Annotated in this window: 98 protein-coding genes and 2 pseudogenes (2 of these 100 cut by a window edge); 69 read left to right on the forward strand and 31 right to left on the reverse strand. The window is 71.2% G+C overall.

The window, feature by feature from the left end:
* From SALPAC4_RS0116250 to SALPAC4_RS0116260, 3 genes are all read left to right on the forward strand, one after another.
* Positions 1 to 1,094 carry the 3' portion of a putative bifunctional diguanylate cyclase/phosphodiesterase gene (locus SALPAC4_RS0116250; RefSeq protein ID WP_019871216.1) on the forward strand. 1,108 nt of this gene lie to the left of the window's left edge, so the window shows 1,094 of its 2,202 coding nt (coding positions 1,109-2,202); the start codon falls outside the window, past its left edge; the stop codon is at positions 1,092 to 1,094.
* 219 nt (positions 1,095 to 1,313) lie between these two features.
* Positions 1,314 to 2,171, forward strand: a complete 858-nt coding sequence (gene map, locus SALPAC4_RS0116255; RefSeq protein ID WP_027644706.1) for a type I methionyl aminopeptidase — start codon at positions 1,314 to 1,316, stop codon at positions 2,169 to 2,171.
* Entirely contained in the window at positions 2,168 to 2,881 is a 714-nt protein-coding gene (locus SALPAC4_RS0116260; protein WP_019871218.1) for a VIT1/CCC1 transporter family protein, read from the forward strand. Before map ends, SALPAC4_RS0116260 begins: the two co-directional genes overlap by 4 nt.
* Positions 2,882 to 2,891: 10 nt before the next feature.
* On the opposite strand, the gene SALPAC4_RS0116265 is transcribed toward SALPAC4_RS0116260, so the two are convergent.
* The 3 genes from SALPAC4_RS0116265 to SALPAC4_RS0116275 all read right to left on the reverse strand — a co-directional run bounded on the left by SALPAC4_RS0116265 (position 2,892) and on the right by SALPAC4_RS0116275 (position 4,309).
* Entirely contained in the window at positions 2,892 to 3,362 is a 471-nt protein-coding gene (locus tag SALPAC4_RS0116265) for a nitroreductase family deazaflavin-dependent oxidoreductase (RefSeq protein ID WP_027644705.1), read from the reverse strand.
* 72 nt (positions 3,363 to 3,434) lie between these two features.
* On the reverse strand, positions 3,435 to 3,878 hold the full coding sequence (locus tag SALPAC4_RS0116270) for a ferritin-like domain-containing protein (protein WP_019871220.1): 444 nt from the start codon (positions 3,876 to 3,878) through the stop codon (positions 3,435 to 3,437).
* Positions 3,875 to 4,309 (reverse strand): hypothetical protein, encoded by a 435-nt coding sequence (locus tag SALPAC4_RS0116275; protein WP_019871221.1) that lies wholly within the window; start codon positions 4,307 to 4,309, stop codon positions 3,875 to 3,877. Before SALPAC4_RS0116275 ends, SALPAC4_RS0116270 begins: the two co-directional genes overlap by 4 nt.
* 238 nt (positions 4,310 to 4,547) lie before the next feature.
* On the opposite strand from SALPAC4_RS0116275, the gene rimP reads away from it, so the two are divergent.
* The 10 genes from rimP (at position 4,548) to SALPAC4_RS0116330 (ending at position 14,415) form a co-directional block, all read left to right on the forward strand.
* Complete coding sequence (gene rimP / locus SALPAC4_RS0116280; RefSeq protein ID WP_019871222.1) at positions 4,548 to 5,216, forward strand: ribosome maturation factor RimP; 669 nt, start codon at positions 4,548 to 4,550, stop codon at positions 5,214 to 5,216.
* Positions 5,213 to 6,256, forward strand: a complete 1,044-nt coding sequence (nusA, locus tag SALPAC4_RS0116285; RefSeq protein WP_019871223.1) for a transcription termination factor NusA — start codon at positions 5,213 to 5,215, stop codon at positions 6,254 to 6,256. Before rimP ends, nusA begins: the two co-directional genes overlap by 4 nt.
* A gap of 15 nt (positions 6,257 to 6,271) precedes the next feature.
* Entirely contained in the window at positions 6,272 to 6,604 is a 333-nt protein-coding gene (locus SALPAC4_RS26680; protein WP_027644703.1) for a YlxR family protein, read from the forward strand.
* 93 nt (positions 6,605 to 6,697) lie between these two features.
* Entirely contained in the window at positions 6,698 to 9,691 is a 2,994-nt protein-coding gene (gene infB / locus SALPAC4_RS0116295; protein ID WP_019871224.1) for a translation initiation factor IF-2, read from the forward strand.
* Between the two features lie 87 nt (positions 9,692 to 9,778).
* Complete coding sequence (locus SALPAC4_RS0116300) at positions 9,779 to 10,072, forward strand: DUF503 domain-containing protein (RefSeq protein WP_019871225.1); 294 nt, start codon at positions 9,779 to 9,781, stop codon at positions 10,070 to 10,072.
* Between the two features lie 155 nt (positions 10,073 to 10,227).
* The gene (rbfA, locus tag SALPAC4_RS0116305) at positions 10,228 to 10,698 is read left to right on the forward strand and encodes a 30S ribosome-binding factor RbfA (RefSeq protein ID WP_019871226.1); all 471 of its coding nucleotides are present in this window, start codon (positions 10,228 to 10,230) and stop codon (positions 10,696 to 10,698) included.
* On the forward strand, positions 10,695 to 11,741 hold the full coding sequence (locus SALPAC4_RS0116310; protein WP_019871227.1) for a DHH family phosphoesterase: 1,047 nt from the start codon (positions 10,695 to 10,697) through the stop codon (positions 11,739 to 11,741). The genes rbfA and SALPAC4_RS0116310 overlap by 4 nt, the downstream gene beginning before the upstream one ends.
* A gap of 236 nt (positions 11,742 to 11,977) precedes the next feature.
* On the forward strand, positions 11,978 to 12,385 hold the full coding sequence (locus tag SALPAC4_RS0116315) for a hypothetical protein (RefSeq protein ID WP_018733579.1): 408 nt from the start codon (positions 11,978 to 11,980) through the stop codon (positions 12,383 to 12,385).
* Positions 12,385 to 12,594, forward strand: coding sequence for a DUF6186 family protein (locus SALPAC4_RS0116320; protein ID WP_018735444.1), 210 nt, complete (start codon positions 12,385 to 12,387; stop codon positions 12,592 to 12,594). The genes SALPAC4_RS0116315 and SALPAC4_RS0116320 overlap by 1 nt, the downstream gene beginning before the upstream one ends.
* A gap of 492 nt (positions 12,595 to 13,086) precedes the next feature.
* Positions 13,087 to 14,415, forward strand: coding sequence for an MATE family efflux transporter (locus SALPAC4_RS0116330; RefSeq protein WP_019871228.1), 1,329 nt, complete (start codon positions 13,087 to 13,089; stop codon positions 14,413 to 14,415).
* Between the two features lie 17 nt (positions 14,416 to 14,432).
* On the opposite strand, the gene SALPAC4_RS25370 is transcribed toward SALPAC4_RS0116330, so the two are convergent.
* Positions 14,433 to 14,741 (reverse strand): hypothetical protein, encoded by a 309-nt coding sequence (locus SALPAC4_RS25370; protein ID WP_080640911.1) that lies wholly within the window; start codon positions 14,739 to 14,741, stop codon positions 14,433 to 14,435.
* Positions 14,742 to 14,838: 97 nt separating this feature from the next.
* On the opposite strand from SALPAC4_RS25370, the gene truB reads away from it, so the two are divergent.
* The 6 genes from truB (at position 14,839) to dapB (ending at position 22,199) form a co-directional block, all read left to right on the forward strand.
* Complete coding sequence (truB, locus tag SALPAC4_RS0116340; protein ID WP_018744509.1) at positions 14,839 to 15,774, forward strand: tRNA pseudouridine(55) synthase TruB; 936 nt, start codon at positions 14,839 to 14,841, stop codon at positions 15,772 to 15,774.
* Positions 15,775 to 15,812: 38 nt separating this feature from the next.
* Positions 15,813 to 16,742, forward strand: a complete 930-nt coding sequence (locus SALPAC4_RS0116345) for a bifunctional riboflavin kinase/FAD synthetase (protein ID WP_019871230.1) — start codon at positions 15,813 to 15,815, stop codon at positions 16,740 to 16,742.
* A gap of 223 nt (positions 16,743 to 16,965) precedes the next feature.
* A complete protein-coding gene (rpsO, locus tag SALPAC4_RS0116350; RefSeq protein ID WP_019871231.1) occupies positions 16,966 to 17,235 on the forward strand; it encodes a 30S ribosomal protein S15 in 270 nt (89 codons plus the stop codon).
* Between the two features lie 234 nt (positions 17,236 to 17,469).
* Positions 17,470 to 19,833, forward strand: a complete 2,364-nt coding sequence (locus tag SALPAC4_RS0116360; RefSeq protein WP_019871232.1) for a polyribonucleotide nucleotidyltransferase — start codon at positions 17,470 to 17,472, stop codon at positions 19,831 to 19,833.
* A 93-nt stretch (positions 19,834 to 19,926) separates the two neighbouring features.
* A complete protein-coding gene (locus tag SALPAC4_RS0116365) occupies positions 19,927 to 21,294 on the forward strand; it encodes a M16 family metallopeptidase (protein WP_019871233.1) in 1,368 nt (455 codons plus the stop codon).
* 131 nt (positions 21,295 to 21,425) lie between these two features.
* Complete coding sequence (gene dapB / locus SALPAC4_RS0116370) at positions 21,426 to 22,199, forward strand: 4-hydroxy-tetrahydrodipicolinate reductase (RefSeq protein WP_019871234.1); 774 nt, start codon at positions 21,426 to 21,428, stop codon at positions 22,197 to 22,199.
* A gap of 59 nt (positions 22,200 to 22,258) precedes the next feature.
* On the opposite strand, the gene SALPAC4_RS0116375 is transcribed toward dapB, so the two are convergent.
* Entirely contained in the window at positions 22,259 to 22,855 is a 597-nt protein-coding gene (locus SALPAC4_RS0116375; RefSeq protein WP_018732516.1) for a GNAT family N-acetyltransferase, read from the reverse strand.
* Positions 22,856 to 22,890: 35 nt separating this feature from the next.
* Between SALPAC4_RS0116375 and SALPAC4_RS0116380 the strand changes: the two genes are divergently transcribed.
* The 6 genes from SALPAC4_RS0116380 (at position 22,891) to SALPAC4_RS0116405 (ending at position 30,117) form a co-directional block, all read left to right on the forward strand.
* Entirely contained in the window at positions 22,891 to 24,129 is a 1,239-nt protein-coding gene (locus SALPAC4_RS0116380) for a glycosyltransferase family 87 protein (protein WP_027644700.1), read from the forward strand.
* A 10-nt stretch (positions 24,130 to 24,139) separates the two neighbouring features.
* On the forward strand, positions 24,140 to 25,369 hold the full coding sequence (locus SALPAC4_RS0116385) for a winged helix-turn-helix domain-containing protein (RefSeq protein ID WP_019871236.1): 1,230 nt from the start codon (positions 24,140 to 24,142) through the stop codon (positions 25,367 to 25,369).
* Positions 25,366 to 25,914: a DUF2752 domain-containing protein gene (locus tag SALPAC4_RS0116390; protein WP_019871237.1), complete on the forward strand. Its 549-nt coding sequence runs from the start codon at positions 25,366 to 25,368 to the stop codon at positions 25,912 to 25,914. Before SALPAC4_RS0116385 ends, SALPAC4_RS0116390 begins: the two co-directional genes overlap by 4 nt.
* A gap of 745 nt (positions 25,915 to 26,659) precedes the next feature.
* On the forward strand, positions 26,660 to 27,403 hold the full coding sequence (gene thyX / locus SALPAC4_RS0116395; RefSeq protein ID WP_027644699.1) for an FAD-dependent thymidylate synthase: 744 nt from the start codon (positions 26,660 to 26,662) through the stop codon (positions 27,401 to 27,403).
* Between the two features lie 46 nt (positions 27,404 to 27,449).
* A complete protein-coding gene (dapA, locus tag SALPAC4_RS0116400; RefSeq protein ID WP_019871239.1) occupies positions 27,450 to 28,376 on the forward strand; it encodes a 4-hydroxy-tetrahydrodipicolinate synthase in 927 nt (308 codons plus the stop codon).
* Positions 28,377 to 28,428: 52 nt separating this feature from the next.
* The gene (locus SALPAC4_RS0116405; RefSeq protein ID WP_018735195.1) at positions 28,429 to 30,117 is read left to right on the forward strand and encodes a ribonuclease J; all 1,689 of its coding nucleotides are present in this window, start codon (positions 28,429 to 28,431) and stop codon (positions 30,115 to 30,117) included.
* Between the two features lie 35 nt (positions 30,118 to 30,152).
* Here the strand turns inward: SALPAC4_RS0116405 and SALPAC4_RS0116410 are convergent, their stop codons facing one another.
* Positions 30,153 to 31,787 (reverse strand): type III secretion system chaperone family protein, encoded by a 1,635-nt coding sequence (locus tag SALPAC4_RS0116410; protein ID WP_019871240.1) that lies wholly within the window; start codon positions 31,785 to 31,787, stop codon positions 30,153 to 30,155.
* The gene (locus SALPAC4_RS0116415; protein ID WP_019871241.1) at positions 31,784 to 32,260 is read right to left on the reverse strand and encodes a type III secretion system chaperone family protein; all 477 of its coding nucleotides are present in this window, start codon (positions 32,258 to 32,260) and stop codon (positions 31,784 to 31,786) included. The genes SALPAC4_RS0116410 and SALPAC4_RS0116415 overlap by 4 nt, the downstream gene beginning before the upstream one ends.
* A gap of 112 nt (positions 32,261 to 32,372) precedes the next feature.
* On the opposite strand from SALPAC4_RS0116415, the gene SALPAC4_RS0116420 reads away from it, so the two are divergent.
* A complete protein-coding gene (locus tag SALPAC4_RS0116420; RefSeq protein ID WP_027644698.1) occupies positions 32,373 to 34,838 on the forward strand; it encodes an FtsK/SpoIIIE family DNA translocase in 2,466 nt (821 codons plus the stop codon).
* Positions 34,839 to 34,947: 109 nt separating this feature from the next.
* Here SALPAC4_RS0116420 and SALPAC4_RS0116425 read toward each other — a convergent pair whose 3' ends face one another.
* Positions 34,948 to 35,262 (reverse strand): DMT family transporter, encoded by a 315-nt coding sequence (locus tag SALPAC4_RS0116425; protein WP_018732526.1) that lies wholly within the window; start codon positions 35,260 to 35,262, stop codon positions 34,948 to 34,950.
* 102 nt (positions 35,263 to 35,364) lie between these two features.
* On the opposite strand from SALPAC4_RS0116425, the gene SALPAC4_RS0116430 reads away from it, so the two are divergent.
* The 7 genes from SALPAC4_RS0116430 (at position 35,365) to pspM (ending at position 41,622) form a co-directional block, all read left to right on the forward strand.
* Positions 35,365 to 36,285 carry an ornithine cyclodeaminase family protein gene (locus tag SALPAC4_RS0116430; protein ID WP_027644697.1) on the forward strand — a complete coding sequence of 307 codons (921 nt, stop codon included), beginning with the start codon at positions 35,365 to 35,367 and terminating at the stop codon, positions 36,283 to 36,285.
* A gap of 127 nt (positions 36,286 to 36,412) precedes the next feature.
* The gene (gene rimO / locus SALPAC4_RS0116435) at positions 36,413 to 37,936 is read left to right on the forward strand and encodes a 30S ribosomal protein S12 methylthiotransferase RimO (RefSeq protein ID WP_019871244.1); all 1,524 of its coding nucleotides are present in this window, start codon (positions 36,413 to 36,415) and stop codon (positions 37,934 to 37,936) included.
* 65 nt (positions 37,937 to 38,001) lie between these two features.
* Entirely contained in the window at positions 38,002 to 38,592 is a 591-nt protein-coding gene (gene pgsA / locus SALPAC4_RS0116440) for a CDP-diacylglycerol--glycerol-3-phosphate 3-phosphatidyltransferase (RefSeq protein ID WP_019871245.1), read from the forward strand.
* Positions 38,593 to 38,618: 26 nt separating this feature from the next.
* Positions 38,619 to 39,146: a CinA family protein gene (locus tag SALPAC4_RS0116445; protein WP_019871246.1), complete on the forward strand. Its 528-nt coding sequence runs from the start codon at positions 38,619 to 38,621 to the stop codon at positions 39,144 to 39,146.
* Between the two features lie 201 nt (positions 39,147 to 39,347).
* Positions 39,348 to 39,803: a helix-turn-helix domain-containing protein gene (locus tag SALPAC4_RS0116450; RefSeq protein WP_018732531.1), complete on the forward strand. Its 456-nt coding sequence runs from the start codon at positions 39,348 to 39,350 to the stop codon at positions 39,801 to 39,803.
* Between the two features lie 140 nt (positions 39,804 to 39,943).
* Positions 39,944 to 40,819: a PspA/IM30 family protein gene (locus SALPAC4_RS0116455; RefSeq protein ID WP_019871247.1), complete on the forward strand. Its 876-nt coding sequence runs from the start codon at positions 39,944 to 39,946 to the stop codon at positions 40,817 to 40,819.
* A 23-nt stretch (positions 40,820 to 40,842) separates the two neighbouring features.
* Positions 40,843 to 41,622: a phage shock envelope stress response protein PspM gene (gene pspM / locus SALPAC4_RS0116460; RefSeq protein WP_019871248.1), complete on the forward strand. Its 780-nt coding sequence runs from the start codon at positions 40,843 to 40,845 to the stop codon at positions 41,620 to 41,622.
* Between the two features lie 46 nt (positions 41,623 to 41,668).
* Here the strand turns inward: pspM and SALPAC4_RS0116465 are convergent, their stop codons facing one another.
* Both SALPAC4_RS0116465 and SALPAC4_RS0116470 read right to left on the reverse strand, forming a co-directional pair.
* Positions 41,669 to 45,370, reverse strand: coding sequence for a hypothetical protein (locus SALPAC4_RS0116465; protein WP_027644696.1), 3,702 nt, complete (start codon positions 45,368 to 45,370; stop codon positions 41,669 to 41,671).
* 108 nt (positions 45,371 to 45,478) lie between these two features.
* Positions 45,479 to 46,327 (reverse strand): helix-turn-helix transcriptional regulator, encoded by an 849-nt coding sequence (locus SALPAC4_RS0116470; protein WP_019871250.1) that lies wholly within the window; start codon positions 46,325 to 46,327, stop codon positions 45,479 to 45,481.
* A gap of 136 nt (positions 46,328 to 46,463) precedes the next feature.
* On the opposite strand from SALPAC4_RS0116470, the gene SALPAC4_RS0116475 reads away from it, so the two are divergent.
* Complete coding sequence (locus SALPAC4_RS0116475; RefSeq protein ID WP_019871251.1) at positions 46,464 to 47,243, forward strand: NAD(P)H-dependent oxidoreductase; 780 nt, start codon at positions 46,464 to 46,466, stop codon at positions 47,241 to 47,243.
* Between the two features lie 34 nt (positions 47,244 to 47,277).
* Here the strand turns inward: SALPAC4_RS0116475 and SALPAC4_RS0116480 are convergent, their stop codons facing one another.
* The 3 genes from SALPAC4_RS0116480 to SALPAC4_RS0116490 all read right to left on the reverse strand — a co-directional run bounded on the left by SALPAC4_RS0116480 (position 47,278) and on the right by SALPAC4_RS0116490 (position 53,759).
* Positions 47,278 to 48,099: a zinc finger domain-containing protein gene (locus SALPAC4_RS0116480; RefSeq protein ID WP_019871252.1), complete on the reverse strand. Its 822-nt coding sequence runs from the start codon at positions 48,097 to 48,099 to the stop codon at positions 47,278 to 47,280.
* A 39-nt stretch (positions 48,100 to 48,138) separates the two neighbouring features.
* Positions 48,139 to 48,951, reverse strand: coding sequence for an S-adenosyl-L-methionine hydrolase (locus tag SALPAC4_RS0116485; protein WP_019871253.1), 813 nt, complete (start codon positions 48,949 to 48,951; stop codon positions 48,139 to 48,141).
* A 107-nt stretch (positions 48,952 to 49,058) separates the two neighbouring features.
* Complete coding sequence (locus SALPAC4_RS0116490) at positions 49,059 to 53,759, reverse strand: ATP-dependent helicase (protein ID WP_019871254.1); 4,701 nt, start codon at positions 53,757 to 53,759, stop codon at positions 49,059 to 49,061.
* A gap of 174 nt (positions 53,760 to 53,933) precedes the next feature.
* Between SALPAC4_RS0116490 and SALPAC4_RS0116495 the strand changes: the two genes are divergently transcribed.
* The 5 genes from SALPAC4_RS0116495 to SALPAC4_RS0116515 all read left to right on the forward strand — a co-directional run bounded on the left by SALPAC4_RS0116495 (position 53,934) and on the right by SALPAC4_RS0116515 (position 59,598).
* Positions 53,934 to 54,326 carry a hypothetical protein gene (locus SALPAC4_RS0116495; RefSeq protein ID WP_019871255.1) on the forward strand — a complete coding sequence of 131 codons (393 nt, stop codon included), beginning with the start codon at positions 53,934 to 53,936 and terminating at the stop codon, positions 54,324 to 54,326.
* Between the two features lie 158 nt (positions 54,327 to 54,484).
* Positions 54,485 to 56,041 carry a M20/M25/M40 family metallo-hydrolase gene (locus tag SALPAC4_RS0116500; protein WP_019871256.1) on the forward strand — a complete coding sequence of 519 codons (1,557 nt, stop codon included), beginning with the start codon at positions 54,485 to 54,487 and terminating at the stop codon, positions 56,039 to 56,041.
* Between the two features lie 178 nt (positions 56,042 to 56,219).
* Positions 56,220 to 57,590 carry a hemolysin family protein gene (locus SALPAC4_RS0116505; RefSeq protein WP_019871257.1) on the forward strand — a complete coding sequence of 457 codons (1,371 nt, stop codon included), beginning with the start codon at positions 56,220 to 56,222 and terminating at the stop codon, positions 57,588 to 57,590.
* Complete coding sequence (locus SALPAC4_RS0116510; RefSeq protein ID WP_019871258.1) at positions 57,587 to 58,651, forward strand: hemolysin family protein; 1,065 nt, start codon at positions 57,587 to 57,589, stop codon at positions 58,649 to 58,651. The genes SALPAC4_RS0116505 and SALPAC4_RS0116510 overlap by 4 nt, the downstream gene beginning before the upstream one ends.
* Before the next feature lie 23 nt (positions 58,652 to 58,674).
* Positions 58,675 to 59,598 carry a sporulation protein gene (locus tag SALPAC4_RS0116515; protein ID WP_019871259.1) on the forward strand — a complete coding sequence of 308 codons (924 nt, stop codon included), beginning with the start codon at positions 58,675 to 58,677 and terminating at the stop codon, positions 59,596 to 59,598.
* Positions 59,599 to 59,647: 49 nt separating this feature from the next.
* On the opposite strand, the gene leuE is transcribed toward SALPAC4_RS0116515, so the two are convergent.
* Entirely contained in the window at positions 59,648 to 60,310 is a 663-nt protein-coding gene (gene leuE, locus SALPAC4_RS0116520) for a leucine efflux protein LeuE (protein WP_018732545.1), read from the reverse strand.
* 90 nt (positions 60,311 to 60,400) lie between these two features.
* Positions 60,401 to 61,840 (reverse strand): MFS transporter, encoded by a 1,440-nt coding sequence (locus SALPAC4_RS0116525; RefSeq protein ID WP_019871260.1) that lies wholly within the window; start codon positions 61,838 to 61,840, stop codon positions 60,401 to 60,403.
* 275 nt (positions 61,841 to 62,115) lie between these two features.
* On the opposite strand from SALPAC4_RS0116525, the gene SALPAC4_RS0116530 reads away from it, so the two are divergent.
* Positions 62,116 to 63,561, forward strand: a complete 1,446-nt coding sequence (locus tag SALPAC4_RS0116530) for a glycerophosphodiester phosphodiesterase family protein (protein ID WP_027644695.1) — start codon at positions 62,116 to 62,118, stop codon at positions 63,559 to 63,561.
* 205 nt (positions 63,562 to 63,766) lie between these two features.
* Here SALPAC4_RS0116530 and SALPAC4_RS0116535 read toward each other — a convergent pair whose 3' ends face one another.
* Complete coding sequence (locus SALPAC4_RS0116535) at positions 63,767 to 63,982, reverse strand: hypothetical protein (RefSeq protein WP_019871262.1); 216 nt, start codon at positions 63,980 to 63,982, stop codon at positions 63,767 to 63,769.
* Positions 63,982 to 64,208, reverse strand: a pseudogene (locus SALPAC4_RS0116540) (hypothetical protein). Before SALPAC4_RS0116540 ends, SALPAC4_RS0116535 begins: the two are co-directional and overlap by 1 nt.
* Positions 64,209 to 64,421: 213 nt before the next feature.
* On the opposite strand from SALPAC4_RS0116540, the gene SALPAC4_RS0116545 reads away from it, so the two are divergent.
* From SALPAC4_RS0116545 to SALPAC4_RS27775, 4 genes and pseudogenes are all read left to right on the forward strand, one after another.
* Positions 64,422 to 65,189, forward strand: a complete 768-nt coding sequence (locus tag SALPAC4_RS0116545) for a DUF5753 domain-containing protein (protein WP_018736713.1) — start codon at positions 64,422 to 64,424, stop codon at positions 65,187 to 65,189.
* The gene (locus tag SALPAC4_RS0116550) at positions 65,180 to 65,371 is read left to right on the forward strand and encodes a DUF397 domain-containing protein (protein ID WP_019871264.1); all 192 of its coding nucleotides are present in this window, start codon (positions 65,180 to 65,182) and stop codon (positions 65,369 to 65,371) included. Before SALPAC4_RS0116545 ends, SALPAC4_RS0116550 begins: the two co-directional genes overlap by 10 nt.
* 240 nt (positions 65,372 to 65,611) lie before the next feature.
* A pseudogene (locus SALPAC4_RS0116560) lies at positions 65,612 to 65,959 on the forward strand (LuxR family transcriptional regulator); the annotation flags it as partial.
* 157 nt (positions 65,960 to 66,116) lie between these two features.
* Positions 66,117 to 67,544 carry an autotransporter outer membrane beta-barrel domain-containing protein gene (locus SALPAC4_RS27775; protein ID WP_019871267.1) on the forward strand — a complete coding sequence of 476 codons (1,428 nt, stop codon included), beginning with the start codon at positions 66,117 to 66,119 and terminating at the stop codon, positions 67,542 to 67,544.
* Positions 67,545 to 67,647: 103 nt separating this feature from the next.
* Here the strand turns inward: SALPAC4_RS27775 and alsS are convergent, their stop codons facing one another.
* The 3 genes from alsS to SALPAC4_RS0116580 form a co-directional block, all read right to left on the reverse strand.
* Positions 67,648 to 69,327 carry an acetolactate synthase AlsS gene (alsS, locus tag SALPAC4_RS0116570; RefSeq protein WP_027644694.1) on the reverse strand — a complete coding sequence of 560 codons (1,680 nt, stop codon included), beginning with the start codon at positions 69,325 to 69,327 and terminating at the stop codon, positions 67,648 to 67,650.
* 128 nt (positions 69,328 to 69,455) lie between these two features.
* Positions 69,456 to 70,865 carry a sensor histidine kinase gene (locus SALPAC4_RS0116575; protein ID WP_027644693.1) on the reverse strand — a complete coding sequence of 470 codons (1,410 nt, stop codon included), beginning with the start codon at positions 70,863 to 70,865 and terminating at the stop codon, positions 69,456 to 69,458.
* Positions 70,862 to 71,617 carry a response regulator transcription factor gene (locus SALPAC4_RS0116580; RefSeq protein ID WP_027644692.1) on the reverse strand — a complete coding sequence of 252 codons (756 nt, stop codon included), beginning with the start codon at positions 71,615 to 71,617 and terminating at the stop codon, positions 70,862 to 70,864. The genes SALPAC4_RS0116575 and SALPAC4_RS0116580 overlap by 4 nt, the downstream gene beginning before the upstream one ends.
* Positions 71,618 to 71,813: 196 nt before the next feature.
* On the opposite strand from SALPAC4_RS0116580, the gene SALPAC4_RS0116585 reads away from it, so the two are divergent.
* From SALPAC4_RS0116585 to rny, 8 genes are all read left to right on the forward strand, one after another.
* Positions 71,814 to 72,602, forward strand: a complete 789-nt coding sequence (locus SALPAC4_RS0116585) for an LmeA family phospholipid-binding protein (RefSeq protein WP_019871271.1) — start codon at positions 71,814 to 71,816, stop codon at positions 72,600 to 72,602.
* A 51-nt stretch (positions 72,603 to 72,653) separates the two neighbouring features.
* Positions 72,654 to 74,915, forward strand: coding sequence for an MMPL family transporter (locus SALPAC4_RS0116590; RefSeq protein WP_019871272.1), 2,262 nt, complete (start codon positions 72,654 to 72,656; stop codon positions 74,913 to 74,915).
* Between the two features lie 93 nt (positions 74,916 to 75,008).
* Positions 75,009 to 75,278: a type II toxin-antitoxin system prevent-host-death family antitoxin gene (locus SALPAC4_RS0116595; protein ID WP_019871273.1), complete on the forward strand. Its 270-nt coding sequence runs from the start codon at positions 75,009 to 75,011 to the stop codon at positions 75,276 to 75,278.
* Positions 75,279 to 75,401: 123 nt separating this feature from the next.
* Complete coding sequence (locus SALPAC4_RS0116600; protein WP_019871274.1) at positions 75,402 to 76,832, forward strand: MFS transporter; 1,431 nt, start codon at positions 75,402 to 75,404, stop codon at positions 76,830 to 76,832.
* Positions 76,823 to 77,023 carry a DUF3046 domain-containing protein gene (locus tag SALPAC4_RS0116605; protein WP_018219066.1) on the forward strand — a complete coding sequence of 67 codons (201 nt, stop codon included), beginning with the start codon at positions 76,823 to 76,825 and terminating at the stop codon, positions 77,021 to 77,023. Before SALPAC4_RS0116600 ends, SALPAC4_RS0116605 begins: the two co-directional genes overlap by 10 nt.
* A 181-nt stretch (positions 77,024 to 77,204) precedes the next feature.
* Positions 77,205 to 78,251, forward strand: coding sequence for a recombinase RecA (gene recA / locus SALPAC4_RS0116610; RefSeq protein ID WP_018815033.1), 1,047 nt, complete (start codon positions 77,205 to 77,207; stop codon positions 78,249 to 78,251).
* Positions 78,252 to 78,256: 5 nt separating this feature from the next.
* Positions 78,257 to 78,919 (forward strand): regulatory protein RecX, encoded by a 663-nt coding sequence (locus SALPAC4_RS0116615; protein ID WP_027644690.1) that lies wholly within the window; start codon positions 78,257 to 78,259, stop codon positions 78,917 to 78,919.
* A gap of 488 nt (positions 78,920 to 79,407) precedes the next feature.
* Entirely contained in the window at positions 79,408 to 81,174 is a 1,767-nt protein-coding gene (gene rny, locus SALPAC4_RS0116620; RefSeq protein WP_019871276.1) for a ribonuclease Y, read from the forward strand.
* A gap of 131 nt (positions 81,175 to 81,305) precedes the next feature.
* Here the strand turns inward: rny and SALPAC4_RS0116625 are convergent, their stop codons facing one another.
* Genes SALPAC4_RS0116625 through SALPAC4_RS0116640 form a run of 4 tightly spaced genes read right to left on the reverse strand, consistent with a single transcriptional unit; the run spans position 81,306 to position 84,714 of the window.
* Positions 81,306 to 82,274 (reverse strand): amino acid ABC transporter permease, encoded by a 969-nt coding sequence (locus SALPAC4_RS0116625; protein ID WP_019871277.1) that lies wholly within the window; start codon positions 82,272 to 82,274, stop codon positions 81,306 to 81,308.
* Positions 82,271 to 82,978, reverse strand: a complete 708-nt coding sequence (locus tag SALPAC4_RS0116630; protein WP_027644689.1) for an amino acid ABC transporter permease — start codon at positions 82,976 to 82,978, stop codon at positions 82,271 to 82,273. The genes SALPAC4_RS0116625 and SALPAC4_RS0116630 overlap by 4 nt, the downstream gene beginning before the upstream one ends.
* 42 nt (positions 82,979 to 83,020) lie before the next feature.
* Positions 83,021 to 83,902: a glutamate ABC transporter substrate-binding protein gene (locus tag SALPAC4_RS0116635; RefSeq protein WP_019871279.1), complete on the reverse strand. Its 882-nt coding sequence runs from the start codon at positions 83,900 to 83,902 to the stop codon at positions 83,021 to 83,023.
* A gap of 56 nt (positions 83,903 to 83,958) precedes the next feature.
* Positions 83,959 to 84,714: an amino acid ABC transporter ATP-binding protein gene (locus tag SALPAC4_RS0116640; RefSeq protein ID WP_018736741.1), complete on the reverse strand. Its 756-nt coding sequence runs from the start codon at positions 84,712 to 84,714 to the stop codon at positions 83,959 to 83,961.
* A 391-nt stretch (positions 84,715 to 85,105) separates the two neighbouring features.
* On the opposite strand from SALPAC4_RS0116640, the gene SALPAC4_RS0116645 reads away from it, so the two are divergent.
* The 3 genes from SALPAC4_RS0116645 (at position 85,106) to miaB (ending at position 88,355) form a co-directional block, all read left to right on the forward strand.
* Positions 85,106 to 85,585: a hypothetical protein gene (locus SALPAC4_RS0116645; RefSeq protein WP_019871280.1), complete on the forward strand. Its 480-nt coding sequence runs from the start codon at positions 85,106 to 85,108 to the stop codon at positions 85,583 to 85,585.
* Between the two features lie 335 nt (positions 85,586 to 85,920).
* Positions 85,921 to 86,802, forward strand: coding sequence for an LLM class flavin-dependent oxidoreductase (locus tag SALPAC4_RS0116650; protein ID WP_019871281.1), 882 nt, complete (start codon positions 85,921 to 85,923; stop codon positions 86,800 to 86,802).
* A 53-nt stretch (positions 86,803 to 86,855) separates the two neighbouring features.
* Positions 86,856 to 88,355: a tRNA (N6-isopentenyl adenosine(37)-C2)-methylthiotransferase MiaB gene (gene miaB, locus SALPAC4_RS0116655; protein WP_019871282.1), complete on the forward strand. Its 1,500-nt coding sequence runs from the start codon at positions 86,856 to 86,858 to the stop codon at positions 88,353 to 88,355.
* 112 nt (positions 88,356 to 88,467) lie between these two features.
* On the opposite strand, the gene SALPAC4_RS0116660 is transcribed toward miaB, so the two are convergent.
* Entirely contained in the window at positions 88,468 to 89,676 is a 1,209-nt protein-coding gene (locus tag SALPAC4_RS0116660; RefSeq protein WP_019871283.1) for a DUF349 domain-containing protein, read from the reverse strand.
* A 270-nt stretch (positions 89,677 to 89,946) separates the two neighbouring features.
* Between SALPAC4_RS0116660 and SALPAC4_RS0116665 the strand changes: the two genes are divergently transcribed.
* The 4 genes from SALPAC4_RS0116665 (at position 89,947) to SALPAC4_RS0116680 (ending at position 93,869) form a co-directional block, all read left to right on the forward strand.
* Positions 89,947 to 90,783, forward strand: coding sequence for a class III extradiol dioxygenase subunit B-like domain-containing protein (locus SALPAC4_RS0116665; RefSeq protein ID WP_019871284.1), 837 nt, complete (start codon positions 89,947 to 89,949; stop codon positions 90,781 to 90,783).
* Positions 90,756 to 91,787 (forward strand): tRNA (adenosine(37)-N6)-dimethylallyltransferase MiaA, encoded by a 1,032-nt coding sequence (miaA, locus tag SALPAC4_RS0116670; protein WP_020113520.1) that lies wholly within the window; start codon positions 90,756 to 90,758, stop codon positions 91,785 to 91,787. The genes SALPAC4_RS0116665 and miaA overlap by 28 nt, the downstream gene beginning before the upstream one ends.
* A gap of 7 nt (positions 91,788 to 91,794) precedes the next feature.
* Positions 91,795 to 92,637 (forward strand): diaminopimelate epimerase, encoded by an 843-nt coding sequence (dapF, locus tag SALPAC4_RS0116675; protein WP_027644688.1) that lies wholly within the window; start codon positions 91,795 to 91,797, stop codon positions 92,635 to 92,637.
* A 98-nt stretch (positions 92,638 to 92,735) separates the two neighbouring features.
* Positions 92,736 to 93,869 (forward strand): FAD-dependent monooxygenase, encoded by a 1,134-nt coding sequence (locus SALPAC4_RS0116680; protein ID WP_019871287.1) that lies wholly within the window; start codon positions 92,736 to 92,738, stop codon positions 93,867 to 93,869.
* A gap of 96 nt (positions 93,870 to 93,965) precedes the next feature.
* Here the strand turns inward: SALPAC4_RS0116680 and SALPAC4_RS0116685 are convergent, their stop codons facing one another.
* Positions 93,966 to 95,192, reverse strand: coding sequence for a phosphatase (locus SALPAC4_RS0116685; protein ID WP_019871288.1), 1,227 nt, complete (start codon positions 95,190 to 95,192; stop codon positions 93,966 to 93,968).
* A gap of 126 nt (positions 95,193 to 95,318) precedes the next feature.
* Positions 95,319 to 96,830: an NAD-dependent malic enzyme gene (locus SALPAC4_RS0116690; protein ID WP_019871289.1), complete on the reverse strand. Its 1,512-nt coding sequence runs from the start codon at positions 96,828 to 96,830 to the stop codon at positions 95,319 to 95,321.
* A 178-nt stretch (positions 96,831 to 97,008) separates the two neighbouring features.
* On the opposite strand from SALPAC4_RS0116690, the gene hflX reads away from it, so the two are divergent.
* Complete coding sequence (gene hflX, locus SALPAC4_RS0116695; protein ID WP_019871290.1) at positions 97,009 to 98,481, forward strand: GTPase HflX; 1,473 nt, start codon at positions 97,009 to 97,011, stop codon at positions 98,479 to 98,481.
* A gap of 48 nt (positions 98,482 to 98,529) precedes the next feature.
* Complete coding sequence (locus SALPAC4_RS0116700) at positions 98,530 to 100,239, forward strand: SMP-30/gluconolactonase/LRE family protein (protein ID WP_019871291.1); 1,710 nt, start codon at positions 98,530 to 98,532, stop codon at positions 100,237 to 100,239.
* A gap of 58 nt (positions 100,240 to 100,297) precedes the next feature.
* On the opposite strand, the gene lexA is transcribed toward SALPAC4_RS0116700, so the two are convergent.
* Positions 100,298 to 101,083, reverse strand: a complete 786-nt coding sequence (gene lexA, locus SALPAC4_RS0116705; RefSeq protein ID WP_018732597.1) for a transcriptional repressor LexA — start codon at positions 101,081 to 101,083, stop codon at positions 100,298 to 100,300.
* 573 nt (positions 101,084 to 101,656) lie between these two features.
* Here lexA and nrdR point away from each other — a divergent pair.
* From nrdR to SALPAC4_RS0116725, 4 genes are all read left to right on the forward strand, one after another.
* Positions 101,657 to 102,121 (forward strand): transcriptional regulator NrdR, encoded by a 465-nt coding sequence (gene nrdR, locus SALPAC4_RS0116710; protein WP_018724097.1) that lies wholly within the window; start codon positions 101,657 to 101,659, stop codon positions 102,119 to 102,121.
* Between the two features lie 139 nt (positions 102,122 to 102,260).
* Positions 102,261 to 105,152: a vitamin B12-dependent ribonucleotide reductase gene (locus tag SALPAC4_RS0116715; protein ID WP_019871292.1), complete on the forward strand. Its 2,892-nt coding sequence runs from the start codon at positions 102,261 to 102,263 to the stop codon at positions 105,150 to 105,152.
* Positions 105,153 to 105,254: 102 nt separating this feature from the next.
* A complete protein-coding gene (locus SALPAC4_RS0116720; protein WP_019871293.1) occupies positions 105,255 to 106,193 on the forward strand; it encodes a DUF2332 domain-containing protein in 939 nt (312 codons plus the stop codon).
* Between the two features lie 65 nt (positions 106,194 to 106,258).
* Positions 106,259 to 106,498, forward strand: coding sequence for a DUF5522 domain-containing protein (locus SALPAC4_RS0116725; RefSeq protein WP_019871294.1), 240 nt, complete (start codon positions 106,259 to 106,261; stop codon positions 106,496 to 106,498).
* A 91-nt stretch (positions 106,499 to 106,589) separates the two neighbouring features.
* On the opposite strand, the gene SALPAC4_RS0116730 is transcribed toward SALPAC4_RS0116725, so the two are convergent.
* Positions 106,590 to 107,288 (reverse strand): metal-dependent transcriptional regulator, encoded by a 699-nt coding sequence (locus SALPAC4_RS0116730; protein WP_018219090.1) that lies wholly within the window; start codon positions 107,286 to 107,288, stop codon positions 106,590 to 106,592.
* A gap of 355 nt (positions 107,289 to 107,643) precedes the next feature.
* Between SALPAC4_RS0116730 and bla the strand changes: the two genes are divergently transcribed.
* Positions 107,644 to 108,567, forward strand: coding sequence for a class A beta-lactamase (gene bla / locus SALPAC4_RS0116735; RefSeq protein WP_033664964.1), 924 nt, complete (start codon positions 107,644 to 107,646; stop codon positions 108,565 to 108,567).
* Here bla and SALPAC4_RS0116740 read toward each other — a convergent pair.
* The gene (locus SALPAC4_RS0116740; protein WP_019871296.1) at positions 108,564 to 109,484 is read right to left on the reverse strand and encodes a serine hydrolase; all 921 of its coding nucleotides are present in this window, start codon (positions 109,482 to 109,484) and stop codon (positions 108,564 to 108,566) included. The genes bla and SALPAC4_RS0116740 overlap by 4 nt on opposite strands.
* On the reverse strand, positions 109,481 to 110,413 hold the full coding sequence (locus SALPAC4_RS0116745) for a LysR family transcriptional regulator (protein WP_019871297.1): 933 nt from the start codon (positions 110,411 to 110,413) through the stop codon (positions 109,481 to 109,483). Before SALPAC4_RS0116745 ends, SALPAC4_RS0116740 begins: the two co-directional genes overlap by 4 nt.
* A gap of 40 nt (positions 110,414 to 110,453) precedes the next feature.
* Here SALPAC4_RS0116745 and SALPAC4_RS0116750 point away from each other — a divergent pair, with 40 nt between their 5' ends.
* The 3 genes from SALPAC4_RS0116750 to SALPAC4_RS0116760 form a co-directional block, all read left to right on the forward strand.
* Positions 110,454 to 111,320, forward strand: a complete 867-nt coding sequence (locus SALPAC4_RS0116750) for a sulfurtransferase (RefSeq protein WP_019871298.1) — start codon at positions 110,454 to 110,456, stop codon at positions 111,318 to 111,320.
* A 149-nt stretch (positions 111,321 to 111,469) separates the two neighbouring features.
* Positions 111,470 to 112,651 carry an acetoin utilization protein AcuC gene (locus SALPAC4_RS0116755; RefSeq protein WP_019871299.1) on the forward strand — a complete coding sequence of 394 codons (1,182 nt, stop codon included), beginning with the start codon at positions 111,470 to 111,472 and terminating at the stop codon, positions 112,649 to 112,651.
* 29 nt (positions 112,652 to 112,680) lie between these two features.
* A protein-coding gene (locus SALPAC4_RS0116760; protein WP_080640913.1) for a bifunctional acetate--CoA ligase family protein/GNAT family N-acetyltransferase crosses the window boundary here: on the forward strand, positions 112,681 to 113,868 show its beginning. Its footprint extends 1,521 nt past the window's final position; the window shows 1,188 of its 2,709 coding nt (coding positions 1-1,188); the start codon lies at positions 112,681 to 112,683; the stop codon falls past the right edge of the window.

Here is a 113,868-nt window from a genome sequence, read left to right on the forward strand (position 1 = left end):
TCCTGGTCGACGACGGGGAATCCCTCGACGACGTGGTGAGCGTCGCGGAGGCCGCACTCGCGGCCGTCGCCGCACCGATTCGGATCGGTGACCACCAGCTCATGGTCTCGGCGAGCGTCGGCATCGTCGAGTGCCCGGTGCACACGACCGATCCGTCGGAGCTGATGAAGGCCGCGGACACCACGCTGTACTGGGCCAAGGCCGAGGGGCGTGGCCGGTGGGCGGTCTGGGACCGGGAGCGAAGTGCGCGCGAGATCGCCCGATCCACGCTGGCCGCCGGACTGCCGGCAGCCCTGGAGCGGGACGAGTTCGTGCTGGACTACCAGCCGATCGTCTCCCTGCGGGACGGCTCGATGCTGGCCGTGGAGGCGCTCGTCCGCTGGCAGCATCCCAAGCTGGGACGGCTCGGCCCGGCCCGGTTCATCGGGCTGGCCGAGGAGACCGGGTTGATCGTCCAACTCGGGGAGTGGGTGCTGCGCCAGGCGTGCCGGGACGCCGATGCCTGGCGGCGCGAGGTGCCGGAGGCCCGCCTGGTCGTCAGCGTCAACCTCGCCGCGCGTCAGGTGGAGCACCCCGCCATCGTGGACGTGGTGGCGGAGGCGTTGACCGACAGCGGGCTCCCGGCCGAGCTCCTGCAGCTGGAGCTGACCGAGAGCGCGGTGATGGGTACCGCGGGGGAGCCGCTGCGGGCGTTGCACCGGCTCGCCGGGCTGGGGGTGGGGCTGGCAATCGACGACTTCGGCACCGGCTACTCGAATCTGGCGTATCTGCGCCGGTTGCCGATCCGGTCGCTGAAGTTGGCGGGCCCGTTCGTGGAAGGGCTGCGCGAGGGCGGAGTGGAGCGGGTGGCCGGCCATCGGGACGAGCAGATCGTGGACGCCCTGGTGCGGCTGGCGCGGGCGCTCGGGTTGTCGGTCACTGCGGAGGCGGTGGAGACCGGGGTGCAGGCCGAGCGGCTGCGGGCGCTGCGGTGCGATACCGGGCAGGGCTACTGGTTCGGTGTGCCGGGGCCGGCGGCTGAGATCACGGCCCGACTCCGTGGGCGGGGAGCGGTGGCGCGGAACCCATCGGGTACGGCGGATCACCGTACGTGAGAGAGAGGTCGGATCCCGCGCCACCGCTCCGCCGGGCGTTGCCGAGCGCCCGGCGCTGGCCCGTCCGGATCGGGCCTGGTCACCGCAGTCAGGATGCGGCCGGGGCGGGCAGTGGGGCAAATCATTTCGGGCCGCCTGTGCTCGTCCGGCCCGGTCCGGCCGGGGCCTGGGCGCGATGGGCGCCACGCGGTGTCGAGGTAGCGGCGTTAGGCTTGCGCCATGACCGTCCGTGCGCCGTTGACCCCCGGCACGCTCTCTCCCTGGCGACAGGTGCCCGCCCACATTCCCCGACCCGAGTACGTGGGCAAGAAGCAGCCCAAACAATGGCAGGGCTCACACGTACAGACTCCGGAGACCATCGAGCGGATGCGGGTCGCCGGGCGGTTGGCGGCGCAGGCCATTGCGCTCGCTGGCGAGCACTGTAAGCCAGGGGTCTCCACCGACGAGATCGACAAGGTGGTGCACGAGTTCCTCTGTGACCACGGCGCCTACCCGTCAACGCTGGGTTACCGGGGGTTCCCCAAGTCCTGCTGCACCAGCCTGAACGAGGTGATCTGCCACGGCATCCCCGACTCGACGGTGCTCCAGGACAGCGACATCATCAATGTCGATGTCACCGCCTTCCTCAACGGGGTGCACGGCGACACCAATGCCACCTTCTGCGTGGGTGAGGTGAGCGATGAGGTTCGGTTGCTGGTCGAGCGGACCCACAAGGCGACCATGCGGGGCATTCGGGCGGTCGCCCCTGGCCGGCAGATCAACGTGATCGGTCGGGTGATCGAGTCGTACGCCAAGCGCTTCGGTTACGGGGTGGTGCGGGACTTCACCGGGCACGGCATCGGCGAGGCGTTCCACAGCGGGCTCTATGTGCCGCACTACGACAGCCCTCGGCCCACCGATGTGATGGAGCCGGGCATGACCTTCACCATCGAGCCGATGATCACCCTCGGCACGTACCAGTACGACATGTGGGATGACGGCTGGACCGTGGTGACCAAGGACCGGAAGTGGACCGCCCAGTTCGAGCACACGATTCTCGTGACCGACGACGGCTACGAGATTCTCACCCTGCCGTGACCGAGACCCCGGCGGCGCTGCGGGAGGCACACCATGCGGACGTCTCCGGCGGCTGGCTGCGCCCCGCGGTTTTCGGGGCGATGGACGGACTGGTCACCAATATCGCCCTGATCGCGGGGGTGGGGGGCGGTGGGGTGTCGGCGCGGGCCGTGCTCCTCACCGGCACCGCCGGCCTGGTTGCCGGCGCCATCTCCATGGGGCTTGGGGAATACACCAGCGTCCGGTCGGCCAACGAACAGGTCGCCGCGGAGGTGGCCAAGGAGCGGCGGGAGCTGGAACGGCATCCCGAGGTCGAGGCGCGCGAACTGGCGGACACCTGGGTGGCCCGCGGCCTGCCCCGGGAGCTCGCGACGCAGGTCGCGGAGGTGGTGCGGCGCAATCCGGAGGAGGCGCTGCGGGTGCACGTCCGGGAGGAGTTGGGCGTCAACCCGGACGACCAGCCGAGCCCGTGGGCGGCAGCGATCTCGTCGTTTGTCTGCTTCTCCGTCGGCGCCCTGGTGCCGCTGCTGCCCTACCTGCTCGGCAGCACCAGTCTCTGGCTGGCGCTCGGCGTCGGTGGCCTCGGCCTCTTCCTGGCCGGCGCGATCGTCGCCCGGTTCACCAGCCGGCGTTGGTGGGCGGCGGGCCTGCGCCAGCTGCTGCTGGGTGGCCTCGCCGCCGCCGCGACCTATGGCATCGGCAGGCTGATCGGTATTCAGGGCGGGCTGTAGGAGGGGGCGGCTACCCGGCGACGGGTACCAGCCGGAAGAGGTGGATCTCACGGTCGCCGGCCCGCTGCACGTAGGTCTGGTAGGCCGGCCACTCGGTCACCAGCAACCGCCAGAGTCGGTCCCGCTCGGGGCCCTCGGGGATGTCGGCGCGTACTGGAAACCGGCGCCCCTTGATGTCTACCTCGGCGTGGGGGGTGGCGAGCAGGTTCAACGCCCAGGCGGGCTGGTGGGTCTGTCCCCAGTTCGACCCGACCACCACGTAGCCGTCCCCGTCGGGCACGTACAGCAGGGGGTTGCTGCGGGGCTTGCCGGAGCGGCGGCCGGTCGTGGTGATGACCAACGAGGGGAGAAGCCCGAGGGCGATCACCCGGCCGCGGCTGAGCCGCCCGACCGCGCGGTCAACCGGGACGAGGAGCCGGGCGGTGGTGCTGAACCAGCGGTGGTGGCCGACCCGGCGGGTGAGGGAACCCAGAATGGACATGGAGAGCATTCTGCCGACCGGCGGCCCGGGTCGATGCTCCGGCCCCGCGGTCGGCGACCGTTGCCGAACGGGTCAGGCGGTCCTTCCGGGGAAGGGCGTGGTCAGGGGGGTGATCCCCGCGGTTCGTCGCCACTGCGTGGCCCGCACCGCGCAGTCGACCAGCGCCGCGAGTGCCCGTTCCCGCTCGGCGCCGCTGGTGGCGGCGACCGCCGCCTGCCAGAATCCCGCCGTACGCTCCTCGACTTCAACCGCGAGCCGGAGGGCGCTCGGCTCGTCGGTGACGGGGAACGGCAGGGTATAGCCGGCCTGGTCGGCCGGGAGGCTATCGCCCGCCTCGGTGAGCTGCAGCACCAGGTCGTCTCGACGGCGCCGGTGCGTCGCCTCGGCGTCGCGGGCCGCTTCCTGGGCGGGTCCGGTCAGGCGTACCCCGATCGGGCCGTAAGCCCAGATGGCGGCGTATTCGGCGGTCAGGGCCGCGGAGTGGGCGGAGCTCGCGCCTGGGGTGGGGGTGTTCACTGCAGCGCCTCCAGGTGACTGGCGCGGGCGGCGGCGATGCTGGCGAGTAGCGCGGCTCGCCCGGCCGGTGCGGCCAGGCAGGCCCGGGTGGCCGACTCGCTGGCCGCCTGCTCGCGTTCGCGTAGCCCGGTGAGGGTCGCGTCGGGATCGGCGGGGGTGCTGGCGGTTGGGGTGGCCGACGGTGGGGCGGCCTTGGTGATCCGGGCCAACTCCGCCGCGTGCGCGCTGTGCGCTTCGATGATCGGTGCCAACCGGCCGGCCAGCGTGGGGTGTGTCGTGGCGGCGTCCCGGTAGGCCGCGGCGAGCGCGAGTGCCTCGTCCACCATGGGGGCGAGTGGGTCGGGTGGGGGCGGTTCCTGGTTGAACGGGTCACAGCCGGTGAGCGACGGCACGGCGCCGCCGAGGGTCAGGAGTGCACCTACCCGTAGCATGTTTCGCCGGGAATGTCTCATTGTTCGGTCCGGAAGTGTGTCCCGCTGCGTCATTCTGCCCATCACCGTCCAAGTCAACACCATGTTGGCGCCCCCCGCAGAGGCCAGAGTCGGTGCGCCGGCCCATCCGACGGGCGGGCGGCGCGTTACGCTCTGCGCAACCACCGGCGCGTCCGCCCCGGTGGCGTGTGGCTATGGCGACCGATCGGGCGCCGCCAACAGCAGATAGGGGCGCTAGATGAGCCAGCGTGGCCGGGCCACCAGGCCCACCGGGCCGACGGGGCGACCGCGGCGTACGGGTGGCCAACGCAGCGCCGGTCGGGTCAACCGCGGCGGCGATCTCGCCAGCCGGCGGGCCCGGTTGCACGAGGTTGTCGAACCAGTCGTCGGCGAGGCCGGGTACGACCTGGAGGAGCTGTCGATCTCCCGGGCCGGCCGGCGCCACGTGCTTCAGGTGATTGTTGACGCCGACGGCGGAATCGACTTGGACGGCGTCGCCGAGATCTCGCGAGCGGTCTCCGCCGCCCTGGACGCGGCCGAGGAGGTAAGCGGGGACCTCGTTGCCGGGGAGTACCAGCTCGAGGTCAGCTCGCCGGGCGTGTCCCGTCCGCTCACCCTCCCCCGGCACTGGCGGCGCAACACCGGTCGCCTGGTACGGGTCATGGTGCGGGGTGGGCCGGACGCTGGGGATCGCCAGGTCACCGGGCGGGTGGTCGAGGTGGACGACGAGCAGGTGGTGTTGGAGACCGACGCCGGTCGGGCGGGGTGGAGCTACGCCGAGTTGGGCCCAGGACGGGTGCAGGTCGAGTTCACCCGCCCGGGCGAGGCGGATGGCGCTGACGGCGCCGAAGAGGCCGGCGATTTCGACGACGACGATGATGATGATGTGGAGGGCGAGGAGAGGTGAACATCGACCTCGCGGCGCTGCGCGCACTGGAGCGTGAGCGGGAAATCCCGTTCGACACGATCCTCGCGGCGATTGAGACCGCGCTGCTGACGGCGTACCGGCACACCGAGGGTGCGCAGCCGTATGCCCGGGTGGAGATCGACCGTAAGACGGGCGCGGCCTTGGTCTTCGCCCAGGAGGTGGAGCCCGACGGCGGTGTGGTGCGGGAGTGGGACGACACCCCGCACGACTTCGGTCGGATCGCGGCGATGACCGCCAAGCAGGTGATTCTGCAGCGGCTGCGGGAGGCCACCGACGAGGTGCACTTCGGTGAGTACGTGGGTCGGGACGGGGACCTGGTGACCGGGGTGGTCCAGGCGCACGAGGCGCGTGCCGAGAAGGGCATCGTCAGTGTGGACCTGGGCAAGCTGGAGGGGGTGCTGCCCCAGTCCGAGCAGGTCCCCGGTGAGCAGTACGCACATGGCGAGCGGGTGCGCTGCGTCGTGGTTCACGTAGCCAAGGGTGTACGCGGTCCGCAGGTGACCCTGTCCCGCTCGCACCCGGCGTTGGTGAAGAAGCTCTTCGCCCTCGAGGTGCCGGAGATCGCCGACGGTACGGTGGAGATCACCGCGATCGCTCGTGAGGCAGGTCACCGTACGAAGATCGCTGTCCGCTCCACCACGGCGGGGGTGAACGCCAAGGGTGCCTGCATCGGGCCGATGGGTCAGCGGGTGCGGGCGGTCATGGGTGAGCTGCACGGGGAGAAGATCGACATCATTGACTGGTCCGAGGATCCGGCGGCCTTCGTCGGAAACGCACTCTCGCCAGCCAAGGCCCTCCGGGTGGAGGTGGTCGACCTGGCTTCCCGAACCGCTCGGGTAACAGTGCCGGATTTCCAACTTTCACTGGCTATTGGGCGAGAAGGGCAGAATGCCCGGCTTGCCGCCCGATTGACGGGTTGGCGGATCGACATTCGCTCCGACGCCGAGCCGGCCCGCCCGGCGGGTGGGGTCGAAGCTGATCACGTCCCGGAGCCGGGCCGCGCGATCTCCGGGGGCTAGGGGTAGACTTTCCCAGTGGTACGACGCGCGCTGCCGGAGCGCACCTGTGTGGGTTGCCGGTCTCGAGTGTCGACCAAGGAACTGCTGCGGGTTGTCGCGGTGGGTGATGGGGCTGGTCACAGCCTTCGTCCCGACCCGGCCCGCAGATTGCCGGGTCGGGGGGCGCACGTGCACCCAGACCCGGCCTGCTTCGCGCAGGCGGTGCGGCGTCGTGCTTTCGGGCGGGCGCTGCGCGTCACCGGGGTTCCTGATCACGGTGAGCTTGCGAAGCATATCGATGCGCCAGCCACGACGTCCGGCCAACCCGACCGGACGCGGGTCGCTAGCAAGGTAGGACGACCGACATGAGCACACGATGAAGTCGCAGAAATGACCAGGCTTCAAGTGCACGAGTGAGGTCGCTGCGGGTGCTGCCCGCACGACCTCGGAATGAGGAGTGCAGTGGCAGGAAAGGCCCGCGTACACGAGCTCGCCAAGGAGCTCGGGGTCGAAAGCAAGACCGTTCTCGCCAAGCTCAAGGAGATGGGCGAGTTCGTGAAGTCCGCGTCCAGCACGGTCGAGGCGCCGGTCGCCCGACGGCTGCGGAACGCGTTCGTCAACAGTGCCGGCTCGCCCGCGCCGGCGGCTCCGCCGGCGGCGACCCCGCCGACCCCGACCCCAACTCCGACCCCTTCCCGGACCCCGACCCCGGCGCCGCCTCCGGGCGGACCCCGCGTCACGGCCAAGCCCATGCCGCCGCGGCGGCCGGGTGCCCCGACGCCCGGCCCGAAACCCAAGGGTCCGGTTCCGGGTCCGCCGCAGTCCGCGACACCGGCCGCCAAGCCGGCGAGTGCCCACGACATCGAGGTGGCGGCCGCCGAGGCGCGTGCCGCCGCGCTGAAGGCCGAGCAGGAGGCCGCGGTCAAGGCCGCGCAGGCTGCCCGGCAGCAGCAGCGGGAGAACGTCCGGCGGGAGCCGCCCGCCGAGGGTGGCCCGCGCCCGGGTCCCCGCCCCGGTCCCGGCACGATGCCGCCTCGGCCCGGCTCTCCGGCCGCCGGCCGTTCCGGCGGGCCCACTCCGGGCCCCGGTCCCCGGTCCGGCGGTCGTCCGCCGGCGCGGGGCGCCGGTAACAACCCGTTCGGCATCCAGGGCGGCCAGCAGCGTCCCCCGGCCGCCGGTGCGGGTGGTCCGCGGCCCAGCCCGGCCTCCATGCCGCCGCGGCCCAGCCCGGCCTCGATGCCGCCGCGGCCCAGCCCGGCCTCCATGCCGAGCCAGCGTCCCGGCCGGCCCGGTGGCCCCGGTTCCGGTCGTCCCGGCGGCGGCGCCGGCCGCCCCGGTGGCGGTGGCGGTGGTGGCGGCGGCTACCGCGGCGGCGGTGGCGGCGGTGGCGGTGGCTACCGCGGCGGCCCCGGTGGCGGTGGCGGCGGTGGCGGTGGCTACCGCGGCGGCCCCGGTGGCGGCGGCGGTGGTTTCCGCGGTGGCCCCGGTGGTGGCCGTCCCGGTGGCGGTGGCCGTGGCCGCGGTGGTGGTGCCGCGGGTGCCTTCGGGCGTCCCGGTGGCCGGCCGACCCGCGGTCGCAAGTCGAAGAAGCAGCGCAGACAGGAGTTCGACAACCTGTCGGCCCCGACCATGTCCTCGGGTGCGCCCCGGGGGCAGGGTCAGACCGTCCGGTTGTCCCGAGGCGCCTCGCTGTCGGACTTCGCCGACAAGATCAACGCCAACCCGGGTTCGCTGGTCCAGGAGATGTTCAACCTGGGCGAGATGGTGACCGCGACCCAGTCCTGCTCCGACGACACCCTGCTGCTGTTGGGTGAGCACCTGGGCTTCGTCGTCCAGATCGTCAGCCCGGAGGACGAGGACCGCGAGCTGCTCGCGCAGTTCAACATCGACCTGGACGCCGAGGTGGCGGAGGACCGTCTGGTCAGCCGGCCGCCGGTGGTGACCGTCATGGGTCACGTCGACCACGGTAAGACGAAGCTTCTGGACGCGATCCGGAAGGCGAACGTGGTGGCCGGCGAGGCGGGTGGCATCACCCAACACATCGGCGCCTACCAGGTCCACGTTCCGCACGAGGACCAGGACCGGGCGATCACCTTCATCGACACCCCGGGTCACGAGGCGTTCACCGCCATGCGTGCCCGTGGCGCCCAGGTCACCGACATCGTGATCCTGGTCGTCGCGGCCGACGACGGGGTGATGCCGCAGACGATCGAGGCGTTGAACCACGCCAAGGCGGCCGACGTGCCGATCGTGGTGGCGGTCAACAAGGTCGACAAGCCGGACGCCAACCCGGACAAGGTCCGCCAGCAGCTGACCGAGTACGGACTGGTCGCCGAGGAGTACGGCGGCGACACCATGTTCGTCAACGTGGCGGCCAAGCCGGGTACCGGGATCGACAGCCTGCTCGAGGCGGTCCTGCTGACCGCGGACGCGTCGCTGGAGTTGACCGCTCCGACCGACGGCCCGGCACAGGGTGTGGCGATCGAGGCGCACCTGGACAAGGGCCGGGGCGCGGTGGCGACGGTGCTGGTGCAGAAGGGCACCCTGCGGGCGGGCGACTCGATCGTCGCCGGCGGGGCGCACGGCCGGGTCCGGGCGATGCTCGACGAGAACGGCAACCAGGTCGCCGAGGCGGGTCCGGCTCGTCCGGTGCTGGTGCTGGGTCTGACCGCGGTGCCCGGGGCGGGCGACACGTTCCTGGCCGCCGAGGACGACCGCACCGTGCGGCAGATCGCCGAGCAGCGGCAGGCACGGCGGCGAGCGGCGGCCTTCGCCAACTCCCGCGGCCGGGCCACCCTCGAGACGCTCATGGAGCAGCTCAAGGCGGGCGAGAAGACCTCGCTCAACCTGGTACTCAAGGGCGACGTCTCCGGCTCCGTGGAAGCGCTCGAGGATGCCCTGTTCAACCTCGACATCCCCGAGGAGGTCCAGCTACGGATCATCCACCGCGGCGTCGGGGCGATCACCGAGAGCGACGTCATGCTCGCGAGCGCCTCGTCGGAGGCGGTCACGATCATCGGCTTCAACGTGCGGGCCGCCAACAAGGTCCGCGAGATGGCCGACCGCGAGGGCGTGGAGATCCGGTACTACACCGTCATCTACCAGGCCATCGAGGAGATCGAGGCGGCGCTCAAGGGCCTGCTCAAGCCGGAGTACGAGGAGGTCGAGCTGGGCACCGCGGAGGTCCGCGAGGTGTTCCGTTCGTCCAAGGTCGGCAACATCTCCGGCTGCATCGTCCGGTCGGGTCTGCTTCGGCGCAACGCCAAGGCTCGGCTGCTGCGTGACGGCGCGGTGGTGGCGGACAACCTCACCATCAGCTCCCTCAAGCGGTTCAAGGACGACGCGACCGAGGTACGCGAGGGCTTCGAGTGTGGTCTGACCCTGGGCGGCTACAACAACGTCCAGGTCGGCGACGTGATCGAGACCTTCGAGATGCGGGAGAAGGCGCGCGCCTGATCCGGTAGGGACAACAGATCAAGGGGTTTACGCCATGCTGCGTAAACCCCTTGATCATGTCCGGGTTCGTCCGTAGTCTCCGGGACGATGTTCACCGGAACCGCGGTATTCGACCTTCTGCTGCCGGGCGACTCCCGGTCGCTGAAGGCCAAGAGGTCCTACGTTCGACCGATCGTGGCGGCGCTGCGTCGCGTCGAGGTTTCCACCGCCGAGGTGGGGGCGCTCGACCTGCACGGGCGGGCGGAGATCGCCGTCGCGGTGGTGTCCGCGACGGCAGCCCACGTACACGAGGTGCTCGACTCGTGTGAGCGCCTGGTCGCCGCCCGTCCCGAGGTTGACCTGTTGTCGGTGCGTCGGCAGCTGTACGGCGCGGACGACTGATCCACTGGCGTCGCTGCGGGGCTGTCCCGGGGGCGGTCACCGCACCGGCCGCGTACGGGCGGCCCGGCGGCGCGGGTAGTGTTCGTGGTGTTGGCCGGCGGCTTGGGCACTCCAGGTGCCCGGCGGTCGGGAGCGGTACGCCTGGAGGTGGCGAGATGTCGGATCCGGCCAAGGTGCGCCGGCACGCGGAGCGGGTGCGTGAGCTGGTGGCATCGGTGGTGCGAAGCCAGATCAAGGATCCCCGGCTTGGCATGATCACCATCACGGATGCGCGGATCACCGCCGACCTTCGCGACGCCACGGTCTTCTACACGGTGCTCGGTGACGCCGCCGCCCAGGCGAGCACTGCCGCGGCGTTGGAGAGTGCCAAGGGCATGTTGCGCAGCACCGTCGGGAAGGCACTGGGGCTGCGGCACTCGCCGACGCTGACCTTCGTCCTGGACGACGTGCAGGATCAGGTCAAGCACATCGACGACCTGCTCGCCCAGGCCCGCCACGCGGATGCCGAGGTGCAGCGCCTCGCCACCCGGGCCGAGTACGCGGGTGAGGCCCAGCCGTACCGGCTGGAAGAGGAGCCCGAGGCCGCCGAGGACGAGGTGCCGCCGCCGGGCGGGGACCAACGGTGACCGATTCCGCCGTCGGGGCGCGGTCCGCGCCGGTGGAGGCCGACTGGGCGGCGGCGGTGGCCGCGGTCCGTGCCGTGCCGAGCGCGGGGCGAGTGCTGCTGGTCTGTCACGTGAACCCAGACGGCGACGCACTCGGCAGCATGCTTGGCTTCGCTCTCGGCCTGCGTCGGCTCGGTCTGCGACAGGTACAGGCCACCTTTCCCGGCCCGCCGCAGCTCCCGGAGCCGCTGCGTGGGCTCCCCGGTGAGCAGCTGCTGGTCCCGGCGGCGGAGGCGGTTGCCGATCCGGACCTTCTGATCAGCTTCGACGCGGCGAACGAGTCCCGGTTGGGGGAGCTGGCGGACCGGTTGACGACCGCCGGCAGCACGTTGGTGCTCGACCATCATGCGTCGAACCCCGGCTTCGGTGCGATCAATCTGGTTGACCCCCGGGCGGCGGCCACCGCGGTGCTGGTGGACGAACTGCTCAACCGGTTGGGGGTGCCGCTCGACAGGGAGATCGCCGAGTGTCTCTACGTGGCGTTGACCACCGACACCGGCTCGTTCCGGTACGCGGCCACCACCGCGGCGGTGCACCGGTTCGCGGCCCGGCTCCTCGCCACGGGTATCAGTCCCGGTGAGATTTCTCGTCGCGTCTTCGACACCCGCCCGTTCGGTGCCGTGCGGCTCTACGCCGAGGTGGTCGGTCGGGCCCGGCTGGAGCCCGCCGCGGCGGATGGTCACGGCCTGGTGTGGACCTGGGCAACCCAGGAGGACCTGGCCCGGCACGGGCAGCCCGCGTACGTGCTGGAGCCGCTGATCGATTCGGTGCGGTGCACGGCGGAGGCCGATGTGAGCTGCGTGGTGAAGCAGACCGCCGACGGCGAGTGGGCGGTGTCGTTGCGAAGCAAGGGCGCGGTGGACGTGAGCGCGGTGGCGGTGGCGTTGGGCGGCGGAGGGCACCGGCTCGCCGCCGGCTTCACCGGCCGGGGCAGCGCCGACGAGGTGGTGGAGGCCATCCGGCGGGAGCTGGTCGGGGCGCTACTCGCCCCGACGGGCGGTTGAGGACCGGTGTTGCGGTAGGCGGGCGCGGGCACCGGAGCGGGCACGGCCGGTGTGCCCTAACGGTTGAGGGTCGGTGTTGCGGTAACGGTCGGGGTCAGCCCTGCGGCAGGGGTCGGGGTGAGCCTGGCGGTTAACTGTCGACTGGCCGTTCGGCTGATGATCTCTCGACAAAGATCAGGGTCGGCTTACGGGTGTTCGGTCTTCCCGCCGTTGATGACGGTGGGCAGAATTGCGGCATGGAACAGCCCCGTGACCTGACAATCGAGGTACCGCGTGCCTGGGATCGGCCCGCTGTCACCGTGCCGGTGCTCGTCTGCCTGTCGTTGGTGGGTGGCCGGTTTCCATCCTTCTCGATCGAGGCGAATCTGTGGACGCTCGGCACCGGTGGTGTCCTGATCTGGCTTGGCCTGGGTAACCGGGTGCCCCGGCGGCCCGCACCGGTTCGGCTGGATCAGGGTGCGGTGTGGTGGACGTTGCCGGTGGTGGTGTTTGTGGTTTTCGAGGGGGCCACCTTCGTGGCCGCGGCGGGTGACGAGTTCCCGACCTTCTCCCGGCTGGCGGATCCACTACTGGAGGACGGGGTGATCCGTTCAGCGGCTTGGCTGGCCTGGCTGTCCGCATTCTGGGGGCTGGTGCGGCGATGATGCGGACGCTGGCGATCGGCGGCTTCCTGGCGGCGGTGGCGCTCTTCGTCGCCGTGGAGTTGGCAGCCCGCCGGGAGGGGTCCCGGATCCCCACCCTCGGTGAGGTCTGCGCGTACGTGATGCGGTACGAGGTCGGCTCGGTGCCGGTTGGCCGGATTGGGCTCTTCGGCTTCTGGTGGTGGCTGGGCTGGCACTTCCTGGCTCGGTGAGGTCCCGCTATCCGCATTGTGGCTTCGCCCGGATGGTGGGAACCACCGGCGGTAGGCGGACCTGAACGATAGCTTGGGTATTGACCGATGCCGTGCTGACGGTGCTGGTCGTGAGCGGTGAGGTCGTACCCGGCGTCGTCGCTCTCCAGGGTCGGACCGACCCGGGCTCGCTGCTCCGTGTGCCGCTCCGGCGACCCCGGACGCCCGCGGGTGGCAGACCTTGCCCGTGAGTTCCACCGCTGCATAGGTGGCTCGCGCCCTGGAAGGGGTTTCCCATGCCGAACAAGCCCAAGCCCGACACCGCTGACGAGGCGCGTGAGCAGCTGCGCCGTGCGCTGCAGACCTCGATGGACACGCGCCAGTGAGGTCGCCGACCGGCTGATGCCCTCCCCGACGGGCGGCGGCGGCCGCCCGTCGTCCGGCGCTACCCGCGGCCGGTAAGTGACTAGTCCGGTTTGCGGTCCTTACCGAGCCGTGTCAGGATCGGCGACGATGAACCCACCGGCCGCCACCACACCCCGCTCCGCCTCACCGCGCAGAATTGCCGCGCTCGCCCTGCCGGCCCTCGTGGTGCTCGCCGCCGAACCGCTGTATGTGCTGGTGGACACGGCGGTGGTGGGACACCTCGGCCGGGTCCCGCTCGCCGCGTTGGCGATCGGTGGCACCGTGCTGACGCTCATCGCCTGGTTGGGCACGGTGGTCGCGTACGGCACCACCGGACGCTCCGCCCGACGGTTCGGGGCTGGTGACCGCACCGCCGCCGTCGCCGAGGGAGTCCAGGCCTCCTGGCTCGCGCTCGCGGTAGGGGTCGTCGTCGCGGTCGGCATGCAGGCCGGCGGCGGCGTGCTCGCCCGTACCCTGGTCGGGGCGGAGAACGACGTGGCGGAGGCCGCCGCGCAGTGGCTGCGGATCGCGGCGCTGGGCGCACCGGGGCTACTCCTCGCCGCTGCTGGAAACGGTTGGCTGCGGGGCGTCCAGGACACCCGCCGGCCGTTGTGGTTCGTGCTCGGCCCGAGCCTGCTCTCCGCGGTGCTCTGCCCGGTGCTGGTCTACCCCGCCGGGCTCGGCCTGCCCGGATCGGCGGTCGCCAACGTCGTGGCGCAGACGATCTCCGGTGCGCTCTTCGCCGGAGCGCTGGTCGCCGAGCGGGTGGCCCTCCGCCCCCGGCCCCGGGTTCTCGCCCAGCAGCTTGTGCTCAGTCGGGACCTGCTCATCCGCGGCGTCGCCTTCCAGGCGAGCTTTCTCTCCGCCACCGCGGTGGCCGCCCGCTTCGGCGCGGCGGTGGTCGGCGCCCACCAGATCGTCCTGCAACTCTGGTTCTTTACCGCCCTGGTGCTCGACGCGCTCGCCATCGCCGCGCAGGCCCTCGTCGGCGCCGCGTTGGGTGCCGACGACGTGGCCGGCGCCCGCGGACTGGCCCGCCGGATCGGGCTGCTCGGCGCCGGCTGCGGCGTGGCGTTCGCGTTGGTCATCGCCGCTGGTGCCGGAGTGGTTCCGGGCTGGTTCAGCGCTGATGGACAGGTCCGCGAGGAGGCGATGGTGGCCTGGCCCTGGTTTGTCGCGATGCTGCCGCTGGCGGGCGTCGTCTTTGCCCTGGACGGGGTGTTGATCGGCGCGGGGGACATCCGCTACCTGCGGAACCTCACGGTCGTGGCGGCGTTGGGAGGATTTCTGCCGGCCATCTGGCTGGCCTACGGGCTGGACCTCGGACTCGGTGGGATCTGGGCTGGGCTCACGTTCTTCGTGGTGCTCCGGCTGGCCGCCCTGCTGCTGCGGCTGCGCTCCGGCCACTGGGCGGTCGTCGGCGCGGTCCGGACCTGAGTAGCGCCGCCCCTGGGCTAGGGCTGCCCGGTGCTGGCCCGCAGGGCGTAGGTGGCCAGCACCAGCCCCAGGGTCACGGCGAAGCAGACGGCGAAACCGGCCACCTTCATCATGTTCGGGAAGCGCTGATACAGCCGGTGCCGGTCCTGCCGCACCTGCCACCGGCGGCGCAGGGCGGTGGCGCCCGGGAGCGCGAGCAGTGCGGTCGCGATCCGATCTCCAGCCGTGCGCCGAGCGGGCGGTGGGTCGAGCATCCAGGCGGGGAGACTGGGCGGCTGCTCCGGCTGGTGTAGCCGCGGGAACCGGCTCTGGCTTTGGGGCGACATGGACACGAAACCTCCGGTGGGCTAGGTGCCCCTTTGTAGCAGGAGGTATCAACACGACTCGTCGTGGAAGGAACGGGTGGGTTGGCACGGAGGTCTGGTGGGCGTCCCGGTGCCGGCCGGGCCAGCCCGTCTGGCAGGCTTGGCGGTCGTGAGCGCAGACGGACTGATCGTGGTCGACAAGCCCGGCGGCATGACGTCGCACGACGTGGTGGCGCGGGTGCGCCGGCTGGCCCGGACCCGCCGGGTCGGGCACGGTGGCACGCTTGACCCGATGGCGACCGGGGTCCTGGTCCTCGGGGTGGGGCGAGCCACCCGGCTGCTGACCTACGTCATTGGAGCGGGCAAGAGCTACGCCGCCACGATCCGGCTGGGGCAGGCGACGGTGACCGACGATGCCGAGGGGGATGTGATCTCCAGCGCCCCGGCTGGTCTGGTGACCGAGGAGGCGGTCCGGGCCGTGCTGGCGGCGCAGACCGGTGCGGTGGACCAGGTGCCCAGCGCGGTCAGCGCCATCAAGATCGACGGTCAGCGGGCGTACCGCCGCGTTCGGGAAGGGGCCAGTGTTGACCTGCCGCCCCGGCGGGTCACCATCTCCCAGCTCGACGTACGGGCGCTGCGGCGCGACGAGCCGGACGTGGTGGACGTGGACGTGGACGTCACCTGCTCCTCTGGCACGTACGTGCGGGCGATCGCCCGGGACGCCGGCCAGGCGCTCGGCGTCGGCGGGCACCTCACCGCACTGCGGCGTACCGCCGTGGGCGGTTTCACCCTCGCCGAGGCCGCTACCCTCGATGACCTGGAGGGCCGGGCACCCGAGGTGGTCACGCTCTCCCTCGCGGCAGCGGCCGACCGGTTCTTCCCGCGCCGGGAGGCGACCGCCGAGGAGGAGCGGGTGCTCTCCCACGGCGGTCCGTTGGACCCGGCGGGGATCGACGGCCCGTACGCCGTCTTCGGCCCGGCGGGCGGGTTGGTCGCTATCGTCAGCGAGCGGGCTGGTCGGGCCCGTGCCGAGATCGTGCTGGCCCCGGCCTGACGGCGCGGCGGTCGGGACAGCGACAGGGGAGGAGCGTTATGCAGCGGTGGCGGGGGTACGACGCGGCGCCCGGCGGCTGGGGGCGGTCGGTCGTCACCATCGGCGTCTTCGACGGCGTGCACCGAGGGCACCAGGCGACCATCGGGCACGCGGTAGCGCGGGCCCGGGAACTCGGCGTCAAGTCGGTGGTGGTCACCTTCGATCCACACCCCGCCGAGGTGGTACGTCCGGGTTCGCACCCGGCGGTGCTCACCGAGCCGACCCGCAAGGCCGAGCTGATCGAGGCGCTCGGCGTGGACGTGCTCTGTGTGGTGCCGTTCACCCCGGACTTCTCCCGGCTGTCGGCAGAGGCATTCGTGCACGACGTCCTGGTCGAGCACCTGCACGCCGCGCTGGTGGTGGTGGGGGAGAACTTCCGGTTCGGGCACCGGGCCGCCGGGGACGTGGCGTTGCTGGAGCAACTGGGTCGGACCTTCGGCTACGCGGTCGAGGGGGCACCCCTGGTGGCCGAGGCGGGGACGGTCTTCTCCTCCACGTACATCCGGTCGTGCGTCGCCGCCGGGGACGTGGTGGCCGCTGCCAGCGCGTTGGGGCGGCCGCACCGGCTGGAGGGCGTGGTGGTCCGCGGTGACCGCCGCGGTCGCGAGCTGGGTTTCCCCACCGCCAACCTGCTCTGCCACCGGTACGCTGCGGTCCCGGCCGACGGCGTCTACGCCGCCCGCCTGGTGCGGCGGGGGCAGCGGGAGCCGCTGATGGCGGCGGTGTCGATCGGCACGAACCCGACCTTCTCCGGCCGGGAACGGCGGGTCGAGGCGTACGTGCTCGACTTCGACGCGGACCTGTACGGCGAGCGGCTGGCCCTGGATTTCGGGGCGCACCTGCGCGGGCAGGTCCGCTACGACTCGGTCGAGCCGTTGGTGGCCCAGATGAACGAGGACATCGAGCGTACCCGGGAAGCCCTGGGGTGAGCACGGAAAGTGATCGGGTTCGACACCTGGTCGGCCCCTTGCCCGGCCCGTGGGTACCGGGGCTGGTAACCTGACGGAGACGTCGGCGCACCGACGTGGGTCCTGGCGTGCCTGCACGACGCCGCGGGTGCGAGGACCGTCCGCCGCCGGGCCCCGCCCGGCCCTCCGGGTAAGCCCGCTCTGGCGGACACGACATCGATTCACTCACCGAAACAGGGAGAACATGGCGCTCGACCAGCAAGCCAAGGCCAAGATCCGCGCGGAGTACGCGACCGTCGAAGGTGACACCGGTTCGCCGGAGGTGCAGGTCGCCGTCCTCACCAAGCGGATCGCGGACCTGACCGAGCACCTGAAGGTGCACAAGCACGACCACCACAGCCGCCGTGGGCTGCTGCTGCTGGTCGGCCGCCGCCGTCGGCTGCTCAACTACGTGCAGAAGAAGGACATCAGCCGCTACCGGTCGCTCATCGAGCGGCTCGGTCTGCGCCGGTGACGTGACGGGGGAGTGGCCGACCGGCCGCTCCCCCGCTCCGGTTCACCGCCAGAAACTCCGACAACCAGGGCCGCACGACCCCCCGACTCACCGGGAGCCGGTCAGCGCACCGGTCTCCGGTAGTGGCCCCCGGGCATCCGGCATCCCGCCGACCGCCCGGGCGCTTCGATCGAAGACCGGCCGTCTGAGCAGCTGCGCGTCGCGGTCCGTAGACGCGAAGGAGCGCAACCACAGATGACCGAGAGCAACCTCGGTACCCAGTCTCGTACCGCCACGATCGACAACGGGGCCTTCGGCACCCGTGTGATCACCTTTTCCACCGGCCGGCTGGCCCGTCAGGCCGCCGGCTCCGTTGTCGCCCAGCTCGGCGAGACGGTAGTTCTCTCCGCCACCACCGTTGGCCGGCAGCCGAAGGAGCAGTTCGACTTCTTCCCGCTGACCGTTGACGTTGAGGAGCGGATGTACGCGGCGGGCCGGATCCCCGGTTCGTTCTTCCGCCGGGAGGGGCGCCCCAGCGAGGACGCGATCCTCACCTGCCGACTGATCGACCGGCCGCTGCGTCCCTCGTTCGTCAAGGGCCTGCGGAACGAGGTCCAGGTCGTCGAGACCGTCCTGGCGCTCGACCCCAGCCACCCGTACGACGTGGTGGCCATCAACGCCGCCTCGATGTCGACGAAGCTCTCCGGCCTGCCGTTCTCCGGCCCGATCGGGGCGACCCGGATGGCCCACATCGACGGCTCCTGGGTTGCCTTCCCGACCCACGAGGAGCTGGAGCGCGCCACCTTCGACATGGTGGTCGCCGGTCGGACCCTGCCCGACGGCGACGTCGCGATCATGATGGTCGAGGCGGAAGCCACCGAGCACACCGCGAAGCTGGTCGCCGATGGCGCCTCCGCACCGACCGAGGAGGTCGTGGCGAGCGGGTTGGAGGCGGCTAAGCCGGCCATCCGTGAGCTGTGCCGCGCGCAGAGCGAGCTGGCCGAGGTGGCGGCGAAGCCGGTCGCCGAGTTCCCGGTCTTCCTCGACTACTCCGACGACGCGTACGACGCGGTCGCGGAGCTGGCCCGGGAGGACGTGGCCGAGGCCCTGAAGATCGCCGGCAAGGCCGACCGCGAAGAGGCCCTGGACCGGATCAAGGCCCGGGTGGTGGAGGAGCTCGGCCCGCGCTTCGAGGGCCGGGAGAAGGAGCTCTCCGCCGCGCTGCGGTCGTTGACCAAGTCCGAGGTCCGCAACCGCGTGCTGCGCGAGCAGGTCCGCATGGACGGCCGTGGCCCGCGGGAGATTCGTCCGCTGACCGCCGAGGTCGGGGTCCTGCCCCGGGTGCACGGTTCGGCGATCTTCGAGCGGGGCGAGACCCAGATCATGGGCGTCACCACGCTGAACATGCTCCGGATGGAGCAGTCCCTGGACACGCTCTCCCCGGAGAAGTCCAAGCGTTACATGCACAACTACAACTTCCCGCCGTACTCGACCGGGGAGACCGGCCGGGTTGGCTCGCCGAAGCGGCGGGAGATCGGCCACGGTGCGCTCGCCGAGCGGGCCCTGATCCCGGTGCTGCCCTCGCGCGAGGAGTTCCCGTACGCGATCCGGCAGGTCTCCGAGGCGCTTGGCTCCAACGGCTCGACCTCGATGGGCTCGGTCTGCGCCTCAACGCTCGGCCTGCTCTCCGCCGGTGTGCCGCTGAAGGCGCCGGTCGCGGGCATCGCCATGGGCCTGATCTCCGACGAGGTCGAGGGCAAGACCCGGTACGTGACGCTGACCGACATCCTCGGTGCCGAGGACGCCTTCGGTGACATGGACTTCAAGGTCGCCGGTACGCCGGACTTCGTCACCGCGCTTCAGCTCGACACCAAGCTCGACGGCATCCCGTCGGACGTGCTCGCCGCGGCCCTCCAGCAGGCCTACGAGGCCCGGCAGACGATCCTGCAGGTGATGCAGGCGGCGATCGAGGCGCCGGCCACGATGAGTGACTACGCGCCTCGGGTCACCACTGTCAAGATCCCGGTCGACAAGATCGGCATGGTGATCGGCCCGAAGGGGCAGACGATCAACGCGATCCAGGACGAGACGGGCGCCGAGATTTCGATCGAGGACGACGGCACCATCTACGTCGGTGCGACCAACGGCCCGGCGGCGCAGGCCGCGGTCGAGCGGATTAACGGGATCGCGAACCCGACCCTGCCGAAGGTGGGCGACCGCTTCCTCGGCACGGTGGTGAAGACCGCCGCCTTCGGCGCGTTCGTCTCGCTGCTTCCCGGCCGTGACGGTCTGCTGCACATCTCCAAGGTGGGCGACGGCAAGCGGGTCGAGAAGGTTGAGGACTTCCTCAACGTCGGTGACAAGGTCGAGGTGGAGATCGCCGACATCGACCAGCGGGGCAAGGTCTACCTGGACAAGGTGCGCCCGGAGGGCGCCGAAGCCCCGGCGGAGGGCGCCGGCGAGCGGCCGGCGGGTCGGGACCGGGGCGACCGGGGACCGCGCGACCGTGGTGACCGCGAGCGCGGCGGCCGGGGCCCGGACCGTGGCGACAGCGGCGAGCGTGGCGACGGCGGTGAGGGCGGCGAGTCGCGTCCGCGTCGCCGTACCCGGCGCAGCTGACCGTCGTACCAGCGCACCATCCACCCCTCGTCGAACCGGGAGCCCTGCGTGAGCCGGACTGTCTCCGTACCGTCCAAACCGGAACGACGGGGGGTGGCGGCGTTCCGGGGCAACCCGAACGGCGCCGCCAGCCGCGCCGTAACCCGTACGCTCAGTGACGACCCGCTGGGCGGCACGGTCCGCCGGACCGTGCTCCCCAGCGGGCTGCGGGTACTCACCGAGGCCATCCCGGCGATGCGCAGCGTCTCGTTCGGCATCTGGGTGTCGGTTGGCTCCCGGGACGAGAGCGGCCCCCAGTCCGGCGCCGCCCACTTCCTGGAGCACCTGCTGTTCAAGGGGACACACCGGCGGTCGGCACTGGAGATTTCGTCGGCGATCGAGGCGGTCGGCGGCGAGACCAACGCCTTCACCACGAAGGAATACACCTGCTACTACGCGCGGGTCCTCGACGAGGATCTCCCCCTCGCCATTGACGTGCTGTGCGACATGGTCGCCGACTCGGTGCTGACTCCGGAAGACGTGGAGGTCGAGCGGGGCGTGATCCTCGAGGAGATCGCCATGCACGACGACGAGCCCGGTGACGAGGTGCACGACCTCTTCGCCCGGGCCGTCTACGGTGAGCACCCGCTCGGTCGGCTGATCTCGGGGACGGAGCAGACGGTCACCCCGATGACCCGCCGACAGATCCAGGGCTTCTACCGGCGGCACTACACCCCGCCGCGGATCGTCATCGCCGCCGCGGGGAACCTTGACCACTCGAGCGTGGTCAAGCTGGTCCGGCAGGCGCTGCGGGGCACGCCGCTGGACACCGAACCGGCGGCGCCAGCGTCGTACCGGAGCGCTACCCCGGCGGTACGCACGCAGCCCGCGACCACCCGGGTCGGGCCGAAGGAGACCGAGCAGGCGCACGTCGTGCTCGGCTGCGCCGGCATCGACCGGCGGGACGAACGCCGGTTCGCCCTCGGCGTGCTGAACAACATCCTCGGTGGCGGTATGTCCAGCCGGCTCTTCCAGGAGATCCGCGAGCAGCGGGGGCTCGCCTACTCGGTGTACTCCTACGCCAGCCAGCACGCCGACAGCGGCCTGTTCGCCGTCTACGCCGGCTGTGCGCCGGGGCGAGCCAACGAGGTGCTGGAGTTGATCCGCGCGGAGTTGGCCCGGGTGGCCGCCGACGGGCTCACAGCGGCCGAGTTGGCCCGGGGTAAGGGCATGAGCAAGGGCGCGTTCGTACTGGGCCTGGAGGACAGCGGCTCCCGGATGAGCCGGCTGGCCAAGGGAGAGCTGCTCTACGGCGAGCTGATGCCGGTCGACACCTTGCTGGCCCGGGTGGACGCGGTCACCGTTGCCGACGTGAACACGCTCGCCAAGGAGCTGTTGAGGCGGCCGATGTCGCTGGCGGTGGTGGGTCCGTTCGGCGAATCCGACTTCACCGTCGGAGCGTCCCCGACCACCGCTGCCTAACCGTCCTCGCCGGACCGTCTCCGGATCACCTCAGCCGGAGCGTCGGCACCCGAGTTCCGGGCCGCGGGCGATCGGGCTACCCCGGCCCCACCCAGCGATGCCCATGTCCTGGTTGGGATAGGTTGTCGGCTGTGACTGACGAGCAGGACAAGAGCGCGGACGAGCCGCTCCGGGTCGGTGTGCTGGGCGCCCGGGGTCGGATGGGCATCGAGGTGTGCAAGGCGGTGGACGCGGCCCCCGACATGGAGCTGGTGGCCATGGTTGACCAGGGCGACTGGTTGTTCAACGCCTCCGATGCCGGAGCCGAGGTGATCGTCGACTTCACCACCCCTGACGTGGTCATGGACAACCTGCACTGGTGCATCGACCAGGGCATCAACGCCGTGGTCGGCACCACGGGCTTCACCGAGGCGCGGCTGGAGCGGATGCGCGGCTGGCTGGCCCGGAAGCCGGGGGTGGGCGTGATCGTCGCCCCCAACTTCGGCATCGGGGCGGTGCTGATGATGCAGTTCGCCGAACGGGCCGCCCGTCACTTCGAGTCAGCCGAGATCATCGAACAGCATCACCCCCGCAAGCTGGACGCGCCGAGCGGCACCGCGACGCACACCGCGCGCCTGGTCGCGGCGGCCCGCGCCGCATCCGGTCAAGGTCCGGCACCGGACGCCACCCGGGACGAGGTGGCCGGTGCCCGCGGTTGCGACATCGACGGCGTACGCGTGCACTCGGTCCGCGCCACCGGCCTCGTCGCCCACCAGGAGGTGCTCTTCGGCACCACCGGGGAGACGCTGACCATCCGGCACGACTCCTACGACCGGGCCTCCTTCATGCCCGGTGTGCTGCTGGCTGCCCGCAAGGTGCGCAACCGGCCCGGCCTGACGGTCGGCCTGGACGCCCTGCTCGACTGAGCGGTTCACCCCGCACCGGCTGTGCACCCGGGTCGTCCGGAAGCCGGAGACCCGGGTCGTCAGGGAGCGGGGTCGTCCGAGCGCCGGGTCGGCTCCGCGGGGATCGCCACGTGTAGTCGTAACTGGGCGACCAACATGTCGTCCACGTCCAGCGCGCGGGTCGCCCCGTCCGGCTCCCACCCGGTGCCGGTCAGGAACCCCCGGGTCGCCGCGTCGCCGTCGAACGCCCACGCGACCGCGCGGGTGAACCCGTCGTCACGCCAGTGGTCCACCGCCGCGGCGAGCAGCCGGCTGCCGTGCCCGCGCCGGCCCCAGCGCGGCTCCACCAGCAGGTCGGTGACCGCGACGACCTCCGGGCCCAGCGCTTCGGCGGGCTCACCGGGTGCCTGGGCCTCGGCGTCGGCCGGACCGGAGGCGGCGAAGCCCACCAGATACGATTGCTCGGCCTGTTCGACGGCGACCAGCACCCGGTGGGCAGCCGAGGGCGGTTCTTGCACCGCTGCGGTCCACCGCTGGGCCAGCCACGCCTCGTCGAGGTTCGCGAGCACCTGCCGAGGCAGGATGCGGCGGTACGCGACCCGCCAGGTTGCGAGCTGGATGCGTGCGATCTCGCCGGCGTCCTGTGGACGTGCCGGGCGGACGTAGCCGAGAGCCATGGCACGAAAGCCTACGCAGGGTGGAGGAGGCGACGATGGCGCAGGGTGCCAGGCGAACGGTCAGACAGTCGATCGGGGTGGCCGGGCTCGCCGTCGGGGTGGCCCTGTTCCTGTCCGTGGCGGCCATGCGGCACGGGTTTTTTGACCTCGGGGTCTACTACGGCGCGATCCGCTACTGGGTGCACGACGGCGGCGAGATCTACGACTTCTTGCGCCCATTCACCCAGTACGGCTTCACCTACCCGCCGTTCGCGGCCCTGGTCATGCTGCCGATGGCGTACGTCTCGTGGACGGTGGCGATCGTGCTGAGCGTCTCCGCCAGCGTGGCGGTCACCCTGGTGCTGTTCTGGTGGCTGCTGGACCCGATCTCGCGGCGTGCCGGCTGGACCCGCTGGTTCGCCATCGCGGTAGCGTTCTGCCTCGTCGCGGCGTACGAGCCGATGCGGGAAACGGTGAACTTCGGCCAGGTCAACATGCTGTTGCTGTTCCTGGTGGCGGTGGATCTGCTGCGGCTACTGCCGTCGGGTAGCCGCTGGGCCGGCACCACCATCGGCCTGGCCACCGCGATCAAGCTGACGCCGGGGATCTTCATCGTCTACCTGCTGGTCACCGGACGCTGGCGGGCGGCGGTCACCGCGATGGGCACCGCCGCCGGCGCGACCCTGCTCGCCGCCGCCCTCTTCCCGGACGCCTCTCGGGAGTTCTGGACCGAGGCGCTCTGGAACACCAACCGGGTGGGGGAGCTCTCCTTCGTCTCCAACCAGTCGCTCCGCGGGGTGGTGGCCCGGCTGAACCCGGAGGATCCGAGCACCGTCGCCTGGCTGGGGCTGGTGGTGGCCGTGCTGGCGCTCTGGGCGTGGCGGGCCCGGTCCGCGGTGGCGGTCGGTGACGAGGCGACCGGGCTGGCGTTGACCGGTGTGCTGATGTGCCTGGTCAGCCCGGTCACCTGGGTACACCATCTGGTCTGGTTGCTGCCGGCGCTCATCCTGCTGTTGGACAACGCGATGGCCGCGCCCGTCGGTAGCCGCCGCCGTCGCTGGCTCCTGGCCGCCCTGGGTATCGCGTACGCGTTCCTGATCAGCCGGATCGTGTGGGCCTGGGAGCGGGACTTCACCGGGATCGACGGCTTCCTCGGCAGCAACACCTACGTCTGGATCAGCCTGGCCCTGCTGGCGTTTCTGCCGATTCGGACCGTGGCGGACCGGGCTGGGGCCGGGACGGCCGGGCAGGAGAAGAGCGAGCAGACCCGTACCGGTGTCGTACCGGTGACCTAGTGTCCCCGCGATGACTGTGCCGGAGTCGCTCTCGCTCGCCCAAGCCCGTCGGATCTCCCTGGCAGCCCAGGGCTTCACCGACCCATCGCCGACCGGCGTTCCCACTCGCCGGCACCTGCGTCGCGTGCTGGACCGGGTCGGCCTGATCCAGTTGGACTCGGTCAACGTGCTCCAGCGGGCGCACTATCTGCCCCTCTATAGCCGCCTCGGTCCTTACCCGACGGCGCTGCTCGACGCGGCCGCGTACCGCCAACCCCGTGATCTTTTTGAGTACTGGGGGCACGAGGCGTCGCTGGTGCCGGTCGCGTTGCAGCCGGCGCTGCGCTGGCGGATGGCGCGCGCCCGGAGCCAGGCCTGGGGCGGCATGCGCCGAGTCGCCGAGGAGCAGCCGGATCTGGTGGCGTGGGTCCGGGAGGAGGTAGCGGCCCGCGGGCCGATCACCGCCGCGGAGATCGAGCACGACGCTGACCGGGTGACCGGCAACTGGGGCTGGAACTGGTCCGCGACGAAGCGGGCGGTGGAGTACCTGTTCTGGTCTGGCGAGGTGACGGCCGCCGAGCGTACGACGTCCTTCGCCCGCCGTTATGCCCTGCCGGAGCAGGTGCTGCCGGCGAATGTGTTGGCGGCGCCCACCCCGAGCGACGCCGAGGCGTACCGAACGCTGGTGGCCGTGGCCGCCCGTTCGCTCGGTGTGGCGGCGGAGCCGGAGCTGCGGGACTACTTTCGGTTGCCACTGGCGCAGGCGCGGGCGGCGATCGCCGAGCTGGCGGAGGCGGGGGAGCTGATCCCGGTGACCGTGTCGGGCTGGCGGCAGCCGGCCTGGCTGCACGCCGAGGCCCGGCTGCCCCGTTGGGTGCGGGGCAACCGGCTGGTCAGCCCCTTCGACCCGCTGGTCTGGGAGCGGGGCCGCACCCGGCGGTTGTTCGATTTCAGCTACCGCATCGAGATCTACGTCCCGGCACCGAAGCGGGTTCACGGTTACTACGTGTTGCCGTTTCTCCAGGGGGAGCGGTTCACCGCCCGGGTCGACCTGAAGGCCGACCGGAAGAACGGAGTGCTTCTCGTGCCGGCAGCCTGGCAGGAGCCGGGCGTTGAGGTGGGTGAGACGGCGCTTGCGCTCGCCGCCGAGTTGTACCGGCTCGCCGGCTGGCTGGGCCTGGACGCCGTGGCCCGACCGACGGCGGGCGACCTGGCGGTGCCGCTGGCCGCCGCCCTGAGGAGCGTGGCAGGTGTACCGTGATCGACGTGACGAGCGTTGACGGGCCGCAGAGCCGGGCCGCTGCCCCGGCGCCTGATGGCTGGCCGGTGGAGGCGGTACCGGTCTACCCGGCTCCACAGCCGGACCGACTGACCCGATTCGTGCTCCGTCTCCAGGAACGCTCGCCTCGGTGGGCGGTGCCGCTGGCCGCCCTGGGCTGTGTCGGCGCCGGCATCGGCTACACCCTGATGATCGATCCGACTCGGTCCGCGCCGGATGCGGCCCCCACCTGCCTGCTCAAGTTGACGACCGGGCTCGACTGTCCGGGCTGTGGCGGCACCCGGGCCCTCTGGTACCTGCTGCATGCCGACCTGCCGGCCGCGGCCCGGCACCATCTCCTTCTCGTCTTCGCGCTTCCGTTTCTGGCATACCTGTTCGTGGCGTGGGCGGGCCGGCAGGCCTTCGGGTGGCGGTTGCCCGAGCTGCGGATCAGCAACAAGCTGATCGGGGTTTTCCTGGCCGCCTGGTTGGCTTTCTCAGTGGTGCGTAACCTGCCCTGGGCGCCATTCACTGTGCTCTACGTCTGACTCTTTCTCGTCTTCGCGCTGCCTGTCTGTCTGTCTGTCTGCCTGCCTGGCTTCCTTCCTTCCTGACTGGGCTGCGTGGGTTGCTGTTGCTGCTGTCAGCGACGCTCCCAGACGACAAGGGTCCGATCGACTGGGCTTGCCTCCTCCCCGCCCCTCGTGTACCCCGTTCTCTCCGCTGTCGAGCTGCCCCGTCGGTGAGTCCGCACACAGGGGGTCAGCCTCGCCTGTCGTGGGGTTGCCGGGTCGGAAGGCACGGGTGGTGGTTCGGGTCGGGACTGCCGTCCAGGTGGTGGGGCAGCCGCAGCCGGTCGGTCCGCTCTCGGCTGATGTCTGTGAGCCGGTCACTGCCCCGGTTCCGCTCCGTGCTGGGGACGCGTTGTGGGGTGGGCTTCTGGGGGCTTGCAGGTAGGGAGCCTCGCTGGGGGTGAGTGAGTGCCCCGTTCGTGTGGGCAGCTCGACAGGATGCGCCGGAGGATGTGCCGCCGACCCACGGTCGCTCCCGTTGCGGTCGACAACGCGTGGTGCTTGCCAAACGCCTGCCGTCACTCCCGCCGCGCCTGCGTCTACGTCTGCGTCGCGTCTGCGTCTGCGTCTGCGTCGCGTCTGCGTCGCGCCTGTGCCTGCGTCACGCCTGCGTCTGCGCTCGCCGTGGGGAGTGTTGTGGCCAGGCCCGATCTCCGCCGCCTGCGTGGGTCCGATTTCCGTCGGCGCCGGTCGCGCCACTACAGTCGCAGGAATGTCGGACATGGTGCAGCCCCAGGTCAAGCTCATTGCGTGGACCCAGTTCGAGGCCCCGGACGACGTTGGGTGGTCGACTGACGCCGACGGGGGGCAGGCGCTCGCGGAGTTCGCTGGCCGGGCCTGCTACCAGAGTTGGAAGAAGCCAAACCCGGCGACGGCGACCAACGCCGGCTACCTCGCCCACATTCTCGAGGTGGGCCACCTGAGTGTGCTGGAGCACAGCTCGGTGAGCTTCTACTTCACCGGGGTGTCGCGGTCCCTCACCCACGAGTTGATCCGGCACCGGCACTTCTCGTACTCGCAGCTGTCCCAGCGGTACGTGCCGGAGCGGGACGCGGCGATGGTGGAGCCGGCCGTGATCGCCGACGACCCGGAGCTACACAAGCGGTTCGTGGAGGCCGCCGAGGCGAGCGTGCGGGCGTACACCGAATTGCTGGAGGGCCTGGAGCAGCGCTTCACCGACGAGCCCAACGCCACCCTGCGGCGTAAGCGTGCGCGGCAGGCGGCGCGGGCGGTGCTGCCGAACGCCACCGAGACCCGCATCGTGGTCACCGGCAACTACCGGGCATGGCGGCACTTCATCGGCATGCGGGCGACCGAGCACGCCGACGTGGAGATCCGCGAGCTGGCGATGGAGTGCCTCCGCCAGCTGCAGGGGGTGGCCCCGAGCGTCTTCAACGACTTCGTGATCTCCTCCCTGCCCGACGGCACCGAGGTGGCGGCCAGCCCGCACGCGGAGGTGTCCTGAGCCCTTCCCCGTCGGGGGCTCGGAGGCCGTCCGCTAGGTTGGACGCATGACGAGTGACCTCCCCGACAGTCCCCCCCGGACGGCCTCCCGGCCGTTCGGGCGGGTGCTCACGGCCATGGTGACACCCTTTACCGCCGACGGTGCGCTCGATCTGGACGGCGCGGCTCGGTTGGCGAACTACCTGGTCGACGAGCAGGGCAACGACGCGCTGGTGGTCAACGGCACCACCGGTGAGTCGCCGACCACGACCGACGTGGAGAAGGAACACCTGATCCAGACGGTGGTCGCGGCCGTCGGTGATCGAGCCAAGGTGGTGGCCGGGGTCGGGACCAATGACACCCGGCACACCATCGAGCTGGCCGCTTCGGCGGAGAAGGCCGGAGCGCACGGCCTGCTGGTGGTGACGCCGTACTACAGCAAGCCGCCGCAGGCGGGCCTGGTGCGACACTTCACCGCGGTGGCCGACGCCAGCGGGCTGCCGGTGATGCTCTACGACATTCCACACCGCGCCGGGGTGGCGATCGAGACCGAGACGCTGGTGCGCCTGGCCGAGCACGGCCGGATCGTCGCGGTGAAGGACGCCAAGACTGACCTGACCGCCACCAGCTGGGTGACCAGCCGGACCGGCCTGGCCTTCTACTGCGGCGAGGATTCGCTTCTCCTGCCCGCGCTGGCGGTGGGTTCGGTCGGGGTGGTTGGCACGTCAACCCACTTCACCGGGGCGCGGACGCAGGAGATGATCCGGGCGTTCGACGCGGGGGACAACGCCACGGCGCTCGCCCTGCACCGCCGGCTGCTGCCGCTGTACACGGGCATTTTCCGGGCCCCGGGCACGATTTTGGTCAAGGCCGGCCTGGCGGCGAAGGGACTGCCCGCCGGTCCGGTCCGTTCCCCGCTGGTGGACGCCACCGCCGACCAGCTCGCCCAGCTCCGCGCCGACTCTGCGGCGGCGGGCCTAGACCTCCCTGAATGAACGAACGACACGACGGACGCCGGGTGACGGCGTCGCAGAATGAGGTGAACGCGTGACCGAGGCGCGAATCGAGACAGAACTGCCACCGCCGCTGCCCGAGGGCGGGCTGCGGATCATTCCGCTGGGCGGGCTCGGCGCCATCGGTCGGAACATGACCGTCTTCGAGTACGACGGGAAGCTGCTGGTCGTCGACTGCGGCGTGCTCTTTCCGGACGTGGAGCAGCCGGGCGTGGACCTGATCCTGCCCGACTTCGCCCCGATCCTGGACCGCCTCGATGATGTGCAGGCGATCGTGCTCACGCACGGCCACGAGGACCACATCGGCGCGGTGCCGTACCTGCTCGCCCACAAGCCGGACATCCCGCTGGTCGGTTCGGAGTTCACCCTCGCCCTGGTCGAGGCGAAGCTCGCCGAGCGGCGGATCCAGCCGTACACGCTGACGGTTCGGGAGGGCGGCCGGGAGCAGCTCGGCCCCTTCGAGTGTGAGTTCTTCGCGGTCAACCACTCGATCCCGGATGCGCTCGCCGTGGCTATCCGTACTCCGGCCGGCCTGGTGCTGCACACCGGTGACTTCAAGATGGACCAGCTCCCGCTGGACGGCCGGATCACCGACCTGGCCGGCTTCGCGCGGCTCGGCGCCGAGGGGGTGGACCTGCTCCTGTCCGACTCCACCAACGCCGAGATTCCCGGCTTCGTCACGCCGGAGCGGGAGATCGGCCCGGTGCTCGACTCGATCTTCGCCAAGGCTCGGGGCCGGATCATCGTCGCGTCGTTCGCCTCGCACGTGCACCGGGTCCAGCAGGTCTTCGACTCCGCGGTGGAGCATGGCCGCAAGGTGGCCCTGATCGGCCGGTCGATGGTGCGCAACATGGGCATCGCCCGCGACCTCGGTCTGCTGAACATCCCACCCGGTCTGGTCGTCGGGCTCGACGAGGCCACCAGCATGCCGCCCGACCAGATCGTGCTGATGTCAACCGGCAGCCAGGGTGAGCCGATGAGCGCGCTGGGCCGGATGGCCAGCGGTGATCACCGGCACATCACCATCGCCCCCGGCGACACCGTGGTGCTGGCCTCCTCGCTGGTGCCCGGCAACGAGACCTCCGTCTACCGGGTGATCAACCGGCTGGCCCGGGCGGGTGCCGTCGTCGTGCACAAGGACGTGGCCAAGGTGCACGTCTCCGGGCACGCCCCCGCTGGCGAGCTGCTCTACCTGCTCAACATGGTTCGGCCGAGCAACCTGATGCCGGTCCACGGGGAGTGGCGGCACCTACGCGCCCACGCCCGGTTGGGCATCGAATCCGGGGTCGCCGCCGATCGGGTGGTGCTCTGTGAGGACGGCGACGTGGTCGACCTGGTCGAGGGGCGGGCCAGCCTGGTCGGGAAGGTCAAGAGCCGGTACGTCTACGTTGACGGCCTCGCCGTCGGGGACGTGTCGGAGTCGCTGCTCACCGAGCGGCGGATCCTCGGCGACGGCGGCTTCATCGCGGCCACCGTGGTGGTCGACTCGGTCACCGGAAAGGTGGTCGGTGGGCCGACGGTCTCCGCCAAGGGGTTCTCCGAGGACCCGGAGGCGTTCAGCCCGGTGGTGCCGTTGATCACCGAGGCGCTCAACCGCGCGGCCTCCGATGGCATCACCGACCCGCACCAGTTGCAGCAGATCGTGCGGCGCACGGTGGGGCGGTGGGTCAACGACGCCTACCGCCGCCGGCCCATGATCGTGCCGAACGTGGTGGAGGTCTGAGCCGAGGCGCGGCAAGGTCGGGGAGCCGGCCCGGGTCAGGGCAGCTCCGCGACCGCGTCGGCGTACGCCGAGCCGGTGCGTACCGCGGCGGCCAGCAGCACGTCCAGCTGGGTGGGCGCGACCCCGTGGGACAGGTCGGTGCTGACATCACCGGCCAACACCAGCTCGGCGCCGGAGTCGTGCACGTACGCCGTCGGTAGGAGCCGGTCCTGGTTCCAGGCGTTGCAGAACGCGTACGCCTCGGCGCGTCGGTCGGCCGGCAGCCGGCGGCTGGCCACGGCGCGTACGTGCAGGACCTCGCCGCGCTCGCCGGCCCGCCGTACCTGGATCAGCGCCTCGCCCCAGCGCCCGACGACGGTGTCCGTGGCGTCCAGGATGTACTGGTCGCCACGGCGGTCCAGGGCGCTGGTGATCGCCGCCAGGCTGAGCGGGGCGGGCTGGTCGGCCGGTTGGTCGTCCGCCTCGCGGTCGGGTTCGTCGTCGTCGGGGCCCTCGAAGGGTAGCGCCACCGGGTTGGCCAGGGCTCGTTCGGCCGCGCCCCGCTCGTCCAGCCAGGAGGCGACCCGCCCGGACTGGTGCCCGGTGCCGTTGCGCGCGTCGAAGCTGCCGGCGATCCCGGTGGCCAGGTCGGTCAGCTCGGCCCCGAGGGTGGCGAGGTCGAGGTCGGCCGCGGGCCGTTGCCCGTACGCGGGGCGGTGTACCCGCTGCTCGCCGAGGTCAGCGGCGACCGCTACCCCGCACACCAGCGCCCCGGCGGCGGCGAACTCCATCGCGGAGAGCTCGTCGGGAGCGCGGTCCAGCCGGGACAGCTGCTCGGTGAGGAGGGCCAGCCCGCGGACCGGGTTCCCGCTGAGCGCGCAGAAGCGCAGGTGCGCCGCGAGGTACGCGAAGCCGGCCCGTTCGCGTCGGTGCCGCTGGTACGCGTGCACGTGTGCCGCCGCGGCCGACTCGGGCGCGCCAAGTCGAAGCCACGGGAGCATCCCGGCGGCGAGCCCCCGCTCGGGTGCTCCGGTGCAGTCGTTCGGGTTCACGCCGGCCAGGACGTCCAGCGCGGCCGACCACTCCTCCCACCCGGCGAGCAGCTCCGCCCGGCGGACGGCGGCGCAGCTGAGGCAGCCGTCGGCCGGGGTGGCGGGCGCCGCTACCCAGCGGTCGTACCAGGACCGGGCGGTTGGCTCGTCGCCGAGGTGGTCCGCGATCCGGCAGTAGAGTTCGGCGGCGGTCGCGGTGTCGGCGGTGCCGAGGTCGTCTAGGAGGGCCCGGGCCTGGTCCAGGCCACCACGCGGGCTGCCGAGCAGGGCTTCGACCGCGTACCGCCGGTAGCGGGCCAGGGCTTCGTGACCGTCGGGCGGCAGCAGGTCGGGCCGCCGGTCCACGGCGGCGAGGCAGCGGCGGACCGGCTCGACCAGGCGCCACCGCCCTTCGCCGAGCAGGTAGGTCTCGATCAGCGCGAGCCGGGCGTCCAACGCCGACCGGTCATCGCCGGCGGCGTCGGCCCGCGCGGCGATCCGTTCCAACTCGGCGCTGCGGGTATCGCCGTCGGGGGAGTCCCGGGCGTCGGCCAGCTCCTCAGCGAGGGGACGCCCGTCCCGCCCAGGTCGTTGGCGGCGTGGTGGCCACCCCGGCCAGCCGAACTCTTCCAGCCCGCGGCCGCCGGGCTGCCCGATCACGAGCGCACCCCACCAGGGAGCCGGGCCACCTCGGCGGCGAGCTGGCAGCCGGTGGTGATGCCGCGGTCGAGGAGCCGGTCGAGTTGGTGCGGGGTCACACCGCGTTCGAGGTCGGTGATGACCTCCCCACAGATTCGCGTCCGGCCGTCATCTTCGACGTGTACGAACGCCTTGGGCCAGAGCCGGTCGTGGTTCCAGGCGTTGCAGAAGGCGTGTAGCGCGGGGACGTACTCGATCGCGAACGTGGGTGCCACGACGGTGCGTACCTGGAGTAGCTCGCCGGCGGTCCCGGGCCGCAGGAACCAGATGAGGTTGTCGGCCCACCGGCCGACCAGCTCCCCGGCCGGGTCGGTCTCCACCGGGTATCCCCGCTGGGTGAGTACGGTGGCGATCAGCTCATCGGTGAGTGGGCTCAGGGCGCCCGGGTAGCCGCCCAGGAGGCGGTCCGGAATATCCCCGGTCGGCGACGCCATACGGCATCCCTTCTGAGGCGAATATCACGACCGGCGGCGGATTCGCGTGCCGACGCGCGGACACGACCTGGAATAGCGGCGATCCGCCGGGTACCGCCGCTAGGTTGATGCTATGGCGGGCCGTACCTCTCAGGCGAGTCGGCGGCGCGGCGCGTCGCCACGAGGCAACACGAACAACCGTGCCCGGCAGCCGGCGAAGAAGCCCCGCGCTGCCGCTAAGCGTCGTCCGCCGGCCCGCACCAGCCCGGCCGGCTCCGTGGGCCGGGCGGTCGGGGCACTGTGGATGGGCCTCGCGCACGGGGTTGGCTGGTCGGTTCGCGCCGCCGGCCGGCAGGCCGCCGCGGCCCGCGGCCTCGACCCCGAGCACCGGCGCGACGGCGCCGGGCTGCTGGTGCTCGGCATCGCGCTGCTCAGCGCGGCCAGCATCTGGTTCGAAAAGGCCGGACCGGTCGGGGAGCGGCTCGCCGACACCGTACGGCTGTTTCTCGGTGCGATCGCCGTTGTGGTGCCGGTGCTGCTGACGATCGGTGCCTGGCGCCTGATGCGGGAGCCAACCGCTCCGGAACACCGGGGCCGGGGCCTGGTCGGCTGGGGGTCCATGCTGGTCGCCACGGCCGCGCTGCTGCACATCGGGCAGGAGCCGACTTCGCCGGCGCAGCGGGACTTCGCGGGCGGGCTGATCGGTGCGGGGGTGGGGAGCCTGCTGGAGCGGGCGGTGACGGCCTGGGTGGCCGTGCCGCTGCTGCTGCTGCTCCTGGTCTTCGGGCTGCTGGTGGTCACCGCGACGCCGATCAACAAGATTCCGGAGCGGCTCGGTCTGTTGGCCGGCACGGTGGTCGGCACCCCGGCCGGCGCGGAGGCCACCGAGGAGGCCGCGGCGGAGACCGGCAAGCCGGTGCGCAAGCGTGCGGCGAAGCGGACGCCGCCACCACCGCCGGACCCGGCGGACTTCGCCGACGACCTGGCGGGCGCGGATCTGCAGGAGACGCTCAGGCTGCCCCGAAAGTCGTCGGCGAAGGTGCCGGCCAGTCGGAAGCCGGCGGAGCCGCCGGAGCACTCGCCGCTGCCCACCCGGGCCGAGCAGCTCGCGTTGACCGGGCTGGCGGGCGACTACGCGCTGCCCCCGGCGACGCTGCTGGGCAGTGGTGCCGCCCCCAAGAAGCGCAGCCGGGCCAACGACGAGGTGATCGCCGCGTTGACCGGGGTGTTCGAGCAGTTCGACGTGGACGCCGCGGTTACCGGCTTCACCCGGGGGCCGACGGTGACCCGGTACGAGGTCGAGCTGGGCCACGGGGTCAAGGTGGAGCGGATCACCCAGCTCTCCCGCAACATCGCGTACGCGGTGAAGTCGCCGGACGTGCGCATCCTCAGCCCGATTCCGGGCAAGAGCGCGATCGGCGTGGAGATTCCGAACACCGATCCGGAGAATGTCGCCCTCGGCGACGTGCTGCGCTCCCGGGCGGCCACCAGCGACCATCACCCGATGCTGGTCGCGCTCGGTAAGGACATCGAGGGTGGCTACGTGGTGGCCAACCTCGCGAAGACGCCGCACATTCTCATCGCGGGGGCCACCGGCGCGGGGAAGTCGAGCTGCCTGAACTCACTGCTGGTCTCGCTTCTGACCCGGGCCACCCCGGACGAGGTACGGCTGCTGTTGATCGACCCGAAGCGGGTCGAGATGACCGGCTACGAGGGGATCCCGCACCTGGTCACGCCGATCGTGACGAATGCCAAGAAGGCGGCTGACTCGTTGGAGTGGGTCGTGCGCGAGATGGATATGCGCTACGACGACCTGGCCGCCAACGGGGTCCGGCACATTGACGACTTTAACCGCAAGGTACGCAATGGTGAGATCACGGCTCCGCCGGGCAGCGAGCGGGAACTGCGGCCGTACCCGTACCTGTTGGTGATCGTGGACGAGTTGGCCGACCTGATGATGGTCGCCCCGCGGGACGTGGAGGACTCCATCGTCCGGATCACCCAGCTCGCCCGGGCCGCCGGGATCCACCTGGTGCTCGCCACGCAACGTCCGTCGGTGGACGTGGTGACCGGTCTGATCAAGGCCAATGTGCCGTCCCGGCTCGCCTTCGCGACCTCGTCGCTGGCCGATTCGCGGGTCATTCTGGATCAGCCGGGTGCGGAGAAGCTGCTCGGTCGCGGTGATGGTCTCTTCCTGCCGATGGGTGCCGCCAAGCCGGTCCGGATCCAGGGCGCGTGGGTGACCGAGCGGGAGATCGCCGACGTGGTCCGGTTCTGCAAGGAGCAGCGGGAGCCGGAGTTCCGCGCGGACGTGCTCACCGTGGCCCAGGAGAGCAAGAAGAAGATCGACGAGGATATCGGCGACGACCTCGACCTGCTGGTGCAGGCGGTTGAGCTGGTGGTGACCTCGCAGTTCGGCTCCACCTCGATGCTGCAGCGCAAGCTGCGGGTCGGTTTCGCGAAGGCGGGTCGGCTGATGGATCTGATGGAGACCCGCGGCGTGGTTGGCCCGTCCGAGGGTTCCAAGGCCCGGGATGTGTTGGTGAAGCCGGACGAGTTGACGGAGGTGCTGGTCGGCCTCCGCGGCGGGGAGGACTGACCGAGACCGCGGTGGTGCCGGCGGGGTCGGGTTGGCCGCCGGTGCCGGGCGGGGACAGTCCCTTCGCCCGCGCGGTCCGGACGGAGTCGGTCCGGTCCCGGTTCGGCCGTCAGTGGTAGATCTTCAGGCCCACCACGCCGGCGATCACCAGCAGGAGGCAGAGGATCCGGGGCAGGCTGGCCGACTCGTGCAGCGCCACCATCCCCACCACGGCGGTGCCGACCGCGCCGATGCCGACCCAGACCGCGTAGCCGGTGCCGACGGGGATCTCGCGGAGCGCGTAGGCGAGGCCGATCATGCTCAGGGCGGCCGTGATGGCGAAGACAATCGTGGGGACGAGCCGGCTGAAGCCGGCGCTGCGGTCGAGGGCGATGGCCCACGCGGTTTCGAGGAGTCCGGAGATCACCAGCACGATCCAGGCCATCGCCGGACGGTAGCAGCTGCCGGGGGGCGGAGCAGCGCGGTGAAGGTGATCTTCGCCACTGCGGCTGGAGCTAAACCTGACTTTATCTTGCAGTATCGGTTCATGCCGCTGCTACTCAGCGACTCAGAGGTCGCTGCCGTGCTCGATGCCCCGACGACCATCGCCGCCATGCGGGACGCGCTGCACGCCGCCCACGAGGGTCGGCTGGTCGCCCCGCCCCGAGCCACCGCGTCGCTGGCCGGAGGCCGGATGGCGCTGGCCGCCGGGCAGCTGGTCGGTCAGTGGTACGGCGCCTGTTCCTACGACACCTTCGGGCTGCCGGGGAGCGAACCGGTGGTGGTGCTGCACGACGCCCGCACCGGCGGGGTCCGGGCGGTCGCGGTCGGGACGGAGCTCAGCTCCCGGCGTAGCGGTGGGCTGGGCGGGGTCGCCGTTGACGCGCTGGCCCGCCCGGAGGCGACCACGCTCGGAGTGGTCGGCTCAGGGCGGCAGGCGTGGGCGCAGGTCTGGGCCGCCGCGGCGGTACGGCCCCTGCGGGAGGTGCGCGTGCACAGCCGTTCGGCAGCACGGCGTACCGCCTTCGCCAACCGGGTCCGCGTTGAACTCGGCGTACCGGCGCGGGCAGTCGACTCCGCGGCGGCGGCCGTCGCCGGCCAGGACATCGTGGTGATCGCCACCTCCAGCACCACCCCGGTGGTGGACGCCGCGGACCTCGCGCCCGGCGCCCACGTGAACGCGGTCGGCTTCAAGCAGGTCGACCGGCACGAGTTCGGCCCGGATCTGCTGGACCGGGCCGAGGTGCTGGTCACCGACTCGCTGGCCCAGGCCGCCGGGTACGACCCACCGATGCTCGCCGCCCTCCCCCCGTACGTCGGACGGCTGCGGGACCTGGGCGCGGTCCTGGCGGCGGCGGTGTCCGGCCGGACCAGTGCGGACCAAATCTCCGCCTTCTGCTCCACCGGCTTGGGCGGTACCGAGAGCTTCCTGCTCGATCGCGTGGTCCGGGTCGCCGCGAGGGTCTGACCAACCGGTGCGGCCGCGCGGGCCGGCTGACCCCCTGGTGCGGGCTTTGGGCGGACGCGGACGGGAGCCCGGCCGAGGCCGGCCGCTGGCGGTTGCCGGGAGGTCAACCCGCGCCCGGTACCCTCGGATGGTGTCTGCCACCCCTCCCGCACCCGCCGACGGCCGCCGTGTCGCCCTGCTGACCCTGGGCTGCGCCCGCAACGAGGTCGACTCCGAGGAGCTGGCTGCCCGGCTGCACTCGGACGGCTGGCAGGTGACCACCGACGGTGAAGGCGCCGACGTGGTGGTCGTGAACACCTGCGGGTTCGTCGAGAAGGCCAAGCAGGATTCGATCCAGACGCTACTGGCCGCCGCCGAAACCGGCGCGAAGGTGGTGGCGGCCGGGTGCATGGCCGAGCGGTACGGGCGGGAGCTCGCGGAGAGCCTGCCCGAGGCGCAGGCGGTGTTGAGCTTCGACGACTACCCGGACATCTCCGATCGACTCGGAGCGGTGCTCGCCGGAACGGCGGTTGCCGCGCACACCCCACGGGACCGGCGGGAACTCCTACCGCTCACCCCGGTACGGCGGGCGGAGGCGGCGGTGTCGGTGCCGGGCCACGGCACCCCGGCCGTCGTGGCGCAGCCCGGTGCGCGATCCGCTCCGATCGAGGTCGACGAGCACACTCCGGCGCATCTGCGTCCGGTGCTGCGGCGTCGGCTCGACACCGGACCGGTCGCGTCACTCAAGCTGGCCAGCGGCTGTGACCGACGGTGTGCCTTCTGCGCCATCCCCGCTTTCCGGGGTGCGTTCGTCTCCCGCCCGCCGGAGGCGCTGCTCGCCGAGGCGGAGTGGCTCGCCAGCACCGGGGTGCGGGAGTTGGTCCTGGTCAGTGAGAATTCCAGCTCCTACGGCAAGGACCTGGGCGACCCGCGGGCACTGGAGAAGCTGCTGCCCCAGCTCGCCGCGGTGGACGGCATCGTGCGGGTGCGCGCGAGCTACCTCCAGCCGGCCGAGACCCGGCCCGGACTGGTTGAGGCGATCGCCACCACGCCGGGCGTCGCCCCGTACTTCGACCTGTCGTTCCAGCACTCCAGCGAGCCAGTGTTGCGGCGGATGCGCCGGTTCGGCTCCACCGATCGGTTCCTGGAGCTGCTGAGCAGCATCCGGGCGTTCGCCCCGGAGGCCGGCGCGCGGAGCAACTTCATCGTCGGGTTCCCCGGCGAGACCCGGGCCGACGTCGCGGAGCTGGTCCGCTTCCTGGAGGAGGCGCGGCTGGACGCGATCGGGGTGTTCGACTACAGCGACGAGGACGGCACCGAGGCCGCCGGTCTGCCCGGTAAGGTCACCGCCGCCACCGTCAGGCGCCGCTATGACCGGCTCAGCGCGCTCGCCGACGAGCTCTGCGCGCAGCGGGCCGAGCAGCGGCTCGGCTCGACGGTGCAGGTCTTGGTCGACTCGGTTGACGACGGTGTGGTGGAGGGCCGGGCCGCGCACCAGGCTCCCGAGGTGGACGGCTCGACGACCCTGGTCGCACCCCCCGAGGGCGGGGTGGACCTCACCGCCCTGCGCCCCGGTGACCTGGTTCAGTGCACGGTCACCGCTACCGAGGGTGTGGACTTGCTCGCCGTACCGGATGCGATGATCTCGGCGGCTCCTGGCGTGGCACGGTGACGGTGGGTTCAGGGGACCCGGCCGGCGTACCTGGTGCGGGGTCGGGTCGGCGGCGGGACGCGGCGATGACCGGAGCGGCAGAGCCGGCCCCGGCGGCTCCCCGGGTGCCGGTGCTCAACGCCGCCAATGCGCTGACGTTGCTGCGGCTGGTGTTGGTGCCGGTCTTCGCCGTCTCGGTGGTCGTCTCCGAGATGACTCACGTCGGCTGGCGGATCGTGGCCTGCCTGATCTTTGTCGCGGCTTCCCTCACAGACCTGGTGGACGGGTGGATCGCTCGCCGGTTCGGGCTGGTCACCTCGGTGGGAAAGGTGGCCGATCCGATCGCGGACAAGGCGCTCACCGGTGTCGCGCTGCTGCTGCTCTCCGGCTACGACCAGCTTTCGTGGTGGGTGACCGGAACGATCCTCTTTCGGGAACTGGGCATCACCGCACTGCGGTTCTGGGTGATCCGGCACGGCGTCATCGCCGCCAGCCGGGGCGGGAAGATCAAGACGGCCCTGCAGACCCTCGCGATCGTCTGGTACCTCTGGCCCATGCCGGCGCCGCTGGACCTGGTCGGACCATGGGTCATGGGTGCCGCGGTGGCGGTTACCGTGGTCAGTGGCCTCGACTACGTGGTGCGGGCGCTGCGCCTGCGGCGGCGGAACGAGGGTTGACCGGGTCCGGCGAAGGGGGAGCCACGATGGGGCTGGGAGCGGACGGTGAACGGCCCGTCGAAGGCCCGGCTGCCAGCGTCGTGCATGACCTGGTCAAGCGGCGGGAGACGCTCGCCACCGTCGAATCGCTGACCGGTGGCCTGCTCGCCGCCACGGTCGTGGAGGTCCCCGGGGTGAGCAGCGTCTACCGCGGCGGGCTGGTGGTCTACGCGACCGAGTTGAAGGCTCAGCTGGCCGGAGTGTCGGCGGAACTGCTCGCCGGGCGCGGGCCGGTTGACCCGGACGTGGCCATGGCGCTCGCGTTGGGGGGCCAGCGACGGTGCGCAGCCGACTGGGGCGTGGCCACCACCGGGGTGGCCGGACCGGAGCCGCAGGGCGGCAAGCCGGTCGGCCTGGTCTACGTGGCGGTGGCCGGTCCGAACGGCAGCGTGGTCCGGCGGCTGGAGTTGGGCGGGGGCCGTGATCTCATCCGGTCCGCCACCGTGGTGCAGGCGCTTCGACTGCTGGCCGAGCAGGTGGCCGAGGCGCCCGACGCTGCCGGCGGCGGTGCGTAGCGACACCGACCGTGATACGGTCGGCACTCTTTGTCGACGACGTTGCCGTTCGGCAGGCTCGCCGGCTCGCAGCCCGATTCGGCAAGCGGGGCGGTATGTCGGTCAGGCCGGCACCGGGTACGGTTGCGGGAAGGTTCCGGTGGTCGGGGCCCGGATTCCCCGGGTCGCCGAGGCACGGAGTGTTCCTCCAGGGGAGGTGCGATGGTCCTGCTACGCCGGCTGATCGGTGACGCGCTACGGACACGCCGGCAGGGGCAGCACCGCACCCTGCGCGAGGTTTCCTCTGCCGCCAATGTCAGCCTTGGCTACCTCTCCGAGATTGAGCGTGGGCACAAGGAGCCGTCGAGCGAGCTGCTGGCCGCCATCTGTGACGCGCTTGGCGCCCGCCTCTCCGAGCTGTTGCGCGAGGTGAGTGACACGGTGGCGCTCGCCGAGCAGATGCCGGGGGTGCTGGTGCCGGTCCAGGATGAGCCGACCGGGCAGCAGCCCGCCCCGGTCCCAGCCGCCAGCCACGGCAAGACCGCCGGCCGGGCGGTCCGCCAGGTCTCCTCCTCGGATGGCACGGTGTCGGTTCAGGTCCGCCAGGATTCGCCGCTCAAGGCGACCCTGCACACCCGGGTTCGCAAAACAGACCGGGACGTGGTCTGCGCCGCCTGAGCGCGCGTAGGGTTGATCGTGGCCCCGCTGCGTTGCCGGCGGCTGCCCAAACTGGCATCCGCCTGCGACGATGGAGCCACTGCCGTCGCGGCCGGCCAGGTCGCGGCCGGCCGCGTTGCTAGTGAGGGGATACCGCGGAGATGGCGAACCCGTTCGTCAAGGGTTGGAAATATCTGATGGCGCTCTTCGGCACCAAACTCGACGAGCGTGCTGATCCGAAGGTGCAGGTCCAGCAGGCGATCGAGGAATCTCAGCGGCAGCACCAGCTGCTTGTCCAGCAGGCCGCCGCGGTGATCGGCAACCAACGGCAGCTGGAGATGAAGCTGTCCCGGCAGATGTCCGAGGTCGAGCGGCTGCAGGGTAACGCCCGCCAGGCCCTGGTCCTGGCCGACCAGGCCCAGGCTCGGGGCAGCGTCGCCGAAGCCACCCGCTACGAACAATCCGCTCAGGCGCTCGCCACCCAGCTGGTCACCGCGGAGCAGGCCACCGAAGACCTCAAGACCCTGCACGACCAGGCGCTCGGCGCGGCGGCGCAGGCACGTAAGGCGGTCGAGAACAACTCGATGATTCTCCAGCAGAAGCTCGCCGAGCGGGCGAAGCTGCTCAGCCAGCTCGAGCAGGCCAAGATGCAGGAGAATGTCGCCGCGTCACTGGAGTCGATGTCCGCGATCACCGCCCCGGGTACCACCCCCACCCTGGACGAGGTGCGCGAGCGCATCGAGCGGCGCTACGCCAACGCCATGGGCCGAGCCGAGCTCGCCGGGAACTCGGTCGAGGGACAGATGCTCGACATCCAGCAGGCAGCCCTCGATGCGGCGGGTTCCGCCCGACTCGACCAGATCCGCGCCGGCATGGCCGGGGAACAGCTACGCGGCGCCGCCGAGCGGCCGGCCGTCACCCGACCCGAGCAGCAGGGCGCTCCGGTCGCCGACCCGGCCGCCGCGGCCCGGCTCGACGAGATTCGCTCCACCCTGGGCCGCGAACGCGGCACCGGGGACAGCACCGCCGCCGGCTGAGCGACGCGGGTTGGGGAGGCGACGTGGCAGATGAACGGACGCGGTACTTCCGGCGACTGAGCCGCCGCCGGCGGTCTGCCCGCCGATGGAGCGTCATCGCCGGTGGGCTCGGTGGCGCGGCGGCGGTGCTGACGCCGTACGCCGGTCTGGGGTTGCCCGACGCCGCCTGGGCCGCCGGTGCGGGCGGGGCGATCGTGCTCGCGGCCTGGCGTTGGGCCGATCTGCGGGCGCTCGCCGCCCAGCCGGTGCCGCCGGCGTTGGACCCGGCCGAGGCGGCGGCCCATTCGCGGGCCCGGCTGGTCGCGGCGGTGGAGCGCCTTCCAGCCGGCCCCGGCATCCTCGCGGAGGCCCGCCGGGTGCGGTCCCGGGTCGCGCTGCGCGGCACCAGCGCCGCCGAGCCGTGGGGCCGGCTGGATCGGGCCGGGTCTACCTTCGCCGGCCTGCGGGACCGGCTGACCGGGTTGGCGGCACCCGCGGTCGCCGAGGCGACCGCGGCCGACCGCTCCCTCCGGGACCTCGCCCTCCGCGTCGCGGAGGTCGAACGGGCTATCCGGCTCGCGCCGTCCGAGACCCGGCCCCCGCTTGAGCAGGCCTGGGCGGCCCTCGCCGGCCAGCTACACAGCGGCGTCGCGGCGTACGAGCGGCTGGTGGCCGCCGCCGCTGGTTACGTGGCCGAGAACGTGCGGTCCGATGTCCCAGAACCGGCGGTGGACCGGCTCACCGAGGCGACCGACCTGCTGCACGGGGTGGCTTCGGCCCTCGCGGAGCTGCGGGCCACCGACCCCACCTTCCGTACCTCCTGAGCTAACCGGGCCGGCGACCCCGTCCTCAGCTGCGCGAACCAGCCGCTCAGCCCGGCGTTGTCACGGCGATCGGGGCGGTGAAGAGGGACATCCCGACGACGTTGAACGCGCGGATCCGATAGTGGTAGGTGGTGCGTCGCGCCAGGCCCGTGTTGGTGAACCCCCGTCCGTTCACGGTGAAGGTGGCTACCTCTTGGGTGAACCCCGGGTCCGTGGCCCGCTGCACGGTGAATCCGGCGCCGGACCCGGCGGGCACGCTCGCCGCCCAGCCGAGGATGACTGTCGCGGTGTCCGGTGCGGACGTAGCGGTGGTGACCGTCACCGAGTCCGGTACGCCCGGCCGGGGCGGTGTGGTGACCTGAGCCACTGTGGACCACGGTGAGGCCGCCCCCAGGTAGGTGGTGCGCACCCGGTAGTAGTAACGGGTGTCGGGCGCCACGGCGGTGTCCAGATGGGTGTCCCCGACACTGATGGCCGTGGTGCCGGGCCCGCTGGTGAAGGTCGGGTTGGTGGCCCGCTGCACGTCAACGCCGGTGGCGAAGGAGCGGTTGCGCCAGTGCAGCCCCACCCGGAGCGGTGCCGCCGGCGGCACCGCCGCGGCCAGGCCGGTGGGGGCGGTGAGCCGCACCGAGGCGGGCGCGCAGTTCGACCAGGCCGAGCAGCTGACCGCGTTCTCCGCCCGGAGGCGGTAGTAGTAGGTCACGCCGGGGGTGACGGTCGCGTCGGTGTAGTGGGTGGCGCTGGCGGCTACCGTGATCGTGGCGAGCCCAGCGGTGAACGCCGGGTCAACGGCGCGTTGGAGCTGGTGACTGGTGGCAGCGGGCCGATTGCCGCTGCCGGTCCAGGCGAGCAGGATCGCCGGCAGCGCGGTGGCCGATCCGGGCCCCGGGGTCGCGGAGAGCCCGGTCGGAGCCGGTGGCGCGACCCGCAGCACCAGCGGTCGACTCAGGCCCTGGTCTCGATAGCCGGCGAGCTGGCTGTGCCAGCGGTACTCCCAGCCCAGGTTGACCGGCTGGTGGAGCGCCGGCGCGGCCCGGCCGTCGCGCGGTGCCCCGCTGAGGTGGATGCCGTCCGGCCAGCCCGGCTCCACTGCCCGTACGCTGTCCGCGATTTTGAACGGGAGGGGTGGTGCGACCGGGCGCAGCGCGACCACCACATCCTCATGTGGGTTGACCCGGACCACCTGTTTCCAGCCCATCTCATTCGGTGCCGGTGGGCGGAGCGTGCCGTCCCAACCGGCTCGGTTGACCAGTTGTAGGTCGACACCGTCGAGGCGGACCGGCTGGGTCTGCCGGTCGGCGCCGCGTAGCCGCCACAGCTGCACGCCGCCGCTGGCGGAGCCGGCCGGTACCGCCGGCTCGACGACCGGCACCACCTCGGTGGCCGGGTCGGTGGGGCTGAGGGGCACCACGGCCGGCGTGAGTGGCCCTCCGGGCGGCGGACCGACACCGAAGCGGCCCGCGAGTCGGCCGTACGTCGGCTCGAAGACCTGCTTGATGATCTTCACGGCGAGCGGTAGCAGGACCGGGGACACGTCTCCGGCTGGGGTGAATGCGACCGTGGTGGCATGTACCGGGACGGTGGTCTCCCGAGCCGTGTGGGTGCCGAAGGCGGTGTCGTAGGCGGGCTGCGGCACGATCGGCGGGCGCTGGCTGGCCGCGTACGCCTGCGGTAGTCGCTCCTGGAGCCGGGCCAGGTCGTAGCGGGGCGCCGGGACGCCGGTCACCCGGAACTGCAGCAGGGTACGGGTGTTCGGCCCGTACCCGGGACGGCTCGGTGGTGTCCCGCCCGCCGCGGTGTGGTCCGCGGCTTCGGTGTGGTGGTCGTAGCGCGGGTCGAAGTCAGGGAGCGGGGCCGGGGCGTCGTTGTAGAGGAGCACGGTGCTGCCGGGAGCCACGGTGGCGAAGTCCACCAGGACATCGGCCTGCTCCCCGGGGGCGAGTAGCAGCGTGTGCCGGTCCACGTTGAGGACGGTGGGGTCGCGCCGGTCGTGTCGGTAGGTCACCGGCTGGTTGGGGAGCACGACCGGGGCCGGAAGGAGGCCCCCGTCGTTGCCGATCTGCACCAGGTCGGGGCCGGCGGCGAGCGGATCCGGCACCCCGCCTTCCCGCCCGTCTGTCGGCCACCGGCTGGGTCGGCTGGGAGACGGAATCGCCGCCACCATCGGCACCTCCCCGGCGCCCGGGTCAGCGAGCCCGCCATCGCTGTCCCACATCGGGCCGGCGGAGCGCGTCTGGTAGAGCTGGAGGTTCAGGCTGCGGTCCAGGCACGCGTTGAGGACACGGAACCGGTAGGTGCGCGGTTCAACCGTCAGCCACGGGTACGCGACGCCGTTGATCAGTACCGTGTCGCCGTACGCGGCTGGCACCGCCGATGGGTGGGGTACGCCGGGTGCCATCGGCGGCTCACTCGAGTCGTCGCCGACCGGGTCGTGGTGTGGGTTCGGGACCGGCCTCGGCCCGGTGCTGTTGGGTCTGGCGGTGTTGCCCGCCCCGAGCTCTTCGGCGGTTCGTGTCCACGGCCCGTAGTCCCAGCGTCCGGTCGGGTTGATGCCGTCGTCGCGGTACGGGTTCTGCCGGGGTTGGTAGATGTGTGGGTGCCAGAGGCTGCCGCGCGCGCCCCACCGGTCGCGGTCCCAGGTCGGATCGGTGGCGGCCAGTTGGCTGTCGTCGGGCACGAAGGTCTTGTCCTCGAAGACCAGCGGGATCTGGTCGGCGGGCAGCACCCCGTCGGCGACCAGGTCGTCCTCGGCCGGCTCGGTGATCAGGTAGAGACCTGTCTGTCCGGAGTAGCTGGTGAGCCGGGCCAGCCCGACGGTGTTGTCGTGGAACGCGAGCAACCGACCGCTCTGCTCGTTCGGGTAGTACAACGTGGTGGCACCCCGGCCGGGCGGCGGCATGTCCGGCACGGGAGTCAGTCCGGGACCGGTCGGGTATGGGGTTATCTCTGCCGCGGGTGTGATCCAGTGCCATGGGTTTCCGGCGCTGATCCAACCGGTCTGTGCGCCAGCGAGGTGCAGCACCGCTCGATTCTGTGGGTATGGTGCCGGCCCGCCCGGTGGCCCGTGGCCGGCGCCGTCGATGGTCGGGTCAACCGGAAGGAACAGTTCACCGGCTCGACCGGCGGGAAGCTGGTTGATGAACTTGACCCGTACCGGCCGGCTGCGCCGCGCGAGGATCACCGGGCCGAGGTGGATGGGGCATTTCGGCGGGGTGACAGTGTTGTGTCCGGTCGAATCGGTACCAAGGTTCAGCTGCTGGTATCCCCGCAGCCGGGTGGCCGGAAGGTCCCGGTGCAGCCGTTGCGCGTACTCCTGAAGGCCGATTTCGTAATAGTCGCAGCCCGGGTAGCTGATCGCGTCGGGTACGGCCACCGGCAAGCAGTCGGGGTCGTTGGCCGAGCCGAGCGTGGGCAGCGGGTCAACGAACTTGCGGATGCCGGTGCCGGGCACCACGTCGCCGTTATCGTCCAGGGCCGGCAGTGGACTGTGGGAGTGGTTCGGGACCGGGCCGAAGTAGCGGGGCAGCGCCGCCGGGTCCAGCGTTGTCGGTGGTGCCGGGTCCAGCGTTGTCGGTGCCGCCGGGTCCAGGGCCGGGGGCGGGTTCGGGACCTCCGCTGGCGGGCTCGCCGCGGCGTCCTGCGCGCTCCGTGTCGCCGGCACCAGCGGGCCGTCGTCATCGGTGGCGTCTGTGTGGTTGGTGGCGGGTCGCACGGCCCAGGGGATCCGGAATCTGCGGAACAGGTCCATGGCTCTCCCGGCGTCGGGCGCGGCACCGACCACCTCGGCGTGGCGGTGGACGCGCGAAACGAACGGTACGTGAGCGCTCCACCGCAGCATGCGACCTGTGGGGGTGGGTTAGGAAGTATCCAATCGTCCCTTTCTGGGGCTGCCCGTCGTTTCGTCCGTGCCCAGCCCCGCGAGCAGGCGTAGTCCGTCCTCGCTGGGGCTGCCGGGGGCCGCGGACAGGACCAGCAGCTCCACGCCGGATTCGTCCGGTGGCATGAGGCTCTCCTGGTGCAGTTCCAGGAGCCCGACCAGCGGATGCCGGTATGTCCGGCGTCCGTGGGTGCGGGCGCGTACGTCCGCGCGGGCCCAGAGGCCGCGGAAGCGCTCGCTTCCCATCGCCAGTTCGCCGATGAGCGAGGTGAGGCGGGGCTCCTCGGGGTACTTGCCGGCAGCCAGGCGCAGGTGTCCGACCACGTTGAGCGTGCACGCCTCCCAGTCCGCGTACAGACCGCGTTCGTCCTCCTCGAGGAAGATGTGCCGAGCGGTGTTCAGGCCCGGCATCGGCAGGCCGTAGAGGAGCCGGGCGAGGCGGTTTCCGGCGAGCACGTCCAGGCGATGGTTCATGATCAGCGCGGGCGCTTCGGCCATCAGGTCGAGGAGGTGGAGCAGCTCGGGCCGGACCCGCCCGCCCGGTGTCTTCGTGCGGTGGCGACGCTTTCGGGCGAGCCGGTAGAGGTGCTCACGTTCGGTCTCGTCGAGGCCGAGCACGCGGGCGAGCGCGTTGAGGACCTGGTCGGAGGGTTGGGTCGCGCGGCCCTGCTCCAGGCGTACGTAGTAGTCGACGCTGACTCCGGACAGGTGCGCGACCTCCTCGCGACGCAGCCCCTGCACCCGGCGGTGCCGGTCGGTGGGGATGCCGACGGCCGTCGGGTCGACCCGGGAACGCCGGGTCCGCAGGAAGCCCGCGAGACTGTCCATCCTCCCAGTATCGCCGGGCTACTGCCGCGTGGGTGGTACTGCTGTTACCAGGATGTCCCATCCGAGGAAGCGGCACCCCTGAATGTCGAGCGCCCCGGCGCCCAGGATCGAAGACACCGATCCGAAGGGAGCCCTCATGAAGACGCTGATCGTCTATGCCCACCCAGAGTCGAAGTCGCTCAACGGCTCGCTGAAGGACCTCGCCGTCGCCACCCTGCGTACCGCCGGACACGAGGTGCGGGTCAGCGACCTGTACGCGATGAACTGGAAGGCGGTCGTGGACCGCACGGACTACGAGCCCGACGCCTCCGGTCGGCTGAAGGTCGCCCTGGACTCGGGCCGAGCCTTCGACGCCGGGACACTCACCCCGGACGTCCTCGTCGAGCAGGAGAAGCTGCTCTGGGCCGACACGGTCATCTTTCAGTTCCCGCTGTGGTGGTTCACCATGCCCGCGATCCTCAAGGGCTGGGTGGACCGGGTGTTCAGCCTGCACTTCGCGTACGGCGTCGGCGAGTACAGCGACACCAGGTTCGGCGACCGCTTCGGCGAAGGCACCCTGGCCGGCCGGAAGGCACTGCTGTCGGTAACCGCCGGGGGATCGGAGCCGCACTACTCTGATCGGGGGATCAACGGCCCCATTGAGGACCTGCTGTTCCCGATCCAGCACGGCATTCTCTACTACCCGGGTATGGAGGTGCTGCCGCCGTTCGTGCTGTACGGCGCCGATCGGCTGACCGACGAGGACTACCCGGACATCGCCAAAGCCTGGACGCAGCGCCTGCTCACCCTGGAGTCGACCGAGCCGATCGCGTTCCGACAGCAGAACTCCGGCGATTACGAGATCCCCTCGTTGCGGCTGAAGGAAGGGCTGGAGCCCAGGGGCCGTACCAGCTTCGGGCTGCACCTGCGGGGCTGACCGCGGTCGCCCACCACCGCCTCGACGATCTGTCTCAGCCGGGACGTTCGGGTTGGCAGGTCGGGCACCAGTAGGTGACCCGCTCGCCCTGCTCCTGCCGGCGGATCGTGGTGCCGCAGCGGCGGCAGGGCTGAGCCCGCCGGCCGTACACGTAGGTGGTCTGTCCCCGGTGCCGCGATCCGGTGGTGCTCTGGGTCCAGCGCCCCCGGTTGGCGGCGAGCAGCCGTTGCGCCAGGGCGACCAGGCCGATCAGGTCGGGTACGGCGCGTACCGGCGTCCAGGGCGACACCCCGCGCAGGAACAGCACCTCGCACTTGTAGAGGTTGCCGACCCCGGCGAGGCTGCGTTGGTCGAGCAGGGCGGTGCCGATGGTGACCTCGGGGCCGGCGGTCAGGCGCTGGACCGCCTCGACCGGGTCCCAGTCGGGGCCGAGGAGGTCCGGGCCGAGATGGCCGACGAGGCGGTGCTCCGCGGTGGTCGGCACGAGGGCGAGGTCGTGCAGGTGATAGCCGACGGCCACCGCCCGGGGGCCGCGCAGCACCGCCCGGATCAGGTGCGCCGGGTGGGCGGACCAGCGCCCTCCGGGCGGATACGTTCGCCAGCTGCCGTCCATCCGTAGGTGCGAGTGCAGCGTCCAGCGCTCGCCGTCGCTGTGGTCGTCGCCGTGGTCGGTGCGCGGAGCCGTGAGCCGCAGCAGCAGGTGTTTGCCCCGGCTGGTTGACTCCCGGACCGTCCAGCCGGCGAGGTTCGTCGTGGCGAGCTGTGGCACGCGGAAATCAGCGCCGATCAACCGGTCGCCGGCCAGCGCCCGCTGAAGTACGTGGGCGGTGTTCCAGACGGTGTCGCCTTCGGGCACCTCCCCATCCTCCCGCTCGGGCGGCCTCGGCGCTGCCGGTCAACCGGCGGTGACGCGGAGTTGGTCGCCCGGTGCCACCCCGAGCCGGTCGGCGGCCCGCCCACCGTTGACCGCGACCGCGACCAGGCCGGCCGAGTCCACGTGCACCAACAGCCCTCCCGGCGGTGCGTCGTCGAACGTCCGGGCGTGCACCGCGTACGCACCGACGCGGTCCGGGCCCGTTGGTCGGTGCGCGACCCGAAGGGATTGGGGTAGCGGTTCCAGTAGGGCGCCCGTCGCCGCGAGCTGCACGTTGCCGAAATGGTCCACGGTCAGTATCTCGGCGGTGAACCCGTCCGGCTCTGGTCGGACCAGCGGGGTAGGCAGCCGGACCAGGGTGTCCGGTTCGACGGCCGGGCCGGCGTCGGCGAGCGGCGCACCGAGCGCCAGCCGGGCTGCGACCGGCGCGAAGATGTCCCGGCCGTGGAAGGTGGCGGACAGCTGCGTTCCGAGCCAGTCCGGGTTCGTCAGCTCCACCGCGGCGCTGACCCCGCCGAGCGCCGTCGCCGCCTCCAGTAGCAGCCCGTTGTCCGGTCCGACCAGCAGTCCGTCCCCGGCGGCGAGGGCGATCGCCCGGCGGGCCGTGCCCACCCCGGGGTCGACCACGGCGACGTGGACGGCCGCCGGCAGGTACGGCACGGTCTGCGCCAGCACCGCCGCACCGCGCCGGACGTCGCCGGGTGGGACCAGGTGGGTCACATCGATCACCCGGGCGGTGGGCGCCAGCCGGGCCAGCGTCCCATGGCAGGCGGCCACGAAGCCGTCGGCGAGACCGTAGTCGGTGGTGAAGGAGATCCAGGGCGTCGGCGCCATGGAGGGAAGGCTAGCTGAGCCAACCGGTCGACCCGGGCACCCGGCGGATAGCCCAGGGCGGCCCGAAATCGGCGGATAGCCCGGGCGCCCCGAAACCGGCGGGACGATCAGGCCCGGAGGCGGAGCCCGCGGGGGGTGGCCCGGAACCCGGCGGCCGTCAACGCCTCGCGCAGCGGTGACGAGCGCACCGCCTCGCCGTCGGCCCGTTCGACGGAGATCGTCCCGAGGGCTCCACCCTGCACGGCGTCGGCGAGCGCCTTGCCGGCGGTCGCCAGCATGTCGCTGTCGTCGGTGAAGGAGAGCAGCGTCCGACCGCCCCGCTCGACGTAGAGGACCAGATCACCGGAGACCAGCACCACCAGGGCGCCGGCCTTGCGGCCGGCTCGGTGTCCGGTCGGGGTGGCACCGCCGTCCCCGGAGTCGACCACCCGTTCCGGCCAGGGCAGCGCCGCGCCGTACGGGTTGGCGGGGTCGGTCGCGGCGAGGACCAGAGCCAGGCCGGCACGGACGCGTCCACCGTCGGCCGAGTCGGCCAGCGCGCGCAGTCGGTCAACCGCCCCGGGTACGGCGAACTGCGCGGCCCCCAGCCCTTCCACGAAATAGCCGCGCCGGGTGGCGCCCCGCTCCTCCAGCGCGGACAGCACCGGGTAGACGGCGGCGAACCCGCCGGGCACCTGCTCCGCCGCGACCGCTCCCCGAGTCACCACGCCGTGCCGTTCCAGCAGTATGTCGGCGAGCGCCGCGGCGCGGCGGGTCGGGTCGGTGTCCCGGTCGGGCAGGCGCGACCAGCGGCCGGCGACGGTGGGTGGGCCGCTGCGTGACGGCAGGGCGACGCGGCCGGGTCGTCGGTAGCGGGTACGGGGTGTGGCCGGGCGGGACCGGTGTGCCCCACGACCGGCCAGCAGGGCCCGCAGCGGGGCGAGAGTGTCGTTGGTCAGGTGACCGGCCCACACCAGATCCCAGACGACGGCGGTGAGCGCGGCGTCGTCGGTGGAGCCCAACCGGTCGGACAGGGCACGGAAGAACAGCGCCTGTCCATCGTTGAGGGCGTCGAGCACCGCGTCGTGCAGCGGGGTACGGGTCAGTGCCGCATCCGGCGGGGGAAGCAGCAGCGGGGCGGTGTCCGCGTACGCGAGCACGACCCAGCCGTCCCCGCCGGAGATCGCCCCGGAACCGGCCCACAGCACCTCGCCGCTGGTGCACAGCTCGTCGAGCTGGGCGGGGGAGTAGTCGGCGATCCGGGCCGGCAGCACCAGTCGCTCCAGGGCGGAGCCGGGCAGGGCCAGCCCCTGCACCTGTTCCAGGGCCGCGGCCACGGCCGGCACTCCTCGCCCAGCCGCACCGACCTGTTGCCAGCGGGGCAGAAAGGTGGCCAGCGCGCGGGGCGGCACCGGCTCGATCTCCCGGCGCAGCGCCGCGAGGGAGCGGCGGCGCAGCATTCGTAGCACCTCGGCGTCGCACCACTGGATGCCGACCGTGTCGGGGGCGAACTCCCCGGCGAGCACCCGGCCGGCGGCGGCGAGCCGGCGCAGCGCCCCCTCGACCACGGCTACTCCGAGCCCGAACCGGGCGGCGCAGGTAGCGGCGGTGAACGGCCCGTGCGTGCGCGCGTAGCGGGCGATGAGGTCACCGAGTGGGTCGGCCACCGGGGCCAGGTACGCCTCGGCCACGCCGCCGGGCAGCGCCACGCCCAGCGCGTCCCGCAGCCGGGCGGCGTCCTCGATTCCCACCCAGCGCTCCTCGCCGGCGATGCGGACCCGCAGCACCCGGCGGTCGGCGACCAGCTCGGTCAACCACTGAGCCGGCGCCCCCCGCTCGGCCAGCTCGGCGCTGCTCAGGTCGCCGACCACCCGCAGCAACTCGACCACGTCCTCGGCGTCGCGGGGTCGGCGCTGTGCGGTGCGCCAGCGCAGCTGGCGTTCGGTTTCGGCGAGGACCGCCGGGTCGAGTAGTTCCCGCAGGTCGACCCGGCCGAGCAGCTCGCCGAGCAGGGCCGAATCCAGGGTGAGGGCGGCGGCCCGCCGTTCGGCGAGGGGAGCGTCCCCCTCGTAGAGGAACGTCCCGATGTAGCCGAAGAGCAGTGACCGCGCGAACGGCGACGGCTGGGCCGTCTCCACCTCGACCAGGCGTACGGTGCGGGCGGCCAGGTCGCGCATCAGCGCGGCGAGCGCGGGCTGGTCGAAGACGTCCTGGAGGCATTCCCGAGCCGCTTCCAGGGTGACCGGGAAGTCCGCGTACTCCCGGGCGACGTCGAGGAGTTGCGCGGCGCGCTGCCGTTGCTGCCAGAGCGGCTGTCGGCGGCGCGGATCGCGACGGGGCAGCAGCAGCGACCGGGCGGCGCACTCGCGGAACCGGGCGGCGAACAACGCCGACGTGCCCACCGACTCCTCGACCAGCTGGGTGATCTCTTCGGGCTCGAAGACGACCGTCTCCGCGCCCGGCGGCTCCGCGGCGGTGTCGGGCAGGCGGACGACGATCCCGTCATCGGCGGGGAGCACCTGGGCGTCTACCCCGTACCGCTCGGTGAGCCGGCGGCCGATGGCCAGCGCCCACGCGGCGTTGACCTGGGCGCCGAGGACACTGTGTACGGCGAGCCGCCAGTCACCCAGCTCGTCGCGGAAGCGCTCGACCACCACGGTCCGGTCGTCCGGCAGGCTACGGGTTGCCGCCTGCTGTTCCCGCAGGTACGCCAGCAGGTTTCCGGCTGCCCACTCGTCCAGGCCCCCGGCGCGCAGCGCGGCTATGGCGGCGTCGTCGTCGGTCCGCAGCAGGGCGCGGAGGCGGGCGCCGATGGCCCGACCCAGCTCCACGGGGCGGCCCGGCTGGTCGCCCTTCCAGAACGGCATCTTGCCCGCCTGGCCTGGGGCGGGGGTTACCAGCACCCGGTCCGGGGTGATGTCCTCGATCCGCCAGGACGATGAGCCGAGGAGGAAGACATCGCCGACCCGCGATTCGTAGACCATCTCCTCGTCCAGTTCGCCGACGCGCGCGGCCCGCTCCGCCCCGGCCAGGAAGACGCCGAACAGACCTCGGTCGGGGATGGTGCCGCCGCTGGTCACCGCGAGCCGCTGGGCACCGGGCCGCCCGGTCAGCAGGTCGGTGGCGCGGTCCCAGACCAGGCGGGGCCGCAGCTCGGCGAAGGCGGTCGACGGGTAGCGGCCGGAGAGCATGTCGAGCACCGCGTGCAGCGCCGAGTCGGGTAGTTCCGCGAAGGGCGCGGACCGGCGGACCAGGTCGGCCAGGTCGTTGACCTGCCACGGCTCGAGTGACACCATCGCCACGATCTGCTGGGCCAGCACGTCGAGGGGGTTGCGGGGGTGGTGCAGCTCTTCGATCGCGCCTTCGGCCATCCGTTCGGCCACCACCGCGCAGGCGAGCAGGTCTCCTCGGTGCTTGGGGAACACCACGCCCCGGGAGACGGCGCCGACCTGGTGTCCGGCGCGGCCGACGCGCTGGAGCCCGGCGGCGACGCTCGGTGGGGCCTCGATCTGCACGACCAGGTCGACCGCGCCCATGTCGATGCCCAGCTCCAGGCTGGAGGTGGCGACCACCGCCGGGAGCTGCCCGGATTTGAGCGACTCCTCGATGTGTTCGCGTTCGGTTCGGGAGACGCTGCCGTGGTGGGCGCGGGCGAGCACCGGCGGCGCTCCGGTCCCCGACCCGGCTTGTGCCATCAGCTCGGCGGGCGGTCGAGGGGCAGGTCCTGGCCCGTCCGGCGTTGCGGCGCCTGGTGTGGTGAGCCCTGGCCCGCCCGGCGTCGCGACGCCCGGTGCTTGGGCGCCGAGCGTCTCGACGCTCGGGGCGTTGCCGGCGAACTCCTCGGCGGCCAGTTCGTTGAGCCGGGCGCAGAGTCGCTCGGCGGAGCGGCGGGAGTTGGTGAAGACGATGGTCGAGCGGTGCGCCCGGATGAGGGCGTAGACCCGCTCCTCCACGGCCGGCCAGATCGACGCGCGGCGGGGGCGGTCGAGGTCGGGCCCGGGCTGCTCCGGCTCGTCGAGGAGGGTCATGTCGGCGACCGGGACCTGGACGCCGACATCGATGGTCTTGGCGGTGGGCGGGGCGACCACGTCAACTGGTCGGGCTCCACCGAGGAAGCGGGCGCAGGCGTCAACCGGCCGGACGGTGGCGGAGAGGCCGATGCGCTGGGCCGCGGTGGGCAGTAGCTCGTCGAGCCGTTCCAGCGACAGCGCGAGGTGGGCTCCGCGCTTGGTGCCGGCCACCGCGTGCACCTCGTCGACGATGACCGTCTGCACGCCCCGGAGTGAGTCGCGGGCGGCGGAGGTGAGCAGGAGAAACAACGACTCCGGGGTGGTGATGAGGACATCCGGCGGGGTCCGGGCGAAGGCGCGGCGCTCGTCGGTGGGGGTGTCGCCGGTGCGCATGCCGACGGTGATCTCGGGCGGGGTCAACCCCAGCCGGGCGGCGGCTTGCCGGATGCCGGTGAGCGGGGTGCGCAGGTTTCGTTCGACATCGACCGCGAGCGCCTTGAGGGGGCTGACGTAGAGCACCCGGCAGCGCTGCCGGGGTTGCGCCGGGGCGGGCTCGCGGGCCAGCCGGTCCAGCGACCAGAGGAACGCGGCCAGGGTCTTGCCGGAGCCGGTGGGGGCCACGACCAGCGCGTTGCGGCCGGCGCCGATGGAGCGCCAGGCCCCCACCTGGGCTGCGGTTGGCGCGGCGAACGCCGCGGCGAACCATTCCCGGGTGGCCGGGCCGAACGCGTCGAGCGCTGTGTTGTCGGTCGGGTGGGGCGCTGCGGTCGCGTCGCTGGCCTCGCCGCTCGTCGACCTGCCGCCCAACTGGTTCGCCACGTCCCCATCGTGCCCCCACGGTCCGACACGTATCCGAAGAGCTGTGGCGTTCTGTCCGTCTAGACGCTAAAAGCATTGAATGTAACTATGAATTGCTTAAGTCTTAGTTAACTGCTTGATTGTGACCCACAACATAAAGTAACTTCCTCGCGATGTAGTGCGAGTGGAGGGCGGATGGCGGTCGAGAAGGCGCCGGCGGTGGTGTCGACGACGAGTAAGCGGGCGGCCCGGGCTGGCACCGATGTGCTGATCCGGAAGGTCGACGGTCATCTCGCCGCCGTCCGCGCCGGCCTGGCCGAGCCCGAGTTGGAACTCGCCGAGCGGCTCGCCCAGGTGCTGCGCGAGCTGGTCGTCTCCACGGCCCGGGCCAGCGCCGCGGACCGGGGTCGGGTGCGCGCGGCCGTGCACTACTTCGTTCTGCGCCGGGAGAGCCGGGGGCGGTTGCTCTCGGTGCGCTCGCTGACCGCCGCCCAGCGGGTCGTCAACCGCGTCGTGCTCGACCTCGGGCGTCCTGACCTGCTGGTCGAGGCGCGTTGGGATTGTCGCCCCGGGAGCCCGCCGCGCTGACTGCCCCGGGGGCCAGTGTCCCGCTGGTTGCCTTCAGGCCGGTTCACGTCTTGCCGTACGGGGAGTGTCAGGGCACGCTGAGATAGCGAAAGCTGTCAATGTAGTCCCGGATGTGCGGTCGTGCCCACCGGTACGGCCCGCCCCGACCCGGAGGACCCATGAGAACCCGTACCCCTCGACCCGTCTGGCCGGCGCTGCTGGCCGTCGTGGCCGTGACAGCGCTGACCGCCACCGCGGCCGCCGCTGCGCCGGTGCACCCCCGCCTCGCGCCGTCCCCGGCTGCCGTTGACGCCCCGGACGTCCCGCTGGCCAACGTGAAGGCCCACCTGACCCAGCTCCAGTCGATCGCCAACGCCAACGGCGGAAACCGGGCGCACGGTCGACCCGGCTACCTGGCCTCGGTGAACTACCTGCGGTCGCAGCTCGACGCGGTCGGCTACACCACCACCGTGCAGTCGTTCACCTACGCCGGTGCGACCGGCTACAACCTGCTCGCCGAATGGCCAACGGGTGACCCGGACGCCGTGGTCCTGACCGGAGCGCACCTGGACGGCGTCACCAGTGGACCGGGCATCAACGACAACGGGTCCGGCTCGGCGGCCATCCTCGAGGTGGCACTGGCCGTGCCGAGCAGCGGCTTCACCCCGGACAAGCGGTTACGGTTCGCCTGGTGGGGCGCGGAGGAGCTGGGTCTGCGCGGTTCCCGTCACTACGTGAACAGCCTGTCGGGCGCGGAGCGCGACCGGATCAAGCAGTATCTCAACTTCGACATGGTGGCTTCGCCGAACGCCGGCTACTTCGTCTACGACGGCGACGACTCCGACGGGGTGGGTGCCGGCCCCGGGCCCGAGGGCTCCGCCGAGATCGAGCAGACCATCCAGGCGTACTACACCTCGATCGGTGTGACGACCCAGGGGACCGACTTCAACGGCCGCAGCGACTACGGGCCGTTCATCGCAGTCGGCATCCCGGCCGGGGGCACGTTCACCGGCGCGGAGGGCATCAAGTCCAGCTCCCAGGCGGCGCTCTGGGGCGGGACGGCGGGACAGGCTTTCGACTCCTGCTACCACCGTTCGTGCGACACCATCGCCAACGTCAACGACACGGCGTTGGACCGCAACGCCGACGCGATCGCGTACACGGTGTGGGAGTTGGCCCAGACGTCCCCGCCGGGGGAGACGGTCTGGAGCGACACCTTCGAGACCGCCACCGGCTGGGTCGTGGACCCGGCCGGCACCGACACCGCCACCACCGGGGCCTGGGAACGCGGCGACCCCGCCACCACCAGCAGTTCCGGGACCACCCTCCAACTCGGCACCACGGTGAGCGGTAGCTTCGACCTGGTCACCGGCGCGGCCGCGGGCAGCAGCGCGGGCAGTCACGACGTCGACGGTGGCGTCACCACGATCCAGTCCCCGGCGGTCAGCTTGCCGTCGACCGGCGCGCTGACCCTCAGCTTCTCCTGGTACCTCGCCCATCTCAGCAACGCCACCAGTGCCGACTACCTGCGGGTCCGGGTGGTGGGCAGCAGCACCGTGACGGCGTTGAACGTCACCGGCGCGGCGAGCAACCGGGCGGGGTCCTGGCAGATAGCCAGCACGGACATATCGGCTCTAAGCGGGCAAACAGTACAAATACTGATCGACGTGGCGGATGCCAGCAACCCGAGCCTGGTGGAGGCCGCCGTCGACGACGTGCGGATCACCCAGAGCTGACCGTGTGCCGGAAGGGTCCGCGTCGCCGTGACCCTTCCGGCACCGCCAGCGTACTTTCAGGTACTCCCGATAAAATGGATGGCATGATCGACTCGTCTGCCCAGGAGGGCAGCAGTAGCGAGCCGGGTTATGCCCGGCTATCCCTGGCCCCGAGATCGACGGGAGCCCTGAAGCTCCCGTGTTGATCGTCGTTGGGCTCCTCTTCATCGTTGTCCTCACCGCAGCCACCGGATACTTCGTGGCACAGGAGTTCGGCTACGTCGCCGTGGATCGGGGCAAGCTCAAGCAGCGTGCCGCCGAAGGTGACAAGGCCTCGGCCCGGGCCCTGGAGGTGACCGGACGGCTGTCGTTCATGCTCTCCGGCGCCCAGCTCGGCATCACGGTCACCGCGCTGCTGGTCGGCTACGTCGCCGAGCCGTATCTCGGCGCTGGCCTGGCTGACCTGCTCGGGTTGTCCGGGATGTCCGACCGGGTCAGCGGGCCGCTGTCCGTCGCCTTCGCGCTGCTCATCGCCACCATCGTGCAGATGGTGCTGGGTGAGCTGGCACCCAAGAACCTCGCTATCGCCCGCCCCGAGGCGCTCGCTCGGGCGCTCGCCGGCTCCACCCTGATCTACCTCAAGGCCGCCGGTCCAGTGATCAAGCTCTTCGACCGGGCGGCCGTCCGGCTGCTCCGCCGGGCGGGTGTGGAGCCCGTTGAGGAGCTGCCCAGCGGGGCGACCCTGGAGGATCTGGAGCAGATCATCGCCGAGTCCCGCGAGGGCGGGCACCTCACCGCGGAGATGTCCACCCTGCTGGACCGCGGGTTGGATTTCCGTCAGCTCACCGCCGGGGAAGCCATGGTGCCCCGGGTCGACGTGCACACCGTCCGCGCCCACGAGCCGGTCAGCCGCGTCGTCGAGCTACTCGAGACCGGCCGTTCCCGGTTTCCCGTCCAGGGGGCCGAGGGTGTTGACGACGTGATTGGTGTGACCGGCATCGCCGATGTGCTCGGTGTGCCGTTGGAGCGCCGAACCACCACCCCGGTCGGTACGGTGTCCGTTCCCCCGCTGCTGGTGCCGGAGACCCTGCCGTTGCCGACGGTGCTGGACCGGCTGCGCTCCAGTCACCGGCAGCTCGCCTGCGTGGTTGACGAGTACGGTGGCTTCGCCGGTGTGATCACCTTGGAGGACATCGCCGAGGAGCTGGTGGGGCCGATCCGAGACGAGGACGATCCGCCGGAGCGGATACCGACCCGGCAGCGCGATGGCTCCTGGGTGGTGCCGGCCCGCTGGCGGATCGACGAGGTCGCCGACAGCACCGGCATCTCGCTGCCCGTGGCCCCGGAGTACGACACGCTCTCCGGGCTGGTCATGCGGGAGCTGGGCCGGGTACCCGAGGTGGGTGACCAACTGGAGGTCGCCCTGCCGGCAGACGGGGATGAGGCGGCGGCCGGCCCCCGGGCGCTGGTTGAGGTGCTCGTGGTCGACCGGCACGTCGCCGACTCGGTCCGGCTGCGCCTGCAGGAGTCGGAAGGCCAGCCGGAAGGTCAGCCGGAGGTGCAGGCATGAGCGTCAGTGTTGCTCTCGCGGCTTCGGTGGTCCTGCTGGCGTTGAATGGGTTCTTCGTCGCCGCCGAGTTCGCTCTCGTGGCGAGCAAGAGCTACCGGCTGGAGCAGGCCGCCGCCGGTGGTGGCCGAGGTGCCCGGGCCGCGTTGGACGGCGTACGCGAACTCTCGCTGATGTTGGCCGGCGCGCAACTGGGCATCACCCTGTGCACGCTGGGGCTCGGTGCGCTGGCCGAACCGGCGATCGAGCGGCTGCTCAGCCCGCTGCTGTATGCCGTGGGCCTGCCCAGCGCGGCGAGCCACGTGATCGCGTTGATCTTCGCGTTGAGCCTGGTGACCTTCCTGCACTTGGTGGTGGGGGAGATGGCGCCGAAGTCGTGGGCGATCACCGACGCGGAGCGGTCGGCGACGTTGTTGGCGCTGCCGTTCCGCGCTTTCGCCCGGGTCGCCCGGCCGGTGCTGTCGGCGCTGAACTCCCTGGCGAACGGCATCCTGCGGCTGGTCAAGGTCCAACCACAGGATCAGCTTGCCCAGGTGCACGGCCCGGAGGAGCTGCGCCTCCTACTGGAGCAGTCCCGCGAGCACGGGCTCCTCGGTGCCGAGCAGCACGAGTTGCTGACCAGCATGCTGCAGTTGCAGGGCACCACCGTGGCGCAGGTGATGGAACCGTTCGACCGGATCGTCACCGTGCGACGGGACGCGGACGCGGGCCAGATCGAGCAGGTCAGCCGCGACAGCGGGCGATCCCGCCTGGCGGTGCTCGACGAGGCCGGTGACGTCTGCGGGCTGGTGCACGTACGGGAGGCGGTTCGGGCCGCGGCCAGCCGTCCGACGGCGACTGCCGAGAAGTTGATGACGACCGCGTTCACCCTGCCCTCGTCCGCCACGGTCACCGAGGCGGTGGCGGCGATGCGGGCCCGGCGTTCTCAGCTGGCGTTGGTCCGCAACGGTGGGGGGCCGACCCGTCCGGTCGGTTTCGTCGCGCTCGAGGACCTGCTGGAGGAGGTCATCGGCGAGTTCGACGACGAGACGGACCAGGTTCCTCGGGGACGGCGGTTGCGCTGATCTGGTCTGGGTAACCGGGGCCGGTGCGGTTGACGGGGGTGTCGGCGGAGTCCGGTCGGACGGGGCTGACCGTCCGGACCGCGCTGGCCAACCCGAGCACCCGCCCCGGCCTCCGGCTGCCGGGGCGGGTGACCGTCAGCGCCGGCCCGGTTGACGTTCCGGTGCTGCATGTCCGGCTCGGCCTGGTCACGTCGGCCGAGCCGGACGACCCGGAGGCCTCCCGGCGGCTGGTGCAGTTCCATCAGGCGGAGATCGCCACCGGGTTCGTCCTGCGCGCCGGGCGGGCCCGCAGTATTCCGTTCTCGTTCCCGATGCCCTGGGAGACCCCGGTAACGGTCGTTGGCGGAGCGCCGCTGCTCAGCCTACGGATGGGGCTGCGTACCGAGGTGGCGATCGAACCCGGGCTGGATCAGGGCGCGATGGTGCCGCTCTTCGTGCACCCGCTGATCGCCCAGGCGCACATCCTCACCACCCTGGACATGCTGGGGTTCAGCCTGCGGCAGGCCGGCTCGGTCGCGGCCCGGTTGCCCGGCGTTGAGCAGCAGCTCTCGCTGCACCAGCGGCTGGGCTACTGGGTGGCGCCGTTGTACGCCGGGCCGATCACCGAACTGGAGGTGATCTTCATCGCGAACTCCGCCGGTCTCGAAGTGCTCCTCTGGTGCGATCGGCGGCTGGCGCTGGCCGGGATCACCCACCAGAGCATCAGTCGGTTTCGGGTCTGGCATGACGGTGCCGAGCGGCAGGACTGGGTGACGACCGTGGATGGGTGGCTGCGGAGCGCGATCAACCGGCACGCGGCGATGGCGGCGCATGCCGACTGGTCGGCGCCGATCAACGAGTCCGCCCATGTGAGCCGACCTCCGGACGCGCCACTGCCGCCGGGATTCGGGCTGGGCGGCACGGCCGGTGGCCCGGGCGTCGGCGGCGGCGGTGGCGACGGCACGTGAGTCGGGGTGGGCCGGCCGCTGGCGACGGCACGTGACCGACCGAGGTGGGTCAGCCGGTGGCGAGTTTCAGACTGAAGCCGAGGAAGAGTGCACCAACCGTCGTCGTCCCGCCCGCGGCCAGGCGGCGGCGTTGGTGGAACTGGGCGGCCAGGAATGTGCCCGCGAAGATCAGTACGGTCAGGAAGAGCGCGCTGATGAGCTGTGCGATGGACCCGAGGAGCAGGAACGACAGCGCCGGCCAGGGGTAGTGCGGGTCAACGAACTGGATGAAGAACGAGACGAAGAAGAGGATCGCCTTCGGGTTGAGCAGGCTGATCACCAGGGCCCGGCGGAACGGGCTGCGTGGTGGGGCGGGATCGCCGGCGTCGAGAAGTCGTGGGGTGGCCGGGTCGTGGCGGGCCCGCCACCGCTGCCAGGCCCCGCGCAGCATTCCCAGGCCCAGGTAGCCCAGGTAGGCGGCGCCGGCATATTTGATCACCAGGAAGAGCGGCGGGTACGCCTGGAGCAGGGACGCCACCCCGGCGGCCGAGAGGATCATCAGGACTCCGTCGCCCACGAACACCGCGCTGGCCGCGCGGTAGCCGGCGGCCACGCCACGGCGGGCGGCGGTGGAGAGTACGAAGAGCGAGTTGGGTCCGGGCAGCATGATGATCGCCACGGTGCCCAGGACGTACGTCCAGATGTCGGTGATCCCCAGCACGCCGGACATCATGCCGGTGCCGACCCCACCGGGGCGAGTCCTTTCCCCGGCGCTGGCCTGTGTCGTTGGCCACCGGCGGCCCGGCGTGGGCGGTGCGAACGGTCAGGCTGCCGAATCGAGTGGATGGCGGCGGCTACCGACGATGTCGGCGAGGTTGGTGAGCAGCGCGGCGGTGACGATGCCGAACTCCACGACGAGTGCGTGGCGCAGGGCGGTTGGCCAGTGTCCGTTGCTGGCCGCGACCGAGCCGAGCAGGGTTGCGCTGATCACCGCCAGCCCGATCGCGGCGCCGACCTGCCGCATGGTCCGGTACATTCCGGCGGCACTGCCGGCGTCTCGCCGGGGCACCTGCGTAAGAGTCAGGGTGTTGTTCGGTGTGATCACGAGGCCGCTACCGACTCCGGCGAGGAGCAGCGGGAACGAGTTCAGGACCGAGAAGGTCGTCCCGGTGACGCTGGTGACGGCGATCATCAGGGCGAGGCTCGCCAGGACGGTGAGCAGTCCGACGGCGATCAGCCGGCGGCCGAGTCGTTCGACGTGCCGGCCGCCGAGCAGCGCGCCCAGCGCGGAACCCACCGCGAATGGCGCAATCGTGAGCCCGGTGTGCAACGGACTGCGGTGGAGACCGTACTGCAGGTGCAGGCTGAAGATCAGCGGCAGCGAGGTGAAGCCGGCGTAGTAGAAGAAACCGAGCAGCAGCCCCAGGCGGTAGGTCCGATGGGTGAGTAGGCGAAAGTCGAAGACCGGCGGGTGTCGGCGCGCAGGGGAGGTCTCCCAGGATCGGAAGGCGACGAGGACGCCGATCCCGGCCGGCAGCAACAGCCACGGCAGCGGCCCCGGCCACTGCTCCCGCTGCAGCGCGGGCAGGATCACCAGCATGATTCCGGTGCCCAACAGCAGCGTGCCGATCAGGTCGGGCCGGTGATCTGTCTCGCCGCTCAGCGGTTTCGCCGGAAACAGCCGCCAGACGAGCACCGCCGCGACGACACCGATCGGGACGTTGCTGAGAAAGACCAACCGCCAGCCGTTCTCCACCCCACCGAGCGCAATGATCAGCCCACCGATCACCGGTCCGATCGCGGTGGCGACGCTGGCCGTGGCACCGAGAAGCCCGAATGGCCGGCCCCGCCGCTCGGGGCGGAACAACTCCTCAACCAGGGCCGTGAGCTGGGGAACGAGGACACCGGCTGCGGCACCCTGCGCGAGTCGGGCGACGACCAGAGCGGTACCGGAGCCGGCCGTTCCGGCGACCGCGCTGGCGCCGGTGAACAACGCGAGGCCGATGAGGAGCGCGTGGCGCCGTCCCCTGGTGTCACCGAGCCGTCCGGCGGGGACGAGCGCGAGCGCGAACATCAGCGAGTAGCCCGAGACGACCCACTGGACAGCGCTGTTGCCGGCGCCGAGCGTGCGTTCGATCGAGGGGAGCATCACGTTGATGACGCTCAGGTCGAAGAAGCTCAGGAAGGAGACGGCCGCCGCGATGGCGATGATCCGCCGTCGTCGGGTGTGCCCGGCTCCGCCTGGGGCGTCCGACCGCGACATCCGCCCCCGCCTGATAGTGAAATGACCGCTTCGTGCTAATCGAAGGTAATGCGGGATATCACCGGAAGCCGGGGATGTAGCTAAAGATCTTGAAGGTCCGGCATCGGCATGTCAGCCCCTGTTCGCCGGGTTGTTACCGCGTGGGCCCGCATTGCGTGGTGGGAGACCAGCAGGATGACGGTGGTCTGCGTTGGCAGTGGTGCGGACCGTTGATCATTCTGGTGTCTACCCGGGAGTTGCTCGTGCGTAGGAAGTGGTTGAGTGGGGCGCTGGCCGTGGTGACGACGGGTGTGTTGGTCGGTGTCGCTCCGACGTCGGCGGGGGCCAGGGTCACGGCCGGGGCCACGCCGATTTCGGGGGCACTCGCCCAGACTGTCGAGTCGGGGCCAGCGCACACCATTGCGCAGGTGCGGGAGCAGTTCCTGCGGCACGGTCCGGGTGCGGAGGTGCTGGTGGTGGCGCACCGTGGGCACTGGCGGGCCGCACCGGAGAATTCGCTGAAGGCGATCCGGTCCGCGGTGAAGGCGGGCGCGCACGTGGTGGAGATCGATGTCCGGCGTACGGCCGATGGTCATCTGGTGTTGATGCATGACAGCACGGTGGACCGGACGACGGACGGTACCGGTGCGGTGTCGGAGTTGACGCTGGCCGAGGTGAGGCAGCTGCGGTTGAAGGTGGGCCTGGGGGGCGACCAGGCGCCGTTGACCGACGAGCGGGTACCGACCCTGGCCGAGGCGATGGCGGTGGTGAAGGGCCGCGCCATGGTCAACCTGGACAAGGCGTGGGACATCCGGGACGAGGCGTACGACGTCCTGGTTGACACCGGCACCCTGGACCACGTCCTGTTCAAGAGTTCCGCGCCGGTCGCGGAGGTGGAGCAGTTCCTCGCCACCGACCCGGAAATCCTCTACGTCCATGTCGTGAAGGAGGAGAACGCCGCCGACCTCGACGGGTTCACCTACCACCAGCCGGAGGCGTTCGAGCTGGTCTTCGACCGGCTCACCGAGCCGCAGATCCAGCCGGCGGTGGTGGCGGCGCTCCGCGAGCGGGCCCGGGTCTGGGTCAACACCCTGTGGTACGGCCTCGCCGCCGGCTACACCGATGAGTCGTCGTTGCGGGATCCGGCGCAGGGCTGGGGTGCGGTGGTGGACCGGCACCAGGCGGACATGATCCAGACGGACAACCCGGAGCAACTGATCAACTGGTTGGCCAGTCGGGACCGGGAGCACGGTGGTCAGGGGCAGTGGCCCTCGTTGCCGAAGGAGTCGGTGCGGGTGCAGGCCGAGGACTACTCGCTGGAGGGTAAGGGGATCGGCTACCACGACCTGGACGACGAGAATCGGGGTGGCACGGCGGCTCGCCAGTACGAGGGCGTGGACGTCTGCGACAACAATGCGGCGATCGTGATGTGTTGGATCCGCGGTGGTGAGTGGGTCAAGTACACCGTTGAGGTGCCGAAGTCCGGCACCTACCGGGTGAGCGCCCGGATGTCGTCGCCGTACTTCCCGGCGGGGCGGTTCTCGATGACCTTCGACGGTCAGTCGACGACCGGCCCGGTGGATGTGGCGGGCACGACCTCACACGATGCCTTCGAACTGCAGGAGATCGAGGGGACCCACTACCTGCGTCGGGGTACGCACGAGTTTGAGGTGCGGATGGACGAGGACGCCTACCAGAACTTCAACATCGACTATTTCCAGTTCGACCGCGTCAAGCAGTGACCCGCTGACTGTCGTAGCTCAGCTTTCGAAGGCGAGTGGCCATCCTGGTCTGTTCCGGGGTGGCCCCTCGCCTTCGCCGTTTCAGAACTTCAAGCTCGACTATCTCCAGTTCGACCGCGTGGGCTGGTGGCAGCCACCGGGCGCATCGGTAGGTGCGGCCGGTCAGCGGCCGGATCGACCGGACGCGGGGGCCTCGGGCTGGTCGTCATCGCAGCGCCCGGAGCACGATGGCGGCCACGATGATCATCAGGATGAGCGCCGCGATCAGCTGGTGCCGGGTGGTGGCGGACGGCGGGGGAGTGGTCGGTGTGCTCGGCTGCACCCGGTCGCCGTCGGGCAGCGGCGGCGATCCGTGCGGGTCACGGTACGCGCGCCGGTCAGCGCGCGCCGGCTGGTCGGTGGGCGGGTTGTCGTCGGCCATCACAGTCTCCGTAGCCCCGCGAGCACCGCGGCGAGGAGGTCGGCACCGGGAACGGTGTGGACGACACGGGCCCGGCCGACCACCCGCCCCCCGGAGAGCAGCCGCTCCAGCTCCGCGCCGGAGACAGTCACTGCGTGGTCCGGGTCGATCGCGCCGGCGAGCGCGGCGCGGCGCAGCGCTTCCGTCGCGGTAGGGGTGGTGGTGGCGCGGTGGTGGTCGTTGGCACGGCTCGCCTCCCGGGTGTGGTGGTTGGTGGTTGTGGAACGGACCGCCCCATCACCCCCCTCCCGGTGGTGGGGCGGCCCGGCAGCGCCTCCGGCGGGTCGGGCCCTCCACCGGCTCACGCCGTCTACGGGCAGTTTTCCGACAGTTGTGGGGCGAACACACCGCGTAGTACTAGGTTTTTGGGACGTCTGGAACGTTTAGGGGAGGTTGAAGCATGAACCACGCAGTCATCGCGGCGATGGCGGAGGCGGGTGAGACCGCCGAGAGCCTCGCAGCTCAGATCGGTGTGGATCCGAAGACGGCCGCGAAATGGGCGAGCCGTGGACGGATTCCCCAGACCCGACACCGCGCGAAGGTGGCCGCGATCCTCAAGCGGGAGGTGGAGGACCTGTGGCCGGACGCGGTGCGGCGGCGCGAGCCGGCGTGGTTCCGCCCGTGGGCCGATATTGAACGTGAGGCGGTGTCGCTCCGCGCGTTTCAACTTGCGTGGGTGCCGGGCCTGCTGCAGACCGCGGCGTACGCGCGGGCGACCCTCGCCGGTGAGGCGCTCAGCCCCGACACGGTCGAGGAGTTGGTCGACGTGCGGATCAAGCGGCAGGCAATCCTGCGTCGGGACCGGGCGCCGATGTTCATCGCGGTGCTGGACGAGCTGATCCTCCGCCGGTCCGCCTACGGCGACCGCGCGTTGATGCGGGAGCAGTGCGAGCAGCTGGCGGCTTCCGCGGAGTTACCGAACGTGTCGATCCATGTCGTGCCGCTCTCGGCCGGTATGCACCCTGGTCTCGGCGGTCCGTTCACCCTCGCCGAGTTGGAGAAGGGCACAGTGGTGGCCCATGTGGACAGCCAGGCGAAGGCGCAACTGGTCGATGGCGTCACGGATATTGCTACGCTGAGTCGACGGTGGGAACGCATCCGTGGGGAGGCCCTCTCCCGGGCGCAGTCCCGAGACCTGCTCAGGGAAGCGGCAAGTTCATGGACCTGATCGGCGCGCAGTGGCGCAAGAGCAGTAAGAGCGGCAACAACGGCGGCGACTGCGTCGAGGTCGCCGGTAACCTTCCCGGCGTCGTGGGGGTCCGGGACTCCAAGGATCCGGCTGGGCCGGCGTTGCTCTTCGGCCCGGCGGCGTGGCGGGCGTTCGTCGCCCAACTCCCCGGACAGCCCTGACCTCACCCACGGGCAGCCCCGACCACTCCGTAACCACTGAACCCCCAACCCGGCCGGTTGCCAGGTTGGGGGCTCAGCGCGTTGCTAGGTGCCGTCAGGTGGTGGTGCTGCTAGGTGGTGGTGTCGAAGGTGCTCCAGCCCTGGCCGATTTGTTGGGCTGAGCTGTAGGGGGTGCCGTTGTCGCGTTCGATGTTGTTGGGGTAGGGCCAGAGGGTTCCATCGGTTTGCGGGCGATGAGTGGCCACCCTCGCGCACGCCCGGTGGATGGCGAGTCTGGGTAGTCAGTCACGCACCGCACCGACACTGCCGATGCGCATGGTGATCGTCGATCGCGAACTGGCGCTGGTGCCCGTCGATCCGAACGATCCCGTTCGGGGCGCCCTGGAACTGCGTAGTCCCGGCGTTGTCGCGGGGCTGGTCGCGCTCTTCGAGCAGGTCTGGCACGCGGCGAGGCCCTTCGGTGGTGAGGCGTCCCAGGACGAGCAGGGACTCACCGCCCAGGAACGGGAGCTGTTACGCCTACTCGCGGCGGGCAACACCGACGAGTTCCAGGCCGGGGTCCAGGCCACCCGCCGCGGCTGGGTATGACGAGGTGGTCGAAGCGATCAACCGGCCCACTCGTCCTGTCTGTACCTTTTTGGGGGTAATTTTCGTGTATACGGGTCAACGTGAATTTTACTGGCTTAGCTCAAGGAGGTTGCTGCCGCCTGCCGGGTAGCCGAGGAACAGTCGATCTGCCCCTGGGGTGGCCGGTTCCTCGCCGTTCACGGGGAAGGACGTAGAGATCGCCATGAACCATCAGCGTCAGGAACGCGAACTGTGCCGCTCTGGCTTACGTAGGGCGGGTGCACGGTGGTGGGCTGTTGGACTGGCCGGCGTCGCCGGCCTGGCCCTCACCGCCACCACGGTCGGTGCCTTCGGCGGGCCGGCCGCCGGCGCCGTCGGAGGGGCTTTCGCTGCCGCCGACGATCAGCCCGAGAAGTCTGATCGGCGCACTGCTGAAGGCCACCGCACCGAAGGTAAGGCCGACGGGGAGGTGCAGGGGAAGAAGCGGGAGAAGTCGAAGGGCATTCCGGTGCCCTGTGACGCGGACAAGCTGATTGCCGCGATCACCCTCGCCAACGCCCGCGGCGGCGCCACCCTCGACCTCGCCAGCAAGTGCACCTACCTACTCACCGCCAACCTCGACGGTAGTGGCCTCCCCGCCATCACCACCCCTATCACCCTCAACGGCGGCAAGCACACCATCATCGAACGCGCCGCCGCCGTCGAACAGTTCAGAATCCTCACCGTCGACGTCGGCGGCGACCTCACCCTCAACCACCTCACCATCACCGGCGGATACGCCGATACCGACGGCGGCGGAATCCTCGTCAACACCGGCGGGGCGCTCACCACCAAACACAGCACCATCACCCGTAACATCGCCGGAGACAACGGCGGTGGCATCGCCAACGACGGCACCACCCTGGTCAAGCACTCCACGGTCAGCCGCAATACCTCTGGCATCCTCGGCGGTGGTATTTCCAGCTCCGGCGTGCTCGAAGTAACCGATTCCGGCGTACGCGCAAATGTCACCGCCGCTGGCGGTGGGGTGGCAACTACGGGGAGTGCCCTGGTCCAGCACAGCACCATCTCCGACAATTCGGCCCAGGATGTTGTCGGTGGAATCATCGTGAACGGTGGTTCGGCGGTTGTCGAGGACAGTAGCGTTTCGGGCAACACGGCGAACGGGGCGGTCGGTGGAATCCTTGCCAACGTAGGCACGCAGGTGTACCTCTCCTCGGTCACCCTCGCCGATAACGTCGCGGGCGAGCTGGCGGGCGCTCTGGCCATTGAGACCGGCGGCACGATGACCGTTACGGACAGCACTGTCGAGAACAACCGAGCGAGCACCAATGGTGGTGGAATCTATAACGCCGACGAGCTGACCCTACTGAACACGAAGATCGTCGGAAATCAGGCCGACCTGGGTGGCGGCATCTACAATGTCGCCACGGGGACGGCCGCGCTGTACAACACCAAGGTCATAAAGAACATCGCGGTCACCGACGGCGGCGGCATCTACAACGAGGCGGGTGGCACGGTCCTGCTGAACCCCGCCACCGGCACTGTGGTGATCAAGAACCGCCCGAACAACTGCTCCGGCATCGTGCCCGACTGCGCCGGGTAGCGAATCGCGCACAATCCGATTCACGAGGGTCCCGTTTCGCCGTGTGCCGGCGACGCGGGACCCTCCGCCGTTCCCACCGTGGGCCCGTTCGCTCGGGCGGCGGCTAGTCGAAGCTGTCCGGAAGCAGGCTCTGGCCCAGATGGATGTTGCGCACCGAATTGATGGCCACATCGACGACCGACGGGCCGGGTTCGGCAAGCGCACGGGGCAGTACGTCGACCAGCTCCTCCTCGCTGGAGACCCGGTAACCGTTCGCCCCGAACGACCGGGCATAGGCGGCGGAGTCGAGGAACCCCAGGTCAACACCGTGGTCGCGGCCGTACTTGAGCCGCTCCTCAAAGCGGGTCATGTCGTAGGCGCCGTCCCGGAAGATGACATGCGTGAAGGTGAGGCCGAGGCGTACCGCGGTCTCGAGTTCCGCGCTGGAATACAGGAACCCGCCGTCGCCGGAGACCGACACCACCTGTCGACCTGGCCGTACGAGGCAGGCGGCCATGGCCCAGGGCAGGCTGACGCCGAGCGTCTGTTGGCCGTTGGAGAACAGCAGGTGCCCTGGCTCGTGCACGCGGAAGTGCTGCGCCATGTGCAGATAGAACGAGCCGACGTCGCAGGCCACCGTGGCGTCGTCGGCCAGCAGCTCACGCAGCTTGAGGACGACTGCCGGCGGTTCGAGGCCGCGGGAGTCGTCCGAGGCGGAGCGCGCCTCCAGGTCGATCTCGGCGAGCGCCCGCCGTTGGGCATCCATCAGCTCCCGGAACTCGGGCTCGAGGCGGAGCCCGGCGAGCGGTCCGGCCAGCTGCCGGAGCGTGGCGGCCAGGTCGCCCCGCAGCTCGAGCGTCGGCTGGTAGTGATTGCTGAGTTCGGCGGGGATGGAGTCGACGTGCACGATGGTGCGCGTCGAATCGGTGTTCCAGGCGGCGGAGGCGTACTCCACCTCGTCGTAGCCGACGGTCAGCAGCAGATCCGCGTGCGCCATCACGACGTCGCCGGGCAGGTTGCGGAACACCCCGACTCGCCCGGCCCAGTGGTGGTCGAGTTCGCGGGACAGCACCCCGGCGGCCTGAAAGGTCTCCACGACCGGAAGCTCGGTCTCGCCGATCAGGACACGCAGGGCGTGGCTCGCCTCCGGTTCACCGGAGCGCATGCCCGCGAGCACCACCGGCCGCCGCGCCGAGCGGATGAGCCGTACCGCCTCGGCGATCGCCTCGGACGGCGCCGCGTTCAGCCGGGGCACCGGCGCCGGCCGGTGCAGGGTCTGCGCGGTCGACGCGGCGAGTACGTCCTGGGGAAGCACCACCGCGGCGGCTCCGCGGGGCTCGGTGGTCGCCGTACGGATGGCCTTGCTCAGCGCCTCGCAGACGTTGTCCGGGTCGGAGACCTCGCCGGTGTACCTCGTCACCGTGGCGAGCAGGGCGGCGGAGTGGAATGACTGCTGCGCGCGTTTGAGCCGGTTGACGCGGGACGCCGCGCCGCAGAGGGCGATGACCGGATCCTGCTCCGTTGACGCCGTCAGCAGCCCGGTGGCGAGGTTGGCGGTGCCAGGTCCGGAGGTCACCAGCACGGCACCGGGGATGCCGGTAAGGCGGCCGACCGCCGCGGCCATGAACGCCGCGTTCTGCTCGTGACGGCACACGATCAGCTGGGGCCCACCATCCGCCAGCGCGTCGTACATCGCGTCGATCTTGGCTCCGGGGACTCCGAAAATGTACTGCACGCCGTACGCCTGCAACACCTCGGCGACGCGCTGGGCAACGCGAGTCGGGTTCGATTCCGTCGTACCCACCGTCCCCCTGCTCCCCTCACCCGCACGTCTCAACGCCGACCCCGGACAAGTGCGTCGGAGACGTACCCGTAATGAGCGCACCTACGCGGTCGGCGGAGTCAGAACCCCGGGAACCCGGCCCGGGGCGATCAGGCGGCGGCTGGCAGTCGTACGGTGGCCGTCAGCCCCTGCCCGGGTGCTGAGTCCAGCGCCACGGTGCCGCCGTGCGCCTCGACGGTGTCGCGGACGATGGCCAGGCCCAACCCGGTGCCGCCGGGTGCGGCCCGCCCGGGGTCGGCACGCCAGAACCGGTCGAAGGCGTGCGCCAGCTCCGGGGCGTCGAGCCCGGGCCCCTCGTCGTGCACGACGAGTACGGCGTCCGCGTCGTCGCGGTGGACGCCAACCTCGACCGCCGTGCCGGGTGGGGTGTGCCGAACCGCGTTGCCGACCAGGTTCTGCACCACCTGGCGAAGCGCGGTCGCGTCGCCGGTGACGGTGACCCCCTCGTCGGCGGCGAGGATGAGTCGATGGTGGACGGCGGTGACCCGGAGGCTGTCCAGCACGTCCGCGCAGACGCGGCCCAGGTCGACCGCGACGCGCGCCAGCGGTTGGTGCGCGTCCAGCCGGGCCAGGGTGAGGAGCTGCTCGACGAGGGCCCCCATCCGGGTGCTCTCGGTACGGATTCGGCGCATCGCCTCGTCCACGCCGTCCCAGTCGGTGATTCCGTCGTTGAGGTAGAGGTCGGCCCAGCCGTGTACCGCGCTCAGCGGGGTACGCAGCTCGTGCGAGGCGTCGGCGACGAAGGTCCGGGTCAACGCCTCGCTCCGTTCCCGCTGGTCGAACGCCTCGTTCAGCGCGGTGGCGACGCTGCCGATCTCGGTACGCGGGTCGCCCATGGGTACGCGTCGGCGCAGGTCGCCGCGGCCGATCTCCCGGGCGGTGTCCGCCACGGCGCGCAGCGGTCGTAGCCCGGTGGTGAGTACCAGCCGGGCCAGCGCCACCCCCAGGACGACGATGAGCAGCCCGGCGATCCCCTGGACCAGGACCAGCCGGCGCAGCGTCGCCGCGTTGTCCGCCAGGGACACCCCGACCACCAGCCCGGTTACCGGACGGACCTGCCCGTTGAACTCCACCGGGAGGGCCTGCTCGGGGGGAAGCAGCTCGCGGCGCACCCGTAGCGCCGTCTCCGGGTCGGCGCCGATGGTCACCGGGTGCGCCGGCAACTCGTTGACCGGCGGCACCACGGGCGGCCGTGCGTCACCGTGCTGTAGGGGGAGCCGGGCGAGCACCAGGTCGCCCTCGGCGTCGTAGAGGGCCAGGTAGGCGTTGGCGGGTACGAGCTGTTCCAGGCCGGTGGTGGGCAGGGTCGGCCCGGCGAGGCGGGCGCGCGCCAATCCCCGGTCGAGGACCAGCTCGATGGTGTTGTCGACCCGTTCGTCGAGGAATCGGCGTAACGCCAGGTAGGCGGTGACATCGGCGGCGAGCAGCCCGACCACCAGCAGCGCTACCGTGCCCACCAGCAGTCGGCCGCGGAGGCTCCGCACGGCCGGCCGCCTCATTCGGGCGGTTCCCGCAGGACGTAGCCGAAGCCGCGTACGGTGTGCAGCAACGGCGGGTCCGAGATATCGATCTTGCGCCGGAGCTGGCTGACGAACTTCTCCACCACCCCCGGATCGCCGGGGAAGTCGTACTGCCAGACCTGGGCCAGGATCTGCTGCTTGGACAGGACCCGGCCGGCGTTCTCCAGCAGGTGCCGCAGCAGCCGGAACTCGGTCGGCGACAGCTCGACGGGCGTGCCCGCCCGGGTCACTGTGTGCGCGTCCTCGTCGAGTTCCAGATCGGCGACGGCGAGCCGGTTGGCCGTGCCGGGCCGCCCACCGAGGCGGCGCAGCACCGCGTTCACCCGGGCGATCACCTCCGCCACGCTGAACGGCTTGGTGATGTAGTCATCGCCGCCGAGGTTCAGCCCGGTGAGCCGATCCTCCAGCGAGTCCTTCGCGGTCAGGAAGACCACCGCGAGCTCCGGGAGCCCGCGGCGCAGGTCGTGGACCAGGTCGAAGCCGGAGCCGTCGGGCAGCATCACGTCCACGATCGCCAACTCCGGAGCCAGCTCACCGGCGACCGTCCGGGCCTCGGACCGGGAGCCGGCGGACCGGGCGTCGAACCCGGCGACCCGTAGTGTGCGCAGCAGCAGCTCGGCCAGGGCTGGCTCGTCGTCCACCACCAGCACGCGGGCCCGCCAGACCGAGCTCAGCTCGGCGGTGGAGCCCGGCCGCGGTTGCCGGGCGGAACGTCCTGTGGGTCCGGCCATGGGGTCAGTATCTCCGGCGCGGGGACCGGGGAACCTGCCAATCGGCTGCCGAACGGCTGACGGTTTGCTGAAGGCTCGACGGACCGTCCGCGGAACGCCCCCGAAGGCGACCGGTCCGCGCCGCCCGATCCGGATCGTCAGCAAACCGGAAGGTACGCCGGAGGGGACCGGCAGGTCGGTGCGGTTGCCTTGGGGCATGAGCCGGACTGATCTGCCGACCAGGGCCCGCCGACCGAGCCGGACCAGGTCCCGCCGCACCGATCGCTCGCTGGCCCGCCGGTTGCGGTTGCCGCTGGTGCTGGTCGTCGTCGCGCTGGTGCTCTCCTACGGCACCGATCGGTTCCTCGCCGCGGCGGTCGAACGGCGGGTGTCCGCGGCGGTCGGCTGTCGCCTCGACGGCGCCGAGCTGACCACCTCGCTGCCCGGCCCGCTCATCACTCCGCGACTACTGACCGGCGATCTGGGCGACGTGACCGTGCAGGGCATCGTCGACACCGAGGCCGGGCCGACCCACCTTCAGCTCTCCCTGCGTGACGTGCACGCCCGGCCGTTCTCGGACGAACCGGTTGACGTGGCCGGCGCCGAGGCGGCAATGACCCTGCCGTACGACCAACTGCCCGGCGCCGAAGCGGGCCAGCAGTGGTTCGAGAACGCCGGTGACCAACTCGCCGTGGTCCGGCCGGGCGTGGTCCTGGGCGGCGAGATGCGCGTACTCATGGATCTCGCGTTGGCCGGCGAGGAGCTGGTGCTCACCCCGGCCACCGTGGAGGTGGCCGGGCAGCAGCTGCCAGTGGACCTGGTCGCCCCGCTGCTCGGCGTACGCGACCCGGAGCTCGCGGGGCAGCTGGAGCCGCGCCACGTCGCCCTGCCGGGCCTCCCGAACGGTCTGACGCCCGACCGCGTCGCCGTCGGCCCCGACGGCCTGACCCTGCAGGCCAGCCTCGACACCAACGAGCTCGCCGCCGCGGGCGACTGCCGCGCGTGACGGCCCTCGATCCAGTGACCCAGATCCACCCCACTCCCTTCGGAGGTTTCGGTGCGTAAGGCCCTGTACTCGTACGGCCGGCTGGCCGCCCGCCGGCCCTGGCAGCTGCTCACCGCCTGGCTCCTGGTGGCCGCGGCCGTCGTGGGCGCGTGGGTGACGGTGGGCACCAGCATCGACGACGGCATCACCATCCCGGGCAGCGACAGCAGCCGCGCGCAGGAGATCCAGAACGCGGTGTTCCCCGCCTCCGCCCTCGGCAACGGCACCCTGGTGTTCCACGACCCGGACTCCTCGGTCACCGCGCCCGAGGGGCGGGCGGCGATCGAGGCTTCGCTGCTGGCGGTGCGGGACGTGGAAGGGGTGACACAGGTGGTGCCCCCATTTCCGCAGGAGCCCGGCCAGCCCGCGCCGCGGATCAGCGCCGACGGGCACACCGCGTACGCGCAGGTCTACTTCGACGTGCCACCCGCCGCCCTCGGTGAGCAGGATGCCGACCGCGTGTTGGCCGCCGCCACCCCGGCGGTGGACGCCGGGCTGGAGGTGCTCCCCGGGGGGCAGCTCGCCCAGGCTGCGGCCGGGGATCCGGGGCACCGCAGCGAGTTGATCGGTCTGGCCGTGGCCGCCGTCGTCCTGCTGGTGGCCCTCGGCGCGGCCGCGGCGATGGCCCTACCCCTGCTCTCCGCGCTGGTCGGGCTGGTGCTCGGGCTCGCCGCCATCGGGCTGCTCAGCCAGGTAGGAGCGATCCCGGACATCGCGACGACGGTGGCGAGCATGATCTCGCTCGGCGTCGGTATCGACTACGCGCTCTTCATCGTCGTGCGGTACCGCACCGCCCGGCAGGAGGGGCAATCACACGAGCGGGCGTTGGGGGTCGCGGTGGCCACCGCGGGCGCGGCGGTGCTCTTCGCCGGCGCCACCGTCGCCGTCGGCCTGGGTGGCCTGCTGTTGGCCGGGCTGCCGCTGCTGACCTCGCTGGGGTGGACCGCCGCCGTGGCGGTCGGGCTGTCGGTGGTGGCCGCGGTCGGTGTGCTGCCGGCCGTCCTCGGGGCCGTCGGCTCGCGGCTCGACGTCGGGGCGCTGCCCCGGCGTCGCGCGAAGAAGGCGTCGAAGGCGGGCTGGTGGCACCGGATCGGCGAGGGGACGGCCCGGCGGCCGTGGCTGGCGGTGGTCGGCTCGCTAATGGTGCTGGCGGTCTTCATCGCGCCGGTGGCGGACCTGGAGCTTGGCCAGCAGGACGGCGGCCACGACCCGGTCGGTACGCCCACCCGGCAGAGTTACGACCTGCTGGAGTCGGCGTTCGGCCCGGGCGTGAACGGGCCGTTGCTGGTCGTCGCCGACCTGGGTGACACCGCCCAGACCGACCCGGCCACGGTGCAGCGGCAGGCTCTCGCCCTCAGCTCCGCCCTGGCGGACGTGCCCGGCGTGCAGTCCGTCCAGGGGCCGCGGGTCTCCACCGACGGCAGTGGCGCGCTCTGGCAGGTGGTGCCGACGACCGCGCCCAGCGACCCGGCCACCGGTGACCTCGTCACCCAGCTGCGTGCGGAGATCCTGCCGCCGCTGGCGACCGACGGTACGCAGCTGCACGTCGGCGGCCAGACCGCCGCGAAGATTGACTTCACCGACCAGGTGGCGGAGCGACTGCCGCTGGTGTTGGCGGTGGTGATCGCGCTGAGCTTCCTGCTGCTGGTCGTCCTGTTCCGTTCCTTCGTGATCCCGCTGACCGCCGCGCTGATGAACCTGCTCTCCGTCGGCGCCGCGTACGGCATCCTCACCTTCGCCTTCGCCGAGGGGCACCTCACGGGGCTGCTCGGGCTGGACGGGCCGGTGCCGATCGAGAGTTACATCCCGCTGATCCTCTTCGCGATCCTGTTCGGGCTGTCGATGGACTACGAGGTCTTCCTGGTCTCGTCGATCGCCGAGCGGTGGCACGCAGTCCGGGACAACCGGCGTGCGGTGGTGACCGGGCTCGGCTCGGCGGGACGGGTCGTCACCGCGGCAGCGTTGATCATGTTCAGCGTCTTCATCAGCTTCGCCGGCCAGGACAACCCGCTGATCAAGATGTTCGGGGTGGGGCTCGGCGTGGCGGTGCTGCTCGACGCGGTGGTCGTCCGTGGGTTCCTGGTGCCGGGAATCATGGTGCTGCTCGGCCGCGCCAACTGGTGGTTCCCCCGCTGGCTGGACCGGCTCATGCCCCGGGTCGACCTGGAGGCGTCCCCGGTGACTGACGAGACATCCGCCGAGACGCCCGACCGGCTCGCGCCGGCCGACGTCCAGGCCGTTGTTGAGGCAGCTGACCCGGGCGGCGTGCGGTAGACGAGGTGGAGGGTTGCCGGCAGTGCCGCTGTCGGCGGATCGGCGGGCTCACTGATTGACCCGTACGACTTGTACGAGTTGTACGCCAGGGTCATGAGTGAGCCCGCCGCCGAACTCCCGATATCTGACGCCCGCGACAGCCTTGCGGATGTGGTCTCCCGCGCCCACTATGCCGGACGAATCACCTATGTAACCCGCCGCGGGCAGCGCCTCGCCGCCGTGGTCCCGGCCGAGGTGGCCGAAGCGATCGAACGGGCCGAGGACGCCGCGGACGTCGCCGCTGCCCGGGAAGCCCTCGCCCGCATCGACGCCGCCGAGGCCCCGATCCCGCTCACCCAGCTACGCGACGAGCGCAGTCTGTGACCATCCCGGGCTAGCCGGGTTGGGTTGCCGGTGGTGCGGTTGCCGGCGGGTCCCGGCGGTGTCGGTTGGGCGGGATGCGCAAGGATAGGTGTGCCGTTCACCCCTTACCCGCGGGAGTCGTCTGTGGCTACCGACCTGACCGCTCCGGCCCGGATCCAGTCGGATGTGGCGTCGATCCAGCGGCGCACCCTGGGCCTGCTGTTCGGCACCCAGATCATCGGTGGCATCGGCGTCACCATCGGGATCGCGGTGGGGGCGCTGCTCGCCGTCCGGATCGCCGGCACCGCGGTCGCCGGTCTGACCCAGAGCGCCGCCGTGGTGGGCGCCGCGCTGCTCGCCATCCCGATCACCCGGATCATGAACGGGTACGGGCGTCGTCCGGGACTGGTCGTCGCCTACCTGGTCGGCGCGGTCGGCGCGGTGCTGGTGGTGCTCGCCGCGGTCACCCGGATCGTGCCGCTGCTCTTCCTCGGCAGTCTGCTGTTCGGGGGCGGCACCGCCGCGAACCTTCAAGCCCGGTACGCCGCGGTGGACCTCGCCGAGCCGGCCCGTCGAGGCCGGCAGCTCGCCCTGATCGTCTGGGCCACCACCATCGGGGCGGTGGCCGCGCCGAACTTCGCGGCGCTCGCCGACACGGTCACCGGCGGGTGGGGGCTGCCGCCACTGGCCGGCCCGTTCGCCTTCAGCGCCGTCGCCTTCGTGCTGGCCGCCGGCGTACTCTTCGCACTGCTGCGGCCCGACCCGCTGCGCACCGCGCGCCGGCTGGCGGCGGCTGAACCCCCGTCGCCCCCGAGCCCGTTGGCTGACCCCACACCGCCACCGAGCCCGTTGGCCGAGCCTACGTCACCCCCAAGTCCGTTGGCCGAGCCCACGTCACCCCCGAGTCCGCTGGCCGAGCCCACGCCGCCCCCGAGTCCGGTGGTCCGGCGGGGCGCGGGGATGCGGGCGGCCTGGCGGGTGGTCCGCGACCGCCCGGCGGCCCGGCTCGGCGTCGCGGCGGTGGCGGTCGGGCACGCGGTGATGGTGGCGGTGATGTCGATGACCCCGGTTCGGCTCGGCGAGTCGCACGGCGATGCGGACGTCCTCCGGGTGGTCGGGATCGTGTTGAGCCTGCACATCGCCGGCATGTACGCGCTGGCCCCGCTGGTGGGCTGGCTCGCCGACCGGCTCGGCCGGCCGGCGGTCATCCTCGGCGGGGTGGGGCTGTTGCTCGCCGCGTGTGCTGTCGCCGGCACCGCCGGTCACCACACGCCGCAGCTCTCGGTGGGTCTGGTTCTGCTCGGGCTGGGTTGGTCCGGCACCATGGTGGGCGGCTCCACCCTGCTGTCGGAGTCGGTGCCGGCGGCGGTGCGGCCGAGCGTGCAGGGCTTCTCCGACCTGGCCATGGGGCTCGCCGGTGCCAGCGCCGCCGCGGTCAGCGGGTTCGTCATGCGGGCGGCCGGCTATCCAGTGCTCACCCTGCTGGCGGCGATCGTGGTGGTGCCGTTGGTGGCGTTAGCGTTACGTCGGGGGCCCACCGGGGCGCCCGACCGGGAGGATGACACGTGCGGCTGACCGATTTTTGGACGCGGCTGGAGGAGACGTTCGGGCCGGGCTACGCGGCCAGCATCGCCAGCGACCAGGTCCTGGCGCCCCTCGGCGAGCGGACGATCGAGCAGGCGCTCGCGGCGGGGGAGGAGACCCACGTCGTGTGGCGTGCGGTGGTCGCCGCGTACCCGGACCGGGTGCCGGCGCGGCTCCGTTGAGCAGTCATTTCGTGACGTTCGCGGGTCGTACCCTCGCTCGTACACCTGTTCGGCTATTGTCCACAGCGAGGCGCTCGTCCACAGCTCACGGCATGGTCGCTGGTGTTCTGTCGGACCATGCGCCTAGCGTGTCCGCGTGACACGAAGCTCAGGAAAGTCGGCGAAGGCAGGGGTGGCGACGATGGCGGCAGTGCCTGATCGGGAGAGGGCACTCGACCTTGCTCTCGCTCAGATCGACAAACAGTTCGGCAAGGGTTCGGTGATGCGACTGGGAGAGCGCCCGGTCGTGGAGACCGCGGTGGTTCCAACCGGCTCTATCGCGCTGGATGTGGCCCTCGGCGTGGGCGGCCTGCCCCGGGGGCGGGTCATTGAGGTCTACGGCCCGGAGAGCAGCGGTAAGACGACGGTGGCGCTGCACGCGGTGGCCAACGCCCAGCGTGCCGGCGGCATCGCCGCCTTCGTTGACGCCGAGCACGCCCTCGACCCGGAATACGCCCGGGCCCTCGGCGTCGACACCGACGCCCTGCTGGTCTCCCAGCCGGATACGGGCGAGCAGGCCCTGGAGATCGCGGACATGCTGGTCCGCTCCGGTGCGCTCGACATCATCGTGATCGACTCGGTGGCCGCGCTGGTGCCGCGCGCCGAGATCGAGGGTGAGATGGGCGACAGCCACGTGGGTCTCCAGGCCCGGCTGATGAGCCAGGCCCTGCGCAAGATGACCGGTGTGCTCAGTCACACCGGCACGACAGCGGTCTTCATCAACCAGCTCCGCGAGAAGATCGGCGTCATGTTCGGCAGCCCGGAGACCACCACCGGTGGGCGGGCGCTGAAGTTCTACGCCTCGGTCCGGCTCGACGTGCGCCGCATCGAGAGTCTCAAGGACGGCACCGACGTGGTCGGTAACCGCACTCGGGTCAAGGTTGTGAAGAACAAGGTGGCCGCGCCGTTCAAGCAGGCCGAGTTCGACATCATGTACGGCAAGGGGATCTCCCGCGAGGGGTCGCTGATCGACGTCGGCGTCGAGCAGGCGATCATCCGGAAGTCCGGCGCGTGGTACACCTACGAGGGCGACCAGCTCGGCCAGGGCAAGGAGAAGGCCCGCGAGTTCCTTCGGGAGAACCCGGACGTGGCCGCCGAGATCGAGAAGAAGATCCTGGAGAAGCTCGGCGTCGGTGCCGGCGCGGGTGACGCCGCAGGCGGTCCGGAGCTGCCGCCGGTCGACTTCTAAGACCGGTGCCGTCACGACGGGCCCGTACGGGGCGGGGGTGGGACGCCAGCCCACCGCGCACGGGTGATGCCACCGCGGCGGCGGCCCCCCGCCGTGGTCGACGTAACGCTGACGCCGCGACCAGCTCGGCCTCGTCCATGGACGAGGCCGAGCTGGCGCGGGAGGTCTGCCTGCGGCAGCTCGCCGTGCGTCCGCGTACCCGGGCCGAGCTGGCTCGGGCGCTGTCCCGGCGGGGCATCTCGGCGGAGGTCGCCACCACGGTCCTCGACCGCTACGACGAGGTCGGCCTGATCGATGACGCGGCCTTCGCGCGGGCCTGGGTCTCCAGCCGGCACGCCGGCCGTGGCCTCGCCCGCCGTGCCCTCGCCACCGAGCTACGCCAGCGTGGCGTCGATGGTGACGTGGCGAAGGTCGCGCTCGGCGAGCTGGACGACGAGACCGAGGCGGAGACGGCCCGGGCTCTGGCGGAGCGGAAGCTGCGCGCCACCCGGGGCGAGCCGGACGCGGTGTTTCGGCGACTGGTCGGCATGCTGGCCCGCAAGGGCTACTCGCCGGGGGTGGCGATTCGGGCGGTGAAGGAGGCGCTCGCGGCGCAGAGCGCCGAGGCGGCCGAGTTCGCAGAGCAGATCGACGCTGAGGCGCTCAGCGACACCGAGGTCGATCCCTGACCAGGGTTCACGTGGCTGCTCGGTCGCAGTTATGCCAACCAAAAGCAATTACGTCCCTTTTAGTTGCTTTTATCCGATCACGGATCAGCGCTGCGTAACGCCGTAAGTTCTCTCCGTTCGGATGTATTGATCATGGTTTCCTTGACCGGACTGGCTCCGGGGACCTAGCCTCGCCATAAGGCTCACATTGCCCGACCAGCGCAGGCAAAGCGCACAACATAGATCGTGTAACAGAACTGCATCACTTTGGCCGATTCGTTGGCCCTGTGTCAGCTCCGGACCCGGCCGGTCCGGAGCCGACGCGACAACTGCAGCTGCCGTCGGCAGTGCCGCCGCGGCACCGCCGACGGGAGGGCTCCCCTTTCGGCCAGCCGCTCCGGTCGGGCGTCCAGAGCCGCGGGAGCGCGCCCACCGCACGTTGCCGGCGGCGCGACGGTCAAGGGGAGGCGCGCGATGGCGAGGCGGCAGGGGTCGACAGGAAATTCACCATGAACGGGCTCGACGCGGTCCTCCTCGTGGCCGTCCTGCTGCTCACCGTCGTCGTGGTCGGTGCGGTGCTGATCGGCATCCGGGCCGTCCGCGGCATCGCCGGCACCGCACGCCCCGAGGACCCGGCCTTCATCGCGGAGAAAGACCGCCAGGAGCAGTCTCTCGCCGCGCTGCGGTCGGCCGCCGACGAGGCGAACAGCACCATCGACGCGGCGAAGTCCGCCGCCGCCGCGGCCCGCACCGAAGCCGCCGCCGCCCGCGCCGAGGCCAAGGCCGCCCGCGCCGAAGCCCGGCGGGTGCTCGACGGTGCCCGCGCCGAAGCCGACACCATCCTGGAACGGGTGCACAAGCAGGCCGAGGCCGAAGCCGAGCAGCTACGGACCGCCGCCCGGCGCGGCGGAGAACGCGAAGCCGCCGTCCTCGCCGCGACCACCCGGGAACAGGCGGCCGAGGTGGAGCGGCGGGCCGCCCGGATGGACGACCGGGAACGGCTGCACACCGAGGAGGTCGAGCGGCTCGCCGAGCGGGATCGGCAGCTCGGCGCCGTTAACGCGGCCCTGGAGGTCCGGGAGTCGGCGCTCGCCGAGCGGGACCGGGAGCTGGAGCAGGCCGAACAGCAGCGCCGTCGCGAGTTGGAGCGGGTCGCGGGGCTCACCGCGGAGGCGGCCCGCGGCGAACTGGTCGAGGCGATCGAGGCGCAGGCCAAGCGGGAGGCCGCGCTGCTCGTACGGGACATCGAGGCCGAGGCGCGCAGCACGGGCGAGGAACGCGCCCGGCACATCGTGGTCGACGCGATCCAGCGGGTGGCCAGTGAGCAGACCGCGGAGAGCGTGGTCAGCGTGCTGCACCTGCCCGGCGACGAGATGAAGGGTCGGATCATCGGTCGCGAGGGGCGCAACATCCGCACCTTCGAATCGGTCACTGGAGTCAACCTGATCATCGACGACACCCCGGAGGCGGTGCTGCTCTCCTGCTTCGACCCGGTGCGTCGGGAGGTCGGCCGGCTCACCCTGGAGAAGCTCGTCCTGGACGGGCGGATCCATCCGCACCGGATCGAGGAGGTGCACGACCTGGCCCGGCAGGAGGTGGCGCAGCTCTGCCAGCGCGCCGCCGAGGATGCCCTGGTCGAGGTCGGCATCACCGAGATCCACCCCGAGCTGGTCAGCCTGCTGGGCCGGCTGCGCTACCGCACCTCGTACGGGCAGAACGTGCTCAAGCACCTCGTCGAGAGCGCCCACATCGCCGGGATCATGGCCGCTGAGCTGCGGCTGGACGTGCCGACGATCAAACGGTGCGCGTTCCTGCACGACATCGGCAAGGCGCTCACCCACGAGGTCGAGGGCAGCCACGCCATCGTCGGTGCTGATGTCGCCCGCAAGTACGGCGAGAGCGAGGACGTCGTGCACGCCATTGAGGCGCACCACAACGAGGTGCCGCCGCAGACCGTCGAGGCGGTGCTCACCCAGGCCTCGGATGCCTGCTCCGGGGGGCGGCCGGGGGCCCGCCGGGAGAGCCTGGAGGCGTACGTGCGGCGGCTGGAGCGGATCGAGGAGATCGCGGGGGGCAAGCTCGGTGTGGAGCGGGTCTTCGCGATGCAGGCGGGCCGGGAGGTCCGGGTGATGGTCCGGCCGGACGACGTCGACGACATCAGCGCCTCCGTGCTGGCCCGGGACGTGGCCAAGCAGATCGAGGAGGAGCTGACCTACCCGGGGCAGATCCGGGTCACCGTGGTCCGCGAGTCCCGGGTCACCGAGATCGCCCGCTGAGCCGTCGATACGCCCGCCGCGTCCGGTACTCATCCGTGCACCGTGTTGCGTGCCTGCCTGCTCAACCGGAGTGTGTGCGCAGCCGTCCACGGTCGGCCCGGCAGACCCGGGCCGACCGTGGCGTGGGTCGGTCAGGGACCGCCAGCGCCCTCGGCTTGCGAGGTGAGGGCGGCGGGCGGCAACTGTGGGGCCGGCGTGTTGGCGGTGCGCCGGCCGCGGGAGAGCCGGTTCTGGACGGCCTGGGCCAGCTTCGACAGGGAGTAGTTCACGGCGATGAACAGCACGGCGAGCACGGTGTAGACCTGGATGGGGTTGTCCAACACACCGATGATCTGCTTGCCGATGTTGAGCGTCTCCTCATAGCTGATGATGAAACCGAGCGAGGTGTCCTTCAGGACGACCACGAGCTGGCTGATCAACGCGGGAAGCATGATCCGGAACGCCTGCGGAAGCAGGATCATCCGGGTGGTCTGCAGCGGGGAGAGGCCGATCGCGGCGGCGGCCTCGGCCTGCCCACCGGCGAGTCCCTGCATCCCGGAGCGAAGAATCTCGGCGATCACCACGGAGTTGTAGATGGTGAGGCCGATGACCAGATACCAGAGATTGTCGAAGGTGATGCCGAACTCGGGAAACCCACGCGCCACGAAGAAGATCGTGATGACGACGGGGAGACCTCGGAAGACCTCGACGCAGAAGCGGGTGACGGCCGACAGCGTGCGGTTCAGCCCGCGCAGCAGATAGGCCAGGTAGGGGTCTAGCCCGGCGTAGCGGCGTTGGGCCAGACCCTTGAGCTGGATTCGCAGCACCGCCAGCAGGGTGCCGACCGCCAGCGAGGTGACGATGGCTAGCGCCGCCGCGATGAGGGTGTTCTTGATGCCGACGCCGAGTCGTTCCCAGACCAGGGCGAAGTTCTCGTTGCCGGGGTCGATCAACGGACCCCACAGTTCCATCGAGAGCTGGCCGGTCTCATCCAGCGGCTGGTAGATCAGGTAGTACGCGCCCACCAGCAGCCCGATGAGGGCGGCGACGCTGCCGAACAGGGTGATTCGGCGCTGCCGTGGCCCGGGAACGTCGTAGAGGACGCTGCTCTGCTGGGTCATCGGGCCACCGCCTGCCGCCGTTCGACCCGGTCAAGGAATGCGCCCAGAGGTACAGTCATGATCAGATATCCGATCGAGATGCCTATGGCGACTGGAATGAAGGGTTCGCCCCCGGCTGAGGTGAGTTGGTCCGCGGTCTGGGACAGGTCGCCGATGACACCGAAGAAGCCGATCAGCGCCGAGTTTTTGATCATCGCGATGATCACGGAGCCGAGTGGAACGATCGACGCCGTCCACGACTGCGGTAGCACCACGTGCCGCAGGTTCTGGATGAAGGTCAGCCCGAGGGACCGGGCCGCCTCCGCCTGGCCGGCCGGTACCGCGTTCACGCCGGAGCGCAGCGCCTCGCAGACGAAGGCCGCGGTGTAGAGCACCAGGGCGATCAGCGCGAAGCGAAAGTATGGCAGGTCGGTGCCGAGCCGACTGAACACGATGTCGAGCCCGGGGATACGGAGGAAGTCCGCGTTGGTACCGAGCGCGGGGAGGCCGAAGGCGGCGAAGAAAAAGACGATGGTCAGCGGCAGGTTACGGAAGGTGTTGACGTAGACGGTGCCGAGCGCCCGCAGCGGCGGAACCGGGGAGATCCGTAGTACCGCCACGACGGAGCCCAGGATCAGGGCTCCGATCGCGGCGAGGAAACAGATCTGGAGGGTGAGCCAGAATCCACTCGCGAAGACGTCGAACTTGTCGATGAGCACACTCACGGTCGGTCTCTCTCCCCACCCTCCAGATCAGCCCGGGTCAGCTCAGTAGCGGTCGATGGTCGGCGGGGTACCCAGTTCGGCACCGAACGTGCCGGCGGTGTCGTCCCAGGCCTGCTGCCAGCTGCCGTCGGCGTACGCCTTCTCCAGGATGTCGTTGATGAAGTCGCGGAACTCGGTGTCCTCCTTCTTCACCCCGATGCCGTAGGGCTCCTTGGTGAAGTTCTCGCCGGCCAGCTTGAAGGCGTCCTCGTCGTCCGCGATGTAGCCGAGCAGGATCACGTTGTCCGTGGTGACGGCGTCGACCTGGCCACTCTGGAGCGCGTCCCGGCACTTGTCGTAGGTGTCGAACGGCACCAGCTGGGAGGGGACATCCTTGAGGTACTTCTTGATCTCCTCGATCGGCGTGGAGCCGGTCGCCGAGCAGATCTTCTTCGTGCCGTCCTGGAACGACTCAGGACCGGTGATCGAGGTGTCGTCCTTCTTCACCATGATGTTCTGGCCGGCCTCGTAGTACGGCCCGGCGAAGGAGACCCGCTCCTTGCGCTCGTCCTTGATCGTGTAGGTAGCGACGATCATGTCGACGCTGCCATCGGCGATCTTGTCCTCGCGGACCTTCGAGGGAGTCTCCACCCACTCGATCTTGTCCTCGGGAACACCCAGCTCCGCGGCGATGATCTTCGCGATCTCGACGTCGAAGCCTTCCGGCTGGCCGGACAGGCCCTTGAGGCCGAAGCCCGGCTGGTCGAACTTGGTGCCGATCGTGATCGCCTGGGCCTCGTTCAGGCGCTCCATGGTGCTGCCGGCGGCGAAGGACTTGTCGCTGCCGCCGCTGCCGGTCTCCTCACCAGCGTCGTCACCACATGCGGTCAGGCCGAGCGCCAGTGCGGCGACCGCGGCGAGCACTGCCGCGCGCTTGGTACGCATATCTGTCTCCTTCTTAGACGGGGCGGGCCGGGGGGCGGCACGCCTCCAACGGACGCCTAGTGCGTGAGGATCTTGGATAGGAAGTCCTTGGCCCGCTCGCTGCGCGGGTTGGCGAAGAACTCTGTCGGGGGCGCGTCCTCGACGAGTTGCCCGTCGGCCATGAAGACCACCCGGTTGGCCGCGTGGCGGGCGAAACCCATCTCGTGGGTGACCACCACCATCGTCATGCCCTCGCGGGCCAGGGAGGTCATCACGTCCAGGACCTCGCCGACCATCTCCGGGTCCAGGGCGCTGGTCGGCTCGTCAAAGAGCATCGCCTTGGGCTGCATCGCCAACGCCCGGGCGATCGCCACCCGCTGCTGCTGACCGCCGGAGAGCTGGGCCGGGAACTTGTCGGCCTGGTTGGCGATGCCGACCCGGTCCAGCAGGGCCAGGCCGCGTTCGCGGGCCGCCGCCGGCTTCTCCCGGCGCACCTTGATCGGCCCGAGGGTCACGTTCTCGAGGATGGTCTTGTGCGCGAAGAGGTTGAACGACTGGAACACCATCCCGACCTCGCTGCGCAGCTTGGCCAGGGCTCGGCCCTCGGCCGGCAGCGGCTGACCGTCGAAGGTGATGCTGCCGGAGGTGATCGGCTCCAGCCGGTTGATGGTGCGGCAGAGCGTCGACTTGCCGGAGCCGGACGGCCCGATCACCACGACGACCTCGCCGCGCCCGACCGACAGCGAGACGTTGTCCAGTACGTGCAGCGGCCCGAACCACTTGTTGACCGATTCCAGCACGATGAGCGGTTCGCTCGTCGTCACGTCGTCCACCGTCCCTGTCGTCACGGGTGGGAGGCCGAATGACCTCCGGTTGGCAAACTCTAGGCGGGGAGCTGTGGCGTGGGGCGGCTCAGATGGTCACGGAGCAGTAACACCTCCCGCGACGAGCTGGGGAGGCCTCTTTCTGGCCACTCGGCAGGGGATCCCGATGACCGCTCGGTGGCTTTCCATGGGGCGAGTTGACCCGTGTCGTACGGCGGAGCACCGCCCTATACCCGATAAAGTGTCATCTTCCCGCTGGTTGCTGCGTCATCACTCGAGGGAATTTTGCCCGGAATGGTCACAGACCGGTAACTTGCCCCCGGCTGGGGCTATATGCCCCCCACCATCGTCAGTAAGGCCCGATCCGGGGCCGGAGAGACGATCGCAGCGAGGAGGCGGCATGACCGAGCTGTGGAACTGGAGAATTGACCAGGTACGGCCGACGGAGGTCTGGCCGGCACTGGCCGAGGCCCTCGGCCGGGTGGTGATGCCGCTGGCCATCGCCGACCCGGCACGCCTGCCGAGATACGCCGTGGTCTGCGACATCTGGCAGGCGCCGGGGGAGTTCGCCACCATCGTCGACTGTTACGGCGTGCCGGACACCCTCGCCGAGCTGCCCAGCATCGCGACCCTGGCCCGCCTGCTGGACCGCAACTGCGTGCTACGCGACGACACCCTCGACGAGACCCGGCACCTGCTGGTGGCCCCGGACGGGACGATCCGCCCGGTGCACTTCGACGTCCGGGAGACCGACGACGGCGAGGTGCTCAGCCACCAACGGCTCTGCACCGAAGCCAACCCGGGCTGTCGCGGCTGGTCCCGGTGCCACCGCTCCCGCTGGGCCCCCGACACGGTGCTTCCCGCCCTCGCCGCCGCCTGACCCGGGCGCGAAGCGGCGAGGTGTTCGGGCGCCGTCTGGCTCGCAGACCATCGACGCATGTGAGCCGGCATCGTACGGGTCGCCGACCATGATCGAAATGTCGGCGCAGGGGGTTGGTCAGGTCCTGGTGGTCGGTGTCGAAGTGGCGGTCGCCCGGGCGACCGCACATGTCACTCCTTCTGCTGGCTTAGCCCGGAAATGGGGTGGAATCGCTAGGCTGAAGTCGTGCAGCTGCCGCGACCCGTGAGCCGTACCCGCCGCTCCCACCCGGGCCGGCGGGGCCGCCCGACGTCACCGACGCTGGCAGCGGAGACCGCCAAGGCGGGTGGTTGACCATGCGGGTCGGAGTGCTCATCCTGCCCTCCTCGCCCTGGGACGAGGCCCAGCAGATGTGGCGGAAGGCCGACGAGTTGGGTTTCGCCCACGCGTGGACGAGCGATCACATCGGCTGGCAGGACATGGTCGGTAAGGAGTGGTATGCGGCGGTGCCGACCCTGGCCGCCGCGGCAGTCGTCACCCGACAGATCAAGCTCGGCACCCTCGTCTCGTCGCCGAACTTCCGACACCCGGTGCCGTACGCCAAGGAGGTCGTCACCCTCAATGAGCTCAGCGGCGGGCGCTTCATCCTGGGTCTCGGTGCCGGCGGCAGTGGAATCGACGCCACCGCCCGCGGTCAGGATCCGGAATGGACGCCCGTCGAACGGGCCGAGCGGTTCGGCGAGTTCGTGGAGCTGACGGCGGAGCTGCTGGCCAACCCCGTCACCGATGCCGACGGCAAGTACTACCAGGCGCGACAGGCGCCCATCTGGCCGGTGGACTCCTCGCCCGCCCATATCCCGTTGGCGATCGCCGCCAATGGTCCCCGTGGCATGGCCCTGGCCGCGCGCCACGGCGACATCTGGGTGACCAACGGCCGGTCGCCGCGCAACGGGGTCGTCCCCCCAGTGGCCCGGCCCGATGATGTCGCGGGACAGGTCCGCCAGCTGGCCGACATCTGCGAGAAGGCCGGCCGTGACCCGGCAACCCAGCGCCGGCTGTTGATGTACGTGAACCGGGAGCCGACGGCGCTCGCCTCTCTGGACGTGTTCCGGGAGACCGTTGACACGTACCGCCAGGTCGGGATCACGGACCTGGTGGTGCCGTTTCCCGGGCAGGCGCCCTTCGATACCAGCATGGCGGTGCTCGAACAGGTAGCCGGGATCCTGTCCGACCTGTGAGGCGGTAGCTCGACTCCGGTCCATCCGGGCGGCCCGGATAGGCTGTCGAGGTCATGACTACCGCAGCGGCGAGCAGCCCCCGCACCTACCAGGTGCGCACCTACGGCTGCCAGATGAACGTGCACGACTCCGAGCGCATCTCCGGCCTCCTCGAGCAGGCCGGCTACCTGCGGGCCGGGGCCACCGACGACACCCCGGACGTGGTCGTCTTCAACACCTGCGCCGTGCGGGAGAACGCCGACAACCGGCTCTACGGCAACCTCGGTCAGCTGCGTCCCCGCAAGACCCAGCACCCAGAGATGCAGATCGCGGTGGGTGGCTGCCTGGCGCAGAAGGACCGCAGCGAGATCGTCCGCCGGGCGCCCTGGGTGGACGTGGTCTTCGGCACGCACAACATCGGGTCGCTGCCGGTGCTGCTGGAGCGGGCCCGGCACAACGCCGCCGCCGAGGTGGAGATCCTCGAGTCCCTCGAGGTCTTCCCGAGCACCCTGCCGACCCGTCGGGAGTCAACCTACGCCGGGTGGGTGTCGATCTCGGTTGGCTGTAACAACACCTGCACGTTCTGCATCGTGCCGGCGCTGCGCGGCAAGGAGAAGGACCGTCGCCCCGGCGACATCCTCTCCGAGGTACGCGCCCTGGTCGACGAAGGCGTGTTGGAGGTGACCCTGCTCGGGCAGAACGTCAACTCCTACGGCATCGAGTTCGGCGACCGGTACGCCTTCGGCAAGCTGCTGCGCGCCTGCGGCGACATCGACGGTCTGGAGCGGGTGCGGTTCACCAGCCCGCACCCGAAAGACTTCACCGACGACGTGATCGCCGCGATGGCCGAGACACCGAACGTCTGCCCCTCGCTGCACATGCCGCTACAGTCCGGCTCCGACGACGTGCTGCGGGCCATGCGCCGCTCGTACCGGTCGGAGCGCTACCTGGGCATCATCGAGAAGGTGCGGGCGGCGATGCCGGACGCGGCGATCACCACGGACATCATCGTCGGCTTCCCCGGCGAGACCGAGGCCGACTTCGAACGCACCCTCGACGTGGTCCGCGCGGCCCGGTTCTCCTCGGCCTTCACCTTCCAGTACTCCAAGCGCCCCGGCACCCCCGCCGCGACGATGGCCGACCAGCTGCCAAAGGCGGTGGTGCAGGAGCGCTACGAGCGGCTGATCGACTGCGTCGAGGAGATCACCTGGGCGGAGAACCGGCGGCTGCTGGGGAAGACCGTCGAGGTGCTGGTGGCCGTCGGTGAGGGGCGCAAGGACGAGCGCACCGGCCGGCTCTCCGGGCGGGCCCGCGACGGCCGACTGGTGCACTTCGACGCCGGCAGCCGCACCGGGCAGATCCGCCCCGGCGACATCGTGCAGACCGTGGTCACCTATGCCGCCCCACACCACCTCAACGCCGACGGTGAGCCGCTCGCGCACCGGCGTACCCGGGCCGGCGACGCGGCCGAGGCGGGGCAGCGACCCCGTACCGCCGGTGTGTCGCTCGGGCTGCCCACCGTCGGCGCTCCGCCGTCGATGCCGCCCGCGGCCTCGTCGGCCTGCTCCTGCTGACACCGGGGCTGATGCTGCGGGGCTGACTCCCGCAGCTCCCGTCACCCTTGGTGAACACGCCCGGGGCCCCGGTTCACGAGGAACCGGGGCCCCGGGGCGGCCTGCTAACGGTTCAGCTGGACTGCTCGGCCAGGCTGAGGAACTGACGCTTGGAGCTGAGGGCCTGCTCGGCGTCGCGGACCCGCCGGGTGTCCCCGGCGGCCTTGGCCCGGGCCAGCCGCTCCTCGGCCTCGGCGACCTGCGCCCGCATCTGCGCGAGCAGCGGGTTGTCCTGCGGAGCGGTTCGCCGCCATGCGGAGTCCATCACCTCGCGAACCTTGTCGTCGACCGCGCGCAGTCGACGCTCCAGGCCCCCCGCCGCCTCCCGGGGCACCCGTCCGGCCTCGTGCCACTGCGCCTGGATCTCCCGGAGCTTCGCCTGCGTGCCCTTCGGGTCGCCGTCGACATCCAGCGCCTCGGCCTCCGCCAGAAGCGCCTGCTTGCGCTCCAGGTTGGCGCGCTGCTCGTTGTCCCGGGCCGAGAAGACCTCGCTGCGCCGGGTGAAGAACGCGTCCTGCGCGGCCCGGAACTTCTCCCAGAGCCGCTGCTCGGCCTCCTTCGACGCCCGGGGCGCGACGCGCCACTGGTTCATCAGCTCCTTGAGCTGGCTGGCGGTGTGGGCCCACTCGGTCGAATCCTGGAGCTTCTCGGCCTCGACGACCAGCTCCTCCTTGATCGCCTGCGCCTGCTTCCGCTGCGCGTCCAGTGAGGCGAAGTGGGCACCCCGGCGGCGGGTGAAGCCATCCCGGGCCGCCGCGAACCGTTTCCACAGTTCACCGTCGGTCTTCCGGTCCACCCCACGGATCGACTTCCACTCCCCGAGGATCTCCTTGAACCGGTCGCCGGCGGTCTTCCAGCCGGTCGACTCGGCGGCCAGCTTCTCGGCCTCCTCAACCAGCGCGGTCTTGCGGGCGAGGGCCTCGCTCCGGGCGGCGTCGCGGGCGGCCCGAGCCTCGGTGGCCTTCTCCTCCGCGAGGGTGGCGAGCCGGTCCAGCCGGTTGGCGAGGCCGTCGATGTCGCCGACGACGTGCGCCTCGGCCAGCGAGGCACGCAGCCGGCGGATCGTGCTGAGCGAGTGGTTCGCATCAGCGGCGCCCGAGTTGAGTCTCGCCTCGGCCAGCTCCACCTCGGTGATCAGATCGGCGAACCGGCGGGCGAAGTGCGCCAGCCCCTCCTCCGGTGCACCCGCCTGCCAGGAACCGACCACCCGCTCGCCCTCAGCGGTTTTCACGTAGACGGTGCCGTCTGCGTCCACCCGTCCGAAGGCAGTCCAGTCGCTCATGTGCCCATCCTCGTTCTCCCGGCGTCACGGGTCAGTCCCGCGAGCGCCGCCACGGCGCAGCCCAACGTTCTCCACGGCATTGTCACAGGTGTGCCCCCGCCCCCGTCGAGCGCCTATCGCCGACCGTGACCATACGGTGTCCTAGCGCCCCGATGGGCCCGGATGGGGCGAGTGTCGGAACCTCCGTTCGGGTGTACTTGTCAGTAGCCGGAATCCGGGGTGCCCGGCCGCGGGAAGGCGCGCGGCGGTGCGTCCGGACCAGCCGCTACCGTGACCCTCGTGCCCCTGGTCGCCGCCGCCGTCTGCCCGCATCCGCCGCTGCTCGTTCCCGAAGTGGCGGGTGCCGCCTCCGCCGAGTTGGACGAACTGCGAACCGCCTGCGACGGGGTCGTGGCCCGGCTACTCGCCGCCGAGCCGGACCGGATCGTGATGATCGGGTGTGGGCCGGCCACCGAGACCTTCGACGCCGCGGAACACGGCTCGTTCCATCGGTACGGGATCGACCGGCGGGTGCCGCTGTCGCCGACCGACGCCGCGGACCGCACTGATGCGGCCGCCCTCGGGCCGGCGCGGCTGCCGCTGAGTCTGACCATCGGGGCGTGGCTACTCGGTCGCGCTGGTACCACGCTGCCCCGGTCCGCGGTGGCGGTCGCCGCCGACGAGCCCGCCGACCGTTGTGCCGCCCTCGGGGCGGGCCTGCTCCACCCGGACCTGTTCGGTGCGGGCCCGTATGACCCGGAGCTGCTCGGTTCGGTGATCGAAAACGCACCCGACGGCGGTACGTCCGGTCGGCTCGGGCTGCTTGTCCTGGGCGATGGGTCGGCTTGCCGGGTGGAGTGGTCACCCGGCTACGACGATCCACGCGCAGAGCCGTACGACCAGGCGGTGGCGCGGGCCCTGGCCGGTGCGGACACTTGTGCCCTCGGCACGTTGGACGCGGAGCTGTCGGCGGGGCTGAAGGCCGCCGGCCGCGCCCCCTGGCAGGTCCTGGCCGGTGCGGTCCGGGCGGCCGGAGGCCCCTGGCGCGGTGAGCTGGCCTACGCCGCGGCACCCTACGGGGTGACCTATTTCGTCGCCTCGTGGGCGCCGACGGGAGCGGCCCGGTGAGCGCCGACGGGAGCGGCCCGGTGCACGCCGCCGACGCGGCTGGCGACGCTCGCCGGGCGGCGGCCGCCGGTGTGGTTGACGGTGCTGACCTGGTGGCCGGCACGGTGGTGGGTGTGGTCGGTCCGACCGCGGCCGGTAAGTCGGCGTTGAGTATCGCCCTCGCCCACGAGCTCGACGGTGAGGTCGTCAACGCCGACTCGATGCAGCTCTACCGGGGAATGGATATCGGCACCGCCAAACTGACCATCGGCGAACGTGCCGGGGTGCCGCACCACCTGCTGGACATCTGGCCGGTCACCGAGCCGGCCAGCGTCGCCGAGTACCAGCGGCTCGCCCGCGCGGCGGTGGACGACATCCTGGCCCGGGGGCGGGTGCCGCTGCTGGTCGGCGGTTCGGGCCTCTACCTCCGGGCCGTGCTGGAACGCTTCGAGTTCCCCGGCACGGATCCGGTGCTCCGGCAACGGTTGGAGGCGGAGCTGGCGCAGGCCGGCCCGGCTGTCCTGCACGAGCGACTACGCGCCGTTGACCCGAACGCGGCGGCGAACATTCTGCCGGGCAACGGCCGGCGGATCGTCCGGGCGTTGGAGGTGATCGAGCTGACCGGTGCGCCCTTCGCCGCCGCGCTGCCCGACCCCAGCCCGTACTACCGGTCGGTGCAGATCGGCGTTGACCTGGACACCGCTCAGCTCGACGAGCGGGTCGCGCTGCGGGTGGACCGGATGTGGGCCGACGGCCTGGTGGCCGAGACCCGGGTGCTGGCCGACCAGGGGTTGGCCGCGGGCCGTACGGCCAGCCGTGCCCTCGGCTACCAGCAGGTCCTGCGGTTCCTGGCCGGAGAGCTGACCGAGTCCGAGGCGTACCAGGAGACGATCCGCGCCACCCGCCGGTTTGTCCGTCGCCAGCGGTCCTGGTTTCGCCGGGATCCGCGGATCACCTGGCTCGACTCGGCCGGAGCCGGGCTGGTGGCAGAGGCGCTGCGAGTTGTCCGGCCCGCTGCGCGATGATGGGGTCGTGGAGTTCACCAAGGGGCATGGCACCGGCAACGACTTCGTGATCCTGCCCGATCCCGACGGCACCCTCGAGCTGACCCCGGACCTGGTCTCGGCCGTGTGCGATCGGCGGCAGGGGATCGGAGGGGACGGCGTACTGCGGGTGGTCCGCGCCGCGCGGCACCCCGACGGAGCGGCCCTCGCCGGTGCGGCCGAGTGGTTCATGGACTACTGGAACTCCGACGGCTCCGTGGCCGAGATGTGTGGCAACGGCGCCCGCGTCTTCGTCCGCTACCTGCTGGAAAACGGGCTGGCGGTGCCGTCGGAGGCGGCACTGCCGGTAGCCACCCGCGCCGGTCTCGTGCGGGCGCGGGTTGCGGGGGAGGAGCTGGCGGTCGAGATGCGGCGGCCCCGGTTGGCCGACACCTCATTCGCGGTGCTCGGCGGGCTGGCCCTGCCCGGCACGGCGGTTGATGTCGGTAACCCGCACCTGGTCTGCCCGGTGCCGGCCGGGCTGGAGCTGGCGGCTCTCGACCTGAGCCGGGCCCCGGAGTTCGACCGGGCCATCTTCCCGGCGGGGGTCAATGTCGAGTTCATCAGCTCCGGGAGCCCGATGGACGGCCTCGATGGCCACGTTCGGATGCGGGTCTACGAGCGGGGCAGCGCGGAGACGCGCTCCTGCGGCACCGGTGCATGTGCGGTGGCCGCGGTCGTCCTGCGGGACGCGGGCCGGGACACCGGCGTGGTCGCCGTGGACGTGCCCGGTGGTCGTCTGGTGGTGACCCAGACCGCCCAGGGCTGCTGGTTGGCGGGGCCCGCCGTACTGGTGGCGAGCGGTGAGGTGACGATCGCGGCGCTGGCCTGACCCGCTACCTGATCGACGGCGGGCGGGCCGCCGAAACTCCACCGTGGTGCCGGACCGGCGGCGTGCCGACGAGGCCGGCGGCATCTAAGCTTTCCAATATGAACGACGGAGTTTTGGTGGCTGGTGCCGGGATCGCCGGTTTGTCGATGGTTCGTGCGTTGCGGCGGCACGGTATCCCCGCGACGGCAGTGGAGCAGCGGCCCGTCCTGACGGAGGCGGGGCTGGCGATCAACATTCCGGGCAATGGCGTGCGGGCGTTCGCGGCACTCGGCGTCGCCGACGGCTTGCGTGCCATCGGCGTGCCAGTGTCGAGACGTGAGTACCGCACCCAGCGGGGGCGGCTACTCTTCTCCGTTGCCGAGGACGAGTTCTGGGGCGTGGCGCACCAGCCCCGGTGCGCGCGTCGTCGGGACCTTCTCGAACTACTGGAACGAGACCTGCCCTCGGGTTCGGTGCGGCGCGGGGTGGCGGTGAGCAGGGTCCGCGCGACAGCCGGCGGCGTCGATGTGACCCTCTCCGATGGCAGCACCGACCGGTACGGGTTCGTGGTCGGGGCCGACGGAGTGCACTCGGCGGTTCGCACGTCCCTGTTCGGCGATGCCCGGCTCGAAGCGGCGCTGCTGTCCGCGGCGAGTTGGCGGTTCATGGCACCCAACCCCGGCGTCGCCTGCTGGACGGCGTGGTCCGGCGACAGCGGCACGGTCCTGCTGCTTCCGGCCGGAGCCGGGGAGGTGTATGGCTTTGCCTCCGCGACCAGGGGCGGCCCGATCGGGTCCGACCCCGCCTGGCTGTCGGCGACCTTCGCCGGGTTCCCCGAATCGGTACAGACCGCAATCGCCGAGGCCCTCGTCCGCCCGGAGTCGATGTACCACTCCCCGATCGAGGAGGTGCGCATCCCGCGGTGGCATCAGGGCCGGGTTGTCCTGATCGGCGATGCCGCGCACGCCACGGCGCCGGTCTGGGCGCAGGGTGCCTCGCTTGCCGTAGAGGATGCGCTGGTGCTGGCCGAACTCCTCGGCAGCCGGGACTGGGAAACGGTCGGTGGGGAGTGGGAACGGCTTCGGCGTGGCCGGGTAACCCATGTGCAGACCGCGACCGACCAGCTCTCCCGCGCCGTCGCCAAGCCTGCGTGGGTGCGGAACCTGCTGCTGCCGGCGATCGGCCAGCGCAGCTACCGGTCGGCGTACGGCCTGCTGCGCACCCCGGTGGCAGCAACGGCGGCGCTCGGCTGATTCGCGGTGGCGGTCGAGATGCGGCGGCCCGGGTGGCTGACGCATCGGCCGCGGTGCCCGGCGGGCTGGCGCTTCTCGCGTTGAACCACAGGGGTGTCATGTCGTGCGCCGCAGCTCCGCGAGTAATTGCTCTACTCGGTTCCGGATCTCGTCGCGGATCGGGCGGATCGCCTCGACCCCGAGGCCGGTGGGGTCGTCGAGATCCCAGTTCTCGTGGCGTCCAGCTGGAAGACCGGGAAAGTCACTGCGGCATCCGATGGTAATGATGACGTCAGCGGCCGCCGTGGTCGCGGGCCGCAGAAGCGTCGGCACCTGACCGGTGATGTCGATGCCGACCTCCCACATGGCCGCCGCGACGGCGGGGTCGACCTGGCGGGCGGGGGCGGAGCCGGCGGAGCGGACCTCGACGGTGTCGCCAGCGAACTGGCGTAGCCAACCGGCGGCCAACTGCGAGCCGCCGGCATCGTGGACGCAGACGAAGAGCACCGAGGGTTTGTCGACCCCGAGGTGCTCCTCATCGATCTGGTGCGAGCTTGGCGGTGGTTTGACCGGGGAGCGACGGCGGTCCGCTCGACGGGTCGGAGGCCCCCGGGTTCCCGTCGCTGCCGGCTCCACGGGGACGACGATCTGGTCGGCGGCGACACCGGCGTCGGGGTAGAGGGTGGTGAGCAGGCCGACGCCGACGGCGAGTCCGGCCAACTGGGCCAGGATGAAAGCGGGTACCGAGGTGGGGGCGATGCCGGCGAAGGTGTCGGAGAACGCACGGCCGATGGTGACCGCGGGATTGGCGAAGGAGGTGGACGAGGTAAACCAGGACGCGGCCCCGATGTAGGCGCCGACGGCGGCCGGGGCGACCGACGCACGCCCGGACCGGGCCAGGGCGAAGATCAGTAGGACGAGCCCGGAGGTGGCGACAACCTCACCGACCCAGAGATGCCAGGCGGCCCGCTCCTTGCCGGCGAAGTCGATCGCGGGTAGGTCGAACATCAGGTGCGCCAGCACCGCACCGGCGACCCCGCCGAGGATCTGGGCCGCTCCGTAGGCACCCAGGATGCCGGCGGTCAGACCGGTGCCGGCGCGCCGCCCGAGGAACCAGTCGGCGGCGGAGACGACCGGGTTGAAGTGGGCCCCGGAGACCGGCCCGAAGATCAAAATCAGCGTGCCGAGGGTGAAGGCGGTGGTGATCGAGTTAGCCAGCAGCTGAAGGCCGACCTGGTCGGGGGCGAGGGTGGTGGCCATGATTCCGGAGCTGACCACGGCGGTGACCAGCAGGGCAGTGCCGGTGAACTCAGCCAGCAGGCGTCGCCACAGTGTGCTGGTCATCGCTTGGTATCCCACCATCCGCGGTTGCCGAGACCGGCGAGCTGCGATTACCAGCTGTGGTGCGGCCCAAACTACGCCCGGATCACCTGCTCGTCGAGGTGATCCGGTGCGGTGGGTTGTGGTGACCTAGGGGGTGGCGCTGGCGTTGGCGGCGATCTCGGGCAGGTCAGCCGGGCCGGGGTCGGCGGCGGGCGGCGGGGTGGTCGCCGGGTTCTGTGCGGCGGCGCGGACGGCCGCGGCGACGGCCGGGGCCACCCGGGAGTCGAAGACGCTGGGGACGATAACCGTCGGGTTGATCTTCTCCTCACCGACGACGTCAGCGATGGCCTGGGCAGCGGCGATCGCCATCTCCTCCGTGAAGCCCTCCGCGTGCGCGTCCAGCATCCCCCGGAACACGCCGGGGAAGGCCAGCACGTTGTTGATCTGGTTGGGCTGGTCGGAGCGGCCGGTGGCGACCACTGCGGCGTGCTTGCGTGCCTCGCGCGGGTCAACCTCCGGGTCCGGGTTCGCCAGCGCGAACACGATCGCGTCCTTGGCCATGGCGGCGATGTCGTCCCCGGTGAGCAGGTTGGGGGCGCTCACGCCGATGAAGACGTCCGCGTCCCGTACCGCCCCGGCCAGATCGCCGGCGTAGTTCTCCCGGTTCGTGTGCTCGGCCAGCCACTGCCAGGCCGGGTTCAGCCCGGTCATCCCACGGTGCAGCGCACCCTGCCGGTCGTACGCGATGATGTCGCCCACACCCTGGCGTAGCAGCAGCTTCATGATCGCGGTGCCGGCGGCGCCCGCGCCGGAGACCACCACCCGTACCTGCGCCAGTTCCTTACCGACGACCCGGAGCGCGTTGGTCAGCGCGGCCAGCACACAGATCGCCGTGCCGTGCTGGTCGTCGTGGAAGACCGGGATGTCCAGCGCCGCGCGCAGCTGTGCCTCGATCTCGAAGCAGCGCGGCGCGGCGATGTCCTCCAGGTTGATTCCGCCGTACGCGGGTGCGATGGCCTTGACGATCGACACGATCTCATCGGTGTCCTGGGTGTCGAGCACCACGGGCCAGGCGTCCACCCCGCCGAAGCGCTTGAACAGCGCCGCCTTGCCCTCCATCACCGGCAGCGACGCCGCCGGCCCCAGGTTGCCCAGGCCGAGCACAGCCGAGCCGTCGCTGACCACCGCCACCGTGTTGCGTTTGATGGTCAGGCGCCGCGCGTCCGCCGGGTTCTCCGCGATGGCCTGGCAGACCCGGGCCACCCCCGGGGTGTACGCCCGGGACAGCTCGTCTCGGGTGCGCAATGCGACCTTCGGGCTGACCTCGATCTTGCCGCCGAGGTGCAGCAGGAACGTGCGGTCGGAGACCTTGCGCACGTCCACCCCGTCGAGCGCGGTGAGCGCGTCAACCACCTGGTCGGCGTGGCTGGCGTCGGCGGTGTCGCAGGTCAGGTCGACGGTGACGTGGGTGTGGTCGGAGTCGACCACGTCGAGCGCGGTGACGATCGCCCCGGCCTCGCCGACCGTGGTGGTCAACCGCCCGATGGAGGAGGCATCCGCGGTTACTGCGATCCGGACCGTGATCGAGAATCCGGCACTCGGCAATCGGGTGGTGGCCACGCAGTTCCTTCCGATGATGCTGAACGACTCGCCCCGCATTTCTACTCGCCCCCGGTAACGGCACCGCATCCGGCCCCGTTACCAGCGGGTAGCCCCGGGCATATTGCCGATGCGGGTGGCGTTGTCACATGTCAGGATTGCTGGGAGCCGGCCGCGATTTTCCCGGCAGCACGGCGGGCAAACAGCCAGCCGACCGCAGACAGACAGGAGGCGCGGTTTGCGAGAGCAGGAGACCTTCCTTCCCGACGAGGGCGACGAGTTCGAAGCCACGACCGGTGAGTTCGAGCTGTCGGAGCGGCAGGCGCTGCGGCGGGTCCCCGGTCTCTCCACCGAGCTGACCGACATCACCGAGGTCGAGTACCGCCAGCTCCGACTGGAGCGGGTTGTCCTGGTCGGGGTGTGGACCGAGGGATCGCAGCGGGACGCCGAGAATTCCCTCACGGAACTGGCGGCGCTGGCCGAGACGGCCGGCTCGCAGGTGCTTGAGGGGCTGATCCAGCGCCGGCAACGGCCCGACCCGGCCACCTACGTTGGCCGCGGCAAGGTGGATGACCTGGGGGCGGCCGTGCGCTCCAGCGGCGCCGACACGGTGATCTGCGATGGGGAGCTCTCCCCGTCCCAGCTGCGCAACCTGGAGCAGCGCACCAAGGTGAAGGTCGTTGACCGCACCGCCCTGATCCTGGATATCTTCGCCCAGCACGCGAAGAGCCGGGAGGGTAAGGCGCAGGTCGAGTTGGCCCAGCTGGAGTACCTGCTACCCCGGCTGCGCGGTTGGGGTGAGACCCTCTCCCGGCAGAGCGGTGGATCCGGTCGCGGCGGTGGTGCCGGCGGCGGCGTGGGCCTGCGTGGCCCGGGTGAAACCAAGTTGGAAACCGACCGACGGCGGATTCGACACCGCATCGCCCGGCTGCGCCGGGAGATCAAAGCCATGCGCACGGTACGCCAGACCAAGCGCGCCCGTCGCTATCGCAACGCGGTGCCGGCGGTGGCCATCGCGGGCTACACGAACGCCGGCAAGTCCAGTCTGCTGAACCAGCTGACCGGGGCCGGGGTGCTGGTGGAGAACGCCCTCTTCGCCACGCTGGACCCGACGATCCGGAAGGCGACCACCGCGGAAGGGCGGCACTTCACCTTCTCCGACACGGTGGGCTTCGTGCGGCATCTGCCGCACCAGATCGTCGAGGCGTTCCGCTCCACCCTTGAGGAGGTGGCGGAGGCCGACCTGGTGGTGCATGTCGTCGATGGCACCCATCCGGACCCGGAAGAGCAGGTTCGTGCCGTCCGTGCCGTTCTCGCCGAGGTGGGCGCCGACCGGTTGCCGGAGCTGCTGGTCGTCAACAAGACCGACGCCGCCGATGCGGAGACCCTGCTCCGGCTCAAGCGGCTCTGGCCGGAGGCGATCTTCGTCTCCGCGCATTCCGGCTACGGCGTTGCTGACCTGCGCCGGGCGGTCGAGGCTCAGCTGCCCCGCCCGGCCGTGGAGGTCCGCGCGGTCCTGCCGTACGAACGGGGTGACCTGGTCGCCCGGGCGCACCAGCAGGGCGAGGTGCTCAGCACGGCACACCTGCCCGAGGGCACCCTGCTGCAGGCCCGGGTCGATGCGGCGCTCGCCGCCGAGTTGGCGCCCTTCCAGGCGACCGAGCCCACTGCCCCGGAGCCGGCGGCGGTGGGCTCCGGGGTGCCTTCGTAGCCGCTCAGTGCGGGCGGCGGTGATCCGCTGCCATGCGACACTGTGTGGATGCGTCGCTTTCACACCCTGACCACGGGTGCCCTCAGCTTGCTGGGGGCAGCCGCGGTAACCATCGCTGTAATCCTGGTCATGGTGCCGTCGCCGGCTGCGGCGGAGGGGCAGAAGCGTTGCACCGTCACCGACGATCGGCTGCGGGAGCTGTCCGGGTTGGTGGCTACCGAGACCGGTTACATCGTGATCAACGACAGTACCGACGTGGAGAGCCACAAGCGGGTCTTCTTCCTGGACGCCGACTGCGAGATCGCCGGGGACCCGGTCCGCTACTCGGTCGGCGGTCCCCTGGACACCGAGGACCTGGCGTTGTCGCCAGACGGAAAGACCCTCTGGGTCGCCGACACCGGCGACAACGTGACCAGCAGCAACCGCCGGGAGCGGGTGGCGGTGTGGAGCATGCCGGTCAGCGGTGACGAGAGGCTGACGCTGCACCGCCTCGCCTACCCGGGCAACGAGCCGCGGGACGCCGAGGCCCTGGTCATCGACGATGACGGCGTTCCGGTGATCATCACCAAGGTCGTCTCCGGCAAGGCCGAGATCTTCACCGTTGATGGGGAACTACCCAGCGGCGACACCGAACCGGGGAAGATGAAGAAGCTCGGCGAGGTGGAGCTGCCGGCGACCGAGACCGAGAACGCGCTCGGGGCGCTCGGGCGCACGGCGATCACCGGGGCCGCCCGTTCCCCGGATGGCACGCGGGTGGTGCTGCGCACCTACGCGGACGCCTTCGAGTACGACGTCACCGACGGTGACCTCGTGACGGCGCTGACGACGACGGAACCGCGGGTGACTCCGCTCGCGGATCCGTTCGGTGAGGCGATTACCTACACCCCGGACGGCAAGACCTTTCTGACCGTCTCCGACGCCGGCCAACTCGACGACGGCGAGCCGATTGACATCCTGTCGTACGCGCCGACGGCGAAGGCGGAGCCAGCCCCGGAGGCGAACGCCGACGGATCGGAGGAGCCAACGACCTCCTGGTTCGCCCGCCTCGACCTGCAGGAGAAGGCATACCTGGTCGTCGGTGCCGTGGGCCTGATCGGTGCGGGGCTGGTTGGGGCGGGCGTCACCGGCGTCATTCGGGCCCGGCGGCGACCGGCGAAGCCGAAGGGTGCCGACAGGCCGGCCGATGACGACGGTTCCCGCGACCCCACCGACCGTTCCCGCGGCGCTGTTTACGGCGGTGCGCCGGTCGCGGGGGCGGGTCGGGAGCCGGGTCGGGCGGCCGCTCCCGCCGACAAGGGCGGGTATGGCAGTGGGCATCCGCGGGAGGGGGGGCGTCCCGCTGCCGGCGTCTATGGCCGGCGGCCCGTCGCTGGCGCTGGTGGGTCCCGTCCCGCTGCGGGCGGTGGTCAGGCCGCCGGTGGTGGTCGGGCGGCCGGTGGTGGTCGGGCGGCCGGCGGTGGTCAGGCTGCCGGTGGTGGTCGGGCGGCCGGCGGTGGTCAGGCTGCCGGTGGTGGTCGGGCGGCCGGCGGTGGTCAGGCTGCCGGTGGTGGTCGGGCGGCCGGCGGAAGTCGTGGCGGCGGGGTGTACGGCGGGGGTGCCGGTGGTGGCGGGCGTGGTGGTGGTCGTGCCCAGCCGCCGCGCCGCGACGGCGGTGGGGCGGCTCCGCGCGATGCTCAGCGCAGTGAGTCCGGCTCCGGCCCGGGCCGACCCGGCCCGGAGCCGGGCGGGGGGCGAGACCAATACGGCGGCCGCTACTGATCCGGCCGCCGCTACGGCTGCTGTTGCTGCTCCGGCCCGCTACGACGGCCGCTGTTGGTCAGATGCGGCGGAGCACCGTGACGACCCGGCCCATGATGGTGGCGTCGTCGCCCGGGATCGGGTCGAAGGCCGGGTTTTGCGGCATCAGCCAGACGTGTCCGTCCCGCCGCCGGTAGGTCTTCACCGTGGCCTCGCCATCGAGCATGGCGGCCACGATGTCGCCGGATTCGGCGGTGGGTTGTTGTCGGACGACTACCCAGTCGCCATCGCAGATCGCCGCGTCCAGCATTGAGTCGCCCTTGACCTGGAGCATGAAGACCTCCCCCTCGCCGACCAACTCGCGAGGGAGCGGGAAGATGTCTTCGATGGCCTGTTCGGCGAGGATTGGACCGCCGGCGGCGATCCGGCCCAGCATCGGTACATAGGCCGGGACCGGCCGCTGCGCGAGCGCCGCCTCGTCGTCGAGGGCGTCCCCGGGCGGCCGGACGTCAACCGCGCGCGGCCGGTTCGGGTCGCGGCGGAGAAAGCCCTTCTTCTCCAGCTCCTTGAGCTGATAGGCAACGCTGGACGGCGACACCAGACCGACCGCCTCGCCAATCTCGCGCACGCTCGGCGGGTAGCCGTGTCGCTCGACCCAGGTGCGAATGAACTCCAGGATCCGCCGCTGCCGGGCGGTAAGATCAACGGTTGCCGGTTCGGGGAACGCGCTGACGACGGGGGTGACCGGCCGCACCGCGGGCGAGCCGGTGCGGCCCCGCGCGGCACGTCGACGGCGGGTGCTCGCCGTGCCCGCCTCGGTAATCTGCTGCGGGCTCTTCGGCCGGTTGGTCCGGTCCTCGGTCACGTCCGTCCTCCCTGGTCGGCGCTTGGGTGCACCGTCGCTCGTGGTGTTCGCTCGCGGCGGGAGCCGGTTGCGAGCCGGTCGTACCTGACCGTATAGGCGAGATCAGCCTTCTTCAAACATCTGTACGACCTTGGTCGGTGTGTCGAGGGTACTTCTCGCCGGGGTCCCACTCCTGTTCTGGTAGATAGTACGACGGGTCGTACTTGTGTTCTAATTTTGGGTTCGCGAGGGTGATTGGTGGTGAATGACCCGTAGCGATCCGGGGGTGTGGAGGGTTGGAATTCTCGGTGCCGTTGGTGCCGGCCGTGCGGGTCACGCGGGCGGGGTGATCCAGGTCGCTTGGTGACGCGCCGGACAGGCTCGTCAACTTGACCTCAGTTCCCGGGCGGCATACGGTCAACCCCTAGATGTAGTAGTCATTGGGCGCTAGTTGCCTATAGGTTGGGTTCGACTACGGACCGCACTTCATCCGCCAGCACAGCGAAGACCGTCGGAAGGGCGGCTTCACCGTGGTGACGTGTGTCCGGGTGCGGCCCGGTTCGGCCCCACGGTCGATGAAGGAGGTCGGGCTCCATGCGGTGTCCGTACTGCCGGCACCCCGACTCCCGGGTCGTCGACTCGCGGGAAGCCGACGACGGTCAGCTGATTCGGCGCCGGCGCTCCTGCCCGGAGTGCGGCAAGCGGTTCACCACGGTGGAGGAGGCGGTCCTCGCGGTCGTCAAACGCAGCGGGGTCACCGAGCCCTTCAGCCGCACGAAGATCATCGGCGGGGTGCGGAAGGCGTGCCAGGGCCGTCCGGTTGACGACGACTCCATTGCCCTGCTGGCGCAGAAGGTCGAGGAGACCGTGCGGGCCAAGGGCGCGGCCGAGCTTCCCAGCCATGAGGTCGGGCTCGCCATCCTGGGGCCGCTGCGAGACCTGGACGAGGTGGCGTACCTCCGGTTCGCCAGCGTCTACCGGTCGTTCGAGTCGCTCGCCGACTTCGAGCGGGAGATCGAGACGCTGCGGACCGCGGCGCAGGTCCGCGAGGGAGGCTGAGGCGGCCGGTCGGGGCAGCTGGCCGCACCAGAGCGGGCCGCGCGTGGGGCGCGGACTGGTTTGACGGTAGGGCCGCGCGTGGGGCGCGGACTGGTTTGACGGTAGGGCCGCGCGTGGGGCGCGGACGAGGGGCGATGAGATGCCGGGGGACGGTGTGACAACGAGCAAGTCACGGAGCAAGGCGGCAACGGGTCTGAAGGTCGAGCGGGTGTGGACCACCGAGGGGATCCACCCGTACGACGAGGTGACCTGGGAGCGTCGGGACGTCGTCATGACGAACTGGCGGGACGGCTCGATCAACTTCGAGCAGCGCGGCGTGGAGTTCCCGCAGGAGTGGAGCGTCAACGCGGCCAACATCGTGACCACGAAGTACTTCCGGGGTGCGGTGGGGACCCCGGAGCGGGAGTGGTCGCTTCGGCAGCTGATCGACCGGGTGGTGGCCACCTACCGCACCGCCGGTGAGGAGTACGGCTACTTCGCCACCCCGGCCGACGCCGAGATCTTCGCCCATGAGCTGACCTGGATGCTGCTGCACCAGGTGTTCAGCTTCAACTCGCCGGTCTGGTTCAACGTCGGCACCTCCTCGCCGCAGCAGGTCAGCGCGTGCTTCATCCTCGCCGTTGACGACTCGATGGACTCCATCCTGGACTGGTACAAGGAGGAGGGGCTGATCTTCAAGGGCGGCTCCGGCTCCGGAGTCAACCTCTCCCGGATCCGCTCCTCGAAGGAGTTGCTCTCCTCCGGTGGCACCGCCTCCGGCCCGGTCAGCTTCATGCGGGGTGCCGACGCGTCGGCCGGCACCATCAAGTCCGGCGGCGCGACCCGCCGGGCGGCCAAGATGGTCATCCTGGACGTCGACCACCCGGACATCGAAGAGTTCGTGGTCACGAAGGCGCGCGAGGAGGACAAGGTCCGCGCCCTGCGCGACGCCGGCTTCGACATGGACCTGGGCGGCGCCGACATCGTCAGCGTGCAGTACCAGAACGCCAACAACTCGGTCCGGGTCAGCGACGAGTTCATGACGGCGGTGCAGGACGGCGGCACCTTCGACCTGCGGGCCCGCCTCGACGGTACGGTGATCGACACGATCGACGCGAAGCCGCTGTTCCGGACCATCTCGCAGGCGGCCTGGGAGTGCGCCGACCCGGGGCTCCAGTACGACGACACCATCAACGACTGGCACACCTGCCCGGAGACCGGGCGGATCACCGCGTCGAACCCCTGCTCGGAGTACCTGCACCTGGACAACTCCTCGTGCAACCTGGCCTCGCTCAACCTGATGCGGTTCCTCCGCGCCGACGGCGGCTTCGAGGTGGAGAAGTTCGTCCGCTCGGTTGAGCTGGTCATCACGGCGATGGACATCTCGATCTGCTTCGCCGACTTCCCCACCGAGAAGATCGGTGCGACCACCCGGGCGTACCGGCAGCTCGGCATCGGGTACGCCAACCTTGGTGCGTTGCTGATGGCCTCCGGACTGCCGTACGGCTCGGACCAGGGTCGTACGCTGGCCGCGGCGATCACCTCGCTGATGACCGGCACCGCCTACCGGCGCTCCGCCGAGCTGGCCGGCATCGTCGGCGCGTACGACGGCTACGCCCGGAACGCCGAACCGCACAAGCGGGTCATGCGCAAGCACGCCGCCGCGAACGACGAGATCAAGCCCACCGGCGCCGTGGCCACCGCGGTGCAGCGGGAGGCGACCCGGCAGTGGACCCTCGGCAACAAGGTCGGTGACCGGAATGGCTGGCGTAACTCGCAGGCCAGCGTCCTGGCGCCCACCGGCACCATCGGCCTGATGATGGACTGCGACACCACCGGCGTCGAGCCGGACCTGGCGTTGGTCAAGTTCAAGAAGCTGGTCGGTGGCGGCTCGATGCAGATCGTCAACCAGACCGTGCCGCGCGCCCTGCGCAGCCTCGGCTACCAGGAGGAGCAGGTCGAGGCGATCGTCGAGCACATCGCCGAGCACGGTCACGTGGTGGACGCCCCGGGGCTCAAACTGGAGCACTACCCGGTCTTCGACTGCGCGATGGGCGAGCGCTCCATCGCCCCGATGGGCCACGTGCGGATGATGGCGGCCGTCCAGCCGTTCATCTCCGGCGCCATCTCCAAGACGGTCAACATGCCGGAGCAGGCCACCGTTGAGGACGTCGAGAAGATCTACTTCGAGGGGTGGCGACTCGGCCTCAAGGCGCTGGCGATCTACCGCGACAACTGCAAGGTCGGCCAGCCGCTCTCGGTGGCGAAGAAGGAGAAGTCCACCGCCCCCGCTCCGGTGGAGGCGACGCCGGCTGCGGTCGAGAAGGTCGTGGAGAAGGTCATCGAGTACCGGCCGGTGCGGAAACGGCTGCCGAAGAAGCGCCCGTCGGAGACGATCTCCTTCTCGGTCGGCGGCGCGGAGGGTTACCTCACCTCGTCCTCCTACCCGGATGACGGCCTCGGCGAGGTCTTCCTCAAGATGTCGAAGCAGGGCTCGACCCTGGCCGGCGTGATGGACGCCTTCTCGGTGGCCATCTCCATCGGTCTCCAGCACGGTGTCCCGCTCGAGACATACGTCAGCAAGTTCACCAACATGCGCTTCGAGCCCGCCGGTATGACCGACGACCCGGACGTGCGGATGGCGGCCTCGGTGATGGACTACATCTTCCGTCGCCTGGCCCTGGACTTCCTGCCGTACGAGCGCCGCGCGGAGCTGGGCATCTTCACCGCCAAGGAGCGGGCCGCCCAGCTCGCGGCCGAGGCGGAGGCGGAGGCGAACACCGCGGACCTCACCGCGATGGCCTCCTCCGCCCCGGTGGAGACCCGGCCGGAGGAGCCGAAGGTCGGCCCGATCGCCCAGCCGGCGCAGGAGCTGGCCGATGTCGCGGCGGCGCAGCCGGCGCCGCCGGTGGGGTCCAGCACCGAGCTGCTGGAAGCGGTGATCGGTAAGGCCGCCGACGCGCCGCTCTGCTTCACCTGCGGTACGAAGATGCGTCCGGCCGGCAGCTGCTACGTCTGCGAGGGCTGCGGCTCCACCAGCGGTTGTAGCTGACGTACGTGCCACGTGTGACCTCGGGCGGGGGTGCCCGGGGTCACACGTGGCGGTAGCCGGTGTGGGGCCCTGGACTCTCCTTTGTGGTGCGATCCTGTGGGCATGACGGCAGCCGATACCTATCGCACCTTCGCCACCCGGGAAGCGTGTGGCGTGTCACCGGCGTACGAGCGCTTGGCGCTGGCGGTCTCCGGTGACGCCGAACTGCTCGCGTTGATCGAGCGGCTTCCGCCGCCCAAGCGGCAACCGAACCTGCTCTTCGGTGTGGTGCGGCTGCTCGGTGGCCCGGTCGAGGACCCCGCGGCCTTCCACGCCTACGTCGTCGGGAACTGGCCGACGATCGAGGTGGAGATTCGGCGCAGGGCGACCCAGACGAACGAGGCGGGGCGGTGCGCCGTCCTGCTGCCGCTGCTCGCCGCGCTACCCCAACCACTGGCACTGTTGGAGGTCGGCGCGTCGGCGGGGCTCTGTCTCTACCCCGACCGGTACGCGTACCGTTACGACCGCCAGCTCCTGGGCGGCGCCGGCCGCCCGCTCCTCGACTGCACGCTCACCGGCGCCCTGCCGCCGAGTCGGCTCCCCACCGTGGTGTGGCGGGCCGGGCTGGACCTCAATCCGCTGGACGTGACCGACCCGGACGACCTCGCGTGGCTGGACGCTCTCATCTGGCCGGAGCATGCCCACCGCCGGGCGCGGCTGCGGGCGGCGGCGAACCTGGTCGCGGCCGATCCGCCACTGCTTGTCCGCGGCGATCTGGTGGACGACCTGCCGGCGGTGGCCGCACTGGCCCCACCCGAGGCGACCCTGGTGGTGTTCCACACCACGGTGCTGTACCAGGTGCCGCAGCGCCGACGCCGCGCCTTCGTCGAGGTGGTTCGTGGGCTGCCCGGTAACTGGATCGCCGCGGAGTCTCCGCGAACGCTGCTCTACGACGGATTGCCCGAGCCGCCCGGTGCCGGGTTCAACAATGTGCTCGCGCTCGACGGCACGCCACTGGCCTGGGCCCAGGCGCACGGGCAGGCCGCGGCCTGGTTCGGCTAGCCACCGGCCGTGCCGTGGCGGGTGCGGCGGCGGGGCCGCGACCGGCGGGTCCTACACTGCCCGGCGTGGGTGGGGAGCGAAAACCGTTGGCGAACCGGCCGTTGACCGAGCCGCACCCGTCCCGGTTGCGGCCCGAGGACCCGCAACGCGAGCGGATCTGCGCCGCCCACGCTGCTGCCCTGGCGGCCGGGGAGGCCGGCTACCCCGACCCGACCACCGGTCTGTTCGTGCTTACCGCCGGCTTTCTCGCCCGCCGTGGCACCTGCTGCGGGCGCGGCTGCCGCCACTGCCCGTACCTGGAGTGAACACTCGACCAGGTGGAGGCGACCGGGCCGGCGGCGGGTACCGCGGATCCCGGCCCAACTCGCGAGGTGCATGGCTGCCCGGCAGTGGCGGTCAGCCGGCGGCGACGAAAACGCGGGAGGCCACCTCGCGGGGGAGGCGGACGCGGTCGCCGTAGCGGTCGACCGAGACGCCGTCCCGCTCCTGGGCGACGTTCACCGTGGCGCCGGGGTCGACCCCGGCGGCGTGCAGCTGGCGCAGCACGTCCGCGTTGCTTTGTAGGCTCTCGCAGATCCGCCGGACCACGACCGCGCCGGAGAGACCGGGGAACGCCAGGTTGCGCTCTCCCTCGGCGGGCTCCGTGGCGGAGGGGTCCGCCGATCCCAACGCCTCCAACCCGGGAATCGGGTTGCCGTACGGCGAGCGGGTCGGCCGGTTGAGTAGGTCGTATACCCGCTGCTCGACAGCGTCGCTCATGACGTGCTCCCAGCGGCAGGCCTCCTCGTGGGCCTCCTCGTAGGGCATGCCGATCACGTTGACCAGCAGCAGCTCCGCCAGTCGGTGTTTACGCATCACGGAGACGGCCGCGTCGCGGCCGGTGTCGGTGAGCGTGAGGTGGCGGTCGCCCTCAACGGTGAGCAGGCCGTCCCGCTCCATCCGGGCGACGGTCTGGCTGACCGTGGGACCGCTCTGGCGTAGCCGCTCGGCGATGCGGGCACGCAGCGGCGGCACACCCTCCTCCTCGAGCTCGAGGATGGTCCGTAGGTACATCTCGGTCGTGTCGACCAGTGAGTGCGCGATGATCTCAATCACCCGTTAACGAGAAACAAATCGGACGGCAAGTGTCTCACGCACGACCCCCACTCATCCACGTGACCCGCTACCGCAGGTTGTGGTTGACCATGGCAGTTCCCGATCCGATCTGGGGTTACGCGGTCGCCCGGCCCTCAGGTTCGGCGTGAGGTACGTCGATGTTACCCACCCCGAAGGCGCCGGTCGCCGAGGCCCAACCCCGTGGGCGTGAGCTGGACGGCAGGGACACGTATGCCGGATCAGCATGAACTTCACCCGTTTCGTCTTCGACGGCATCCCTATCCCCCTGTCAAAGTCGAGTCCGGCCCGACCGGCACTCTCCGTGTTCGGGTTAACCACAAGTAGGGGGGTCACGATGACGATTTCGACACGGTGGGTGATCGCCGCCCTCGCCGGGGCGACGGCACTCATCCCGCTGTCCGCCTGCACCACCGCGGACCCGACCGGGGAGGGGCCGCCCGGCAGCGCGGTGACCGTCGGTACCTCAGCCGCTGCGGACCTGAGCCACGAGTTCCGGCAACTGGAGGAGAGGTTCGACGCCCGGCTGGGGATCTACGCGGTCGATACCGGCACCGGTCGGACGGTCCGCTACCAGGCCGACGAGCGGTTCGCCTACGGCTCGACCTTCAAGGCATTGGCCGCCGCCGAGGTCCTCGACGCGACCACCGACGCCGAACTGGACCAGGTGGTGCGGTACTCGGCGGACGATCTGGTGGACTACTCGCCGATCACGGAGCAACACGTCGCCGAGGGCATGACGTTGCGAGCCATCGCCGACGCCGCCGTTCGCTACAGCGACAACACCGCCGGCAACCTGCTGCTGGAGCACCTCGGTGGGCCAGAGCGGTTCGAGCAGGAGCTAAAGGGGATCGGCGACAACGTCACCGACGCGGCTCGCTACGAGACCGAACTCAACGAGGCGACCCCGGGCGACCGGCGAGACACCAGCACCGCCCGAGCCCTGACCGAGGACCTGCAGGAGTACGCCGTTGACGACGCCCTCGATCCCACCGACCGCGACATCCTCAACGCCTGGTTGCGGGGCAACACCACCGGTGGGGAGCTGATCCGCGCCGCCGTCCCCGACGGTTGGGTGGTGGGGGACAAGACCGGAGCTGCCGGGTACGGCACCCGCAACGACATCGCGGTTATCTGGCCGCCGGACCGCGCGCCGATCGTCCTCGCCGTGCTGTCCAGCCGGGACGAGCCGGACGCCAGCTTCGACAACGCTCTCATCGCCGAGGCCGCCGAGGTGGTCATCGCCCAGCTGGGAACCTAACCCCACCACGGCGGGGCGCCCGTGCGCAGGTAGCCGTGCAGCACCCGCGCGACATGCGCCATGGTCGCCTCGCTCCCCGGCTGCGCGACGGCGGGTACGCGGGAGGCGGTCAACGCGGCGACCGCGTACGACTGCCCGTCGGCGTGGTCCACCACCCCCACCTCGTGTCGCAGATGCAGCAGGGTGCCGGTCTTTGAGGACCAGCGCGTGGTGTCGGAGGTGAAGTCGGGTGCGAGTCGATGCCGGAGCACGTTGTCGGCCATCAGGTCGCGCACCCGGGCGGCGGTGGTCTCGCCGATCGCGGTGGGCCGCCAGAGGGCGTGTAGCAGGTCAACGAAGGCCCGGGCCGATCCGGCGTTGGCGCGGGTGACGTCGAGTTGGGCGACCGGGTGGCCGCTGCCAGCGGTCGCGGCGCCGATGGCGAGCGCCTGCGCCAGGTGCGCCTCATCGGGGCGGAGCCGTTCCCGCGGCGTGTCGGTGAGGTCACTGATCCGGTGTCGTATGGCGATGCCCTCAATGCGGAGTCGCCGCAGCTCGGCGGCGACCGCGGCCGGTGGGGTGCGGTCGAACAGGGCGTCGGCGGCGATCCCGTCGCTGACGGCGATGCTCAGGTAGAGCAGGTCGTCCAGGGCGATCCGGGCCGGGTGACGAAACCGGCTTAGCCCGGTGGTGCCCGGTGTGGTGACCAGGCCGGGTGCGATGTCGACCGGCGTCGCCGGGTCGAGCTCCCCGCGCGCCACCCGTTCCAGGACAGCTACCGCCAGCGGCACCTTCACCAGCGATGCCGCCGGAAAGGGGACATCCGCGTCGAGGCCGATCTCGTCGCCGGTGTCGAGGTTGCGGACGAGGAAAGCGCCGTGCAGCCCCGCCTCCTCGAGGAGTTCGCGTGCGTTGCGCAGCACGGCGGAGACACTCATCTCGGCTCCCCGGTCGACGGCTTGTCCGGCAGCCGGTCCCCGGCGGGTTCCGAAGGGCCGGCCGGGGCGCCCAGGCAGCGGGCGATGTCCGAGTGCAGGGCGGTACGCAGCTGTTCGAGGTCCTGGTGTGCGCCGGCGGCGATGTCGTAGCCGCGTTGGAGCCGGGGATCAGCCAGGGTGCACCAGTGCAGCCCGAACTCCTCAGCCTGCTGCGGCGAACAGAGCAGCAGGTCAGGCGAGCTGAGGGCGTGGGCGGCGGCATCGACCAGGGATGGCGTGACCGCCACCTGGGTCGGTGCCAGACCGACGGACTGGCCGGTACGGGTCAGCGGGTCCCGCAGGTGTGCGACATCGTCCTCGGGTTGGATGAGGATCCGTCGTCGCGCCGCCGCGCCGGTTCGGCCGGCGCGCAGGGTCTCCAGGAACACCATCCGGGCGGGGAAGGCGGTCCGGGCGGCCAGCCCGAGCGGAACCCGCCAGACCGCCGCCTCGGCCGGAACCGCGACGATCCCGGCGCTGACCTCCAGGGTCCGACAGAGCTGTTCGCGCCCTGCTGGGTCGGCCGGCCGTACCTCCAGCTGGGTCTGTTGCCGCCGCCCGGCGGCCACCAGGGTGGCCAGGCGGTGGGGTGGGCAACTGTCGGGTACGGCGATTCGCAAGGGGCGCAATCGAGCCCGCTCGGCGTCCTCGGTCATCGCGTCGGCGAGGTCGACCAGGCGGCGTGCCGTGCGCAGCATGTCCTGCCCGAACGGCGTCAACCGGACCGCCCGGGACGACCGGTCGAAGAGCCGGGCGCCGAAGTGTTCCTCCAGGGCGGCGATGCGCCGGCTGGCCACCGACTGGGGAATTCCCGCCGCGGCGGCGCCGGAGGTGAAGCTGCCGTGGCCGCTGACGGCCACGAAGGCCCGGCAGGCGGCCACCACATCCACCCGCCGATTCTATGCATGTGGATGGTGTTGACTGGGCGTCATGTCCGGTATCGAAAACCTGCTGGTCGAGGTAGACCAGCTCGCCGCCGAGATGCGCGGTGACGACCCACCGACCCTGCTCGACGTCCGCTGGCGCCTGACCGGCCCACCCGGGCGCGACGAGTACGCCATCGGGCACCTGCCCGGGGCGGTCTTCGTCGACCTGGACACCGAACTGTGCGGCCCGCCTGGCGTCGCCGGCCGCCACCCGCTACCCGAACCCGCAGCCCTCCAGGCCGCGCTGCGGGCCGCTGGCGTCCGGGCCGGACATCCGGTCGTGGTCTACGACGGTGGGGACGGCATGTCCGCCGCCCGCGCCTGGTGGACGCTGCGCTGGGCTGGTCACCCCTCGGTCCGCCTGCTGCACGGCGGCCATCCCGCCTGGGTGGCGGCGGGGCTGCCCACCTCCACGGAGGTAACCACTCCGCGTCTCGGCGACGTTGCGGTGCGTCCCGGCGCCCTGCCGGTGCTGGTCGCGGCCGAGGCCGCCCGCTTGGCCACGGCCGAGGCGGGGACGCTGGTCGACGTCCGTGCCGCACCGCGCTACCGGGGGGAGACCGAGCCGGTCGATCCGGTTGCCGGGCACGTGCCAGGTGCGGTCAACCTGCCGGCACCGGAGTACGTGACCGAGGGTCGCTTCCCCGCGGCCGATGTGCTGCGGGAGCGGTTTGCCGCCGCCGGAGTGGCTGCCGCCGAGCCGGTCGGGGTCTACTGTGGCTCCGGTGTGACCGCCGCGCAGGCGGTTTTCGCCCTGCACCTGGCCGGTCGCCCGGATGTCGCCCTCTATGTCGGGTCCTGGAGTAACTGGGTCGCCGACCCGTCCCGCCCCGTCGCGGTCGGGCAGGAATCCGGGGTCGCCCCGGCCTGAGCCGCCGCTGCCAGGTCACCCAGGGCGGGTGATCCGAGCCGCGGTGGCCGCTCACTTTCCCGGGTCCTGGCTGCCCACGCCGCGTCGACACCAGCGGCGTGGTCAGCGCGTGCAACAGGTCGGCGGAGTCCTCGTGCGACGATAGGCCCATGTCGGACGACACAGTGGTGGTGTGGGACGAGACACTGCTCTCCTACGACCTCGGCGACCACCCCCTCGACCCGGTACGGGTCGAGCTGACTGTCGCGCTCGCCCGGGAGCTGGGTGTGCTCGGGCGTCCCGGGGTGCGGCTGGTCGAGCCGAAGCCCGCCGACGACGAGCTGTTGGTCCGGGTGCACGAGCCGGCTTACCTGGAAGCCGTGCGAGCTGCCCCGCAGGATCCGCTCTACACCGGGTTCGGACTGGGCACCCCGGACAATCCGGTCTTTTCGAAGATGCACGAGGCCAGCGCGTTGATCACCGGGGCCACCGTCGCGGCAGCGGAGGCGGTCTGGCAGGGCACGGCACGTCGGGCAGTCAATGTGGCGGGCGGGCTCCACCATGCGATGCCCGACCGGGCCGCCGGCTTCTGCGTCTACAACGATCCCGCCGTGGCCATCGCCCACCTGCTCGACCTGGGCGCGCGTCGGGTCGCCTACGTTGACGTGGACGTGCACCATGGCGACGGGGTGCAACAGGCGTTCTGGGATGACCCGCGGGTGCTCACGGTGAGCCTGCACGAGACCCCACTCGCGCTCTTTCCGGGCACCGGGTTTCCCGACGAGACCGGCGGTGCGCAGGCTCAGGGAACCGCGGTCAACGTGCCGCTGCCACCGGGGGTCGAGGACGCTGGCTGGCAGCGGGCTTTCCACGCGATCGTGCCGTCGGTGCTGCGGGCGTTTCAGCCGGAGATCCTGGTCACCCAGTGCGGCGCGGACGCACACCGGCTCGACCCCCTGGCTGATCTGCGCCTGTCGGTGGATGGGCAGCGTGCCACCTACATTGCGTTGCGGGCGCTCGCCGACGAGCTCTGCGCGGGCCGCTGGGTTGCCACCGGCGGCGGGGGATACGCGTTGGTCGAGGTCGTGCCCCGGGCCTGGACCCACCTGCTCGCGGTGGCCACCGGTGAACCGCTCACGCCGGCCACGCTCTGTCCGCCCGCCTGGCGCGAGCTCGCCCAGGTCCGACGTCCGGGGCAGGAGGTGCCGTTGCGGATGACCGACGACGTCAACCCGTCGTACGAGTCGTGGCAGCCCTCCGGGGAGCCGAACTCGGTGGACCGGGCCATTGTGGCCGCCCGTAAGGCGGTGTTCCCGCTGCTCGGGCTCGACCCGTACGACCCGCGCGACTAGGGCCCGGGTCGAGTCACCCGCCGGTCGCGCTGACCTTCGACGACACCGGACCGAACGCGGCCGGGAGGAAGGACGCTCGCGTGACCACAGGTGAACAGCCGGTGGACGTGCTGCTCAGCGACGGCACCACCGTCCAGTTGCGGCCGATCCGGCCAGCGGACGCACCGGGCATCGTCGCCATGCACTCACGTTTCTCCGAGCGCACCCGCTACCTGCGTTACTTCTCGCCGTACCCCCGGATTCCCGCGCGCGACCTGCGGCGGTTCGTCAACGTTGACCACCACGACCGGGAGGCGTTCGTCGTACTGGCCAGCGACCAGATCGTCGCGGTCGGCCGGTACGAGCGGCTGGGTCCAGCCGCCACCGAAGCCGAGGTCGCCTTCGTGGTCGAGGACGCCTACCAGGGCCGGGGAATCGGATCGGTGCTGTTGGAACACCTCGCCGACGCGGCCCGGCGGGTCGGCATCCCGACCTTTGTGGCGGAGGTGCTGCCGGCCAACAACGCGATGCTCCGGGTCTTCGCCGACTTCGGCTATCAGGTGCGGCGTCAGTTTGCCGACGGTGTCGTACACCTGAGCTTCCCGATCGCGCCGACCGAGGCGACCCTTGAGGTACAGCGGGGCCGCGAGCACCGCACCGAGGCCCGGTCGGTCGCCCGGCTGCTCGCGCCCCGGGGAATCGCCTGCTACGGGGCCAGCGCCACCGGGCAGGGGGTCGGGGCGGCGGTCCTCGGGCACCTGCGCGACTACGGGTTCACCGGTGCGGTGGTGCCGGTGCATCCGAGCGCGCGAATGGTGGCCGGGCTGCCCGCGTACCCGTCGGCCGCGGAGGCGGGCTCGCCGATCGACCTGGCGGTGGTGGCGGTGCCGCCGGCGGCGGTCGAGACCGTCGTCGCCGATGCGGCTGAGGCCGGGGCACACGGTCTGGTCGTGATCAGCGCGGGTTTCGCCGAGGCCGGTGCGGACGGCGCGGTCGCCCAGCGCCGGCTGGTTCGGGCGGCCCACGCGGCGGGCATGCGGATCATCGGCCCGAACTGCTTGGGGATGGCGAACACCAGCACCGAGGTACGCCTGAACGCCACGCTGGCCCCGCGGTTGCCGGTCCCCGGTCGGGTTGGTCTGTTCAGCCAGTCCGGCGCGTTCGGGGTGGCGCTGCTGGCCGAGGTGGAGCGGCGGGGACTTGGGCTGTCCAGCTTCGTGTCGGCCGGGAACCGGGCC

This window comes from Salinispora oceanensis (genome assembly GCF_000383575.1).
GTDB lineage: Bacteria > Actinomycetota > Actinomycetes > Mycobacteriales > Micromonosporaceae > Micromonospora > Micromonospora oceanensis.

What these genes read in the sequence shown, in the direction of transcription:
- map (WP_027644706.1), top strand. Translation starts at nt 1,314, where the DNA reads ATGACCGTCCGTGCGCCGTTGACCCCCGGCACGCTCTCTCCCTGGCGA.
- SALPAC4_RS0116265 (WP_027644705.1), bottom strand. Translation starts at nt 3,362, where the DNA reads ATGTCCATTCTGGGTTCCCTCACCCGCCGGGTCGGCCACCACCGCTGG.
- SALPAC4_RS0116275 (WP_019871221.1), bottom strand. Translation starts at nt 4,309, where the DNA reads ATGCTACGGGTAGGTGCACTCCTGACCCTCGGCGGCGCCGTGCCGTCG.
- rimP (WP_019871222.1), top strand. Translation starts at nt 4,548, where the DNA reads ATGAGCCAGCGTGGCCGGGCCACCAGGCCCACCGGGCCGACGGGGCGA.
- SALPAC4_RS0116300 (WP_019871225.1), top strand. Translation starts at nt 9,779, where the DNA reads ATGTTCACCGGAACCGCGGTATTCGACCTTCTGCTGCCGGGCGACTCC.
- rbfA (WP_019871226.1), top strand. Translation starts at nt 10,228, where the DNA reads ATGTCGGATCCGGCCAAGGTGCGCCGGCACGCGGAGCGGGTGCGTGAG.
- SALPAC4_RS0116315 (WP_018733579.1), top strand. Translation starts at nt 11,978, where the DNA reads ATGGAACAGCCCCGTGACCTGACAATCGAGGTACCGCGTGCCTGGGAT.
- SALPAC4_RS0116320 (WP_018735444.1), top strand. Translation starts at nt 12,385, where the DNA reads ATGCGGACGCTGGCGATCGGCGGCTTCCTGGCGGCGGTGGCGCTCTTC.
- SALPAC4_RS0116330 (WP_019871228.1), top strand. Translation starts at nt 13,087, where the DNA reads ATGAACCCACCGGCCGCCACCACACCCCGCTCCGCCTCACCGCGCAGA.
- SALPAC4_RS25370 (WP_080640911.1), bottom strand. Translation starts at nt 14,741, where the DNA reads ATGTCGCCCCAAAGCCAGAGCCGGTTCCCGCGGCTACACCAGCCGGAG.
- SALPAC4_RS0116345 (WP_019871230.1), top strand. Translation starts at nt 15,813, where the DNA reads ATGCAGCGGTGGCGGGGGTACGACGCGGCGCCCGGCGGCTGGGGGCGG.
- rpsO (WP_019871231.1), top strand. Translation starts at nt 16,966, where the DNA reads ATGGCGCTCGACCAGCAAGCCAAGGCCAAGATCCGCGCGGAGTACGCG.
- SALPAC4_RS0116360 (WP_019871232.1), top strand. Translation starts at nt 17,470, where the DNA reads ATGACCGAGAGCAACCTCGGTACCCAGTCTCGTACCGCCACGATCGAC.
- SALPAC4_RS0116375 (WP_018732516.1), bottom strand. Translation starts at nt 22,855, where the DNA reads ATGGCTCTCGGCTACGTCCGCCCGGCACGTCCACAGGACGCCGGCGAG.
- SALPAC4_RS0116380 (WP_027644700.1), top strand. Translation starts at nt 22,891, where the DNA reads ATGGCGCAGGGTGCCAGGCGAACGGTCAGACAGTCGATCGGGGTGGCC.
- SALPAC4_RS0116385 (WP_019871236.1), top strand. Translation starts at nt 24,140, where the DNA reads ATGACTGTGCCGGAGTCGCTCTCGCTCGCCCAAGCCCGTCGGATCTCC.
- thyX (WP_027644699.1), top strand. Translation starts at nt 26,660, where the DNA reads ATGGTGCAGCCCCAGGTCAAGCTCATTGCGTGGACCCAGTTCGAGGCC.
- dapA (WP_019871239.1), top strand. Translation starts at nt 27,450, where the DNA reads ATGACGAGTGACCTCCCCGACAGTCCCCCCCGGACGGCCTCCCGGCCG.
- SALPAC4_RS0116415 (WP_019871241.1), bottom strand. Translation starts at nt 32,260, where the DNA reads ATGGCGTCGCCGACCGGGGATATTCCGGACCGCCTCCTGGGCGGCTAC.
- SALPAC4_RS0116420 (WP_027644698.1), top strand. Translation starts at nt 32,373, where the DNA reads ATGGCGGGCCGTACCTCTCAGGCGAGTCGGCGGCGCGGCGCGTCGCCA.
- SALPAC4_RS0116425 (WP_018732526.1), bottom strand. Translation starts at nt 35,262, where the DNA reads ATGGCCTGGATCGTGCTGGTGATCTCCGGACTCCTCGAAACCGCGTGG.
- SALPAC4_RS0116430 (WP_027644697.1), top strand. Translation starts at nt 35,365, where the DNA reads ATGCCGCTGCTACTCAGCGACTCAGAGGTCGCTGCCGTGCTCGATGCC.
- rimO (WP_019871244.1), top strand. Translation starts at nt 36,413, where the DNA reads ATGGTGTCTGCCACCCCTCCCGCACCCGCCGACGGCCGCCGTGTCGCC.
- pgsA (WP_019871245.1), top strand. Translation starts at nt 38,002, where the DNA reads ATGACCGGAGCGGCAGAGCCGGCCCCGGCGGCTCCCCGGGTGCCGGTG.
- SALPAC4_RS0116445 (WP_019871246.1), top strand. Translation starts at nt 38,619, where the DNA reads ATGGGGCTGGGAGCGGACGGTGAACGGCCCGTCGAAGGCCCGGCTGCC.
- SALPAC4_RS0116450 (WP_018732531.1), top strand. Translation starts at nt 39,348, where the DNA reads ATGGTCCTGCTACGCCGGCTGATCGGTGACGCGCTACGGACACGCCGG.
- SALPAC4_RS0116455 (WP_019871247.1), top strand. Translation starts at nt 39,944, where the DNA reads ATGGCGAACCCGTTCGTCAAGGGTTGGAAATATCTGATGGCGCTCTTC.
- SALPAC4_RS0116465 (WP_027644696.1), bottom strand. Translation starts at nt 45,370, where the DNA reads ATGGACCTGTTCCGCAGATTCCGGATCCCCTGGGCCGTGCGACCCGCC.
- SALPAC4_RS0116470 (WP_019871250.1), bottom strand. Translation starts at nt 46,327, where the DNA reads ATGGACAGTCTCGCGGGCTTCCTGCGGACCCGGCGTTCCCGGGTCGAC.
- SALPAC4_RS0116475 (WP_019871251.1), top strand. Translation starts at nt 46,464, where the DNA reads ATGAAGACGCTGATCGTCTATGCCCACCCAGAGTCGAAGTCGCTCAAC.
- SALPAC4_RS0116485 (WP_019871253.1), bottom strand. Translation starts at nt 48,951, where the DNA reads ATGGCGCCGACGCCCTGGATCTCCTTCACCACCGACTACGGTCTCGCC.
- SALPAC4_RS0116495 (WP_019871255.1), top strand. Translation starts at nt 53,934, where the DNA reads ATGGCGGTCGAGAAGGCGCCGGCGGTGGTGTCGACGACGAGTAAGCGG.
- SALPAC4_RS0116500 (WP_019871256.1), top strand. Translation starts at nt 54,485, where the DNA reads ATGAGAACCCGTACCCCTCGACCCGTCTGGCCGGCGCTGCTGGCCGTC.
- SALPAC4_RS0116510 (WP_019871258.1), top strand. Translation starts at nt 57,587, where the DNA reads ATGAGCGTCAGTGTTGCTCTCGCGGCTTCGGTGGTCCTGCTGGCGTTG.
- leuE (WP_018732545.1), bottom strand. Translation starts at nt 60,310, where the DNA reads ATGATGTCCGGCGTGCTGGGGATCACCGACATCTGGACGTACGTCCTG.
- SALPAC4_RS0116525 (WP_019871260.1), bottom strand. Translation starts at nt 61,840, where the DNA reads ATGTCGCGGTCGGACGCCCCAGGCGGAGCCGGGCACACCCGACGACGG.
- SALPAC4_RS0116535 (WP_019871262.1), bottom strand. Translation starts at nt 63,982, where the DNA reads ATGGCCGACGACAACCCGCCCACCGACCAGCCGGCGCGCGCTGACCGG.
- SALPAC4_RS0116545 (WP_018736713.1), top strand. Translation starts at nt 64,422, where the DNA reads ATGAACCACGCAGTCATCGCGGCGATGGCGGAGGCGGGTGAGACCGCC.
- SALPAC4_RS0116550 (WP_019871264.1), top strand. Translation starts at nt 65,180, where the DNA reads ATGGACCTGATCGGCGCGCAGTGGCGCAAGAGCAGTAAGAGCGGCAAC.
- SALPAC4_RS0116575 (WP_027644693.1), bottom strand. Translation starts at nt 70,865, where the DNA reads ATGAGGCGGCCGGCCGTGCGGAGCCTCCGCGGCCGACTGCTGGTGGGC.
- SALPAC4_RS0116580 (WP_027644692.1), bottom strand. Translation starts at nt 71,617, where the DNA reads ATGGCCGGACCCACAGGACGTTCCGCCCGGCAACCGCGGCCGGGCTCC.
- SALPAC4_RS0116585 (WP_019871271.1), top strand. Translation starts at nt 71,814, where the DNA reads ATGAGCCGGACTGATCTGCCGACCAGGGCCCGCCGACCGAGCCGGACC.
- SALPAC4_RS0116595 (WP_019871273.1), top strand. Translation starts at nt 75,009, where the DNA reads ATGAGTGAGCCCGCCGCCGAACTCCCGATATCTGACGCCCGCGACAGC.
- recA (WP_018815033.1), top strand. Translation starts at nt 77,205, where the DNA reads ATGGCGGCAGTGCCTGATCGGGAGAGGGCACTCGACCTTGCTCTCGCT.
- rny (WP_019871276.1), top strand. Translation starts at nt 79,408, where the DNA reads ATGAACGGGCTCGACGCGGTCCTCCTCGTGGCCGTCCTGCTGCTCACC.
- SALPAC4_RS0116625 (WP_019871277.1), bottom strand. Translation starts at nt 82,274, where the DNA reads ATGACCCAGCAGAGCAGCGTCCTCTACGACGTTCCCGGGCCACGGCAG.
- SALPAC4_RS0116635 (WP_019871279.1), bottom strand. Translation starts at nt 83,902, where the DNA reads ATGCGTACCAAGCGCGCGGCAGTGCTCGCCGCGGTCGCCGCACTGGCG.
- SALPAC4_RS0116645 (WP_019871280.1), top strand. Translation starts at nt 85,106, where the DNA reads ATGACCGAGCTGTGGAACTGGAGAATTGACCAGGTACGGCCGACGGAG.
- SALPAC4_RS0116650 (WP_019871281.1), top strand. Translation starts at nt 85,921, where the DNA reads ATGCGGGTCGGAGTGCTCATCCTGCCCTCCTCGCCCTGGGACGAGGCC.
- miaB (WP_019871282.1), top strand. Translation starts at nt 86,856, where the DNA reads ATGACTACCGCAGCGGCGAGCAGCCCCCGCACCTACCAGGTGCGCACC.
- SALPAC4_RS0116660 (WP_019871283.1), bottom strand. Translation starts at nt 89,676, where the DNA reads ATGAGCGACTGGACTGCCTTCGGACGGGTGGACGCAGACGGCACCGTC.
- SALPAC4_RS0116680 (WP_019871287.1), top strand. Translation starts at nt 92,736, where the DNA reads ATGAACGACGGAGTTTTGGTGGCTGGTGCCGGGATCGCCGGTTTGTCG.
- SALPAC4_RS0116685 (WP_019871288.1), bottom strand. Translation starts at nt 95,192, where the DNA reads ATGACCAGCACACTGTGGCGACGCCTGCTGGCTGAGTTCACCGGCACT.
- SALPAC4_RS0116690 (WP_019871289.1), bottom strand. Translation starts at nt 96,830, where the DNA reads ATGCGGGGCGAGTCGTTCAGCATCATCGGAAGGAACTGCGTGGCCACC.
- SALPAC4_RS0116700 (WP_019871291.1), top strand. Translation starts at nt 98,530, where the DNA reads ATGCGTCGCTTTCACACCCTGACCACGGGTGCCCTCAGCTTGCTGGGG.
- nrdR (WP_018724097.1), top strand. Translation starts at nt 101,657, where the DNA reads ATGCGGTGTCCGTACTGCCGGCACCCCGACTCCCGGGTCGTCGACTCG.
- SALPAC4_RS0116715 (WP_019871292.1), top strand. Translation starts at nt 102,261, where the DNA reads ATGCCGGGGGACGGTGTGACAACGAGCAAGTCACGGAGCAAGGCGGCA.
- SALPAC4_RS0116720 (WP_019871293.1), top strand. Translation starts at nt 105,255, where the DNA reads ATGACGGCAGCCGATACCTATCGCACCTTCGCCACCCGGGAAGCGTGT.
- bla (WP_033664964.1), top strand. Translation starts at nt 107,644, where the DNA reads ATGACGATTTCGACACGGTGGGTGATCGCCGCCCTCGCCGGGGCGACG.
- SALPAC4_RS0116740 (WP_019871296.1), bottom strand. Translation starts at nt 109,484, where the DNA reads ATGAGTGTCTCCGCCGTGCTGCGCAACGCACGCGAACTCCTCGAGGAG.
- SALPAC4_RS0116750 (WP_019871298.1), top strand. Translation starts at nt 110,454, where the DNA reads ATGTCCGGTATCGAAAACCTGCTGGTCGAGGTAGACCAGCTCGCCGCC.
- SALPAC4_RS0116755 (WP_019871299.1), top strand. Translation starts at nt 111,470, where the DNA reads ATGTCGGACGACACAGTGGTGGTGTGGGACGAGACACTGCTCTCCTAC.